We start from the raw sequence: 115,343 nt of genomic DNA, 5'->3' as shown, positions 1-115,343 counted from the left end.
AACGCACCGAACGAGCGTCATCGTTACCTGATTGGTGTCCTCAACGATCCGGCTTCACGCGGCGGGTCGCGCAGCCTGCATGAGCAGATTCAATCAGGCGCGCAACTACGCATCAGCGAGCCGCGCAACCTGTTTCCGCTGGCCGGGAACAGCCGTCGCACGCTTCTGTTTGGCGGCGGCATCGGCATCACCCCCATTCTGTGCATGGCTGAACAGCTTGCGCTGGAGGGTGCCGATTTCGAATTGCACTACTGTGTTCGTTCCGTCGAGCGCGGCGCGTTTATCGAGCGCCTGAAGCGTTCATCATTTGCCGACCGGGTCACGCTGCACCTTGATGAACAGCCCACTACCGCGCTGGATGCTGCCAATGTACTCGCCCAGCCGCAACCCGATACCCATCTGTATGTGTGCGGACCGGGTGGTTTCATGCAACACATCCTCGACAGCGCCCGTGCTGCCGGCTGGTCTGAAGACAATCTGCACCGGGAGTACTTTTCTGCAGAGCCGGTGGACACCAGCAATGACGGCAGCTTTTCTATCGAGATTGCCAGCACCGGCCAGGTGCTTGCCGTTCCTGCCAACAAGACGGTCGCCCAAGTGCTCGAAAGCCACGGCATCGATATTCCGCTGTCGTGCGAACAAGGTGTGTGTGGCACATGCCTGACGCGCGTCCTCAAGGGCATTCCGGATCATCGGGATCTGTTTCTGACTGAAGACGAGCAGGCGCTCAACGATCAGTTCACGCCATGCTGCTCACGCTCGAAAACCCCACTGCTGGTGCTCGACATCTGATCAGTTCGAGCGCTGGATGACCTTCATGCGCTCGTTCAAACCGGCACCGAAAATCTCCGCGTAGCGCAGGGTAGCATTGGCATGCTCACGCATGATCGCCTCGGCACGAGCGCCCTGCCCGCTCGCTAACGCATCCACCACCGCATGATGCTGCATGTGGGCGAAATTGAAGCGCCGGTATTCGCGAATCAGGTTATCGCGATCCACTGCCAGCGCCGTCACCGAAGCAAAAGGCAGGTGGTCGTTGCGTGCCAGCGCATCGGCAATGGCGCGATTACCGCTGCCCGCCACGATCACTCGATGCAGGCGCATATTCATGTCGTGATAGACCTCAAGATCATCCTCAGTGACATAACCCTTTTCGAACAGCGCATCGCCCTGCACCAGGCAGGCTTCAAGCTCGTCCCGAGCCTCCTGCGTCAAGCCACGTTCGGCCATCTGCCGCGCCGCCAGACCTTCCAGAACACCACGCACGTCGACCGCACCGGCGATTTCCATCGGCGTGATCGAGCGCACCTGAAAACCGCGCCCGCCAAAGGGCACCAGCAGGCCTTCCTGCTCCAGGGTACGAAACGCCATACGCACCGGCATGCGCGACACGCCGAACAGCTCGGCGGTCGGCACTTCCATCAAGCGCTCGCCGGCCGCCAGCTCGCCTGACGCAATCATCTTGCGCAACGCAACAAGAATGGTCTGCCCGGGTTTGCTCATTGACAGGATTCCGTGGAGATCGAAAAACGCATCTTACTCCACGTACACAGGGGAATGGTTCAAGCGCAGTCGATCAGATCCGGCACGAGGCTGCATAACCGAAGGTGCGCTCCTCATCCGGCGTTTCGATCCACACCAGGGTCTGTTCAAAACTGATCGGTGGACTGTAGAAATAACCCTGCACCATCGTGCACCCAAGGCTGGTCAGTGCATTCAGCTCATCCTGCGTCTCGACGCCTTCAATCACGCAGCCAAGAGACATGTCCAGACTCAAGGCAACCAGCGATTTCACGATCTTGTAGCTCGCCGGATTGTCATGCACACCGGTTACAAAACTGCGGTCAATCTTCAGCTTGGTCAGCGCCAGCGCATGCAACTGACTGAGGCTGGAGTACCCGGTGCCGAAATCATCCAGCGAGATACCGCAACCCAGTTGCCGGAACTGTGCAATAGCCTGCTGTACCTGGGCAATGTCCTGCATGACCGCCGTTTCGGTGATTTCCAGATCGAGCCGTGAGGCATCAAAACCGCTGTTTTCGATGATCTCGACAATGGTACTGACACTTTCCCAGGTCGCGCAGTCGTGCGCCGACAGGTTGAACGACAGTCTGATGGGCGCCGGCCATGACAAGGCCCTCTTCAATGCATGAGTCAACAAGGGTGCGGTGAGCTTGTTGATCATGCCGATTCGCTCGGCAATCGGAATGAAATGCGCAGGCGATACCGAGCCCAGTTCCGGACTTTTCCAGCGGGCCAGAGCCTCGAAAGCCACCGTTTCGCGTGTGCAGCTTTCAATGATCGGCTGAAACAGCACGTAGAACTCGGTCTCCAGATTGGCGCGCCGCAATGCCTGCTCGGTTACGCCATCGGCGTGCAACTGCTCGCGGTGGCTGGCGGAGAACAGGCAGGTAGTTCCGGGGTTATGGTCTTTGCCCTGATAAAGCGCGTAGTCGGCAAACTCGAACAGTTGGGTGGCATTGTCTGCAGTGGCCGGAAACGTAGCGAAGCCCAAAGTTGCGCCAATCTGGATGGGCATGTCCGACAGCTCGAAGCTTTCATGCATCAGTTCACACAGGTGTTTACCAAACGCCAGCAATGCATCGTTGCTGATATCACCCTTGATAACCAGAGCGAACTCGTCACCGCCCAGTCGCGACACATGCACTGTATCGCTGGAGGCACTGGTCAAACGTTCGGCTACCAGCATCAGCAGACGGTCGCCGGTACGATGCCCATAAAGGTCATTGACTGGCTTGAACCCGTCCAGATCCAGCACGCCGACCGCCAACCCGGTGCGCTGCGCCAGCGCCTCCTGCATGGCCGTGTCCAGTGTCTGAAAGAACTGTCGGCGGTTCGGCAGCCCCGTCAAACTGTCCTGATTGGCCAGCAGAAGGTTCTCATTGCTCAGTTGCTCGGTTCTTATCTGAACATTCACCAGGCTGGTGAAATCGCGGTATTGATACTGAAGAATGATCAGCATGCCAATCGACACCAGCACGATGTTCACTGCTGTGGCGATGAAAGTAATGTTGTGCGTCGACGCGAAAAAAATAACAAACGCAGTGTTGACCACAACTGCAGTGGTCAACGCCGCAGGCCGCAAGTGCATCATGCAGAAGATGCAGACAATCACGGTGATGCCCATGAAAAACGCCACGTGCGCCTGGGCATAGGCATCGCCATAGGGATAAAGCGACAGCGACCAGGCGGCGAAACCGGCAGCGATCACGCCTGCCAGTCCGTTGGTCCCGCGCAACGTCGCCAGAATGGTGGTTGGCGCGGGTGGCGGCCGGTTTACCGTGAGCAGCCACTTGCGCGCACGAATAGCGCAAACAATAGTGAGCAGCGCCGGAACCAGCAGGGTCAGCCACATCGGAGCAGTTGCCCAATGGGTGAATGCCAACGCCCAGGTGTTGACCAGCAGCACGAAATACATCAATGGCAGCTGTCGGGACAACGCAACGTATTGGGCCTGCAACAGCCTGGGATTATCAGCGGGTACAGACATCACGGTGCGCAAGGCACTCACTAGTTTTTTCAGCATCGCAAGGCTTCTCTGTCACTACAGTCAAAGCACACGTGGCTTGCTGCTCATCATGTGAGCCAATTAATGATCGGCCCACTTGTCATGCTCTCGGCAGGTGTGATTAATTCTTTACGGTAAAACCGATCCATGCGTCGGTTTAATGGAAATAAACAGGCGATACCCTTTTCGAGCAGGTGCTCGGGTATATCTAAAACGCTTGCAACCCCCCTCTTTTCAATCGTCCCCTATGGGCAGGGAGCATTACCATGAACAGGAAAGTCATTATCGATACGGACATGGGCTGGGACGACGTACTGTCCATCGCCTACCTGATGAAAAGGCCGGACATCGACATCGTCGGTATCACGGTCACTGGATGTGGCGAAACGGATCTCGGCTGGGGCGTCATCATCGCGCAGCATTTACTGGGCATTGGCAACCGTCTCAGTACTGTTGTGGCAAAAGGCACCGATAAGCCACTTGAGTACGACAACCGGTTTCCACAACCATTCAAAAACGATATGAATGACATCATGGGCCTTCTGGGAACGCTCAATCCGGCTGCCTTGCCGGCGTTATCAAACCTTCCCGCGTGGGAGTTCATGTATCAGGCCGTGAAGAACAGCCAGGATAAAATCACTGTTCTTTCGCTGGGTGGCTTTACCAACATTGCGAAGATGCTCTCACTGAGTAACCAACCCGCAGACTTCCAGATGATCGAGCAGATCGTCGCCATGGCGGGGGCTGTCTATGTTGACGGTAACGTCGCCGCCTTGAACGGCGCTCAAAAGGAATGGGATCAGGGTGAGGCCTACAGCAGTAACCACTACGCAGAATGGAATGTGTTCGTCGACCCTGTCGCGGCCGATACCGTTTTTCAGTCGAGCCTGCCATTGACCCTGGTCCCGCTGGACGTCTGCAACCAGGTCATTCTCGACGCGAGCTACTCGCAAAAGATTACGGCGAGCGACCCTGTCGCCTTGCTGGTCAAGCAAGTGCTTGAAACCAAGTCAGGCACGCACGCCGAAGGTTATCCGGTACCGATATTCGATCCGCTGGCAACGATGCTGATGGCAGGCGGTATTGAAGCGACGAAAATTGATGAGCAGTTTCTGTCCGTCAATACGAGCATTACACCGCAGGACAATCACTGCGGACAGATACAACTACAAGGCAGCGGTTCGCGAACCATCACCTCCGTGCTGGGTGTGTCGCAGTTCGCGTTCAGCGCGAATTTTGCTCAGGTCATCAACAACCGGACATGAACCAGGCGCGACCTAGACTCAGTTCGCCGCCACCTGAGCCCTATCGGCTTGCATAACCAGCGCTTTGAGCGATGCATCGAATTGTTTCAGCGCATTGACCTGCAGCTCACGCTGCTGGTCAATCTGTGCGGCAATTTCTGGAGCAGCTTTGCCCTGCACCCAGACCGAGGTCATCTCCTTGACCACCTCACCTTCTGCCTTGCCGATGTATTGCAGATTGGTGTCATAAAACCGGGCCATGAACCGCGCTTCGACCTGACTGTTGCGCTTGCTTACCAGACGGTTGTAGGTATCAAGCATCACCACCACGTCGGGGCGCGCTTTCATCAGCGCGTCGAGATTGTCGTAAACGGTCACCGAGGCGAATTCTTTCTGCAATGAGCCTACCAGCCAGTCGGTTGCCAGTTTCGGGTCCGAACTGCTGATGAATGCATTGCGGATACGCGAATCGAGCGCGCCGTTCTGTCCGCTCCTGAGCGCTACCGAGTGATAGTTGTTCAGGTACTGGAGGTTACTGACGGTGTTTTCGCTGTACAACACCCCCACTGACTGAGTGTGTTGCAGACTGGAGGCGCTGTCGGCCACCGGCATGAAGTGGCAAGACTGCTCTGAGACCGTAGAGACTGACGAGACGGCAGCATTGGCTGGCGCAGTGAGCATCATGCTGGTGCTTAGCACGGCAGCAAACGTCAACAGGTTAAACATTCTCATCGCGTCGTCTCCCTTTGGAGCAGGTGGCTATGGCGCCATCCTCCTCCTTTGCCGGAAAAACAGAACTTGCCTTGCTTGATGATGACTATCGACTGAATGAATGATAGTTGATGCCAACGCACTGCAAGGTTTTTCGCTTTAATTTTCATCCGCCCGGACAGCCGCACGAATAGCCTTGAGCAGCATCCGGCACGCTGGATTGTCATTGTCGGCACGCCAGACCAGATGCAACTCGCTTTGCACACCCTCGCCCAGGTCAATGTCACGAAATACGACGTCCTTGAACACCACATTGGTCGCACAGCGCGGCACCAGTGCCAGGCCCATGCCGGCGTTGACCAGTGCCAGAATAGTCAGTGACGACCCAAGCCATTGGACATACTCCGGCGCAACTCGTGCGGAACGAAACATACCGGTCAGCAGTTCGTTGAACGGTGGATAGGCCGAATGCGAATACATCAGAAACGGCGCGCCTTCCAGGTCCGCCACCGTAACTGAATCAGCGTGAGCCAGCCGATGATTGCCCGGCACCGCCAGCACGAATGGCTCTCGCACCAGGCATTCGCTCTCGTAGCCGGGCTGAAACAGCGGCGCTCGCACGATCCCCAGGTCAATGCGTCGCGCCCTGAGCGCTTCGTGCTGCTGATAGGTGTTCATTTCAGTCAGGGAAATCTTCACCTGCGGCTGCTTGAGCCGCGCCTCGGCGATCACTCTGGGCAGAAATTCGTACACCGCGCTGCCGACAAAACTGATGGTCACCGAACCAATATCGCCTTCGGCAAAGCGCCGCGCGGAGATGGCTGCCTGCTGCGCGCGCTCCAGCAACGTCTGCGCTTCAATGAAGAACGCCCTGCCCGCTGCGGTCAGGGCCACACTGCGGGTGCTGCGCGTGAACAGCTCGACACCCAGATTGTGCTCCAGTATCTGGATTTGCCGGCTCAGCGGAGGCTGGGTCATATTCAGCCGTTCGGCAGCGCGCCGGAAATTGAGTTCCGTGGCCACCGTGGTGAAGCAGCGCAGTTGAGAAAGCTCGAACATTGATCCACTCCCGGTATCAATCAAGTCATTAACTGGATTGGACGGGAATAATACACCCCCTCATGATCGACTCATCCCCAAAAAAACAATGAATGGGAGTCGCCCTTGAATACCGTCCCTGGCACTACGGACCCCACGGTGCTTGCCCGTGCGGCCTCCAAGGTGAAACGCCACGTGTTGCCGCTGTTTGTGGTGATGTTCATCGTCAATTATATCGACCGGGTCAATATCGGTTTTGTACGCAGTCATCTGGAAACCGATCTGGGCATCGGTGCGGCGGCCTACGGGCTGGGCGCCGGATTGTTCTTTGTCGGCTATGCACTGTTCGAAGTACCTTCCAACATGCTGTTGCAGCGCTACGGTGCCCGCGCCTGGCTGACCCGCATCATGTTCACCTGGGGCGCGGCCGCGATGGCCATGGCGTTCGTTCAGGGTGAAACCAGTTTCTACGTGCTGCGTTTCATTCTGGGTGCCGCCGAAGCTGGCTTCTTTCCCGGCATCATCTATTACTTCACCCAATGGTTGCCTTCCAGCGATCGCGGCAAGGCCATGGCGCTGTTTCTCAGTGGCTCGGCAATCGCTTCGGTAATTTCCGGCCCGGTATCCGGCGCGCTGCTGGGCATCAAGGGCCTGAGTCTGCACGGCTGGCAATGGATGTTCCTGATCGAAGGCTTCGCGTCGATCGTGCTCTGCGGTTTCGTCTGGTTCTGGCTGCAATCACATCCTCACGAAGCCCGCTGGCTCAGTGACGAAGAAAAAACCGCGCTCAGCACCGCCATCGCCGAAGAGCAACGGCTGCGCGAAGCAGCACAAACCGTCAGACCCTCGGTATTGCGCCTGCTGGCGGACCGGCAGATCCTGCTGTTCTGCTTCATCTACTTTTCCGTGGCGCTGACCATTTACGGGGCTACCTTCTGGCTGCCAAGCATGATCCGCAAGATGGGCAGTTTCAGCGACTTTGAGGTCGGCCTGTTCAACTCGGTGCCGTGGATCATCTCCATCGTGGCCATGTACGGCTTTGCCGCACTGGCGGCACGCTTCAAGCACCAACAGGCCTGGGTCGCTGTGACGCTGGTGATCGCCGCCGTCGGCATGTTCATGTCCACCATTGGTGGTCCGGTGTTTGCTTTTGTTGCCATCTGTTTCGCGGCAATCGGTTTCAAGGCCGCGTCTGCACTGTTCTGGCCGATCCCTCAGGGCTATCTGGATGCGCGCATTGCCGCAGCGGTCATTGCGCTGATCAACTCCATCGGCAACCTCGGCGGCTTCGTCGCGCCCACCACGTTCGGTTTTCTGGAGCAGACCACCGGTTCGATTCAGGGTGGTCTCTATGGACTGGCTGCCACCTCGTTGCTCGCTGCCGTCGTGATTTTCTTTGCCCGCACCACCCCGCGTGGTGACCTGCGCCGCCCGTCCAGAGATGAGCCAGCCAAACCCCACCGCGCCGTCGTACCTGGCACACCTTCCAGCCTCAAACCCTGATCACCGGGAGACCGCCCTTTGAAAATCATACGCGTAACCGTAACCCCTATCGCCTTTCGCGATCCGCCGCTGCTCAACGCCAGTGGCATCCATGAACCTTTCGCACTGCGCTCGATCATCGAAGTGGAAAGCGACAACGGTTACATCGGCCTCGGCGAAAGCTATGGCGACGCCCCGGCGCTGGCCATTCAGCAACAGGTGCAGAACCAGTTGATCGGGCTCGACCCGTTCAACCTCAATCAACTGCGCAGCATCGTTCAGGCGACGGTTGCGGCACACAAACCTGTCAGCCTGGCCGGTGCCGAACTGGCACCGGGTTCGCACGCCAGCAAGGCGGTAAGCAACGCTTATTCAGCATTCGAGGTGGCGTTTCTGGACCTGCAGGCACGTTCCATGAACCTGCCGTTGGTGGACCTGCTCGGCGGTGCCATTCGTGACCAGATACCCTTCAGCGCCTACCTGTTCTTCAAATACGCGCAGCATGCCGATGCGCCTTACGCACCCGACAGCTGGGGTGAAGCGCTCAGCGAAGAACAGATCGTCGCCCAGGCACGGCGCATGATCGAAGCCTACGGGTTCAAAAGCATCAAGCTCAAGGCCGGTGCGCTGGAGCCGGAACATGAGGTGTCCTGCATCAAGGCATTGAAAAAAGCCTTCCCCGGCTACCCGCTGCGCATCGACCCCAACGGCAACTGGTCGCTGGAAACCTCGATTCGCATGGCCGAGCTGCTGGGCGATGACCTGCAGTACTACGAAGACCCGACCCCTGGTCTGGATGGCATGTCGGAATTGCACAAGCGCACTGGCCTGCCACTGGCGACCAACATGGTCGTGACCGATTTCGATGAATTCCGACGCAGCGTGGCCCTCGACAGCGTGCAGATCGTACTCGCCGACCACCATTACTGGGGCGGCCTGCGCGACACCCAGGCGCTGGCGAAGATGTGCGACACCTTCGGCCTCGGTGTGTCGATGCACTCCAACTCGCATTTGGGGATCAGCCTCATGGCCATGGCCCACGTCGCTGCGTCCGTGCCCAATCTGGACTACGCCTGCGATACGCACTACCCGTGGCAGGAACCGGACGAGGAAGTCATCAAGGGCGGCAAGCTGCCGATTGTCGACGGCTGCGTCAGCATCACCCGCGCGCCGGGCCTGGGCCTTGAGCTGGATTACGACCAGCTCGGCAAGCTCAACGATCAGTACCACAGCTGTGGCATTCGTCAGCGCGATGATGTGAAGCAGATGCAGAAGTACCAGCCGCAATGGAGGGCTGTAAAACCAAGATACTAAGTACGTCCGGGCTGCGTCAGTCAGGCCTTGGCGCAGAATTGGCCGGCGGGTAGACACTCGGCACATCCTGCCGGGTGCGACCACGGATCAAGGCTTCGGGGTTGCGGCTTATATAATCGGTCAGGACCCGCACCGAGCGGGCCGTACGTTGAACTTCGTCCATCGTCCGGTTGACCTGCTGGCGTACCGGCGAGTCTTCTGCAAGGGCCGCCCCCGCTATCTCCATCGTGCTTCGGGACTGCCCCAGAACAGTGTGAAGTTCGGGCATCACGTCTGCGTTGAACAGCTTGAACGTCTTGTGCGCTTCGTCAAGGCTGCCATTCAGATTGCCGGCGATCTCCTGCACCGGCAATTTGCTGACCTTTTCAACGATCAGCTGTACCTGCTCCTGCATTTTCTCCAGCTCTCCCGGTACGGTGGGGATTATCAGCGGCCGTGCGTTGACATCGAATTGAACCGGCGCAGCGTTGGCAAAGAACCCCAGAGAAATATAAAGCTGGCCGGTCAGCAGGCTCGCACTGCGAGGCTGTGCGCGCAGGCCCTGTTTGACGAAGTCGGCGATCAACTGCGCGGTACGCGAATCGTCGGGTGTGCCCAATGTCTCTAGGATCTTTTCGTTGGCCTGCCCCAGGCGGTCCGGGTAGATCACCGCCCCCACAATGCTGGAAAAAGACTTGCTGGCTGCATCGTAGTCAAGATCGACGGAGACCACTCGCCCCAGATTTATGCCCATGAACTCGACGGGCGAATTGACTTCAAGACCACGCAAAGACTGCCTGAACATCATGCGGATATAACCCGGCTCGCCATCGGGAGGTGACAGCGCCTTTTGCTGATCCTCGAACAGCTTGAAACGTGCATGCTCTGCAGCCCTTGGCGCGCTCGAACCGTATCCCGGCTCAACGAAGGCCACACCTCCGGCCAGTAACGTCGAAACCGATTCAGTCTTTATCTTCAGCCCATCAGCATCAACCGTCAGGCCAATACCGCTGGCGTTCCAGAACCGTGTATCGGTGGTCACAAACCTGTCGTTGGGGGCATTGATGAAAATTTCCGCATCCACACCTTTGCCATCCTCGGACAAATGACAGGCAACCACTTGACCGACTTGAATGCGCCGATAATAGACGGGAGAACCGACATCGAGTGAGCCAATGTCCTCGGCGTGCAGGGTAAAACGTGTGCCTTTTGCGCCAAACGTGAGGGGTGGTGGGCTTTCCTGACCAATAAAGTGTTTTTTCGGGTGCTCGGACGTCCCGCTGTCTGCCGCGATATACGGCCCGGAAAGCAGGGTATCCACGCCGGACACGCCCTTGGCCCCGATACGCGGGCGCACCACCCAGAACATGGAATCCTCGGCAGTGAAGGCACGGGCGTCGGCATTCAGATCCACTGTCGCCACAACACCGGTACGGTCTTTGCTCAGGGTGACGGCCGACACCTCGCCGATCACGACATTTTTGACCTTGACCCTGGTCTTGTGGGCTTCAAGCCCTTCGGCGCTTTGAAAACTGATAAAAATTCTCGGCCCTTTCGACAGTGAGCTGCTAATCAGCAGCGATACGCATACCAGGGCAGCAATCACCGGAATCAGCCATACCGGCGAGGCACCGAATCGCCTTTTTCCAGTGATTGAAGCGCCAATTGTCGATGCAGAAACGGAACCTGAGCGATCAGACATTTTTTCCTCTGAGGCGCCCACACGGGGTCATGCCGACGGTTAATACTGTCGGCAGAACTCTGAACGTCGACTATCAATAAACCCTCAAGGAAATATCAAGATTTGATCAAGGCAGCGGGTCGAACTTCAATTCACTGAGGCTTTGCACCTTGTCTTCACGAACCATTTTGTATTCGGTATTCGGGCCGATCCACTGCGCCCAGATCGCATCGATTTCACCTGCTGCTTCCATCGCACGCAGCGATTCGTTGACCTTGGCCAGAAATGCCGGCTCGCCCTGACGCATACCGGCACCGATAGGCTCCAGCGCCATCGGCTCCTTGGCGATTGCAAGCTCCACACCACTGGCCTTGGCCTGCCCGACCAGCTTGATCGCGGTCATGGTGTTGGTCACCAGGCCCACCACCTTGTTCTGTTGCAGCGCCATGTAGGCAGAACCGGTGTCCTGGAAGGTCACAGGCGTGGCATCAGCCAGCCGAATCGACTGTTCGGACGTAGAGCCTTTGGTCGAGCTGATGCGTTTGCCTTTGAAAAAGGATTTCGGTTGATCGGCATTGGCGGCGCGCACTACCAGCGTTTCCTTGGCGATGTAGTACGGATCGCTGAACTGGATCTGGTCGGCGCGACTCTTGGTGTAGGCCAGATTGGCAAAAATCACGTCAACGCGGCCCATTTTGACTTCAGGAATGCGCGCTTCGACCGACAGCGGCTTGAGCTCCAGCTCGACGCCCATATGTTTGGCCAGCGCCTTGCAGAGGTCGACGTCCATGCCTACCAGTTCACGGGTTTTCGGGTCCGGTGCCGAAAACGGCGGGACGTCAGCATAGACGCCGCAACTCAGGCTTTTCTTGCTCATCACATCACTGAGCTGATCAGCGTGAGCAACCGAAACAGCCAATGGCGACAATGCCAGTGCAACCAGCAAAGACTTCATACGCATGGTGAGACTCCTGGAAATAAATGGAGGGATTGCTGAAACAGGGGCCTGTGCTCAATGGCTGCGCAGGTCGGAAATGAAGCGTTGGGCACGCGGGTGGTCCGGCTGCTGAAAGAAAGCCTCAGGACTGGATTTTTCAAGGATCTGCCCCGCATCCATGAACCAGATGGTGTCGGCCACTTCACGGGCAAAATTCATCTCGTGGGTGACGCACATCATGGTCATGCCCTCTTTGGCCAGGCCTTTCATGACGCTGAGCACCTCGCCGACCATTTCCGGGTCGAGAGCGCTGGTGGGCTCGTCAAAGAGCATCACGGGCGGTTCCATGGCCAGCGCCCGGGCAATCGCCACGCGCTGCTGCTGGCCGCCGGACAACTGCGCCGGGTAAGCACCGGCCTTGTGTGCCAGCCCCACCCGATCCAGCAGTTCCATGGCCCTGGCGCGAGCCTCACTGTTTTTCAGGCCGCGCACTTTGGTCGGGGTCAGGATGATGTTGTCTAGCACCGACAGATGCGGGAACAGATTGAAGCTCTGGAATACAAAACCCACCCGACTGCGCAAACGATTGACGTTGGCGTCGGTGCCGTTCACGTCGTGGCCGTCAAACAGAATCTGGCCCTGCTGAACATCTTCAAGACGGTTGACGGTGCGGATCAGTGTCGACTTGCCCGAGCCCGAGGGCCCGCACAGCACCACCACTTCGCCGCGCTGCACTTCAGCGGTGATATCGGTCAGGGCCTGGTACTCGCCATACCACTTATTGATCCTGGAAAACATGATCATCGGATGCATTGGGCAACCCTCAATTGTCGGTAGTCAAAGGCCGGGGAACAGGTGCAGGCGACACGCTGCCCTCCCGTTTGCGGGCAATCCGCCGTTCCACCACTGCGGCCAGCCGGGTCAGGCCGTAGCACAGCACGTAGTAGGTGATCGCCAGAATGAAGAACACCTGAAACGGCTTGGTCAGCAGCTGGTTGTTGATCTGATTGGCGGCGAAGGTCACTTCCTGGACGTTGATCACGTAGCCCAGCGACGTTTCCTTGATGATCGAAATGAACTGGCTGATCAGGCTTGGCAATGCGTTGTACAGCGCTTGCGGCAGAATCACCCAGACCGTGGTGCGCATGTAGCCCATGCCCAGCGCGCGTGACGCTTCGTACTGACCAGCCGGCAGCGCCTGAATGGCACCGCGGATGATTTCGCACAGGTAGGCGCTCTGATAGACCACCAGCGTGCAGAGCATGGTGGTGAAGCCGGTGATGTTATGACCGATCAGCAGCGGGACCAGGAAGTAAGTCCAGAAAATCACCATCAGCAGCGGGATGCCGCGCATCACATAGACCCAGACCGTGGCCGGGTAACGCAGCCAGCGCCACGGCGAGACCCGTGCCAGCGACAGTAGCAGCCCTAGCGGGAACGCCAGCAAAAGCGCCAGCGCAGCCAGAGTCAGCGTTGAAACCAGCCCGCCCATCGGGCCGTGAGGATATTGGCCGACCAGCAGCAAGGTCCAGTTATCGCGAACAATCGTGAACACATCGAACATCGCCGCCTACCTCGCCATGGCTTTGCTGAAATGCCGGGCCAGCAACGCACCCAGGCCCATCAGCATCAGTGAAATGGTCAGGTAGACCACAGTTGCGACCAGATACGCCTCGAAGGTGCGAAAGGTGTAGTTCTCGACCTCGCGAGTGGCATAGGTCAGCTCGACGACGCCGATGGCCATGACCAGGCTGGTGTTCTTGAACAGCAGCACCGTGTGATTGATCAATGACGGCAGGCAGTTGCGAACGCCTTGCGGCAGGATCACGTAACGCATCGAACGCACATAACCCAGGCCCAATGCGCGCGATGCTTCGACTTGCCCTGCTGGAATCGCGCGTAACCCGCTGCGAATGTCTTCACTGAAGTAAGCCGCCTGGCAAAGGCCCAGCGCGATCACCGAAAACAGGTACTCGGTGCTGTAGTTGGCCAGCCAGAGCTGCATGCTTTCGGTGAGCAACGTCGGAATACCGAAATACCAGAGCATCAGTTGCACCAGTGTCGGCACGTTGCGGTGGTAGGACACATAGCCCGCCACCAGACGCTCGGCGTATTTGTTGCCGGTCAGGCGAATCGACACCAGCAGCAAGGCCACGGCCATTGCCATGCACCAGGCAACGAACGCCAGTTGCAGGGTTGTCTCTATGCCCTTGACGATCAGCTCGGCATACTCGCCCTGCAGGATCGCCGAAAGATCGAATTTACTCGTCATGGTTGTTCCCATTGACATTCAGCCAGGGCAGAAGCAAGGCGCCAGGGGTACTGGTGCGGGTGTCGCATGGCGGCTGGTGCCGCTCTCGTGATGGGTACAGCGCTTGCAGCGAGGCGCAGCCTCAGCCTTCATAGTCCTGCGGGCGCGCGGTCGACAGCCCACCGGGTACCTGTAGCGTCGGGGTGATTTCCATATGGCCGATGTTGACCGCGATGGGCGCAGCGATCACGTAGGCGATTGCATCGGCAATGTCCTTGGCCACAGGCAGCTCATAGCCCTCGATGAAGCGTTTGCGCACTTCCTCGGAATCGCCATGCACATGGGCAAAAATGTCCGTGGCCACACGCCCCGGGCAGATTTCCGTCACCCGCACGCGCTTGCCGAACGCATCGATACGTAGCTGGCGAGAAAGCATGCTCACGGCAGCCTTGGTGGCGTGGTACGTCGAGTTGCCGCCGAAGTTGTAGGCGGCGGCAATCGAGCTGATGTTGATGATGTGCCCGCTGTCACGCTCGACCATACCCGGCAACGAAAGCCTGGCGATCTGCAATACCGCGCGCAGGTTCACATCGACCAGCAGATCAATCCCTTCTGCGTCGGCCTTGAGCAGCGAACCGGGCCGGTCGACTCCGGCATTGTTGACCACAACATCGAACTGATGGGCCTGGAACAGTGCCGTCAGACCGGCCAGATCAGTCACGTCGATAGCATGTGCGATGCAGCCGGTGCGCTGCGCCAGTGCCGCCAGCTTGTCTGCACTGCGCGCCAGCGCATGAACCTGCAGACCTTCGGCACACAGCCGTTCGACGACGGCTTCGCCAATGCCGGAAGAAGCGCCGGTCACCAGCGCAGTTTTGTAATCGGAAAAAGGCATGTCGGGGTTTCCTTGAATAAGCGTCGATCAGCCGCTTGGCTGTTAATGCTGATCGCCTTGTACTGGACTTTAACGAGCGTCATGGGCAGCGACCAAGACACAATGGTTGTGTGGCAATAAGCTGCGCTTATGACCCGAGCAGCTGTGAAACCGGGGTGATGACACCGCCCTGCTCTTCGATGCTCTGGCGAATGCTGCGCGCAAGCTCCACCGCCCCCGGCGTGTCGCCATGCAACAGGATTGATTGGGCATTGACCGCCACGCGCTTGCCGCTCAGGGTCGTAACCGTACCGTCCTGCAACAGTTGCGCAACCCTGGCGCGGACCTGCTGTGGGTCCTTGATCACCGCCCCGGCAATGCCACGCGGCACCAGCAGGCAGTTTTCGTCGTAGGCACGGTCGGCCAGAAACGTGGTCGCGACTCTCAGGCCGCACGCTTCGGCGGCCTGTTCGATGGCCGCGCTGCTGGATGAACTGATGATCATCTGCGCATCGAAACTGGCGACCGCCTTGACCAGCGGCCTGGCCAGTTCGGCATCGGCCGCGGCCATATTACCCAGCGCGCCGTGGAAGCTCATGTGCGTCACGCGGTAACCGGCAGCGGCTGCAATGCCTGCCAGAGCGCCCAGCTGATACACCACCATGCTGCACAACTCGTTGAGTTCGATGTTCATTCTGCGCCGCCCGAACCCCTGCAGATCAGGAAAACCGACATGTGCGCCGAGATCGATGCCCAGCGCTTTGGCGCGGTGCACGGTGTTATTCATTATCAATGGATCACCGGCATGAAAACCACAGGCCACGTTGGCCGAGGAGATCAGTTGCATCAGTGCCTCATCCTCACCCATGGTCCAGGGGCCGAAGCCCTCACCCAGATCAGCGTTCAGATCGATGCGCATCGTGTCACTCCTCCAGTTCAATCAGCGGCTGGCCGTAACCGACCCGTTCATGCTCGGCAGCCAGAAAACGCGTCACACGCCCTGCCTGCTGGCTGCGCACCGGCAGATAAAGCAGGCCGATGCGCAACAGGCCCAGCAACTGCCCGACTGCAACGGTGTCGCCGGGTTTTACGTAGCTGTTTTTTTCGTCGGGGTGTCTCGATACAAAAACGCCGGGGTTATCCGCAGCTATTACAAGCGCAGTGGCTGGCGGCTGTTCGACTGCGACGTCCACGTCAGGTCGCGATGCAGGGTTATCCGCACGTACACCGCGTCGGATCAACAACTCGAACCCTGGTCGTTTCAGTTCAAGAACCGTGAGCCCGGCATCACGAATCCAGCCTGCCAGTTGGCGAATTTCATTGATGTTCATCAGCGATGTCCTTGCAGGCCGCGCAGCGCAAGCAAGCGCCGGGCGTCTTCGATGAAGGCGTGATTGGTGTCCAGTGCCTCGACGGCCTCCTCGTAGCTGCATTGCACGAAGCGCACCTTGCTGCCGATGGGGGCCTGACCGAGACGCCACAGGTCGGCTTCGATAACCGTGGCAAACTTTGGATAGCCGCCGCTGGGCTGGGCATCGCGCATTTGCACAATCGGCTGGCCGCCGTGGGGCACCTGAATCACCCCGGGCACAATGCCGTGAGAGCGAATTTCCAGCGCCTCCCTTGGCAATAGGGGCGTACCTTCCATGCGATAACCATAGCGATTGCTTTGCGTGGTGATTTTCCACTCGCCGGCAAAAAATGTTTGTTGGGCTTCAACGCTGAAGCAGTCGAACTCGGCGGCAGGCAGTACGCGTATGGCCGGTAGCTCGTCGATAATCAACGGCAAGGCCGCCGCAGCAGATTGCAGGCCAAAATCACCGGCGCGCGGTTGATTAGCCGCACCGGCGGGAATCAGATCGCCCTGCTGCAAGGCGCGGCCCTGCCAGCCACCAAATGCACCGCGCAATTGCGTGCTGCGCGAGCCCAGAACCTGCGGCACATCCACACCGCCCGCCAGGCATAAATAGGCGCGACTGCCCGTCGTTGGGTAACTCAGCTTCAACACCTGATTCTTGCGCGCCTGAGCGACCCAGTTACCCGGCAGTCGCTCGCCATCCAGCCGTGCAGAACAGGCAGCACCGGTGATAGCAAAAGTGCAGTCCTCGACAAAACGCACTTCGAACGGGAACAGTGGAATTTCGATGCCTGCCGCGTCTTCGTCGTTGCCCAGCAACAAATTGCCGAGCTGCAACGACAGCGTGTCCATTGCGCCGGAGGTGCCGACGCCGTAGCCCAGGCTGCCATGCCGACCCAGATCCTGGACCGTCGCCAGTGCGGTGGCGCTGATAACTTCGATCATCGAATGATCCTCTCGATACGCAAGCGCAGTTGATCGCCGGGCTGCATCAGCGCCGGAGGGTTCTGATCAGCGTCGAAAAACACCATTTCCGTGCGCCCTATCGTGTTCCAGCCACTGGGGCCGGCTGAAGCGGAGATACCCGTCTGCACGCCGCCGATGGAAACCGAGCCGGCACCGATATCGAGTACCGGCACTTTGCGCCGAGGCGTCGCCAGACGCTGATCCATGCCGCCCAGATAGCAATAACCGGGGTGGCTGCCCAAGGCGTACACCGGGTAAAGCGGTTCGCAGTGCAGATTGGCGATGGTCTCGATATCCAGTCCGGTATGGGCGATGACATCGGCCATGTGCGGTCCGCCGTCACCGCCATACACCACCGGCAATTCGATGATCCGGCCTTGCAACGGCAGCGGCTGGCATTGTTCCCAGGCCTCCAGCAAGCGGGTTTTCAAGCCGGTCAGGTCGCGTGGCGGCGCTGCGAAGGTCAGCATCAGGTTGTTCATGCCCGGCACCGATTCGCGCACCTGCGGCCAGTTCTTGCTCAGGCTGGCCAGCGCCCATATGCGTTGCTGCGCTGCCAGCTCAAGCTCGCCGGGTGCTTCGAACAGCAAGGCGGTGGTTCCCAGCAAAGTGATTCGTGGCGGCAACTGCTGGAGGGTCATGGGTGGCTCCTTGTCTGTAACCAGCGCTCCAGATGGTGAATGTCCATGCCACCCTTGCAGAACACCGGGTCCTGCAAAATGTCGCGATGCAGCGCGATGTTGGTAGAGATTCCCTCAACGTGCATTTCGCTCAGCGCCAGGCGCATACGTGCCAAAGCCTCATCGCGACTGGCACCGTGGGTGATGACCTTCGCCACCATCGAATCGTAATAAGGCGGAACGCGATAACCGTGGCTCACATGCGAGTCGACCCGTACGCCAAAACCACCAGGAATCTCCCAGCGGGTGACTTGCCCCGGCGTAGGCATGAAGCTGCGCGGGTCCTCGGCGTTGATCCGGCATTCCAGAGAATGGCCCGACACGCTGACGTCGGCCTGGCTGAAACTCAGGCGCTCACCCATCGCCATGCGAATCTGCTGCTGAACGATGTCGATGCCGGAAGTCATTTCCGTGACCGGGTGCTCGACCTGCAGGCGAGTATTCATTTCGATGAAATAGAACTCATCGTTTTCAAACAGGAATTCGAACGTGCCTACGCCCTGGTAACCGATCTGCCGGCAGGCCAGTGCGCAACGTTCGCCCACCCTGGCCATCAATTCCGGGTCGATGCCCGGTGCAGGAGCCTCTTCAAGCACCTTCTGGTGGCGGCGCTGCATCGAGCAATCCCGCGAGCCAAGCCAGACGGCATTGCCATAGGCATCGCACAGCACCTGAATCTCGACATGGCGCGGCTGGCCCAGAAACTTCTCGATATACAACTCGGGATTGCCGAAGGCCCGGCGGGCTTCTTCGCTGGTCAGCGCAATTGCATCGAGCAATTGCTGCTCTTCCTGAACCACGCGCATGCCCCGCCCGCCGCCACCGCCAGCGGCCTTGACGATGACCGGGTAACCAATGTCACGGGCAATCTTCAGGATACCTTGCGGATCGGCAGGCATGCTGGTGTCCGGGCCTGGCACGCACGGCACGCCAGCCTCACGCATTGCCCGCTTGGCCGCGACCTTGTCGCCCATCACCCGAATGCAGGCGGCACTGGGGCCGATGAACGTCAGGCCAGCCTGTTCGATGCGCTCGGCGAACGCGGCGTTTTCAGACAGAAACCCGTAACCGGGATGGATCGCCTGAGCACCGGTCAACTGCGCAGCGTAAAGCACGGCAGCCTGATTCAGATAACTCTGCCCCGGCGCGGCCGGGCCTATGCACAGTGACTCATCGGCCTGCCGTACATAGCTGGCATCGCGATCCGCTTCGGAATAGACCGCAACCGTACTCAGGCCCAGGCCTCTGCAGGCGCGCTGGATACGCAGGGCAATTTCGCCGCGGTTGGCGATCAACACTTTATCGAACATCAAAAACCCCTGATCTGTGAACCCGGAAGGCAGCCGCACGGCCACCCAAGACCTTCAACCGATGCTGAACAGCGCTTGTCCGGCCTGAACCTCTTCGCCGTTGGCAACCAGAATGGCGGTCACGACCCCTGCCTTTTCAGCCGTCACCGGATGAAACATCTTCATGGCTTCAACCACTGCCAGGGTCTGCCCCACGTCGACTGACGTGCCGACTTCAACGAAGGGCTGCTGGTCGGGCGCCGGGGTCAGGTGCAAAACCCCATACAGCGAGGCGCAGGCCTGAGCCTCTTGCGCATTGGCAGTTGCACTTGCCTGAGAGGAAGCAGCAGCGTCGGTTGCAGGCGCTTTCAGCGACGTTGATGCAGATGGACTGACGCCGCTGGCGGCCTCGACCGACTCACGCAGCAAACGCAACTGCGTATCGCCTTCAGACAGGCTGAGTTCACTCAGGTCCGATTCGGCCATCAGGTCGATAAGTGCTTTGATACGTTCCGGTTTCATGCAAGAGCCCTTGCCTGGCAAAAGAAATGTGGCTGAGGGCAATGTAACGAGAGCGATTTTTGACCGCCAAGACGGTTTGACTGTGGGGTGATAAGCGCCCCTTATGACGCCGGGGTTACTCTGTACGGCGATTGCCGCGCATCTCTGCGACCAGTTCCAGTAGGATGGCCTTGACCGCCTGGGCCGGAACCGAAAGCGGCAAGTGGCCTGACAGGCACAGGGCCAGCGGCGCTTCGATCTCGGGTTCGACGATCCGGCTCAGATTGACCGCATGCGTATCGGCCAGCACCCGCGCAGCAGACTCGGGAAGAATGGTCGAGCCGAATCGATCCGCTACTGCGGCGGCCAGAGTCGTCGATGACTCGACTTCTGCCACCACCCGGGCACTGCGCTCGATGCGCACAAACGCCTCGTCCACCAGACGGCGGATGGTGTTGTAGGTGCGCGGCAACAGCAGGTCGATATCGGCCAGCTCGGCGAGGGCTATTTCCTCGCAGCCCTGAAGCGTGTCCTGGGCGCTGACCAGATACAGTTGCTCGCGAATCAACGGCACAAAACTGAGGCCATGCACCTCACGTCCGCCATAAAGAACGGCCATGTCCATGCGCCCGTTCATGATCAGCTCGCTCAGCGTGGTGCCAAAGTTCTCGTTGAGGTACAGCAGGATACCCGGATGACGCTCGCGCACCCGTTTCAGCAACGGCAGCGACAAGGTTGACGCAGCAGTGCCCGGGGCCAGCCCTACCGACACCGGCCCCGACAACGCCAGGCCGCTGGCGTTGACATCACTTTGCGCCTGCTCACACTGACGCAGTATGACCTGAGCATGGCCATACAAAACCTTGCCCGCCTCGGTCGGGGTAACGCCGCGCTTGGTGCGGATCAGCAACTGCTGCTGCAACTCGGCTTCCAGCGTCACCAATTGCTGGCTTAACGCAGGTTGTGCGATGTGCAGTACATCGGCGGCTTGGGTCAGGCTGCCGATGTCGACAATTTTCACAAAGTATTTCAAGCGGCGAAGGTTCAAGGTGTTGCACTCCAGAGTCACGACCCCGATGCCTCAGCAAGACACAGGCCAGCTCTGAAAAAACCAGACATAAGCAATTGCTATGTCAGCAACTGCCGAGCGTGATTGCAACGCATGGATGCCCCCGCAGGCATTGCTCGCCCGCTTTTGGTGCAGCATTGGTTCATCTGCGGTCATAAGCGCTGCCTATCAACCCAGAACAAACTCGTCTTATGGCCTGCCGTCAGCAGGCTCGTAACGTATTCCCCGTCAAGGCCATCAACGAGGAATGCCAACGTGACCGCATCTCGCATCGCTGCCCGCGTGCTCCGCATCAAACCATCGCCCAGCAGCGCTGCTGCCGATCGGGCCAATGAACTGCGGCGCGCAGGGAAGTCGATCATCAATCTGGTGGTTGGCGAACCCGACTTCGATACGCCTGCCCACATTCGTCAGGCCGCCTCTGCCGCCATCGAAAACGGTGAAACCCGCTACACGCTCAATGCGGGTACTGCAGCGCTGCGCGACGCGATTGCCGCCAAACTCCAGCGCGAAAACGGCCTGAGCTACGCCCCCGGCCAGATCGTAGTCACCAGCGGTGCCAAGGCTGCGATCTTCAATGCCTTCGCAGCGACGCTGGGCATTGACGACGAAGTGCTGATCCCCGCACCGTACTGGGTGTCGTACCCGGACATGGTGCTGGCCTGCGATGGTCGCCCGGTGACCTTACCGTGCCCCGAAGACAATCAGTTCAAGCTCACCGCCGAGCAACTACGCCACGCAATCACGCCGCGTACCCGCTGGCTGCTGCTCAATTCGCCGAGCAATCCGACCGGCGCGACCTACAGCGCAACTGAATGGCGGGCACTGGCTGACGTGCTGCTCGACTACCCGGACGTGCTGGTCATGACCGATGATATTTACGAACACATTCGCTATGACGACACCCCGCTCAGCCATCTGCTGACTGTCGAACCCGCCCTGCGCGAGCGTGTGCTGATCATCAATGGTGTATCAAAAACCTACGCCATGACCGGTTGGCGCATCGGCTATGCCGCAGGCCCCAGCGATATCATCAACGCGATGGCTACCCTGCAATCGCAATCCACCAGCAACGCCTGCTCGGTGAGCCAGGCCGCCGCAGTGGCGGCCCTCAATGGCGACCAGTCGTTTGTCGGCGAGAGCGTCAAGGTCTACAAACAGCGCCGCGACCGCTGCCTGGAGTTGATCAACGCAATTGACGGCCTGAGTTGCATCCAGCCACAAGGCGCGTTTTATCTCTACGTCAATTGCGCAGCGCTGATCGGCAAAACCACCCCGTCAGGCTCGGTACTGGAAGCCGACACCGATGTGGTTCTGTACCTGCTGGAAAGTCAGGGTGTTGCGGTTGTAGCAGGCACCGCTTATGGCCTGGCACCGTTCTTCCGGATGTCTACGGCGACGGCCCTCGAAACCCTTGAAACCGGTTGCACACGCATTGCGACTGCTGTCGCTGCGTTGCGCTGAGCGCCTGGCCATGACCACGCCGAGCCACCCGGCCCTGACCTTCAAACAGGCCCTGCTGGCCATGCTCGGCATTTCCCTGGTGCTGATGCTGTCCGCACTCGACCAGACAGTGATCGGCAACGCATTGCCAAGCATCGTCGCGGAACTCGATGGTTTCGAGCTGTATGCCTGGGTCGCCACCGGCTACCTGCTGGCGTCCATTGTGACCATTCCGATCTTTGGCCGACTGGGCGATTTCTACGGGCGTAAACCGTTCGTGCTGGCCGCTACGGTCATTTTCACCGTTGCTTCGCTGGTCTGCGCGCTGGCCGACAGCATGCTGGTGCTGGTCATTGGCCGGGCCCTGCAAGGCGTCGGTGGCGGGATGCTGATCGGTACGGCATTTGCCTGTGTGCCGGAGCTGTTTCCCGACACCCGTCAGCGGCTGCGCTGGCAGGTTCTGCTGAGTGCGATGTTCAGCGTGGTCAATGCCATCGGCCCAGGGTTGGGCGGTTACCTGTCCGGCGAGTTCGGCTGGCGTTCGGTGTTCTGGCTGAACCTGCCGCTGGGCGTGATTGCGTTGTTTTTTGCCTGGCGCTTTTTACCCTGGTATCGCCCGCCAACAGCCGGTGCGATCAGGCTCGACTGGATCGGCGCAGTGTTGATTGTCCTGAGCCTGGGCAGCCTGCAATTGTTCGTTGAATGGCTCGGTCAGCGCTCTCTGGCGATCAGCCTGCTGTGCGGCGCTATCACTGTTATTGCCTTGACCGGACTTTGGTTCAGAGAGCGCCGTTGCGCGTTCGCCTTGCTGCCCGCCGGGCTGTTTGCCAATCGCAGCATCCGCCTGCTGTTCATCATGTCGCTGCTGGCCGGTGCGATCATGTTCACCCTGCTGTTTTACCTGCCTCTGCTGTTGCAGGGCAGCTACGGCTACTCGCCGCAGGACGCCGGGCTGCTGCTCACACCGCTGGCCCTGAGTATCACTTTGGGCGCAATCGTCAACAGTCGCATCGTCACGCGTCTGGCAAACCCCAACTGGTTACCGATTGGCGGATTCATTGCCCTGTCGATTGCCTGCATCGCCTTGGCACTGGTCGGACTGCACGCCGGGTTCACGACCTTGCTGGGACTGATTTTGCTGGCGGGGTTGGGGCTTGGATTCATTCTGCTCAACCTCACCGTATTCACCCAGACGCTTGCCGAGCGGCAGTTTCTCGGTATCGCCACAGCACTCACTCAATCGTTGCGCCTGGTTGGCGGCTTGCTGGGCACCGCGGCCATGGGTGTGCTGGTCAAGTTGCTGTACGTCGCCAATCTGCAACATGCGCTGGCAGCGGCAGGCCAGATGCAGGCAATAGCGCGTCTGGCCGACCCTCAGGTCCTGCTGCAGCACACGCCCACAGATATCGACACCACGTTGCAGCTGGCTCGCACTGCCCTCGCCCATGCAGTCGGTACGGGGCTGTTGATCTGCGCCGCACTGGGCGTACTTGCACTGGTGGTTCTTTCCCGTTTACCTCGCGTCGCGCTGTATCAAGCGCCTCGCACAACGACACCTGAAACGGATTCAGCTGCAAAACACGCCTCTTAAAACAACAAGAAACCTGACTGCCGCCCGACCCTGCCTCTCACAACACTTAATGACAGCATGAGGATGAACCCGATGGAGCGTATCAATCGCGCCACCCCTTTCGTTGCGGGCTTTTGTGGCCTGCTGATCGCGCAGCAGAGCTTTGGCGAAGGTTTTCTGGAAGACAGCAAGGCCAGCATTCTGGCGCGCAACTTCTTCAGCAACGCGGACAATCGCAGCGGTGCTGCTGACCCGAACTACACGCAGGAGTGGGGCCAGGGCTTCATGCTCAACTACCAGTCCGGCTACACGCCCGGCACCGTCGGCTTTGGCGTCGATGCGCTGGGCCAGTTGGGCATCCGCCTGGACTCGGGCAAGGGCCGCCATTACAACCCGCAAAGCACGGCGTTCAACGGCAATATCTTCCCCACAGACAGCGACGGCCGCGCGGTCGATGAGTTCAGCAGCCTGGGCGCGACGCTCAAGGCACGCGTTTCAAGAACCGAGTTGAAGTACGGCACGCTGGTGCCGATGCTGCCGGTGGTCATGTCCACTGATCGCATGCTGCAACAAACTTTTCGCGGCGGCCAGATTCAGTCTGGCGACTTGAAGGACTTCACTTTCACCGCAGGCCAGCTGGAACATGTCATGGGCCGCGGTTCGACCAACCAGATGGGCATGTCGATTCCGGGTGCCAACAACCCGCTGACCGGCGAATTCGTCAACAAGTTCTACTACGCAGGCGTCGATTACAAACCGACCAAAGACCTGACCTTGCAGTATTACTACGGCAACCTGGAAAACTTCTACAAACAGAACTTTCTCGGACTGAAATACGACATGCAACTCGGCCCGGGCACCCTGCGCACCGACCTGCGCCACTTCGACAACCGCTCGGACGGTGCAAACGGTCACGATCCGGCGTTCTACACGGTAGGTTATTACGGCAACGGCGTTACCAAGGGTGAAGTCGACAGCCGCCTGTCCAGCGCCCAGTTCACCTACCTCATCAACGGTCATACCTTTGCTGCCGGTTATCAGGCAGTGACCGGCGACAGCGACGCGGTATGGTTGAATCAGGGCGATGGATCAACCGCCTACTTCATGACCGAATCCATGATCGGCAAGTTCCAGCGCGCTGGAGAACGCACCTGGCAGGTCCGTTACGGCTATGACTTCGCCAGGCTTGGCGTTCCCGGGCTGAACTTCCTGGCCATGTATGAAAGCGGTTCGAACATCCAGGCGTCCGACGGCGACAAGAAGGAATGGGAACGCAACGTTACCCTGAGTTACGTGGTGCAGTCCGGCCCGGCGAAAAACCTCAGCGTTGCACTGCGTCATGCACAACTTCGTACCGAGTTCGCCAGTCAGCGTGATGCCGATGAGCACCGGATCATTGTCAGCTATCCGATTAATATTTTTTAAAACCTGGGCGGGTGGCAGATACCGGGTGTATCTGCTACCTGAGGGTTGGTTGACGGCGTGCACAAGCGCTCGTGCTGGTCACAACATTCGTTATAACCTTTGCACCTTGCAGAGGAAGCGAAAACAATGGATAAAACGATCCCGGAAGCCCCCACCGACCACGACCGCCCCAATGTCTTAATGGTTGTTGAAACCGACCCTGGCAAGCCTGACGTCATCGGTGGCCCTGCTACGCCATTAAAAGCAACTCATCCACACTTCGATGACACGCCAGCAGACCTTTACCCCGTAATGGAAAACCAGACGGGCATGCCTTTCAGCTCGTTCTATCGAAGCAGGTACATCGGTTTTGCGTCCATCGCAGTTGTCGTGATCGGCATCGGTGTCGCCCTCTTTTTTCTGAGCCTGCAAAGTGACTGGTTTCAGGTTAAGAAAGTGCTGGCGATTACCATGCTGTGGTTCGCCAACCTGATCTCGACAGTGCTCAATGCAGCCTACTGGTTTATTCGCAGAGGCCCGAAGTGGCTGGCAGTACTACTAGGCATTCAGCTGATAATAGTGATGTCCGGGGTATTGTCTGCCTTGATAAATGACGGATGATGATACCTGTCTCTTGAGAGGGGGTTCCCATCATGTGTTAGAGCGTGTTTGGGGTAGCCGTACAGGGGCTCGAACGTGTGGAGCCCCTTATCCAAATCAGCCAGACACCTGATCCAGAAATATCAGCTGCGGTGGCTCTGCCAGCCACTCGCCGCTTGCAGCTGCAAACTGTTGGTAATGCGGCGTGGCAACGTGCGCATCCAGTGCTGCCTGATCATTGAAGCATTCACGCATGTAAAACGTGCCGTGCTCATCGCGCGCCTCGAACAGTGTGTACTCGATATTGCCCGGCTCTGATCGGGAGGGCTCCACCAGTGCTGATAATGCTTCTTTCAATGCGGACTCTTTGCCGGCAACGGCTTTCAGAACGGCGATCAAGGCCAACGGCTTTGCAGGTGTATTCATTATCAATGCTCCGGTATTCAATTAGATCAATGAGTGGGGGCAGGCGCAGCGTCGACTTTCACGCGTAGCAGGCTATAAGGTTTTGCACGCTTGTCGTGGCCCGAATTGAAACCGGCCTGACGGTGCAATTGGTTGACGATGAAATACAGGTAGCCATCCGGACCGATAGACAACGTATCAGGCCACAGCATGCGAGGATCGTGCGCCACGGTTTGCCAGTTTCCGCTCGGCAGGCGTTTGCGAATTGCATTGTGCTCATAGTCACCTGCATACACAGCACCGTCTGCATCAGCCTCAAGACCATCGGAAGCGCCCTTTTCACCGAGGTCCTGAACAGCCGCAGCCAGTTGCTGCTCACTTACACCGCTGTCGCTCAGCAGCTCGGTCGCGACGGAGTACAGGTGGCGGCTGGACAGTGGCGAGAAATACAGCGTCTTGCCATCAGCCGACAACGCAATGCCGTCTGCGGCTACGTGAACCGGTTTGCGCGATCCGTCCGGGCCATCACCCAGCACGGGTACGCCCTCGACCACGGGCACGAAATCCGGGTCGGCAGACGTCGCCTTCGCGCCGCTCAGGCGACGTACGGCATGCCCACTGGCAATGTCCATGACAATGATTGCGCCCGGTCCGCTTACCGAAGAGTCAGTCACATAGACAGTCCCCTGCGATCCTTTGCGGAAGTCGAAGCGCATGTCGTTGACATAAGTGCTGGGCAAGATGACGTTATCCGGAAACACCAGCCGCTTGACGATTCGGTTGGTGGCCAGGTCTACCGCAACCAGCTTGGCACCACCCGGACGCGGAGCAGCAAACTGCGGTGCGGCAGTGTCCAGAAGCCAGACGCGTCCTTTGCCGTCAGCCACCACACTCTGCACGCTGATCAGCCCGTCGCCGGGGTCCTTCGGATTCTCGTGGTTGACCGCCAGATCCGGGTAGGCAACCACTTTGCCGTCACGAATCTCGCCCACCGTAAAAGGCACCTTGTCGCCCCAACGAGGGAAGTTGACGAAGATTCGCCCGGTTTCAGTGACTGTCACACCGGTAGGCATCGCATCGTAAAAGGCATGCACTTGTTCAAGCTTGCCTACCGACCTGTCGGCAGGGGCGCTTGCAGGGAGCCCGGTGATGGTTGCGCCGTAGGCCAGTGAGGTGGTGAGTGTGGCTGCGGACAGGATGGCCAGTGCTGCGCAAATTGATTTTCGATGCATGGTGCTCTCCTGATGGGACAGCCAAGGCTGCTCATCGGTATTCAGTAATACGGGCTGTGCGCACGGAAGGTGATGACGTTCATCACTCTACGTGGCTCAAGGACGATGGATAGACAAGACTGCGAGTATTTTGGTCTTTCTCATTACAAAGAAAAACGCGGGGAATACGCTAACACTTTCAACGCCAAGGCGAAGATCACCGCCATTGCCAAGACACGCAAGCACCGTGCTCATGCGGCAACGCTGCGCCTGGAAGGACTCCAGCCGCTCATTTGGCGGCTATAAACAAATATCCGAGCCAGGCCAATAACAACTCAGGCCACTCCCCTTGCACGAGTCTCATCCGACCAATCAGCCGCCGACCTTGGCCCAGCGGAGGGATCCAGACTGCTGACCGCATCCAGGCGTTGAATCTGTTCGTCAGTCAGTGTCAGCGACAAGGCGCCCAGATTATCGGCAATCTGCTCATGCGAACGAGGCCCGATGATTGGAACAGCGCCGTGCGAACCTGCCCAGGCAATGGCAACCTGACCCGCGCTTACGCCAAGCTCACCGGCAACCTCCAGAACAGTATCGAGAATCCGTGTGCGCTGCGCCGAGTTCTCAGGCTGGAATACCTTGCCGCCAAACCCCTCAGCGCGCCCGCTCTCCCCTTTGCGATATTTACCGGTCAGCATGCCACCCCCCAGAGGTGACCAGGTGACGACGCCAAGGCCAAGCGCGTAAGAAGCCTGAAAAAGATCAGCCTCAGGCTCGCGATGCACCAGGCTATGTTCGAACTGAGCGGCTGCAATCGGTAATGCACGGCTGATTTCGGCCAGCGTAACCGCGCGAGCAAGCCGCCATGCAGGGAAATTGGACAGGCCTGCGTAGAGGATTTTCCCTGCACGCGCCAGATCTTCAAACCCTCTGACAATTTCCTCGATGGGTGTAACAGCGTCTGGATGGTGCGCCCAATAAATGTCGATGCGATCCGTCTTCAAGCGCTTGAGACTTGCTTCCACCGAGCTGACCATTGCCTTGCGATTGTTGCCGATGGCCAGTCGGCCGGGATTGGCCGAGGCACCGTTGGTAAATTTGGTCGCCAGCACGAAATCATCGCGCCGGCCTTCCAGCAGCGTACCGAGTAACTCTTCGGACTGACCGAACTGATATATGTCTGCAGTATCGATGAAGTTGCCACCCGCCTCTGCATAGGCGTTGAAAATTGCCTTGCTGGCAACCGGGTCTGCGCCGTAGCCCCAGCCCGTGCCGAAGTTTCCTGTGCCCAGCGCCAGTTGCGAAACATTGAGCCCGGTTTTGCCAAACGTTCTGTATTTCATGGTTTTGCTCCTGCCGATTGAGGATCGCCCATGGTGCGATCCTGTTGCCGAGAAACAAGGTGGACAGCTAACAGTCAGCTTTGAGCGGTTATGATTACGATCAGCATCTTAACTGTCAATCATTTTGATGATGGTCAGCATCAATGCTATATTCACGCCCTGCCGAACCCGGACGGGTAAAAACCAAGCAGGCAAGAGAGGCAACTCACATGAGAGTCACCAAGGCGCAGGCCCAGGCCAACCGGGCACACATTGTCGAGACGGCATCCGTCCAGTTTCGCGAGCACGGCTTTGACGGTGTCGGGGTGGCAGACTTGATGGCAGCAGCGGGTTTTACCCACGGCGGGTTCTACAAGCATTTCGGCTCCAAGTCCGATCTGATGGCCGAATCGGCTGCCTGTGCCATCTCGCGCACCGTGGAGCAATCGAAAGACGTCGATCCTGCGCAGTTCATCGAGTACTACCTGTCCAGAGAGCACCGGGATACCCCAGGCACAGGCTGCACGATAGCCGCACTCAGTGCTGATGCTGCACGTCAGTCAGACGACGTCAAGGTAACCTTTGCCGAGGGCATAGAGAGCATGCTTGCCGCCCTGGCTCCGGCAGGCACGTCTCCTGGCGACAACGAATGGAAACAGGCGCGGGCAAACACCATCGATATGTTTGCCCATGCACTGGGCGCGCTGCTGCTATCGCGCAGTTGCCCGAACGACTCGCTACTGGCAGACGAAATACTCGATGTGTGCCGTACGAAAATGCTTGAGCAACTGCAGGCTCTTTGACCGCTTCTATGAAGGAAACAGTTTGCTCAGGCACGCCAACTTCTTTTTGTACGACTTTCGCGCTTCGAGAGCCTCCTCCAGCGTTACCGCCACGAATCGCGCTTTCTGGTTGGGTTGCATCTGACCGATCAGGTCGAGGTCGGCACTGATCACCGTACCGATCATCGCGTAGCCTCCGCCGGACACCGCGTCACGGTGCAAGACAATGGGCTCAAGCCCGGCAGGCACCTGAATCGAGCCGATCGGGTAGCAGCTGTCGACGATATTTGATGGATCGGAGCCTGCCCCGAAAGGCTGCTCCCTGGGCTGGAACGTCAACGCCCTGCCGCCCTTGAAGCGATAACCGATGCGGTCGGCTTCCGAGCCTACGCTCCAGGACTCGGAGAAAAAGCTGGTGGCTGCGAATTCGGTCAGACGCTCGTAATACAGGCCAGGCACCACACGCAGATACACTTCCCCGCCCAAAGACTGTCGCAAAGCCATCGGCAGGCTCGCCCCGGCCCGGCCTTTGCCGCCAGGAATACCTATCGGCAACTGATCATCAGCCATCAGTCGGCGGCCCTGAAAGCCGCCAAGCGCACCCAGCGTGTAAGTCGACCGACTGCCCAACACCAGCGGCACATCAATCCCCCCGGCAACCGCCAGATAGGTGCGCGCGCCGTCCTTGGGGAAGTCGAAACGCAGCACCTGTCCGGCCTTCACCGCAAAGGCAGTGTCGTGGTGCATTTCCACACCGTCGAGGCGCGCCGTCATGTGGGCGCCACAGACAGCGGCCAATGTATCGCACTGAAACTCCAGCTCCGGCCCCAGCAATGTGCATTCAAGCCCGGCGGCACCGGGTGGGTTGCCGACCAGTTGATTGGCAGCGCTGAGCGCATACTGGTCCAGCGCACCCGAGGGCGGAATGCCCAGGTGGTAATAGCCTTCGCGGCCAAGATCCTGCACCGAGGTCGCCAGACCGGGTTTGAGCACTTTGATCATGCCAGCACCTCCTGCAACGACTTGGGATAACCAGCGGGATCAGCCAGAAAGGCATCCAGGGAAAACTTGACCGGACGAATCCGCAAATCGAAGCGTCCGGCTTCAACCTCTGCAACGGCCGTATCATAGGTGTCCCGATCAACCGGTTTGAACTGGACGATGTCGCCTGGCCGGAAAAACACCATGTGCTCTTTCAGATAAGCCAGCCCCTGCTGCGGATCGTAGATCGGAGCGGGCGTAACGCCGAACATCTGGTAGCCACCCGCTCCGCGCACCGAATAGATGCAGCCGAAGCAGCCACCGTGACCTAGCGTAAGCTTGGGTGTATCGGTACGTGGCCGAAGGTATTTGGGCACTTGCAGTTGGCGCTCGCGTTCGACCATCTGAAACATGAACGGCAGACCGGCCACAAAACCGACCATCGAGACGAACCACGGCGCGCCGCTATGAGCAGCAATGAAGGCATCGACATCCGCCAGGTTATTGATGCGCGCAGCGTATTCCAGGTCCGTCGAACCCGGGTCCTGATGGCGGTCACGAAAACGCATCAGGGTTTCATGGGTCCAGGGATCGTTGTAGAGCACCGGAATCTCGATGATACGGGTTTGCAGCGTACGTTCGGCCACCGCATCGACCTCGGCAGCTCTCACCGCTTCGAGCAAGGCATGCGGTGCGATACGGTCTGGGTCGAAGCGGATCTGGAACGACGCGTTGGCCAGGCATACGTCCAGTACACCGTCCAGTTCCAGACGCTCGACTGCACGGGTCACCGCCAGCCCTTTGAAAAATGCCTCCAGCGACATACTCTCGCTGACTTCCGCGAACAGGTGTTCATCAGCGCCAAAGCTGTAGCGAATCGGATCAGCCATGTCTGTTCCTTGTTGAATTTGTTGTAGAACGGCAGGCAAATATCAGTAACGTGGCTCGTGTGTCTGTGCACACGATGCCATTTGACTCAGCGCGGCTTACGTACCGTGATTCCGGCAGCGTCCAGCGCCTTGCGGGTCGCTTCGGCAAGGGCCAGAGCGCCCGGCGTGTCGCTGTGCAGGCAGATCGAATCGAATTCGATGCTCAGGTCCTCGCCCTCGACGGTGCGCACCAGACCTTGCTGGCACGCCCGAACCACGCGTGCCGCGACCTCGGCCGGGTCATGCGCGCGCACATTACGAGTGAAGACGATGGAACCGCTAAGGTCGTAGTCGCGATCAGCGTAGAACTCGCGGATTACCGGCTGACCGAGTTCCTGAGCGATCTTGCAGATAACCGAACCGGGCATGCAGTAAAGCAGTAATTCGGGCTCCAGGCGCTGAAGGTTTTCCACCAGCAGACGGGCAGCGGCTTCATCCCGGGCGAGGTGCATATACAACGCCCCATGAGGTTTGAAATGCTGCAATGCCACGCCCTGAACCCGGGCCAGCTCACGTAATGCACCCAGTTGGTAGAGCATGTCATCGACCAGCTCCTGCGGCGCTGCGTTGATGTGCCTCCGCCCGAAGCCGACCAGATCGCGGAACCCTGGGTGCGCGCCAATGGCAACGCCCAGCTGTTTAGCCTGCTCGATGGTGCGGCGCATGGTGCCGGGGTCACCCGCGTGAAAACCGGTAGCGACGTTGGCGGAACTGATGAAGGCCATCAATTCGTTATCGACACCATCACCAATGGTCCACGCGCCGAAGCTTTCACCCATGTCCGAGTTGAAATCCACCTGCATGGCTTTTGCTCCTGGGGTTATCGGGTTGAGGGTCAGTCCGGAAAAGAAGCTATCCGGCTTCATGCAAAACACGTTAGATTCGCTTGCACCCCTTGGGTAGATCTATTTACAGATACATCATCTTCTGAAAAACAGATACCCGCCGATTGGAGTGCTTATGTCCCTGACGTTGCGCCAGGTTCGTTATTTCGTGGCAACGGCCGAGATCGGGCAAATCTCGCAGGCGGCCATTCACCTGAACATTTCCCAGTCTGCGGTGACCACGGCCATCAAGGAACTGGAAAGCATGCTCGGCACGCTGTTGTTCCAGCGCTCGGCCCAAGGCATGAGCCTGACCGAAGCGGGTCGACATTTTCTCAACCGCGCCTACGTGATCCTGCGCAGCGTCGATGACGCACTGAACAGCCCGCTACCCGATATTCGCGCCAGCGGCGTATTGCGCCTGGCCGCCAGCTACACCGTGATTGGCTACTTTCTGCCTCACCACCTGCAACGTCTGGAACATTGGCACCCTGATGTAGCCATCGAGGTTCATGAACGCGAACGGCAAGCCATCGAACAGGGTCTGTTGGAGGGGCGCTTCGATATGGCAGTGGTGCTGACAGCCAACATCACTCACCCGGATATCGTCTCGGAGACGCTGTTCAACTCCGAACGCCGTCTATGGCTGTCCAGCCATCACCCGCTGTGCCAGCGCGCCGCCGTGAGCCTTGCCGATGTGGCACAAGAGCCCTATATCCTGTTGACCGTCGATGAGGCGGAGCAAAGTGCAATGCGTTACTGGGAACTGGCCGGCCAACGACCCAATGTCAGAGTGCGCACCAGCTCCGTGGAAGCAGTGCGCAGCATGGTCGCCAACGGCAGCGGCGTGGCGATTCTCTCCGACCTGGTACATCGCCCCTGGTCGCTGGAAGGCAAACGTATTGAAACGTTGACTGTCACCGACTCGGTAACGCCAATGAGCGTCGGCCTGGCCTGGCACCGCGAGCGTGAGTTGAGCCCGGCAATGCAGGCGTTTCGTAACTATTTTCACGATGCGTTTCTGGCACCGCAGCAGCTGTCGGCGCGGCGTTGAGCCGGGCAGGAATTATTGAAATCAAGGTGATTGCCAGGTTGCCGGAAACTGCACGCGACTAGCCGCAGCCGGCAGCTCAGTTACTGCGAATCGGTACCACGCGGTCGCTGGCATAAACAGCCGCGGGCTCTTCAAACTGCTGGAAGAATTTTCCGGACACCACATGATCAAGAAACTGTGCTTGGTCTTCAGTGGTCTGCAGCATCGGCGAGTAGCCATCGGCATCGGGCACTGCAAAAAGACGAGCCTTGCGTTCATGCGCCACAGCGATGAACGCTCTTTTCTCTTCGTCGGACATCGCCGAAAAGTAGTCAGACAGATTTTCCAGCGAGCGTGCCGCCAGATCCTGGTCGAGCTGATCGTCATCCGTGAACATCAAATGCCAGACGAAATCGAAAGAAAGCTCAGCGAGGGCACGCATAGACGGGTTCCGTAGTGTTGAGAGACGCGAGAGTCACTGTTCACTTCAATTCGGTCAAGCGCTAAAAGATGACCTGCGTCAAGTGCAGCTCCATAAATGGCTGAATTTTGCGTTCGCGTCATGGATAAGAGGGGCAGGCTCAGTAGGCGATGAATGCCGGATTCTCGATCAGTAGCGCCATGCCCTGCCCGCCCCCTACGCAGGCGGCGGCAATCCCGTAGCGCAGGTTTTTTTCGCGCAATTGCCGGGCCAGGGTCATGACCAGACGCAGCCCGGTGGCTGCCAACGGGTGGCCCAGGCCCAGTGAGCCGCCCAGACAGTTGAGTCGTTCGCTTTCCAGTTCCAGCGTTTGTGTCACCGCCAGCATCTGGGCCGCCTGCGCTTCGTTTATTTCCAGCCGGCCAATGTCGCCCAGCGCCAGCCCGCTGCGCTGCAATAACAGCTCAACGGCAGGCGTCGGGCCAATGCCCATGAACTCTGGCGCGACGCCAATCACAGCACTGGCCAGCAGGTGCGCCAGCACCGGTCTTTGTGACTGCGAAGCGCGGCCCACCAATGCCGCTGCTGCGCCATCGACCACCGCACAGCTGTTGCCTGCGGTCTGCACACCATCAGCATGAATGGCGCGCAAACGGGACAAGGCCGCCAGGGTGGTCGCTCGCGGATGGCTGTCCTGCGTGACCGTTTCAACCCCTCGCGGCAACTCGATGCTGCGCGGCTGGTACCCCTCCAACTCAAAGCGCTCGCTGCTGACCGTCACAATTTCGCCAGCCCATTGGCCGCCAAGCTGCGATTGCAGTGCGCGCTGATGACTGAGCAATGCATAACCGTCGACGGCCTCACGGCTCAAGCCGTAACGTTTTGCAAGATTGTCCGCCGTAGCAATCATGTCCATTGCCGGTGCCGGGTCGTACAGCGCTTCCCAGAGAAAGTCCTTGAACTGCACGGCACCGCCCAGCGGGAAGCCGTCGCGGTGGGTATAGGCCGCAATCGGGTTGCGCGACATCGATTCGGCAGCAACGCACAGCGCCATCTGCCCGCCTTCGCTCACGTGCTGAGCGGCCTGACGCAACAGTTCGAGACCTGTGGCGCAGATGCGCTGCACGCCCAGCGCCGGAACGCTTTGCGCGACGCCGCTGTACAGGCCGACATGCCGGGGCAGCAGGTACGCGTCGAAACTGGCTTGCGCCATCGAGCCGGTCAGTACGCTGTCGACCTGACCTGGCTGAGTGGCTGCACGCGCCAAAACCTCACGACCGACCTTTATACCCAGATCGATGGGTGAAATATGCCCCAGAGCGCCGCCCAGATCGACCCACGGCGTGCGCACTGCGTCGACAATGGCCACGTCGCTGAACGCCAGATATTGCCCGCCGCTGCTCATGCCGTCGGCTCGGCACTGATTTTGTCCGGGGACTGATCACGATAAAGCGCTTCGACTATTTCTGCCCGCCACTGCAGCACCGCACGCTGGTTGATCGACCCCTTGTCGGTGATTTCGCCACGATCAATAGACGCGGGTTCGTCAAGCAGCACGATCCACTCCAGACGGCTGGCATTGCCATTCGCACCTTGGTTCAGGCGGCTCAGCCATTCGCCAAACCACACACGTACCGGCGCACTGGCCAACACCTGTGTATCAGAAGCCTGTGCATCCAGCCCGGCCAATTGGCGACATTCGTGCAATCTAGGAAACACCAGCGCACCCAGGCATTCGCGATCAGGCGCGGTGATGACCACATCCTGCACGTACGGCGAGCCTTCCAGTACTGCGCGGTTGCGCATTGGTCCGACGCTGACAAACACGCCGGACGACAGTTTGAAGTCCTCGGCCAGACGCCCGTCGAACATCAGGCCCAGCTCGGGTGCCGCGGGATCGGCGAGCTTGATTGCATCGCCGGAGCAATAAAAACCGTTTTCGTCGAACACGTCGGCAGTCTGCTGCGGCGAGCGCCAGTAGCCTGGCATTATGTGCGGCCCGCGAAAACGGCCTTCCAGCTTGCCGTCCACCGGTACCAGACACACTTCGCATCCTGGCGCAGGCAAGCCGATATAGCCGGCCATCGACAGCGGTCCGGTGGTGAACGTGCAGGAAGGCGCAGCCTCGGTCATGCCCAACCCGGCCATCATGCGAATCCGTTCGCCACAATGCTGCTCGGCGACACGGTCAAGACGATCCCAGATACTTTGCGACAGGCCGGCTGCGGCGAAGAAGAACAGTTTCATGCGCGAGAAGAATCGCTCACGCAGTTCGGCGTCCTGCTCCAGCGCGTTGACCAGCTCTTCCCAGCCCTTGGGCACGGTCAGGTAGGCCGTCGGCGAGATTTCCTTAAGGTTGCGCAGGGTTTCGGCAAAACCCTGGACGGTCGGTTTGCCGTTGTCCAGATAGAACGTGCCACCGTTGTACAACACGATACCGAGGTTATGGCTGCCGCCGAAGGTGTGATTCCACGGTAGCCAGTCGACCAGCACGGGCGGCTCTTCGCCGAACACCGGAAATGTCTGCAGCAGCATCTGCTGATTGGCACACAGCATGCGCTGCGTGGTCACTACGGCCTTGGGCAGTTTGGTCGAGCCCGAGGTGAACAGGAACTTGGCGATACTGTCCGGACCACTGGCCAGAAAAGCCGCCTCGGCTTCACGGCCGCCAGGCTGATCGAACAGGCTGGCGAAGCTCAGTGGACGCCTGCCAGCGAGTTGGCCGCGTACAGTGATGATCGGCGTATCCGCTGGAATGACCGCATCAATGGCGCGCTGAAACGGCGCGGCTTCGCTGACAAACACCAGCCCTGGCTGCAACACTTCGCAAACATGCCGCAGCTTGGCGAAATCCTGGGACATGACTGAATACGCTGGCGATACCGGGCAATAGGGAATCCCCGCGTACATGGCACCCAGTGCAAGCTGCAAATGCTCGATGTCGTTACCCGAGAGCAGCGCCAACGGCCGCTCGGCGGAGAGGCCATACGCCAGCAGGCTCTGCGCGATGGCGCGCACGTCTGTGAGCATGTCGGCGTAACTGACCTTGCGCCAGCCACCACGGCTGTCGCGGGCGGCAATAAAGGTTTGCTGCGGACGGATGCTGGCCCAGTACACCAATCGGTCGAGCAGGCGATCGGGCAATTGCGCCAGAGGTTCCAGAGCGCGCATATGCAAAATGCCCTGCTCTTCCCGCACCTCGATGGACGGATGACCGATGGAGACCTGGCGATAGCGTGGTGAGCTATCTTCACTGTGCAGCGTTGATGATCTGATATCGGAACTCACGTGCGTTCTCTCCATCAAGGTACGCAGACACCCAACGGCTTGCAGCGGTTCGGGCGGGGCGTAGCAGCACAGGCTGCAGCCTTGTTATTGTTATGCCTGACTTGCTGGCGACACGGTCTTTTGCAACATCGGTGACGCCAGCGCCGGAGGATTCAGATCGGGTAGTGCCGCGGCCCGTTTTGCAAGGTCACCCAGCGCAACTGAGTAAAATGCTCGACAGAAGCCTTGCCACCGAAACTGCCATACCCGCTGGACTTGACCCCGCCAAAGGGCATTTGCGCCTCGTCGTGCACAGTCGGTCCGTTGATGTGGCAGATACCCGACTCGACCCGCTGCGCAAGCGCCAGAGCGCGGCTGGTGTCGCGACTGAAAATTGCCGCCGAGAGGCCGAATTCCGAATCATTGGCCAGCCGCAATAACGCCTCGTCACCTTCGCCACGGATCACCACAGCCACCGGCCCGAAGGACTCTTCGCGGTATAGGCGCATGGTGTCAGTCACGCCATCGAGCAACGTCGGTTGCAGAATGCTGCCCTGTAACTGCCCGCCAATCACCAGCGTTGCGCCCAGATTCACAGCGTCATCGATCAACGCTTTGATGCGCGTGCCAGCCCCGACGTCTACCAGAGACCCCAGCACCGATTCACTGTCATCCGGGTTGCCGGCACGCAACGTTTCGATCTTGGCGCTCAGTTTTGCAACAAAGGCATCCGCCACCTTCCGATCAATGATCAACCGTTCGGTGGACATGCAGATCTGGCCCTGATTGAAATAGGCACCAAATGCGGCCGCTTCCACCGCCGCGTCCAGATCAGCGTCGTCCAGCACCAGAAACGGTGCCTTGCCGCCCAGTTCAAGCAGTGCCGGTTTCAGATGGCGTGCCGAGAGCTCACCGACGATACGCCCCACATGGGTCGAACCGGTGAAATTGACTCGACGCACGGCCGGGTTGGCGATCAGACGCTCGACAATCGCCGCAGCATCGGCAGGCGCATTGCTGATCACGTTGACGACACCGTCGCCCAGCCCGGCATCCTGCAATACCTGACCGATCAGCCGATGCACCGCAGGGCTGAGCTCCGATGCCTTGAGCACCACGGTGTTACCGCAGGCAAGCGGCATGGCGATTGCGCGGGTAGCAAGAATCACCGGCGCATTCCACGGTGCGATACCAAGTACCACGCCGCAGGGTTGGCGCAGCGCCATGGCAAAGCAGCCGGGCACATTGGAGGGAATGACTTCACCGGTAATCTGCGTGGTCATCGACGCAGCTTCGCGCAGCATGCTGGCGGCCAGTTGTACGTTGAAGCCATACCAGTTGGCCATCGCCCCGGTTTCGCCAGCGGCAGCGATAAATTCGCCACTGCGCGCCTGCAACTGCTCGGCAGCCTTGAGCAGGCGCGCTCGGCGCTCGCCGGGTGCCAGCGCCGCCCAGGCAGGGAACGCAGCCTGAGCAGCCGCGACTGCTGCATCGGCATCTTCCAGGGTCGCTGCGGCCACACGCGAAACCACTTCGCCAGTCACCGGGTTACAGCGTTCAAATGTACGTCCATCACGGGCGGGGCACGACTGGCCGCCGATCAGCAGGGGCACGTCCAGCATGATCATTCCTCTTTGTTATTGTTGTTCAAGGGCTGCCTCGAACCTTGCAATGCAAGCCTCAAGTCAAAGCCTTACGCGTGCAGCTGCCATCTACCGCTTATAAGCTTCCAACCCTGGTTTGATGCTCTTGTCGTCGAGGAATTGCTTCATGCCTTGCTCGCGCCCGCCTTCCTTGTCCAGCAGTCGTGACTGATCGAGTTTGGCATACAGGTAGTCTTCGTTCTGCTCCCAGGTCAGTTCGCGGCAGCGCTTGAAGCCGTGCTTGGCGGCGCGCAGTACCACCGGGTTCTTTTCCAGCAGGTTGAGGGCCAGGTCTATGGTCACCTGACGCAGTTGTGCCAGCGGCACGCTCTCATTGACGAGCCCCATTTCAGCGGCTTTCTTACCATCGAAGGTCTTGCCGGTCATGATGTAGTAAAGCGACTGGCGATGACCCACGGTATCGGCCATAGCCTTGCTCACCAGATTGCCAGGCGGAATGCCCCAGTTGATTTCCGACAGCCCGAAGGTCGCTTCATCGGCGCAGATCGCCAGGTCACATGCCACCAGCGGGCTGAAGCCCCCGCCGAAACACCAGCCGTTGACCATTGCGACGGTCGGTTTGGCGTACATGCGCAACATCTTCCATTGCCACTGGGAGGCCTCGCGACGGATTTTTTCCTGAAGAATCTCCGGTCCGGCGTCCACCTCACGAAAGTACTCCTTGAGGTCCATGCCGGCAGTCCAGGCCTCGCCCGCACCGGTCAACACCAGAACACCTGCGTCGGGATCCTGCTCGAGTGTTTCCAGCACATCGATCATTTCACGGTTCAGCGTCGGGCTCATGGCATTGCGCTTTTCAGGCCGATTGAGTATGACCCACGCGATGCCTTGCTCAATTTCGACCTTGACGGTTGCCCAGCGACCTTCGTACTTGCTCATGGCGATACTCTCTTGTTCTTGGCTTGACGATAGCTCAAAGCTAAACGGCAAATATAGTTATGTCAATTAACTGTTATCGTTATTAATCAAAAAGTCGGCACTCTGCCTGCACAGGCTGGTCACAGTGACGTATACCCCATAGCTATCGTTCGCTAACCTCGGCAAACTGATCGGCTGATTGACCCACCCCATCAAAAGGACTGCACTTTCAATGGCCAAGCCATCCGACATTGCCGACATTTGCCAGGCCTCCGCACAGGTTGCCGAAGCAGCTTTGCCAACGGATTCTGCGCTGGATGATCTGATCGGTTATGCCATGCGCCGGGCACAGCTCAAGCTGTTCCAGAACCTGATCGGACGTCTTTCCGCCCACGACCTGCGCCCGGCGCAGTTTTCGGCGCTGGCGATCATCGAGCAAAACCCGGGCCTTATGCAGGCAGACCTGGCCAAAGCGCTGGCTATCGAACCGCCCCAGGTCGTACCGTTGCTGAACAAGCTCGAAGAACGTGCACTGGCCGTGCGGGTTCGCTGCAAGCCAGACAAACGCTCGTATGGCATCTTCCTCAGCAAGAGCGGCGAGACATTGCTGCGTGAACTGAAACAGATCGCCGCCGACAGTGACCTCGATTCCACTTCGGCGCTGGATAACCAGGAACGTCAGGACCTGCTCAGGCTGCTGAAAAAGGTCTACCAATCGTAAAAATCCGTCATCAACGGCGATTTTTGCCGTCGATGACGGGCTGATTACCAGAGTGGCAAGCTGTACTGAACAATAAAGCGCGTCTGGTTTTCATCGCGAAAGGCGGCGCCTGCGGGGAAGTCGTTTCGATAGATCGACTTGCGCGCCAGCAGGCCTATATTCTTCAGCGGGCCGCTCTGAACGACGTAGCCCAGCTCCATCTGAAACTCACGCTCCTTGCGATCATCGGCATTGAAAGCGGCCAGTTCGATGTTGTCGCCGCGCACATAACGCAGGCGACTGCGTAACCCGACAAGCCCCACGGCAGTGAAGTCATAGTCGTAAATGGCTTGCCAGGTACGCTCCCTGGCATTGAGAAAGTCAGAACTCATGGTCATCTCGCTCAACCCCATCAGTTCGGTACCCGACACATAGGGTGTAGCGGTATCGCCGCTCGAATGCATATAGCCAAGACTGACGCTGTGCCCTCCCCACTTGTAACCCAACAGCGCCGACAGGTTCTGGTTATCCACTTCTCCGGCTTTCGCGCTGCCCGTGTCGCTACTGAAAAAGCTGCGCAGATCAGTGGTCAGCACGCCATCGCCGATTGCCACTTTGTGCAGCAGCGCGAGCGTGTTCTGAGTATAAAGATCGGCCACTTCAGCGTGATACGCGCGTATGCTGAGCTCCTTGTTGACCTGATAGTCGCCCCCGGCATAGACCATGTGCGATGACGTTGCTGCACCATTGAAGCGCCGGTTCGGCGAAGCGATGGTCATTGCCTGATAGTTGCTGGAATCGCGCTTGTTGACCCGATCAATATAGCCGGCATTGAAGGTCAAGCCGTCGACGTCCTTTGAGGTCAGCGTCGTGCCCCGAAAAGTCTGCGGCAACAGGCGTGAGGGGCTGGCGAAAGCAAACGGCAGAAAAATCGACACGTCGCCAGTCTTGATTGTGGTTTCGCGGAATTTAAGCTTGCCGGTCAGCGCCAGTCGGGAATACTCGTCAGCAGCCCGTCCGTCACTGGCCGATACCGGCAATAGCTCGGTACCGCTGCGGTCTGGCGAAGAATCAAGCTTTACACCCACCAGCGTTCGCGCATCAAGACCGAAGCCCACCGGTCCTTCTGTGAAGCCGGATTCGGCGTTGATAATGAACCCCTGCGCCCACTCCCGTGTGGCTGTTTTGCCACCATCGTCCTTGTAATCACGGTCCATATAATAATTGCGCAGCGTCAAGGTTCCGTGGCTGTCTTCCAGAAACCCTTGAGCCTGTGCGGGGTCAGGTATAGCGCTGACGCCCAGCAGGCCCAGCGCGAGACCGCAATTTTTTCGACGGATAAAGAGAGTTGACACAGCTCTTGCTGCACCACGAGTGAGCGTTGGCATGTTGGATGTCCACTTATTGTTGTTGTTTTTGGATTCGGTCCGGCGCTGGCCGCAGGCCCGTGGACGAAGAATTGGAGGATTCCGTATCGACGTCAATCCAGAGTGACCGATAATCGAACATTAATAATATTAACTACTTGACTGTTGCTCTTTAAATACCAACCTAACTCAATGTTTTAAAAAGAATAATTCCTGCTTTTATTGAAATTTATGGGCGGATTCATTTTTTAGTTATTTTTGTTACCTTGATCAGTACCTGTCACAACGCCGTCGTCGGCGCTCGGGAACAGGCTTTCTTCACAACAAAAACAACAATGAGGCTTGCCATGAACAGTCCGTTGCGTCGTCCGACGCTGACCATCGTCTTGTGTTTTATCGTCGCACTCATCGAAGGTTTCGACCTGCAGGCTGCCGGGACGGCGGCTGCGGGACTGCGTCAAAGCTTTGCCCTTGACCCGAAAATGATGGGCTGGGTGTTCAGTGCCGGGATAATCGGGCTGCTGCCGGGCGCTTTTTTTGGCGGCTGGATTGCGGATCGCATCGGCCGCAAGAAGATTCTGGTAAGCGCAGTACTGCTGTTCGGGGTCTTTTCGCTGAGCACCGCCTATGTCGAAAGCTTTTCTGCCCTGTTGCTGGTGCGCTTCATGACCGGCCTGGGGCTGGGGGCTGCGCTGCCCAACCTGATTGCCTTGTGCGCCGAAGCTGTCGGCGAACGCCATCGCGGGCTCGCCATCAGCGTCATGTATGCAGGCGTTCCGCTGGGCGGTGCCCTGGCTGCGGTGGTCGCGATGTTTACCAGCGAGCACTGGCAGACAACTTTCATCATCGGTGGTCTGGTGCCACTGCTGGTGGTCCCGTTGATGATCCTGTTACTGCCCGAATCCAGTGCCTTTAAACAGCAGACGACTGCCAGCGCTGCCCGGCATTCAAGTGCCAGCGCACTGTTCGGCGAAGGCAGAGCTCGCACGACACTGGCCTTGTGGGTCGGCTACTTTTTTACCCTGACCGTCATGTACATGCTGCTCAACTGGCTGCCGTCGCTGTTGATCGGCCAGGGTTTCAGCAAACCTCAGGCGGGCCTGGTGCAGATGCTGTTCAATATTGGCGGCGCGCTGGGCTCGCTACTGGGCGGGCTGTTGCTGGATCGCTGCAACGGCACCAAGGTCGTGCTGTTCGTCTACGCCGGTTTGCTGGCTGCGTTGGCGGGCGTGGGCATGTCGGTCGGCATCGTGCCGATGGCAATTGCCGGGTTTGCTGCCGGGGTATTTGTGATGGCCGCGCAACTGGTGCTGTATGCGCTGGCCCCTCCTTCGTACCCGACTTCGGTACGTGCCACCGGTGTCGGCGCTGCGGTAGCCATCGGCCGCCTCGGCTCTGTGGCCGGCCCTTTGGCTGCCGGGCATCTGCTCGGAGCCGGTGCGGGAACCGCTGGCGTACTGTTGGCCACCTCACCCGGCCTGGTGATTGCCGCACTGGCGGCGATCACGGTGCTGTCCAGGTCGGTCGCCCTCGAGAAGCGTGAACTCAAGGTTGCAGAGTCGAGGTGATCAGGTCCATCGTCCTCACGTTCCGCGTGATGCATTTCGTGACACTGTTCGTCACATCGCGGTTCTGCGACTTCAGGTGGATTGAGGTTCGACTCAGGTCACCTTTTCGCCCCTCGGCGACCTACTTTGATGGGGCCAAAGTAGGCAAAACCCTTCGCTCCTGTTTCCGGCCCGACTTCGTCGGGTTCCTTCGCCCTGACGCTGATCCGGGGGTCGCCGCAACGGGCCATCCATGGCCCGGTGCGGCTAGCCTGGCGTCCTGCCAGGCTACCCCCGGATCAGCGCCAGGACTCAGCCGTCACTAAGGTCGCACTCTGCGTCGTCAGTGCCATCGCAATAAAAAAGCGCTTTGTGACAGCGGCTGACGGCAAATCATGCAGTTTCGCCGCATCTGAGACGAACTGCACGCTACGCATTGGCAGATAACCATACAAACCTTACAACTTGTGCAGAAAATTCAGCACCAGCTTGTTGCCTTCGGTGCGGTTTTCCGCACCCTGCTCGAAGTAGCTGTTGACCGTCAGGACGTTCTCCTTGCTGAAGGCGTACAGGAAGCCGGGGCCGATGGCCCAGACTTTTTCCTTGCGGCCACTGACATCATGACCATCCACCTGGGTGTCCGTGAACTGCTTGAGCCAGTAGCCGTTGAGCCCCAGCGAAAGCTGTTCGGTCACTGCGTATTGCACGGTCAGGTTGGCATGCAGCGCCTGGCCCGCCTGAGTGTCGGAGACATTGCCGAACCCGGCTTGCGGGTCGTCATTCTTGCCGTTCCACAAGTACATGAAACGCCCGCTGGCCGACCATTTCGGGGAAAACCAGTAAGTCGCTGCGTAGTATGGGTTGAACGACCAGAAGTTGCTGCCGGGGTTGATCGAACGATTGCGATTGTAGGCACCCACCGGGATCGCAATATCCGCCTCGATACGCTGGGTCAACAGTGGGCTACCGTCAGCACGAGTTATCGTCGGTAACTGCAGAAACGGGCCGATGATCACATCGCCAAACCCTGCACGCGAACTCAGCACGGTGTTATCCAGACCATCGTCCACGTCGGCATGCGCCAGCGACGTGTTGATTGCGGTAATACCCGGCATCGCGCCATTGGCCAAAGGCTGGCCGACGTAAATGAGCTGCGTGGTCACGGCCAGTACATCCACATCCTGTTTGGGAAGTTGCAGTTTGTCGCCATTCACGTCATTGAAGCGATCGGCCCTGGCGTAGTTAAGGTACTCCTCCAGATACCAGCCTGGCCCTGCCGGGGCTGGCGATCCGTCGTAGAAGCTGGTGTTGCCCAGATTAAGGCCGGGCAAGTCATAGGCATAGGTGGTCGATGAAAGGCCGATGATTGATACGGTCGCAACGGTACGCAAGATAGACTTGGGCATCTTGTGATTCCTGTACTTATTGTTGTTGTTTTCAATATCCCCGACGTCACGAGCGTGCCATCGGGGTTGCACCGCTTGCAGCCATTACACGTAAGAAGCTGCCAGCCCCCCATCTACCGGCAAGTTGACACCGTTGATCCAGCGCGATGCGTCGGAACACAGAAACGCAATCACCTCGGCCACCTCATCAGCCAGCGCAGGACGCTTCATGTGCAAGCCGTCACGGGTGACCCGCTCCTGGCCGACCATGCTGACAAAATCCCCCAGAATAGGTGTGAACACCGGGCCCGGCGCGACGCAGTTGACACGCACCGACTGCTCGCGAAACCACTCTTGCGACTGCTGAAAGCTCCAGACAATCAGCGCCTCCTTGAAGTACTGGTAGCAGGTCTCCTGAGCGACCGGATTGGCTGCCAGCCACGCCTGCCCTTCGCTGTAGCTTTCAGTGGCGGCCAGCGCCTTGTGCAACTCCAGCCGTTTAACCCATTGGTCACCAAGTATCGACGATACGTTGACGATACTGCCGCCTGGGGCCATGCGCGGCAGCAAACACTGGGTCAGATGGCGCAGCCCCAGGTAATTGACTCGGGCGACCGCCTGAACCGGCGCAGTGCCAGGCACGCCGGCGATGTTGCACAGGGCGTCGATCTGTCTGGGCAAGCGCTCGACCAGCGCATTGATACTGTCAGGATCAGCCAGGTCCGCCTGGAAGAATCCGTCCACGGTCAGTTGCGGTTCATGACGATCGATGCCAATCACTCTGGCACCTTGAAAGCGCGCCACCCTCGCCAGCTCAGCGCCAATTCCGGAGGACACACCCGTAATGATCAGTGTTTTATTATTCAGGTTCATAGTCACGCGCTCTTATTGTTGTTGGATCACGTTTTGTCGTTGCATCACATCACTACTTGCAATAAAGCATGGAAGCCCAGGCACCCTCAGAATGGGTAGGTCGGAGCCTGATTCTTCACGGTCACCCACTGCCACTGGCTGTACTCCTCCCAGTCTGAAGGGCTGCCTGCGCTGCCGCCGTTGCCCGACGCTCCGCGCCCGCCGAACGAGTTGATGCACTCATCGGCCACGGTCTGGTCATTGATGTGCAGCATGCCGCACCGCAGTCGATCGCCAATCGCCGTCGCGCGGCCCACATTCGGGGAAATAACGGCAGCGGCCAGGCCATATTCAGAGCGATTGGCCAGTTCAATGGCCTCCTCATCGGTGGAAAAACTGACCACTACGGCCACCGGGCCAAAAATCTCCTCCTCGAATGCACGCATACCGGGCTTCACGCCGCTGAGCACTGTAGGGCGATAGAACAGGCCCTCGTATTCACCACCGGTTTCCAGCTGCGCACCAGCTTGCAGGCTGTCGCTGACCACCTGGTGTACGTGCTGCAACTGGCGTTTGTTGATCAGCGGCCCCAACGCAGCTTCACCGCGTGCCGCATTACCGACCGTCAACGCCCGTGCCTTGTCTGCCAGCTTGCGGGTCAGGTCGGCGACAATCGATTCGTGAACCAGAATCAGGCCGGTGGCCATGCAGATCTGCCCCTGATGGAGCCAGGCTCCAAACGCTGCATTGCTGGCAGCCAGATCAAGGTCGGCGTCATCGAGAATGACCAGGGGGTTCTTGCCTCCCAATTCCAGCGACACTTTCTTCAGATTGCGCCCGGCAGCCTCGGCAACCTTGCGTCCGGCCGCAGTTGAACCGGTAAACGTGATCATCTGTACATTGGTGTCGCGGCACAGCGCTTCGCCCGCATCCGCCGCCCCCGGCAACACATGCAACAGCCCTTTGGGCAGCCCTGCTTCCTCAAACAGCCTGGCAATCAGAAAACCGCCACTGATCGGCGTCTGCGGGTCAGGCTTGAGCACCACGGCATTGCCAGCGGCAAGCGCAGGAGCAACCGAGCGCATGGACAGCACCAACGGAAAGTTGAACGGCGAAATCACCCCCACCACACCGTGTGCGACGCGCCGTGCGTAAGACAGGCGACCGGCAGCGCTGGGCAGCATCAGACCGTGACCATGAGCCTGCGAAAGCATACCCGCGGACTGGCGCAGCAACACAATGGCCTCATTCACTTCGTGCTGGCCCTTGTGCAGACTGCCGCCGCTCTCCCGAGCCACGTACAAAGCCAGTTCATCGAACGCACAGACCGCGTGATCGGCGGCCAGCAAAAATATTTCAGCCTTTTCACGAGGCCCCAGCGCCGCCCAGGCAGGCTGGGCAAGCGCAGCTTCCCGGCAGGCAACGGCGATATCCGCCGCGTCAGCCATGGCAGTGTTCATCAACAGCTCGCCGGTCGCAGGCTCGATGACGGGCAATAACGGGGATGAGGAAGGAATCCAGTCGCCATTGAATACACATTCGGCTTCAATCGCGCGGTGCAACAGGGGGGTGCCATCAGACGCTGACATATTCAGACTCCGGCTTTTATGGTTGTAATCGCCTGCTCCACTCCAATGGACAGCACGCGCCGTAAACAGGCTTGAGCAAAGCCTGTGCCGGGATTGCAATCAGGTTGTCATATAGCCGCTCAACCGCTCTGGAACAAGACTTTTCGGCAACCTCATTAACGGAGCAAACATCAAGGACCGGAAATACTGCGCGGCCGAGCTTGTTCATTTGATAAAGTTATGTTTATTAACCGAGTCATAAATTGATCATTTAGACCAATGCCGGGCCGAGGTACAAGAATGAGAATTCCTCACTGCGAGCTTCCCGACCACAGCGTCTCCACTGAGCACTTCCTGCCTCGGGGCGACAGCAGTCAGCCAGACGCCAGTGGCTCGCCGACCGCCGAGGAATTGACCGGTTGCCTGTTCTTCTCGCCTGACGATGGGCGCATCTGGCTCAACGATCAGCGCATGTTGCTGCTGCACACCTCATCATTCGGCACCTTGCGCCGCGAGATCATCGAGCGTCTGGGGCAGGAGCAGGCGCGCGGAATGTTCACCCGCGCCGGTTATCTGTCTGGCGCGCGCGACGCCCGGCTGATTCGCGAACGCTGGCCACTGGCTAATGCAACATCGGCGTTTCGTGCCGGTACGCACTTGCACACGCTGGAAGGCATGACCAAGGTCGAGCCGTTGCACTTCAAGTTCGACGCCGAGTCCGGGTTCTACGAAGGGGAGTTTCTCTGGCACCACTCCTGCGAAGCCGACGAGCATGTTGCGGCATATGGCATCGGGCAGGATTCGGTGTGCTGGACCGAAATCGGCTACGCCACCGGTTTTGTCAGCGGCCTGTTCGGGCAGATGGTGGTCTTCCGCGAAGTGGAGTGCCGCGGCATGGGCCACGCGAACTGCCGGGTCGTTGGCAAGACCGCGGAACAATGGGGCGACGTCGAACGCGACCTGGGCTACCTGAGCGTGGTCAAACCAACTGCCCCTGAACAAACTCCTCCACTGGCAAAAGCGAATCATGACACAAGTCCGCCCACCGGCACCGAGCAGCCGCTGATTGGTGCCAGCGCCGCATTCAACGCCGCCACCCAGGCACTGCAGCGTGTGGCAATGACCCCGGCAACGGTACTGATCAGCGGAGAATCCGGCGTCGGCAAGGAAATGTTCGCTCGCCAGTTGCACCAGCTCAGCCGCAACCGCGAAGGCCCGTTCGTGGCGCTCAACTGCGCAGCCATTCCCGATAACCTGATCGAAGCCGAGCTGTTCGGTGTCGAGCGTGGGGCATACACCGGGGCGACGCACTCAAGGCCCGGGCGTTTCGAGCGCGCCAATGGCGGCACGCTGTTTCTGGATGAAATTACCTCCCTGAGCCTGGCCGGGCAAAGCAAACTGCTGCGCGCCCTGCAAGAGCGGGAGATCGAACGCGTCGGGGGCGGCCACGGTATCAAGGTCAATGTTCGGGTGGTGGCGGCGACCAACGTCGACTTGCGCAAGGCGGTGGCCGATGGCGAGTTCCGCGAGGACCTGTTCTACCGCCTGAATGTTTACCCGATCACCCTGCCCCCATTGCGCGAACGCCGCGATGACATTCCGCTGCTGATCAACGCCTTTCTCAAAAGATTCTGTCAGGAGTACGGCAGGACGCCGGCCGGCTTGACCATGCGAGCATTGAAGACTTTGCTGCGTTATGACTTCGCCGGGAATGTGCGCGAGCTGCAGAACCTGATCGAGCGTGGGTTGATTGCCAGCGACGAGGGCCAGGCGATTGATCTGGTGCATATCTTCCGCAACGAGTCGTTACCGGAGGACTCCTACTCGTTGAACCCCGAGGGCACGTTGCGGCAGACCTCTGTTTCAGAAACCCGGCAGTCCTCGACTGCCAGACTGCTGGACACTTTGGGGCAGTCAGGCCAGGCATTCTCCATCGACGACCTCGAACAGCGCCTGATCCACGAAGCGCTGGACGAGAGCGAAGGCAACCTGGCGGCCGCCTCGCGTTTACTGGGCCTGAGTCGCGCCCAGTTCGCCTATCGTCTGAAGAAACAGCAGCCAGGGGGCGCCTAGATCGGCAAGGTGCTCACCACACGCAGGGCAAGCCCTTCGTAGGCATCCAGCGTGATGGTGAACTCGCCCTGATCGGTCAGATCGCCCTCGACCCGCTCGTTGATGATATCGACCACCGGACCCGGCGCGATGCCAGGCAGGTGCAGCGTTTCGACAATAGTCTCTGAGCTGAAGTTGAGCGCGGTGATCTGCGTGCCCTTGCCGGCAGGCAACTCATGCACCATGACCAACAGCCCTGGATGCTCGACGTCGGGAATCAGAATCTGGCGGCTTGCTGCAATGTCGTAGGCGCGGCGCACAGCAAGAATTTTCTTGAGCTGCGAGGCAAACGAATCAGGTCGCTGGAGCTGACTGACCAGGCTGCCATACAGCGTCTTCGGACGCGGCATGTCACCAGCAGAAAATTCAGCTTCCGGGTCCAGATCCACCAGATCGTAGGCACCCCGATGAACCCAGCGAGTATCACCGTCCTGCATCAGGTGGTCGACCTGCTCGGCCGGCAGCGTCAAGGCGCCGACCAGGTCCCAGCCCGACAAGGCAAACACGCCCGGCTGCATGGCGTTGTACATCACCAGCAGCAGGTGGATGTGCTGGATCTGCTGAATGTCTGCATCGCTGATCGTGCTCAGATCACGAATGCCCAGCGCCGCGGTGATGATGCTGGCCGTCGTGCAGGAGACACCATTGGTGACGAACTTGAGGTTGTACGGCGCGTGTTCACCGGACAACTTCTCGTACATCTCTTCACGGATGTGCTCGCGCAGGATATTGCCCGGGAACGTCTGCCCCTGGTAATGGAAGGTGTCATGAGCGTGCAGCGTCCAGAAATGCACCAGTTCCAGAGTCAGCTCATCGTGGTTCTGCAAGGCATGGATCAGCGATGCCGGATCGATGCCGTACGCATGCACCTGACGCAGCATCAAGCGCAGGAACTCGGTGGTGCCGGTCAACAGTGCGTGCTGATAGGCCGGTCGCGTGATGAAGTCGTAGGACAGGTCAGCGCCGCCCTGCCCCATGGACGCGATGTCATCGATGGTCAGGTTGAGTTCCTGGAAGCTGAAACCGCCTGCCTTGCGGATCGCACCGGCCAGTAGCTGGTTACCGGTGATCGACAGCGGGTGGCTTTCCGACCAGGCAGTGCCTTCGGCGCGACGCTCGACACCAAGGAAGCCGTTGGCGTCCAGACGCAGTACTCGCGCGCCCATCACATCAATGGCATGCAGCGCGTCACCGATGATCATCTGCTGCGCGGCAAAACTTGGGTCCAGCCAGTTCAATGAAGGCTGACCGTCCTTGAAATAATGCAGATAGACCCAGCGGCGAGCCTTGCCATCGACGCCATGCACCACGTCGGTGGCGCTCCAGTCGGTTTCCTTGACGCCAGGCTCGAAGAAAATCACCCGTTGCAACTGACCGACGATGTAATGCTTGTCGCGTAACTGATCGACCACATCGGGCATCAGGTTGACTGCGTCGCGACCGGTCGGCACTTCAGGTAACAGCGGCCAGTCTTCCTCACGGATCTCGACCATGTGGAACAGGCCGGGGTAATCCTCGTACGCCAGCTCGGCAAGACGGAAGTCTGCGCCCTTGCCGGTGTGCGACGGGATGATGTCATCGATGATCACCGCGTTGTGCGCTGCAGCGATGCGCGACAGGCTCAACAGTTGTGCTTCGGTGCCCAGATCAGGGTCGATGCCGAAACTGATGCGGTCGAAGTTGCCATCGATACTCGGAGTCCGCTCGCGGCCTTTCAGCCCGCCGGACAGCTTCAGCGGGCCGTTGTGAATGCCCTGAATGCCGATCTCCGACAGCGCGTGCCACAGGGTTTCATCACCCAGCGCTTCCAGCACCGAGCCACCTTCGCGAGTGACGATAGAAGCCGGATAGGCGGTGAACCAGACTGACGCAATGGCGGATGCATCTCTGGGACGTGCAAGGGCGAAAGGACGCTGCCAGAGCCTGCCCTGCCCCGAATAGGTCTTGGCGCGCTGTCTTGCGGCATTAAGCATCGATTGCTCGACCAGCCAGTCCACGTACTGCTTGTCCGGTATCGTCATAGCGTCCAGTCTTCCTCTCGAATCGGCGACCTGAGACGCTCCGCAGGCGGAGCGCCCTGAATGTATTGCTTACGGATATGAGCCCACAGGGCCCGATTCGTTGCATTCATGTCGCGGTCTGACGCTCGCCGACCGTGCTATGACGAAGTTTTGCGGCATCAATAAGGTTGAGGGATGGCAACAGGAGGCTTTTTCAGTGCCTGAATCACCGCATTGGCGGCATTGGAAAGCAGCGAGGCCGGCCGCGCCACCACACTGATGTGCCGCATCACGGTCAGCGGCAGCGGAATCGACTCCAGCTCACGGAAGCGCCCGTTCAGCAACGCCCTGGGCAGAATCGAAATGCAATGGCGCTTGGCGACCAGATCCAGAAGTGTGTCCAGACAGGTCAGTTCGCCGCGTTGACTGAGCCGCACCTGCGCCGATGCCAGTTGCTGGTGCAAACGCTCGACCCCAGGATGCCGCCAGGCCACGTAACGTGACGCCTGCGAAAGCTCGGCGAAGCTTTGCGGCGTTACCTGTTTGCTGCGCGCCGCCACCAGCACGTAATGGTCCGACCAGCAATGATGCTCGAGATAATGCTCATTCAGGACAGTACCGGGCAGGATGAGGATGTCGGCTACTTCCTTTATCAACGCGTCCAGCGAGGGGTGTTGTTCGGAGCGGTGCAGCACGTTCAAGTGAATATCGGGGTAGTGATGGGCGAGAAAGTCCAGCGAGGCGCTCAGGCTGGTCTCGAGGATATGCGAGTGGTAATGAATGGTTACGCTGCCGCTGACCCCATTTTTTTTAGTTGTTCGAGTGTGGCCATGATGTTTCCGAGGGTCTGGTTGATGACCTTGCCTTCAGGGGTGAGGGTGCAGCCCGTACGGCTGCGAATGAACAGGCGTTTTTCAAAGAAGTCTTCGACTTCCTTGATGGCATAGCTGATGTTCGACTGGCTGCAGCCCAGAATGGCTGCGGCCTCCGAGAACGAACCGTGCTGGGCAACGGTTTGAACGACTTTGAAGAAATGGGTTTTCATGTGTCCTGCACTCTGGTTTTGCAAAGGTGGGTGCGGCCCTGCCGCTGAGCCGAAGGCTCGGGAATACAGGAAACCCCCGCTGAAACACCGAACTGGCCGGGATATCGGCCGTTCGAATAAATGTCTCAAGCGGGGGTAAAGCGAACGCTGGCTATCAGGTTGAAGGCGTGGCTATGCACATTTCGGGTGCACGGCGTCTTCAGGGGTATCCGCAGCGGAACTGAGTGGCTCAGTCGTTCTCGGTCCAGTCGAAATCCATTTGCAGCGCCGTGCGTTCGGCCAATTCACGACTGTGCAGGCGCTCTACCAGGTGAAGGCTCATGTCGATACCGGCGGAGATACCTGCCGATGTCACAAATGAGCCCTCGTCGACCCAGCGCAGGGTGCTGAGCACGTCTACCGAAGGGAACATTTCCTTGAGGTCGTCAATGTCTTCCCAGTGCGTGGTTACTTGCTTGCCTGCCAGCTTGCCGGTCCTGGCCAACAGAAAAGCACCGGTGCACACGGCAGCCACAACGCGCCCGGGTTCTGACTGATCGCTGATCCAGTGAATCACGTCGGGTTTTTCCAGTTCGGCAGTCACGACCCCGCCCGGGACGATCAGGCAGTCGATGGCCGGATGGTCGTTGATCGAAAAGTCCGGATCGACCTTGAGCCCGGCGCGGGCACGCACTGGTGCGGTGCTGCGCCCGATGGTGAACACATTGAACAACTGCCGGTCATCGCGGCTGTTGCGAGCATGCATGCGTGTTGCGGTGGTGAACACTTCGTAGGGGCCAGCGAAGTCGAGAACCTCGACGTCGTCATAAACGTAGATACCGATATTGAGTGGCACGAGTTGGCTCCAGGGCCTGCATGGCAGACCACTTGCATCATATTAAGGTTTAAGCAGTTTCAAGCGGTGACAGGGTGCAGATTACCCAGTAGCATCACGCCAAACTACTGGCTGAAATGCCAATATCCGGTAACATCGCGCCATGAAAAATCATCTCGTTGTCGCACTCATCTACAACCAGTTGTGCACCTTCGAATTTGGCTGCACGGTCGAAGTATTTGCGCTGAAAAGACCTGAACTGGGGGTCAACTGGTACGAATTCGCGACCTTCCCGGTCGACGATGGGCCAATCACCGCCGCCGGGGGCATTACCATCGTGCCAACGCCTGGCGAAGTACTGCTGGAGAATGCCGATACAATCATCGTGCCAGGCTGGCGCGGAGTGGAGTCCGCAGTTCCGCAGCGGCTCATCGAACAGCTCCAGGCTGCTCATGCACGCGGCGCGCGGATCTGCTCGATCTGTACAGGCGCTTTCGTTCTGGCCGCGGCCGGTTTGCTCGACGGGCACAAGGTCACCACCCACTGGCGCTACACCGACCTGCTGGCAACCATGTATCCGGGCCTGACCATTCAACCCAACGAACTGTATGTGGACCAAGGCACTATCGTGACAGCTGCGGGCTCGGCCGCAGGGCTGGACATGATGCTGCACCTGGTGCGCAACGATCACGGCTCGCGCGTTGCCAACATGGTGGCGCAGCGCATGGTCATCCCGCCTCATCGCGAAGGCGGGCAATCGCAATATGCGTCCCGGCAACTGGTGTCGGCCAGCGACGGGCCGATTTCCAACCTGATGGACTGGATCCGCAGCGATCTGCAGCGCCCTCACACCATCAAGGAAATGGCCTCAAGGGCGGCGCTCAGTACCCGCACCTTGCACCGCAGCTTTATGGAAAGTACCGGCCTTACGCCTTACGACTGGCTGCTCGGCGAGCGCATTGCCTACGCCAAGGAATTGCTGGAATCCTCGAAGCTGCGTCTCAACGAGGTGGTGGACCGCGCCGGTTTCGGCTCCGAAGAGTCTTTTCGCCGACACTTCCGCAATCTGGTGGGCATCAGCCCGAGCAGCTATCGCAAGCAGTTTGCCCGGGCGTGACCTCGGGCCTGGCGTAGACCGCATCGACAAGCGTATCGGCAAACTCACCCCACGCGCCCGCAACAGCCGTGTTGGTCAGGACGACCATGCTGAGCGCAGAAACCGGATCAACCCAGTAATGACTGCCATACAAGCCGCACCACGACCAGGTCCCGACACCCTGTTGCTGCCCCCGCACCGCAGCGGGATCGGCAAGAATCATCGGCCCCAGGCCGAACTTCCAGCCAGGCCCCCGACTGGCAATGGTTATGCTTCCAATCGCGTTATTCAGCAAGCGCTCGGTACTGACGGCGCTCAATAACGGCGCGCCCCCCAGACGCAGGCACTCAAGCAGCCGAAGATAGTCATCAGCCGTGCCCAGCATGCCTGCCCCGCCAGATTCATATGCGCCTGCGTCGCGAGCCCGAGCCGACGACAACCGCGCCTGTCCGCTGTCGAGCAACAACACATCATTGTCACCGATACGCTGCGGGCCGTTGACACTGTCCTTGTAGGCGCTGGCCAGCGTTAGTTGCTGGTCGTGCCTGAAGGAAGTCGCATCCATGCGTAAAGGCAGGGTGACCCACTTGGCAACAGCCTCTGACAACGGCATGCCGGTGGCCTGTTCAATCACTGCGCCCAGCACATCAGTGCCCAACGAGTAACCCCAGGCGCTACCCGGCTCAAACAACAGTGGCAGGCGCGCCAACCGGGTCAGGTTTTCCGGTAGATCGAACGGCACCCAATCCAGCCCGTCCGACACCCCTGCCCGCTCATAGGCATTACCGGGCGTTTGTTCGAAGCCGTAGCTCAAGCCGCAAGTGTGCGAAAGCAAATGCTGCAGTGTGATGACAGGCTCACGGCCGCTGACCAGCCGTGGGCGAAAGGCTGGCAGCCAGTCCGTTACCGAGGCTTGCAGGTTCAAGGTGCCCAGTTCGCAGAGCCGCAACACCAGCACCGAGGTCAACAGCTTGGTCAGTGACGCCAGACGAAAGCGCGTACTGCGAGCGACCGGAATCTGTTGCTCGCGATCTGCCCAGCCGAGTGCGCTAGCGTAAACCAGGCGTCCCTGCCGGGCCAGCAACAGCACCCCGCCAACGATCCGACGCTGGTCGATGAAGCGTTGCCAGACCTTATCGACACGCTGCACGGCGGGCTCATTCAAGGCAATCATCGCTCACAGGCCCTTCACTGCACGGCTGAAGATCTGCGCATACGCCTCGGCCGAATGACGAATCGGATTGGTGTGCGAGCAGCCGTCGGCAAATGCCATGCGTCCGACCCGCTCGGCGTCGCGATCGTCGATACCTATTTCGCCCAGCGTATGCGCAATGCCGATCTGCTCGCGTAGCGCCAGTAACCAGTCCATTACCCCGGTAAAACCGGGCGTGGGCAACCGCAGGTAAACCGCCAGATCATCCATTTGCTCCAGCAGCACCGAGCGATTGGCCTCCAGCACGTAGGGCAGCAGAATCGCATTCAGTAAGCCATGATGCTGGTCGTAGAGCGCCCCCAGGCTCTGAGCAATCGCGTGTACGCCGCCCAGACCGCGCTGAAACGCGGCGGCACCCAGGCTGGAGGCCACCAGCATCTGCTGCCGCGCCTCCAGGTCCTGGCCGTCAGCAACAACCCGAGGCAAATATTCCTTGATCATCTGCATGCCCTTGACCGACACCGCTTCGGCCATCGGGTGCCAGGCCGGTGAACACCAGGATTCCATGCAGTGAGTCAAGGCGTCCGCACCCGTCGCGGCAGTCAGGTGCGTTGGCAGGTTCAGGGTCAGCGTGGCATCCAGAATCGCGATGCGCGGCATCATGCGAATGTGCAGGATGGTGCGCTTGACCTGTGCCTGCTCATCGGTAATCACCGACGCACGCCCCACTTCAGAGCCGGTGCCAGCCGTCGTCGGCAGCGCAACTACCGGCGCAATACCGTCTGGATCGGCGCGCAGGTGGTTCTGACCGATGTCTTCGAAATCCCACAACGGGCGGGTCTGGCCTGACATCAGCGCCACCGCTTTGGCAGCGTCCAGCGCCGAGCCGCCGCCAAACGCGATGACGCCGTCGTAGCCACCGGTTCTGTAGGCGTGCAGGCCCTCGGCGACGTTGGTGCCGGTGGGGTTACCCTTGACTCGGTCAAACAGGCCGCAATGGCCTAATTGGCTGCGGCAATCCTCCACGGCGCTGGCGATCATATCGGTGCTGCCGAGAAAGCTGTCGGTAATCAGTAACGGCCGTTTTATGCCGGTCTTCCGGCAGGCGTCGACCAGTTCATTGACGCGTCCAGCGCCTGCACGGATTGAAGTCGGGTAGTGCCAGTCGTTGCTGTGCATGTACGTAGTCCCTTGCAGGTTATTTCAGTAAAAGAAGTTGGCGGGCAGCAAACCGATCAGCAGGCGCAGACCGAAAGCGATCATGAAAAGACCGGTGACGATATCGATGGTCTTTTTCATCCGTTGATAGCGCACCTGCACGGCAGGGATCGAAAACAACGTGGCCAGCAGCACGAACCAGGAAATTGCCAGCACCGCGATGATCGATACCCCCGCAGTGCGCACCCACATTGGCATGCCCGGCGTGGTCACGGTGGTGAACACGCTGGTGTAGAACGCCAACGCCTTGGGATTGGTCAGATTAGTCAGCAGGCCAAACCGATAGGCGCGGCTCAGGCTACCGATGCCCAGCGCACCGATGTCCCTCGGTTTGGGCTGGCTGCCAGCACTGCGCAGGCTCTTGGCGCCGAGCCATGTCAGGTAAGCGCCGCCCAGCAATTGCAACGCCGGCTGCAGCCACGGCAACTGCTGAAACACAAGCCCTAACCCGGTGGCTGCCAGCAAGGCCCAGAGAATGCTGCCCGAGGCGACCCCCAGCCCGGCACAGATGCCCTGCTGCCGTGACTGGCTGAACGAGAGCTGGGTGATTACCAGGAAGTTCGGGCCGGGACTGATGATCAGCACGATGAACGCCCCCGCCAGCGCGGTCAGTAAAGTGACTTCATACATATCAGTAATTCCTTTTTAATCAATAAGTTAAACAGCTTTATTAAACTTGAATGTGATGCAAATTGAAGTGTGCTTTCCCAGCGTCTCCAGGCATGACTCGACCGCCCTGCGCGCTTCGATCAGTGCATGGCAGGTCGGGTCAGGCGTGGGCACGTAGTGGTTGTAGAAGGTGCAGCCTTCTACGGCCGGCCCCAGAACCCAGAGCCGCTGCTGCACAGAACCATCGCGGCCAATGGCACGAGCAGACTCATCGGTTTCAATACCGTCGGCAGGCCAGGCGTGCGCAGCGCGAATCAGCCCTTGCTCGTACAAATCACTGATCAGCCCCGGGCCATTGCCCGACAGACCGCCGTGGGCGACCCGCGCGCCAATCATGCTGTCGGGGCGAAAATCGGCCCTTTGCACATCGTCCATCGGCGGCAGGATCGTCACGACGCCAGCCTCGACCAGCGCCAGCAGATCTTCCTGGCGCTCCTTTTGCGGCCCGCCGACCAGCCGGTTGCTCAACCCGGCCCATGTGCCATAAAACTCCAGGGTCGACGATTCAGTCAGGCCGTTGCGATCTGCGATCAGGCGCAACAGGTCGCGATAATCTCGCCAGACCTCCAGTGCCTGGCAGATCGGACTGCCTGCCGTGCCCAGGCGACTCAGCGCCAGGTCCCGTTTGATCCAGTTGACGAACCATTGGCCATACGCGCCTTGCGCACCCGACCAGCGTTGGGTCAACAGCCACTGCTCAGGGTCAAATTCACCCCACAGCTCGGCCAGCCGCTCAAACGCTGCCGGTCTGGCGGTTGACTCGCTCAGCAGACGCTGCACCGATGCCAACTGCGCTGGCGCATCGAGCCGGACCCTGGCCTGATAAAATACGGCGCGCATTTCATCCTTGATCAGCGGCAGCACATCGGCCCGAAAGTCGAGTTGCCCGCCCTCCTTTTGCTCGCGCAAACGAGCTATGGCGGCAGCGGTGAAGAACAGCCTCGGCAAGGGGGGCTGGCTGCAGGCATTCCATTGCGGCCGTGCATGAAACGGCAGCCCTGTGCGCGAGTACAGGAACACCTTGGGCTCGCGTCCAGACGGCAGATATCGCCAACCTGCAAAGCCTCCATCCCGCACGTAGCGACCGCCGCGCCCTTGAGTCAGGTGGGCCAGTGTGTCCATCGCGGTCAGTCCCAGTCCCTTGATGGCCACCGTATCGCCGACCTCCCGTTGAGCGCCGGTTTCAAAGGCATGCCCGCTGGTGAGGAACACGGCATCGACATCCATCTCCTGACTTCGGGTGTGCAACCTGAAGCCGGGGGCTTCCAATAGCGGCCCACAGGTCATGACCTGCTCGGCGTGATAGCGCACCTGCACATGCGCCGGGCAGCACTGCAGGAGCAAGCGATAGCTGTCCTGCAAGTAGCGCCCGAGCAGTGCACGCGGCAAAAAGTCGCCAAACGCCACCGCTCTGCCCTGCCCGTCCGTGCTGACATGGCCGCGCTCGTCAAGGCGCACATCCTGACTGACGCACCATTGCAGAAAGGTCGGGCCCGGCGGCGCACACGCCGGGAATGCGGAAGAAAACGCGGATAACTGGCCGGCCATGGTGTTGAGCATCAGGTAATCCGCCTGCTGCGCATGGTGCAGCCCGCTGCCGGGTGGTTGCGAGTCGAACACTTCGATATTCAAAGGCCGATCGGCATGGCGACTGAGGCCGATCAACTGCTCCAGAATGCTCAAACCACGCGAGCCCAGACCGATAATCGCTACGGTATGCGTCTGCACGGCCATCACCAGCGCTTCGACTCAAAGAAGAACGTCGGCACCGGCAACGCACTGCCTTCGGCCACTGCCTGGCGATACACGCGCTGGCCCACGGCAAGGTCCAGTACGCCGAGACCGAATGGCGAGAAGATCGAGGCCCGATCCGGACTCAGTTCCACCTGCCCGGTCATCAGTTGTGCCAGCGTCCCGGTGATGAACGATCGATCCTGATACTGCTGCACGGCGAGGTCAGGAGAGGTCTGAGCCTTGAGGCAGTGCTCAACGTCATCAAGAATGTTATTGGCCTGGGCGATAACGTCCGCGCCCAGATCACGCAACGAAATGTTCAGCAGCAGTTGCCCTGGCCGAAACAACGGTTCCAGCACATAAGGGCTCGGCGCGGTGGTAGCGAACACCACCACGTCAGCCTGCAAGGCGGTCAGCAAATCGCTTGGCTGGCTGTTCAACCGATGTCGACTGGCGGCATGCTGCACCAACGCCGATGCCGAGTCCTCGTGTTGATCGAAGACGGTTATTGCGTCCATCGTCCAGCCATCGCTGACGAACATGTCGAGGATGGTTCGGGCAATGAAACCGGCACCGATGAATGCCATTCGTCCGACGTGGCGCTGATGGCGGTTCATCCAGCGCGCACCGAGCACCGCCGAGGCCGCCGTGCGCATGGCGCTTATGCGTGAGGCTTCCAGACAGGCAAACGCATAGCCGGTGAGCGGGTCATTGAGGATCAGCACAGCCGAGGCGCGTTGCAGGCCCGTCTCGATATTGTCCGGAAAGCTGGATATCCACTTGATGCCACTGACTGCCTGCTCGCCGGACAGGCTGGCGGGCAAGGCAATGATCCGATTGGCCGGTGCCTCGGGAAAACGCAGAAAGTAACTGTCGGGGTTGATCGTGCGCCCGGCCTCGTGAGCCAGATAAGCTGCCTGCACATCCTCGATGCAAGCCAGCGGATCAGCCGCCAGCAGGCGCGCGACCACTTCGCCATCGACCACATGAAACGCCGCCTGCTTCAGGCGCTCGGCAGCCAGCCAGAAGGTTGAACACTGCTCCTGCGCGAGCGCACCTGCACCCGAAGGCGTTTTCACGCTTCCCGGAAATGTTGCAGCCTCTGGTGAGGAAAGATCCGCCAGGGTCATGTTCAGCACTTCACGGCCAAAACGCTGCTCGACCCACTGGTCATCGTAGAGGGTGTCCAGATAGCGCTCGCCCCAGTCTGGCGACAATGCCACGACCACCGAACCCGGCTCGATGCGCTCGCGCCAGGCATGTACCGCAGCGATTACCGTCGCGGTGGACCCGCCAACCAGCAAGCCCTTGCTGCGCGCCAGAATGCGACACATGGCGACGGTACGGGATTCCGGGACCATCTCCAGCGCGTAAATACCATCAGCCTTGAAGATCGGCGGATGCTGGCTGGTACCCAGCCCCGGTATGAAGCGACGGCTGGCCGGAGTGCCAAAGGTCACCGAACCGACGCTGTCAACAGCAATGATTCTGGTGCTCGGATGATGCCGCTGAAAATGCTGAACACAACCCATCAGCGTGCCGGTGGTCCCGGCACCGACGAACAGATAGTCGACATGACCGAAGTGCTGGCTGATCGAGCGTGCCGTAGTCCGGGCGTGAGCACGCGGGTTGGCCGCATTCTCGTATTGATTGAGCCAGACGTATCGCGGGTCGCTGGCGAGCTTTTCCCGGATCAGCGCAATGCGTGTTCCCAGAAACCCGCCGTTGGCGTCCGGGGCCTGAACCTGAATCACCTCGGCGCCATAGCTGCGCATCATGCGGACGTTATGGCTGGAGCTGTTGGGGTCGACCACGCAGGTAAAGGGTATCGCCCGCTCAGCGCAGATCATCGCCAGCGCCACGCCAAGGTTGCCCGACGAAGATTCGATCAGAATCGTGTCAGGGCCCAGCAAACCCCGAGTCTGAAGGTCATTGATCAGCCCTACGGCGGTTTTGAGCTTGATCGAGCCAGCCGGGTTGAGTGATTCCATTTTCAGGAAAAAGTCTGCGCCCAGGCCAGACACCTTAAGGAAGGTCTGATCGTGAACGATGTCGCAAAGAGAATCGTACATAAGGGTCACTTCCACTGTGCCAGCAAAGGTTCGGCTGCCGGTGTTACAGCCCGCTCAAGCGCATTGGCGATACGATCGGCGCGTAGCGCCATCAGCGAGAACGACTGGCTGTCGCTGATTCCGTGACTGCGTTCGGAAAGACCGTTGACCCAGATATTCACGTCGCACTCGCCCTGCATAGCGACGCGGTAATCCCGATCAATCAGCAGGCCGCCATCCAGATCGGCTTTCAACCATGGCTGCAAACCACTCAATAACGGCGGTATCAGGTACTGCTGATAACCGGTGCCGAGCACAACGGCATCGACTTCCAGCACCTGGGTGCGCTGGCTGAAGGTGTCGGTCAGCTCGATCCGGTAGCCCTCGGCGCTGTGCTCGATGGCACTGATCAGGCTGTAGGCATGGGTCTGCAGACGCTTGCGTCCGGCGATGGAGTCCTCGTAGATCAGCGAAAACAGCTTCTGACTTTCATCCGGGTCGATCCCGGCGTAGTTGGTCGAACGGCTCCAGTCGAGAAAGCGCTGCCGCGCTGCGGGGCTCAGGCTATGGAAGTAATCAACGTGATCCGGGGCGAACACCCGGTTGGGGAACTGCCCCAGTTGAGTGAGCTTGAAACCGGCAGAGCGATGCACCGAATGCACCTCGATAGCAGGATCGCGGCTGACCAGTTCCAGCACCGACTCACTGGCGCTCTGCCCCGAGCCCAGCACCAGCCAGCGCTTGGGCAAGTGTTCGCCAAAGGCTTGCAGGCGGGTCAGAAACTGCGAAGTGTGAAACAGAGTCGGGCCAAGCAGCGCCTCGAACGCGTGTGGAATGCGCGGTGCGCTGCCGCTGGACAGCACGACATTGCGCGTCGTGAAGCAGGTTTGCGGCGTGCAGACCCGTACTTCATGCAAACGACCGTTGCGCAGCACAGGGTCAATCCCGGTGACCGGCGTGTTGAAGCAGGTCTGGCTATCCACTTGCCTGGAAACCCAGGCCAGATAATCCGACCATTCATGGCGACTGGCGGGACGGCCCAGCAGGCCGAAATCGAACATCCGCCCCTGTTCCTTGAGGTACATGGCGAAGGAAAAGCGGCTGCGCGGGTTGCGCGGCGTCACCAGGTCGCGAAATACGTGATGGTTGATGTCAGTCCCGGCCAGCAACAGTTCGCGGTGCCATTGGCTGTCTTGCGCAGCTTCCAGATAGCGGATGGACAGCGAGCCGAGCGGGTCATTGGCCTCCCGTGCGTCTTCAAAAGCACAGGCCAGCGCGATGCCGGCGGGACCAAAGCCGATACAGACGGCGTCCGAGTGCAACGTGTGTGGTGTCGAGTTACCCATGAAATTCCTGTCCTTAGAGTTGGCGTGAAACGGTGTTCTTGGTTTTTCTTGCGGCTATCGGCTGACGGGGGTCAGTCCTGTGGGGCCCGGGGTCCAGACGCAGGTCATCGCGCCTCGCAGCTCGCCCCGATCAAAGCCAACTGCGCCCAGCGGTGTGTTGAAGGTGGTGTGCTGCAATGCGTCCAGCAGTTGCCCGGCGCAAAGACCGCCGTTGGCCAGTTCAGCCAGCACGTAAAGCATCAGCAGGCTTTCGCGAAAGTAGGTGTGTGGCTCGGCAGCGAAAAACGTTTGGTGCAACGTGCTGGCATGGCAGCCATTTCCTGGGTTATCAGGAGTGCCGAAACCGATGACGAACGTCTTGCCAAGCTGGTCCTCGGCACAGCCCAGATACGGCGAGGCAGCGTCGTCAGTCAGCACCAGCGGGCGGTTACTCCCAGCCTGTCGTCGCGCCTGCCAGTGTTCGCGACTGGGCTTGAGGCGGCCGGCAAATACCTCGACATCAGCGTGTTCAGGCTCTTCGACGCGCTGCAATCCAGCGCGTACCAGTGCTTCGCAGATGGCAACGCACAAGGCCTGACCGTGAGCGCTGTCATCAGCCTGAACATGCACGCGGCGCCATTGACGGCTCGCCAGCCAGCTCACCAGATCCCCCGCCAGTTGCCTGTCCGAGGGGCAGAAACGGAATGCGTTGTGGTGCTCAAGCGTCAGGCAATCAATCGTTGCTGCCGGTGTCAGCAGCGCGATACCGGCTTGCCGATACAGCGCGGCGGCGCTAAGGGCGGCGTCCGATGAAAAATGGCCAATAACCAGATCCGCTTTCCAGTCGATCATGTGCCGCGCCACTTCGGCCCCGCGAACGGCGTTGGCTCCGTCGTCGAGAAAGTGCCATTGCACCCGCGCAAGCCCCGGTACGCAATTGCGCGCCACGGCCAGCGCCCTCATGAAGGTCCGCGCGTGCGGCGTGTCGTGGGGGTCGAACAGTGCGCTGACCCCGACCCGCAGACCCGGCACAGGTGACGCGAGCGGTGTCATGGCTGTATCCCCGCCAGACTGGCAGCGGGCATGTGTCGGCGTGGCGACAATGCCGACCAGCCGAGGCTCGGCCGGTCCTTTCCTGCCAGATGACTGCGCAGTTGCTCGAAAGCGATACCGGCAACACCAGGAGCAAACTTGAACCCCAGTCCCGACATGCCTGCGGCCAGATAAACCGGGCTGTGCTCGGCGCAGAAACCCAGCAGCGGACGACCGTCGGCGCTGTAACTGTCGAAACCCCGCAGCACATCCAGCACACGTGGGTGGGTTGCCGAACCGCACAGCCGGGCAATGCGCTTGCAGGCGTCTTCGGCATGCCGCGCATCAGGCTGTGCCAGATGCTCTGGCCAGAGGCTGTTATCGCGGCTGCCGCAGCCGGCCTGCACGATATGGCGAGTCAGCGGTATAGCGTAGCTCTGAGTAACCGCATCGATCACCGGCATTGACCAATCGCTGTCAGTCAGTACCCGGGCAAAGGGAATAGAACGGGCTTCCAGCCCCGCCTGCGGCACCAGATGCTGACTCCAGGCACCCGCAGCCACCACTACGGCCCGACAACGCAATGTAGCGTCCCCCATGTCGATATGTACGAGGTCCGCAGCACGACGGTCGATGGCTTTGATCTCGCGATGCTCCAGCAGCAAGCCTTGCTGACGAACCACGTGGCACAGCGCAGCGACAGCCTGACGTACATTGCCGACGCAGGCGCGAGGTTCGAACAGGTTGACCCGCTCAACTGCCGGGCAGTGCGGATAGCGACCGCCATCGAGTTCATGGCCCGCCAGCAGACGCATCGGGTAGCGCTCGCTGCCGTGCTGCTCGATAGCCCGGCACAGATTATCCAGCTGGTCCATGGCGGTCCGGTAGATCACCCCGGTACGTCGCAGCGCGCTTGCGTAAGTGGTCGCGAAAATGCCGTCGTCCATCAGGCTGATGGACCACGCCGCAAGCTCCATCAGCATTGGATCGCTGTCGTACAGGCGAACCAGTCCGCCGGAATAACCGCTCGCCCCCAGGCTGCCGGCTGCGCCCTTGTCGATCAGAGCGACCGACACACCTGCGCTGCACAGCTTCGCCGCGATACTGGCGCCGGTAATCCCGGCGCCGATGACCGCTATCTCGTAATCGATGAACATGTGGTGCATCCGTTCAGATGGAGTATTCAGCGGCCGAGCCGTTCATGAGCGTGGCGTTGACCCGCGCTTCGGGCAGTCCGAAGGCGGTCATGATCTGCGCTGACATTTCCGGAATCAGCGCCTTGCCAGCCACTGCGATGAATGCCGCCAGATGGCTGACGGGCCGACCTTCGGCCAGACGTGCGCGAGCAATGGCGATGACGTCGAGCAGCACCTGAGCCATGCCCTTCATAGAGAACTGCGCAGGCTCTGCAGCCCTGCTCCATTGCAGGCGTAACGCTTCCAACAGCCCGGCATCGGCCCCACAGATACCGCTCCACCAGTTGTCATCTCGATGCTTTCCAGCGTCCAGCAACGCGGGAAAAAATTCGTCGAATATCTGCTCCCGCCATGCGCGGAAATGCGTCAGACGAAAATCGCCTTCGCTTTGCTCGGGTGCGATGCTTGCCAGATACAGGCGCGCACTGTCGGCACAGGCTTCACGGGCCAGATCGCCGACCCAGATCGCATGATTGCGGCTGGTCGACAGGTTCAGGCCGTCCAGTTTCAGAAACTGATTGGGCATGAAGCGCTGGCGAACTTTGATATCGCGCAGCGCCGACAGCTGCGCCGGGTAGACGATGGCGTGGCTGAACACGCAGTCAAAACCGAGAAAATGCACCAGCGTGCCCTGTCCCGACTGCCAGTACTGACGGAACAGCTCCGGACGCCCGACGCTGTCGGCATATTCACGAAATGCCGCCATATAGCCCGCCAGCCCCATGAACCAGGTGTGGACCCGGCACGAGCCGTCGGCCTGCAGGTCAAGCCCGCCGTCGCCCGGACGGGTTACGCCCCAGTCATGCAAGTGCTCCAGCGTATCGCGTAGCCAGTTGTCGAGCGGCTTGCGCCATTGCTGGCCCAACAGACGATCACGCAAGTGCGGCTTGAAATCAGCCAGCTTCAGAAATGCACGATGGGCCTTTTTCCATTGCGACGGCTGCCTGCACAATTTGCAGTGCAGACTGGTCATCAACTCGGCGTCAGGGGCCTGAGCGCAGTTCTCGCACTGGCTGGCATCAGAATCGGCCCCACAGTAATTGCAGTTGCCTCGGGCAAATGCCTCGTAGCCCCACACATCGCAATCGGGGCAGTACGGCTCGCTGGAATCGCGAAACTCGATCGAGCCCGCTTCACGCAACGCGTTGAACACCTCGCCAACCGCCTCGGCAAACCATGGGTTGGTGTGCGGACGCATCCAGTTGTCGGGTTTGATGTTGATCGCCGCCAGCGACGCTTCGATGCGGTCGGAATTACGCCCGGCCAGCTCGACCGGATCAACGCCCTGCTCCAGTCCTTTGCGCAGCATGTAGGACTGGTAATCGTCGGAATAGGACACCAGCACACAGTCGTGACCGCGCTGGCGCTGGACCCGGGTGAACACGTCAGCGGCCAGAAACGGGCCGGCGATATGACCTATGTGCAAATCGCCATTCGGGGTGGGCGGCGTGATGGTCACGATGTACTTACTCATCGAGGCACCCCGTAGTTTCGCTGTGCTGAGCCACGAAAGCATTCACGTAGTTCATGTCCCACCACACCACATAGAAGTGGAAGTCCTCGGCGGAATCATTGATGACGTAATGATTGGTGTGTTTCGGAATCGCGGCGATATCGCCCACGACGAAATCCATCTGTTTTTCGCCGACCACCAGACGGGCGCTGCCCTTGATGGCAATGAAGATTTCCTGATCGATCTGGGTATGCGCTTCGCTGCTGGTGCCCGGACGGACCACGCACCAGCCGCCAGCGAACGGCATCGGGTAGCCTTCCCAAGGCAACAGACGACTGCCATCGAGCCCGTACTCGTGTACCAATGAGTCGAAGCGGGTTTTACGGTGTATATCGAACTTTTCCATGCTCAGTCCCGTACGTTTCAAGTCCGGTAAAGCATGAAATTGTTGCCAATTGTTGGCTATCCAATTGCCGGATAGCTCGGAGGTGAGAAATCGATTTTGCAGATGGCTGGCCACGCGAACACGTGCGGGTCATATGTTTTTTGGCAATGACGGGTATCAATAACGCTGATAATTGAATCAGGGGCGGCGGTGTTACCGTTGTCGGCGATGAACGAACATATCTCCCGGCCTCGCGAATCCGCGTCGCGAGGCCAGTGAATCTCTGCTCTGCTTCATCACTCCTTTGGTTAGATCTTTTAAGCCACCCCGCTTGTGCGAGGTGGCTTTTTTTTGCCTAAAGATCAAACCCGTCCACCACATTGCGGCGCTCGTTCTCGCTGCGCATGTCGTAACTGGCGGTGGTCGAAATATGCGTGTGATGCGCAAGTTTCTGGGCAATCGACAGATCGAACTCTTCGATCACGCGAGTGATGAACGAGCGCCGAAAATCGTGAGGCATGATGTTCACCCCCACCTGCCGCCCGCGTTGCTTGGCGATGAAGTAAATGGCATGTTTAGTGATTCTGTCGCGGGTGATGTGACTGCCGCGGCGAATCCGGTTGAACAGGAACGGGTCATCGCCTTGCCCCGGCTGCAAGCACGAGCGGCGCAGTTCCAGCCAGTCGTTCAGCGCCTTGAACGCCCACTCGGGGGCGTATTTGATCAACTGTTTGTTGCCTTTGCCCAGCACCCGCAGGCTGCGCTCGGCGAAATCGATCTGTGACAGGTCCAGGTTGACCGACTCCGACTTGCGCATTCCCGAACCGTACAGAATCGCAATGATCGCGGCATCGCGACGCCCTTGCGGCCTGGGGTCCGCAGCACAGGCTTGCATCAGTTCACGAATCAACGTGCGGCGGATATTACGGCCCTTGGCCAGACGCGTACCGCTGACCGGTTTGATCGAGCGAATCTTCAGTAATTGCTCGTGGCTGATCAGGTCGTGCCGCCAGGCTTCGTTCATCACACCGCGAATAGCGTTCACATACAGCGAGGTGGTATTGGGTGCGTAGTCGTCTTCACGCAGCGTCGCGACCAGTGCGGTCACGTGGCCAGGCTGCAGGGTGTGCCAGGGAATGTCATGAATATCGACGTCAGCCATGCCCAGACGATCTGCCGCGTCCTGCAAAACGTAGGTCATGGTCAGGCGGCTTGAGGGTGCCAGGCGGTCGAGATAGAGGCGCAGCGGCTTGTTGACGTCGGGCAGCGAAGGCTGGCTGACAATGCGTGCGTCCTGATCGGTATAAGGGTCTTGCGGCATGTGGAACGACGCCTTTTCTGGTGCAAGCGCGTGCGAACAGCTGCAGCGCTCTTCATTCGTATTCAGGCAGCCGACTTTAGCACGAGGGCACTGGTGCGACACCTCTGGCGCGGCTCGTTCAGCTCAGCAGCTTCAGCCCACCCGGCAATCATCGGTAACACCCTGCGGCTTGAACGACGCGCTGCCTGGGATAGCCTTGGCCGACTTTTCCGGCCCTCAAGGCAAGCACGTATCTTGATTCCGCCCCTCGCTAGCAAAGCACATGGCCGTCGCGACGCGGCTGCGCATTTCTGGTTGCTGGCCCATCAGGTCAGTCAGCGCAGCGAGGCCGAACGCCTGGCGAACATTCAGGCAGGCTTTGCGCACGGCTGGATCCGCGCGGTACGCGACGCGCTGGCCCTCGGCCCACGGCAAATGGAGGCGCTGTTCAATGCATCAATTTCAACGCTGGAACGTCGCCAGCGCCAGAAACAGCCATTGGACCCCGTGGCTTCGGAGCGTCTGGACCGCCTTGCAATGATCGCCAGTCACATCCTTCGCGTGCTTGAAACACCTGAGCGCGCCGGTCGCTGGCTGGTGACACCCAACGCAGCACTTGGCGGTTGCATCCCGTTGCAATTATGCGAAACCGGGCTAGGCACCGCCCGGATTCATCGCGCACTTGAACATGCGCAGTCAGGTGACAAGGGCGAACCCAGCGTTTTTTGACCGACTCAGCGCCCGGTGTCCACCACAACCCGGCCACGGATCTGGCCCGCGATCAATTGCGGCGCGATGTCGATCACCTCGCTCAAACCGACTTCACGACTGATCAGCGGCAGCAGCGCCAGGTCCAGGTCGCTCGCCAGCCTGGACCAGGCTTCCAGCCGGTCAGCGCGCGGGCGAGTAACGCTGTCGATACCGGCCAGGGTGACGCCGCGCAGAATGAACGGTGCAACCGAGCCCGGAAACTCCATACCCTGCGCCAGACCGCAGGCCGCGACTACGCCGCGATAACGAATACCGGCGCACACATTGGCCAGCGTATGACTACCGACAGAGTCGATTGCCGCCGCCCATTGCTCCTTCACCAAAGGTCGCCCCGGCTGCGACAGGGTCGCCCGGTCGACGACCTGCGCTGCGCCGAGTTGATGCAAATATTCGCTTTCCGAAACACGCCCGGTGGAGGCAATCACCCGATAGCCAAGCCTGGCAAGAATAGCGATGGCGAAACTGCCGACTCCCCCATTGGCACCGGTCACCAGCACATCGCCGTGGTCGGGTGTCAAACCGTGCTTCTCAAGGGCTAGCACGCTGAGCATTGCGGTATACCCCGCCGTGCCAATGGCCATCGCCTGCGCGGGCGTGAAAGCATCCGGCAATGGAATGAGCCATTCGCTCTTGAGCCGCGCCTTCTGTGCCAGACCGCCCCAGTGCCCTTCGCCAACACCCCAGCCATTGAGCAGAACCTTGTCGCCCACCTTGTACTCAGGCGTATCGCTGGCTTGCACCGTACCCGCCAGATCAATACCCGGCACCATTGGAAAGCTGCGCACAATAGGGCTTTTGCCGGTGATTGCCAGCGCATCCTTATAGTTCAGCGTGCTGTGCGACACGTTTATCGTCACGTCACCTGCAGGCAACTGTGCTTCGTCGATATCGGTCAGATTGACGCGATAACCTGCCTCATCCTTGTCGATCAAAATACCCTTGAACATGTGCGCCTCCAATTTAGACTGATCGTCTTTAAATAGCCCTGAAGAAAAAGTCATTGCGGCAAACCACGAAGGTAACCGGCAATAAACGTGTTCAGTGGTGTGTCGCTTTTGACCAGCCGGGCGCGGAGCACCGCCCCTTCCCAGCCGATCCAGAAAAACGCAGCCAATTCATCGCAATCGGCACTTCTAGCCAACTCACCATGCGCCTGCGCGGCCCTGAGGCAGCAGGCCAGCTTTGACTGCCAGTCCAGCAGCGTCTGCTCCAGTACGGCACGAAACCCCTCCGGCAACAGACCGACTTCCTGGCCTAGATTGCCGACCATGCAACCGCGTCGATAATCATGCCGCGCCATGCCGCTCTTGGCGCTCTGGACAAAACCGACCAGTCGCTCCAGTGGTGAAAGCGCTTCGTCCAGCAGCCAGTGGTCCAACCGCTGTGCAAAATAGCGAGCGTATTCATCCAGTACCGCCCGGCCGAACGCTTCCTTGCTGGTGAAGTAGTGATAGAACGAGCCTTTGGGAATGCCGATTTCCTTGAGGATGTAATCCAGCCCGGTGGCCGAGAAGCTTTGCTCGGTGAGCACTTCCAGACCGCGGCGCAACAGTGCCTCGCGGGTTTCGAGGTTATCGCGGTCCACTTTCGGTGGCCGCCCGGGGCGTCTGGTTTTTACAGGCAATTGAGTCATGCAGGAATATTAGACCGATCGTTTTTTATGTCAACCTCGCCGCGCGGTCTATGTGTTGCGCCGGAAATGCCGTTTGCCATTCACGCTATTCTCGCGCTCAATGCCCTGTGCATGACTGCCCGAATACAAGCCGGAGAAACACATGAGCCAATGGCCGGACACCCGCATTATTGACCTGTTAACTATAGAGCTGCCGGTGCTGCAAGCGCCTATGGCCGGAGCCACCGGATCACAAATGGCCATTGCTGTCGCGAAGGCTGGCGGGCTGGCATCGCTGCCCTGCGCAATGCTGACCCCTGAGCAAATCGAACAGGAAGTCACCACCTTTCGGCAACATACCGGCAATCTGCCCCTGAACCTGAACTTCTTCTGCCATCAGGCTCCGGCCTACGATGCCGAACGCGCTGAGCATTGGAAACAGGCACTTAAACCCTATTACGAAGAGTTGGGGGCCGATTTCGATGCACCGACGCCCGTCTCCAACCGTGCCCCTTTCGACAGCGCCACCTGTGCTCTGGTCGAGCGCCTGAAGCCGGAGGTGGTGAGCTTCCACTTCGGCCTTCCCGAGCGAGCGCTACTGGAACGGGTCAGAGCCACCGGGGCAAAGATCATTTCATCGGCGACCACGGTCGAGGAAGCCGTCTGGCTGGAGCAGCATGGCTGCGATGCGGTAATCGCCATGGGCTACGAAGCCGGTGGTCATCGGGGCCTGTTCCTCAGCGATCAACTGCACACTCAGGTCGGCACTCTGGCGCTGGTGCCGCAAATAGTGGACGCCGTGCGCATTCCGGTCATCGCTGCGGGTGGTATTGCAGATGGCCGCGGGGTTGCGGCGGCGTTTGTTCTGGGTGCCTCGGCGGTACAGGTAGGTACGGCGTATCTGTTCTGCCCTGAAGCCAGGGTCAGTGCACTGCATCGCCAGGCGCTGCACACTGCAACGGACAGCCAGACCGCGCTGACCAACCTCTTCACCGGGCGTCCGGCGCGCGGCATCGTCAACCGGATCATGCGCGAAGCTGGCCCCGTCAGCCCACTCGCCCCTGCGTTCCCTCTGGCAGGCGGTGCCTTGATGCCGTTGCGCGCACAAGCGGAAAAACAGGGCAGCAGTGACTTTACCAACCTCTGGGCAGGTCAGGCAGTTGGTATCAAACATCAGTTGGGTGCGACCGAGCTGACTCGGCAACTGGCTGAAAACGCGCTGAAAATTCTCTCACCCCGGTAAAACAGTGCTTTCAGAACAACAGGCTATCGCTATATATTTAACTATATAGCGAAACGCCTTTATTTCGACGGCGTGCGTTTTCATCATCAAGGAGCTGTTCCATGCGAACGACCACGCTGCGCGTCATTCTCAAGTTCTCTGCCCTGGCCTTCGCCGTATCAGCTACGGCCAACGCGTTTGCCGACGAGGTGCAGGTCGCCGTCGCAGCCAATTTCACAGCGCCCATTCAGGCGATTGCCACTGACTTTGAGAAGGACACCGGCCACAAGCTTGTTGCCGCGTTTGGCGCTACCGGTCAGTTCTACACACAGATCAAGAATGGTGCCCCTTTCGAGGTGTTCCTGTCGGCCGACGACACCACCCCGGCAAAGCTTGAGCAGGAAGGCGACACCGTCAAGGGCTCGCGTTTCACGTATGCGGTGGGCACCCTGGCGCTGTGGTCGGCCAAGGACGGTTATGTAGACAGCAAGGGCGAAGTGCTCAAGGCCAATCAGTATCAACACTTGTCCATCGCCAACCCAAAAGCTGCCCCTTATGGTCTGGCAGCGACGCAAGTGCTGAGCAAACTGGGTCTGACCGACGCAACCAAAGCCAAGATCGTGGAGGGCCAGAGCATTACTCAGGCCTACCAGTTCGTTTCCACCGGCAATGCGGAACTTGGCTTTGTGGCCCTGTCGCAGATCTACAAGGACGGCAAACTGACCAGCGGGTCGGCCTGGATCGTGCCGGACGCCCTGCATGACCCGATCAAGCAAGACGCCGTCATCCTCAACAAGGGCAAGGACAACCCCGCTGCCAAGGCGCTGGTCGAGTACCTGAAAGGGCCGAAAGCCGCCGCCATCATCAAGTCCTTCGGATACCAGCTGTAAATGCCACTGGGAAGTGCCGACATCGCGGCGATCTGGCTGACACTGAAGCTGGCGTCATTGACCACCGTCATCCTGTTGATCATCGGCACGCCCATCGCGCTGTGGCTGGCGCGCACTGATTCATGGCTCAAGGGGCCGATTGGCGCGGTTGTCGCCCTGCCCCTGGTTTTGCCGCCGACAGTCATCGGCTTTTATCTGCTGCTGTTGCTTGGCCCCAACGGAGCTGTGGGCCAGCTCACCCAGAGCCTGGGACTGGGCACGCTGACTTTCAGCTTTGCCGGACTGGTGATCGGCTCGGTCCTGTACTCGATGCCTTTCGTCGTCCAGCCGCTACAGAACGCATTTGCAGCCATTGGCACCCGTCCGCTGGAGGTGGCAGCCACGTTGAGAGCGGGCCCATGGGACACGTTCTTCCACGTGATTCTGCCGCTGGCAAAGCCTGGCTTTATCACTGGGGCGATTCTGGGATTCGCGCACACGGTCGGCGAGTTCGGCGTGGTGCTGATGATTGGCGGCAACATCCCCGAGAAAACCCGTGTGGTGTCAGTACAGATTTTCGATCACGTCGAGTCCATGGAGTACCTGCAAGCACACTGGCTGGCCGGAGCGATGCTGGTGTTCTCCTTTCTGGTGCTGTTGGCGCTGTATTCCAGCGGTAAATCCAAAGCAGGATGGAGCTGAGTCATGGCCTCACCGATAGAAGTCCGCCTGCACATGACCTACCCGGATTTCACCGTGCGTACCGACCTGACCCTGCCGGGGTCGGGCATCACCGCACTGTTCGGGCCTTCAGGCTCGGGCAAGACCACCTGCCTGCGCTGCATTGCCGGGCTGGAAAAAGCTGGCCAGGGCTTCATTCGTGTTCATGATGAAGTCTGGCAAGACACTGAAAAAGGCGTTTTCCTCGCTCCGCACAAACGGGCGATCGGCTATGTATTTCAGGAAGCCAGCCTGTTCCCGCACCTGTCCGTGCGGGCCAATCTTGAATTCGGCATGAAACGCATCCCGCGTCAGCAGCGCAACATTCAATTGCCGCAGGCCACTGAACTGCTCGGCATCGACCATCTGCTGGAGCGCAGCCCTGACAAGCTGTCCGGTGGGGAGCGTCAGCGCGTGGGCATTGCACGCGCACTGTTGACCAGCCCGCGCCTGATGCTGCTCGATGAACCTCTGGCAGCGCTGGACGCCAGGCGCAAAAGTGAAATTCTGCCGTACCTCGAACGCCTGCATCGGGAGCTGGACATCCCCATGCTGTATGTCAGCCACGCTCAGGATGAGGTTGCACGCCTGGCAGATCATCTGGTGCTGCTTGAAGCCGGCAACGTATTGGCCAGCGGCCCGATTCGCGAAACACTGGCGCGGCTGGACCTGCCACTGGCCATGGGCGGCGATGCGGGCGTGGTCATTGAAGGCACGGTCAGCGCCTATGATCGTCATTACCAGTTACTGAGCGTGACGCTGCCCGACAGCACATTGTGCATGCGCGTCGCACACGCCGAAATGCAGATCGGCACCCTTCTGCGCGTCAAGGTTCAGGCCCGGGATGTCAGCCTGAACCTGCAACCCGACGATCAAAGCAGCATTCTCAACCGCTTGCCGGTCACGGTGATGGAGGAAGCGCTGGCTGACAACTCGGCACATGTGCTGGTGAAACTGGACGCCGGGGGCACGCCTTTGCTCGCGCGCATCACGCGCTACTCCAGTGACCAGTTGAACCTGCACAGAGGCCAGTCGCTTTGGGCGCAGATCAAAGCGGTTGCCGTACTGGCCTGATGCCCTGAAAAACCGGTCAGTCAGCAAATAAACGGCACCACGGTAAAAGACCGAGGTCAGTGTTTTTAACTGCCTTTGGAAATTAGCCATGCCTGACTCGACTGCCATCAGCCAGCCCGCCAGTGACCTGCATTATGTAGACGACACTCAGCCGGGCCTTACGCGCAAGGTACTGCGCGGCAAATTCGCCTACTTCAACATTGAGGGTAAACGCATCAAGGACGAGTCGGAGATAAAGCGCATCAACGCGCTGGCAGTCCCGCCCGCCTACACCGATGTGTGGATCTGTGCCGACCCGATGGGCCACCTGCAGGCTACCGGACGTGACGCACGCGGCCGCAAACAATACCGCTACCATCCGCGCTGGCGCGAGATACGCGATCAGGACAAATACTCGCGCCTGATAGAGTTCGGTCATGCGCTGCCCAAGGTTCGCAAGCAGATAGAAGCACAACTCGCGCAGCCGGGCATGGGCCGGGAAAAGGTCATGGCGACGGTCATTTCATTGCTGGATGCGACGCTGATCCGCATCGGCAACAGCCAGTACGCCAAGGAAAACCGCTCATACGGCCTGACCACGCTGCGCAACAAGCATGTCGAGGTAAAGGGCGGCCAGATCCTCTTTGAATTCCGGGGTAAAAGCGGCGTTGAACACAAGGTCAGCGTCAAGGACCGGCGCTTGGCCAATGTGATCAAGCGTTGCATGGAATTGCCGGGACAAAACCTCTTTCAGTACCTGGACGAAGATGGCGTACGCCATGCGGTGACGTCATCCGATATCAACGCCTACCTGCAAAGCCTTACCGGCTCGGATTTCACCGCCAAGGATTACCGGACCTGGGCAGCGAGTGCGCTGGCGCTCGCGACGTTGCAGAAACTGCATTGGGAGCCGGAGGCCGACGCCAAGCGGCACATCGTCGATATGGTCAAGGCGGTCTCGAAACAACTGGGAAACACCCCTGCCATCTGCCGAAAATGCTACATCCACCCCGCAGTACTGGAAGGCTTCCTGCTCGGCAACCTGGCCAAACTCCCCCGCTCCCGGCAACGCAAAGGCCTGCGCCTGGAGGAAGTGGCCCTGGCGAGCTACCTGCGATTACTGGCTGACAAGGTCGAGGCTGTAGTGAACGATGCGGTGGTGAAAGAGAGCAAAGCCTGAACCGTCTGAACGCGGCACGTCAGCCTTTGCTCCAATAAAATTTCGTAGCCTCATGATTTACCAAGCATTTCCGGCAGGCAAAAAAGCGGCATTCCGAGTCATTTGTGACGCTTTCAAGCTTGCTTCATGGGGGCCGGGTGTATATATTCCCTGCTCTTGGCGCTACCGCCCCGATGGCGAAATTGGTAGACGCAAGGGACTTAAAATCCCTCGTCCTTTGGACGTGCCGGTTCGACCCCGGCTCGGGGCACCACATACATATCAAGGGCTTACGGGGCATTTTGCTCAGTAGGCCCTTTTTGTTTTGGTCCGCAAAAACAGTCGTGGTCCGCAATTCCAAAAAACTCTTTCTCCGGCGTCCTGCTGACGAACACCACTCCCCAAATCTGAAGCACTCAAGCACTGCACGCCCTCACCGCGATTAGGGGTCACTCCACGCACGTCAAGTACACCAAAAAAGGTCAACGCCACCGTGGTTCCATTCAGCGAGATTTCGAGGCAATAGCAGATACCAGGCGCGGTCATGTAGATCCCGGCTCTAATGTCTATTTTTCTCTGAATACTCTTGTGCAGATTCGATCGACAACAAATGCCATCGCGATCATCCAGCCGACGAAAAATACTGTCCGTGTGCCGTGATCTATTCCAGGTATCTCAAACCCAAGCCACGCACCTGCAAACATCAGAGGCAAAAACAAAACAAGGGCAAGCAATCGTTCTAAAAGCCTGTTCACACTTGAAACTCCACATAAAAAGCGTGAGTCAGTTTAAGCCTCTTCATGTTGCCAGAGCCCAAGGCGCTGACTTCTCGCCCTCGGAAATATGCAAGGCTACCCTTTCAGTTGAAATGGGTCGTAAAACCAAAACCATGAAGACGGTTCAGCAAAGTCCACCTGAGATAGCCTATCGACGGGACGATGGCGACCGTTTCAGGTATCGCTGCAAACTGGAGGATGAGAGAGTCATTTGGAGAACATTCCTGAGTGATACCGGCGAACGGGGTCGCTGGCGTCAGCGTTATTCCTCCGAAGGGGATGCGATGACAACCTACAGCGTCTCGAATGGTAAGCTGACGATCATGAACGACCAGGCAGACACTGAAACATTCAGGAAAAGTTATTTTTGATCAGTAGATGCATATGCCAAAGAAGCCCAACTGTAGGGCCGAGCCTCTTTGTCGTCAAACCCTCCTGCACCGCAACTACAAAATAAGAACGGGCAATTGGATCGCTGGGGCTTGCTGCGCAGTCTTCACGTCTGTCGCTGCACTCCAGTAACCTGAACACCCAGGATGCAAGACGGAACCCGAGCCTGGAAGCACCCTGCGGTTAAACCGCAGACCTTGCAGAATGCCGATTTACTCACCAAAGTCGACATCAAATGCTTGGTAAAACGCCATCGGCGACTCTGCAACAATCCAGAGCAGAAGAATGCAATGGTGACCCTTTTTGCCCTCCGGCAACACTGCCGAATCTATTATTGCCGGCTCAAGCTCACCGCGGTGTTTGTTAAAAGGCTGAAGAAGGGAAATTTTTTCGTCAAAAGGGTTCTCTTGAAAGTGATTGCGCGTCAATCGGGTGCTCTCGTCCCATCCATCTTTGGTAATGAACCAACGATAACCACGCGTCACATGAGTCGCTTCATACCTCCAGGTTACGTCAAACGTACTCCCACTTTTCACGCTCAGGCGAGGCCAGCCTTCAGTGTTAAGGATGCCCTTCTTTTTCAGTGCCTCAGTGAGCTCTGTATCGGTGTAATTCAAACAGTCGCGCTCATCAATCCAGCCTGCACTCATTATCAGTCCATCTACTGGCGGGGCAGCACTATCAACATCGCCATCTGGATACTCGTCTCTGCGAGGAAAATCGTGTGCAGGGCCTTCTAATTTATCAGGGAAGTTTTTGCCGCTTTCTACTCCGTGCAGATGCCACTCCAGTACCATGCCCTGATCCATGGCATACGAGCCCCGCGATGCAGGCTCGATAACCCTGCCGTGTCTGGGTTGCTTACTATCAGATTCACTCATTTCCATATCCCCAATTCTTGAATCAGGCATGCCTTGCCTGTTGCACAATTGAAGACCTGCTTCCATGGGCCGGATAGCTAGCAGTACAGCCAGTAGATTTTTCTGTGAAAACCTGAAACGTTAGGGCTGGTGAACTGCCCAACCCGCCACCGTTGTTGTACGCGCCCGCAGCACTTAAAGCATGAAGTTAATCCGAAATATATTCCCCTCGGGGTCCAGCAAAACCGCCTGATACCAATGGTAATACGTCAGATACGGCGCCTTGATCAATCGCGCACCCAGCGCCACTGCCTGAGGCACCAACCTGTCCACCTCGGATTGCTCATCGACATCAATGTTGAGGAGAAACCGGCAACCGGTGCTACCAATAAACTCATCCAGCCCCAACAATTCGTAGGCATCGAGTGCATTGAAACCGATGCAGGATTTGCCTGTGTCCAGCCCACGAAAAATAGGCGACCTGATGGCCTCGATTTCACTGAAGCCGAACAGCTTCGAGTAAAAACCGCTTAAACCGATGATGTCCTGCGCGAACACGTTGACGTATGAAAGTGTGCTCATATCAGGCCACCTTGCTGCCGCCGAAGGTCGTCTGTTTGACGAACTTGGCCAGCAAGTGATCGCCCGAAGTCACCGGCGCGTGCCGTGGCGTGGTGCCAGGCGGCAGGCAACCGGGCAGGCACTCGATAAAGGTGTCGTAGTTGGGTTGATGGAAGAACACCAGTGACTGCCGACGGTTGTCCTGCTCACTGCTAATGGGCGGGTTGACCACGCGGTGCAGGGTGGAAATCCACTGGTCGTTGGTCCACTGCATCATCAGGTCGCCGATGTTGACCACAAAACCGTTCTCGACATAGGGCACATCGACCCATTCGCCTTGCTGATTACGTACCTGCAAGCCGCCCAGTGCATTATCAGGGCGTACGATGGTCAGGCTGCCGTAGTCGGTATGCGCACTGGCGCGCAACTGGCCGGCTTCGACTTCGGTCTTGATGTCCGGGTAACTCAGGCTGCGGAACATACTGATATGCCGGTCGATTCTGTCATCAAAAAAGCACTCGTCCAGCTCCAATGCCAGGGCAAACAGGCGCATCAACGATTGCGCCAGTTCACTCATCGCCTCGAAATAAGCTTGATACGCCTCTTTGAACCCAGGCAACAACGCTTCAGCAGGCCAGACATTCGGCGCGAAATGCGAACCTGCTTCGGCGTTGTGGTAATAATCTTCATTCGGCACGTTGCTTGGCCCGATGGAGAAGGATTCCTTCAGATCTCCCGGCGCACTTTCTTCCAGAGAATATGAAAGGCTCTCCTTGGCTATCGCGCTGTACCCACGCACCATCTCCGGGCTGGGACGATCAACCTTGCGTTTTTCCGCCAGCGGCAAATCAAAGAACTGGCGGGTCAAACCGGAGACCTTATCAATAAGTTCTTTGGGAATCTGGTGCTCGGTGATTACCAGAAACCCAATGTCCTTACACGCTTGATTGACTGCCTGCGCCACGGCTGCCTTGCCGTCCGGTTCTCCTGAAAAATAAGGGGCCAGGTTGATAATGGGCACATAGTGCAGAGTCATACGGCTGCTTCCTCTCGCTGACACGGTGCGGGAAAGTTTCACCGGCAAGGGTGAAGGTCAGCGAGACGAGAGCAGAAAGCATGCCACTGCAAGAATTCACAATTCATACAAACAGTTAGCCGTATCGACCGTTCAAGCCAGATCAAACGGTCTGAAACGGAACGCATGGTTTGAATGCGCACAGATGAAAAACGGCCCAGAACTGCGCACATTTATCTCCCGTGCGGATACGCACTTTCAATACGCCGGATGACCTCGGCGGTCGTGGTGACCTCTCCGAACTCATAGGCAATAGTTGTCAGCGATATACGCTGAACGTCTGCGGCTGAAACTGCACCAAAACCGACATCCGGGTAGTCCATTGCAGCATTGGCGTCACTCAGGGCGATAACCTTGTATTCCCGGTGCACGCCGTCCCTGATCGTGGTTTCACAACACACGTTGGTGACCGTACCGCAGACAATGATCGTATCGACATCCCGCGCGCGCAGCACCGTGTCCAGATCAGTATTATGAAAGCCGCTGTAGAACAGCTTGTCGACAATCACATCATCCGACTGGGGCGCGAGCGCTTCGATAACCTCAACGTCCGGATCATGCCGTGCCAGTATCTGGTCCACATTCGGGTACAAATCGCGCATGCGCCCGGTGTCCGAACCATCGCCGCGCACGATATGGCGCAGATAAACCACCGTCACCTGAGCAGCTCGCGCGGCCTGCAGCAGCTTCTGGATCGGCTGGACGATATCCGCCGTACTTTTTACGTACAACGCTCCAACGGGCTCACAAAAGACTTTTTGCATGTCTACAACAATGACCGCCGTTCTGCGCGGGTTGATCGGCCATCGGCCATCGGACAAGGGGTTTGCTCATCGGGTTTACCTCGGCTATGCCTGACAGGCTGGTTGGGCATGGCAAGCAATAATCGTGCTGCATGTGACAGATCAATTCCCGGCGAAACAACCATCCATTGAACACCCACGGCGATCATGCAACACCGACGGGCATGTGCCTCGCGCCCTAGCTCTGCCGTCCCAATTGCATTGAAAACACAAGGAACGTAGTCATGAAGCCAGGTTTCGTAACGCAAAAAGAGTCGTGTGTGCCTCATCTGAAAATTCAGTGCCTTCTATTGCTCACGCTTGCTTTGACGGGATGCGGAACAATCAACACAACGTTCAGGCCCGATTCCGTCGCAGGTGAAAAGCTCACTGACTGGAAATCAAATTGCTCCTCCATTCCGCGCGTTTACAGCGGGGTCATGCTCGATTTCTGTGAACTGAACGCAGAACCCAAACAGAGTAGCGCTTATCAGAAGACCAATGCTCCCGAGTGGGTTCTACTGGACATGGGCTTATCAGGCATCGTAGATACATTGCTCCTGCCTTACACGATTTATCAGCAAAACCAATACGGCTATATCAACGCAAGCCGCTTTAAATAGCGGCCGAGCTCGGTTTTCAAACCCCATCACTTTCATCGCGCCCAATAAAAAACCCCGCAGACGTTAATCTGCGGGGCTTTGAATAGTGGAGGCCGAGGTCGGAATCGAACCGGCGTAGGCGGATTTGCAATCCGCTGCATAACCATTTTGCTACTCGGCCTCAAACGAAAGATGCTTCACTTAAACATCAAACGTATTTTCATTTCGCGGGAAACCGGTATTTCTTTGGCTTCCAACCCATTGAATCTAAAGGGTTTTTTTCAATTCCTCGCTCAGGAATGGACGCAATTCTGTACTGGTTCGCATGTCATGTCAAGAACGAGGAGAAAATAATTCGCTCACTACGCGCAGGTGTAACAGCTAATCAACCTGACGCTCCAGAGGCGCATACGGTTTGAAGAAGCCTGCCCCCATCCAGTGCGGTGTTTTTTCCGTGGTCAATGGCTGGGCGCGCTGGTAGCTGTTCGCGTTTTTCGAATAGCCTTTGTGGTCGTACTCGGCCATGAACGGGTACGGGAAGACCTTGCGGGTACGCCCGCGATTACCGACGTTTTCATTGACCATCGATGCTGGCAGGGCTTTTGGCAGCGGTCTCTGCCGGTTGCCAGCCTTCTCGGGGCCTGCCTGTCGGGCGACGATCGCATCCGGTGCCTGGCTTTTTTCAACCCAGGCCATGATCGGCGTCAGCAGATCAACCAGGCTTGGCCCTTCCCCGCCGCCGCAGTGATAAACACCGGGCAACATATATAGCCGTGAGAACGCCTCGGTGCGTGTCTTGCCCATCTGTGCTTCGACCGCCTCGTGGTACGCCAGGGTGTTGAGCGGCGAGATGTTCGGGTCGGCCCAGCCGTGCCAGAGAATCAGCTTGCCGCCGCGGCTGGCGAATGGTGACAGGTCCGGGTTGGTGGCATCGTATAGCGCATGAAGCGGGCGTAGTTGATCAAAGGTTTTCTTGTCGAAGTTCAGTGCGTTCAGATCGAAATCCGCGCTCGGGTTCTTTTCGAACACCACATTGCGAATGGCCTCCAGTGCAGCCGTTTCGCTGTAGACGGGCTGATCGGCGCTGACCGGCACGAATACGCCCGCCCAGGCCAGTTCCGAGCCAGGCTGCGGCCCGCCCAAGGTCAAATGTTCGCCACTGACAGGGTCTTTCGGCCCCTCGTAAAAACGTCTGACAGCAGCCACTTCTTCTGCGCTCAGGCAATTGGCAGTGTCGGCTGCTGTCTTGCATTGCAGTACGGCGGGGTCGAAGTGGCAGACGCGTGGGTCGGATACAAGGCCATCGATTTGCCCGTCCAGCACATCACATTGGGCGAGTACGGCCTTGTGCAGCAGTGGCAGTCTGGACGCGAGGAGAATCGGCTTGCCGTCTGCCCCTCGGTTGGAGCGGGCCATCCAGCCGTGGTACAGCGTTTTCTGTACCTGAAAGTTGAGCGCAGGAGCCCCGGCGATGATGCCGTCGAAATCGTCCGGGTAACGCTGGGCCTCGATCAGGGCCTCGCGGCCGCCGTCCGAGCAGCCACTGAAGTAGGCGTATTCGGCTTTGCGGCCATAAAACGCAGTGATCAGTTTCTTCGACGCCAGCGCGGTGAGGTGCACGCCACGGTGAGCGAAATCGGCGCGTTTCTGCGGGTCGTCGCCAAAATGGTTATCTGCCGCCTGATGCCCCATGTCGGTGGAGGCTACTGCAAATGCACCGGTATCAAGCGGCTTACAGCCATCAGCGGCGCGTACGGTCGAGTTGATGTTGCCACACAGCCCACCGCAGCCGACTTGCAGGTAGCGTTGTGCCCAGGTGCCGGTAGGCAGTTCAAGCCTGAAGTTTATCTGCGGTGCCAATCGGCCTTCCACGGCACACACTGCTACATCGTTGCGCATTGATTCACTGGCCGATAGCACACGACTGCCCTGCCCGCCGATATCGTTGAGGTCCACGCCGGTCAGCGCAGAGCACGCGCTGACCGGCTTGACCACCGCAAGCTGGGCAATGTTGTCGGCAGTTGCAGAGGACGGCGTACGAGCCTGGGCTGGCGTCTGAATGATAAGTGAAGTGACCAGCAGCGACAGAGCGCGGACGTACTTCGGCTGGGAGGGTTTCATGAGAACTCCTGTTCATGAAGGATCAAAACCACAGTGCGAGCACCTAAATGACCGCACTACAGGTAAGGGTAAAACGTTTAAGCGAGGCAATTATTCAAAGGCTAGTAGAAAAAGTCATCCCGGATTCCATCCGCCGCCCATGACCTTGTAGAGCGTTACCCGGTTGCTCTGCTCGGTAAGGCGAAGGGAAATCAGCTCCTGCTCGGCACTGTACAGCGAGCGCTGGGACTCAAGTGCCTCCAGATAACTCTGCGACCCGCCGCGATACAGGGCATCGGCCAGTTCGTAGCTCTTGCGACTGGCATCGGTATAGGCCTGTTGTGCAGCCACCCGCTCGTCCAGCGTGCTGCGCACCGCCAGTGCATCGGCCACTTCTTTGAACGCAGTCTGAATCGTCTGCTGATAGGTCTGGATCTGAATCTGGTTTTCCACCTTGGCCGAGTCAAGCGTGGCCTGATTGGACCCGCCATCGAAAATCGGCACGCTGATGCTCGGCGCAAAGCTCCATGAGCCGCTCCCGGACGTGAACAGACCTGACAGGCTGGTACTGGCAGAGCCTGCATTGGCGGTGAGGGTGATGCTGGGGAAGAACGCGGCACGCGCTGCGCCAATGTCGATGTTCGCTGCTTTGAGGCTGTGTTCGGCGCTCAGCACATCCGGACGACGTTGCAGCAGGCTGGAGGGCAATTCGTCCGGCACCTGCACCAGTTGCGCCACGGATGGCACGTCGGCAGTGGGCAGAAGCTCCTCCGGCAGATCGCTGCCCACCAGCAGGCGCAGGGCGTTGCGGTCCTGAAGAATCTGGCTTTTATACTGCGCCACATCGCCCCTCGCCGACTCTACCGTGGTTTGCGCCTGAGCCACTTCCAGGCCGGAAGAGCCGCCCAGAGCATGGCTGCTTCTGGTCAGGTCGTAGCTTTGCTGCTGGCTGGCCAGCGTATCTTCAGCCAGTTTCAAAAGCTGGTTGTCGGCAGCCAGGGTGAGCCAGCCGGTCGCGACTTCGGCAATCAGGCTGATCTGCGTGCTGCGCCGGGTTTCGGTCAAGGCCAGGTAATCCTCGAGCGCTTCGTCCTGAAGGTTCTGGATACGCCCGAACACATCCAGTTCATAGCTGCTCAAACCCAGTTGCGCGCTGTACTCATGGCTGATCGACGACTTTCCGGTCATTGAGGTCGATGACGGCGTGCGTGTATGCGTGCCGCTACCACTGGCATCAATGGTCGGCAGGCTCGCTGCACGCTCGATACGGTATTGAGCCTGGGCTTTCTCGACATTCAGGCTGGCCAGGCGCAGATCACGGTTATTCACCAACGCCAGGGTTTGCAGACGTACCAAACGCTTGTCGGTGAAAAAGTTCTGCCAGTCGATATCCGTGGGCACGCTGCCTGACGCAACAGGTTGGCCCGCCGTCGCCGCCAGCCATTGGTTCGATACAGGCGCTTCGGGGCGTTGATAATCCGGAGCCAGGTTGACGCAGCCTGTGAGCAGCGCCGTGACAGCCAGCGAAGGCCAGAAAAGACGCATCATGCTTCACCTGTAGATGTGGATTGGGCAACCGGAGCATTGCCTGCAGAACGACTGAAGCGGCGACGGACTTCGACGAAGAACAGCGGCACCAGAAAAATACCCAGCACGGTGGCGCTGAACATACCGCCCAGCACGCCAGTGCCGATTGCATTGCGCCCAGCCGAGCCTGCGCCGGTGCTGAGGGCCAGCGGCAGCACACCGAACATGAACGCCAGCGAAGTCATCAGAATCGGACGCAGTCGTTGCCGGGCGGCAAGAAGGGTCGCTTCATGCAGGCTTTTGCCCTGTTCCTGAAGATGTTTGGCGAACTCGACGATCAGAATCGCGTTTTTCGCCGCCAGGCCCACGGTGGTCAGCAAGCCCACCTGAAAGTACACGTCATTACTCAAACCGCTGAGCCGTGTCGCCAGAACCGCGCCGACAACGCCCAGAGGCACCACGAGCATGACCGAAAACGGTACTGACCAGCTTTCATACAAAGCCGCCAGGCAGAGGAACACGAACAGCACTGAAACCGCGTAGAGCATGGGCGCCTGAGCGCCGGACAAACGCAGTTGATAGGACTGCCCGGTCCACTCGTAACCGATGCCTTCGGGAAGTTGCTTGATGATTGCTTCAACGGCATCCATTGCCGTGCCCGAGCTGACACCCGGCGCAGGATCACCCACCACTTCAAGCGACGAATTGCCGTTGTAGCGTTCCAGCAACGGCGAGCCATAGCTCCAGCTACTGCGGGCAAACGACGAGAACGGGACCATTTCGTCATTGCTGTTGCGCACGAACCAGTGGTTCAGATCGGCTGATTGCATGCGCGAAGCAGCCTCGCCCTGCACGTAGACTTTCTTCACTCGCCCCTGGTTGAGGAAATCATTGATGTAGCTGCCACCCAGCGCAGTGGACAGGGTCGAATTGATGTCGCTGGTAGACAGGCTCAGCGCACCGGCCTTGCGGTCATCGATGGTCACTTTTAACTGTGGGGTGTCGTCCAGGCCGTTGCTGCGCACGCCCAGCAAGCTCGGGTCCTTCTTCGCCAGCTCGATAAACTGCTCGCGTGCCGCGACCAGCGCCTCATGCCCCACGCCGCCAAGGTCCTTGAGCTGCACATCAAACCCCGAACTCTGCCCCAGCCCGCGCACCGCAGGCGGTTGCATGACAAACACGCTGGCGTCGCCAATGCTTGCCAGCGCCAGAGTCGCCCGCTGCGCCAGCTGCGCGGCGCCCTGCCCCTTGCCGGAACGCTCACTCCAGTCCTTGAGCTTGATGAACGCCCTGGCGGTGTTCTGGCTGTTACCGCCCATCCCCAGCCCGGAGATACTGATCAGTGCCTCGACCTCCGGCTGCTTGAGCATGTAGGTCTCGAACTGCCGCATCACCGCCTGCGTACGGCTGTCGGTAGCGCCTACCGGCAGCTGGATCTGCGCCATCAGCGCGCCCTGGTCCTCATCCGGCAAAAACGATGTGGGCAGGCTGACATAACCCACCGCCATGGCCACCAGCACCAGCACGTACACCAGCAGAGCCGGCCCGCGATGGTTGATCACACCGCTTACGCCTCGCTGGTAACGGTCGGCGCTGCGGTCGAAGGAACGGTTGAACCAGCCGAAAAAGCCGCCCCGTTGTGCATGCAACTGAGCGTCCGAGGCTTTGAGCATCGTCGCGCACAACGCTGGCGTCAGGGTCATTGCAACCAGTACAGAGAGCAGCATGGCCGAAACGATAGTCACCGAAAACTGCCGGTAGATAATCCCGGTGGAGCCGCTGAAAAAGGCCATCGGGATGAATACGGCGCTCAGCACCAGCGCGATGCCGATCAGCGCACTGGTAATTTCATCCATCGATTTGCGGGTCGCCTCCAGCGGGCTCAGTTGCTCTTCGCTCATGACCCGCTCGACGTTTTCCACCACCACAATCGCATCGTCGACCAGCAGGCCGATGGCCAGGACCATGGCAAACATGGTCAGGGTATTGATCGAATAACCAAACAGCGCCAGCACGCCGAACGTGCCCAGCAGCACCACCGGTACGGTAATCGCCGGAATCAGCGTGGCGCGCAGGTTCTGCATGAACAGAAACATGATCAGCACCACCAGTACGATTGCCTCACCCAGCGACTTCACCACTTCTTTGATCGACAGGCTCACGAACGGTGTCGTGTCATAGGCAATCACCGTCTTCAGTTGCATCTGCGTAGGGTAGAACGGTTCCAGTTCCTTGAGTTTGGCCTTGATCGCTTCGCCAACGCTCAGCGCGTTTGCGCCTGACGCCAGTTGAATGCCCATTGCCGCCGCAGGCCTGCCATTGAGCGCCGAATTGATGTCGTAGCTCTCGCTGCCCAGTTCCACCCGCGCCACATCGCGCAGGAGCACAACAGCACCGTCGCTGGAAGATTTGACGACCACGTTTTCGAATTGCTCAGGCGTCTGCAGCTTGCTGCGGGCGCTGATGGTCGCGTTCAGTTGCTGGCCGGTCACCGCAGGCAAGGCGCCCAACTGGCCTGCCGAGACTTCGGTGTTCTGCGCCTCCAGCGCCGAGCTGATGTCGGAGGGCATCAGTGCGTACTTTTCCAGCCTGGCCGGGTCCAGCCAGATACGCATGGCGTAACCCGAACCCAGAGTCTGCACGTCGCCGACGCCATTCACACGGCTGAGTTGGTCGAGCAGCGTGCTGGAAATGTAATCACCTATCTGCGTACCCGTGACACTTTCGTTATCGGATGCCAGGGCAACCAGCATCAGAAAATCGGAACTGCCCTTGGTCACCGTCAAACCTTCACTCTGCACGCTTTGCGGCAAACGTGATTCAGCCTGTTGCAGCTTGTTCTGCACCTGCATCTGCGCCACATCAGGGTCGGTGCCTGCGGCGAAGGTCAGGTTGATGTTCGCACTGCCCGCAGAGCTGCTGGAGGCGGACATATAAGTCAGCCGGTCCAGCCCCTTCATCTGCTGCTCGATGACCTGGGTAACCGAGTCTTCGACGGTCTTGGCCGATGCGCCAGTGTAGGTGGCCGAGATCTTTACCGTCGGTGGCGCGATATTGGGGTATTGCTCAAGTGGCAGCTGGCTGATGGACAACCCGCCGGCGAACATGATGCAAATGGCAATGACCCAGGCGAAGATGGGGCGATCAATGAAGAAACGAGCCATGTTCAGCGCTCCTTCACGTCAGTGGCAGCGACAGTGCCGCTCGGCGATGGCGAATTCGGGCTGTCGGCGTTCTGAACACTGACTTCGGTGCCCACCGGCGTTTTCTGCCCGCCCTCGACCACCACCTGCTCATTGGCCTTGAGCCCGCTGCTCACCCACCACTGGTTGCCCACTGTGCGGTCGACACTGATCACCCGCTGCTCGATCCTGCCGTCAACCACCAGCAACACTGTGGTCTGGCCGCTGGCACTGCGGCTGACGGCCTTTTGTGGAATCAGGATCGCGTTGTGATCCTGCGCCTGCTCCAGCACCGCTACCACGTACATGCCCGGCAGCAACAGCCGCTCGGGGTTGGCAAAGCTGGCACGCAGCGTCACGGTGCCGGTGCCTTCATTGACGCTGACGCCACTGAATTGTAGGCGGCCGTCGTGGTTATAAGTGCTGCCGTCATCCAGCTTGAGGGTGATTCGGGCTTGCCCATCGCCGTTGGTTTGCAGCTTTCCGCTGGCCAGGTCGCGCTTGAGACGCAGCAACTCGGTGGTGGACTGCGTGACATCGACGTAAATCGGGTCCAGTTGCTGAACCGTGGTCAGCGCCGTGTCCTGCTGGGCCACCACCAATGCACCGGGGGTGACGGTCGAGGTCTCGATACGGCCACTGATGGGCGCGGTAATACGTGTGTAAGCCAGGTTGATGCGCGCGGTCTGCACATCGGCCTCCGCCACTTTTACCTCCGCCGCAGCGGTCAACAGACTGGCCTCGGCGTCTTCTTTATCCTGCTGGCTGATGGCATCTATCTTTGCCAGTCCAATATCTCGCCTGGCGGTCGCCTGCGCCGATTTGAGCGTGGCACGGGACTTGGCGAGCGTGGCCTGTGACTCCGCCAGCGCAGCCTGGTAGGTCGCACTGTCGAGCTGATACAAAGGCTGGCCGGCCTTGACGTCTGCCCCCTCGACGAACAGCCGCTGCTGAACGATGCCACTGACCTGCGGCCGTATCTCGGCGACCATGAACGCTTGAGTGCGCCCCGCCAGCTCGGTGGTCAGCGCCTGGCTGCGCGGCTGGACAGTGATGACCGACACGCTTGGTTTTGGCGCAGCGGGCGGCGGATCATCCGCCGAACAACCGCTCAGAAGACTGATAAGGGCTGCGTAGATGACAAAGGTCACCGTCATCAGGTATTTGGCGAAAATCTTGCTCGACATGTTTGCCTCAGGACGTTGTGGCGAAAGCCTGATGTCAGAGTGCGAGGCAAATGTGCAGGAAAATTGAAGATTGCTGCGCCGACTTGAAACTTGCGGTCACGAAGGCCTAAATGGACGCCGTCTTCAGGGAAAACCCGAGCTTTCATGAAATCGAGCATCTCCACCAAATTATTTGTCGCGGTACTGGCCAGCGTGCTGTCAGTGATCCTGATCATGGGTCTGACTGCGAACTGGAGTTTTGCCCGTGGCTTTCTGGGTTATCTCAACGAGCAGGCCATGCAGCGCATGTCGCCGGTCCTGCCGCGGCTGGCCGTGGCCTATGCTCGCGAGGGCAGTTGGGAGTTCATGCGTGACAACAAGGATCGCTGGTTTGAGGTGATGCGCCCGGAGCCCGCACAGGACTTCGCCATTCCCGGACTGGCAACACCCCCCACTTCCGATCTGACTGGTGCAGTGTTTCGAATCGCCCTGCTGGATGCGCAGAAGAACCTGGTAATGGGGTTTCCGGGCGTGCATGACGATGAGTTCATGCGCCCGGTGGAAGTCGCCGGCAAAATCGTGGGCTGGCTGGCCGTCACACCCTTTCAGAGCGTCAGTGAAGCGGGTGGCGAGCGCTTTCAGCAGTACCAGCTGCGCGCCAGCCTGGCGATGGGTGTGCTGTCGCTGCTGCTGGCCGTGCTGATTGCCTGGTGGATTGCCCGCACGCTGCTCGACCCGGTCAAGCGTGTGGCCGCTGCAACCCATCGGCTCGCCGCCGGGGAATACAGCAGCCGCGTGGCGGTTTCCTCCAATGACGAGGTAGGCCAGTTGGCTCGCGACTTCAATCAGTTGGCCTATACCCTGGAGCGCAATGAAAAGATGCGCCGGGAATTCATGGCCGATGTCTCCCATGAGCTGCGCACCCCGCTGTCGGTACTGCGTGGCGAACTGGAAGCCATTGAGGATGGCGTGCGCACCCTGGATCAGGCATCGATGAAGTCGCTACAGGGTGAAGTCGGCATGCTCAGCAAGCTGGTGGATGATCTCTACGAATTGTCGCTGGCGGATGTGGGCGCCCTGACCTACCGCAAGGTCGACTGTGACCTGGCAGAGCTGCTGACAAACATCACTGAGATGTTCGAGGAGCGTTGCGCCGCGCGTCAATTGAGTTTGCAGCTGGAACTTGCGACTCACCCCTTGTCGGTACACGCAGACCCAGGCCGCCTGCAACAGTTGATCAGCAACCTGCTGGAAAACTCGGTGCGCTACACCGATGCCGGTGGCACGGTGCAGGTTCGCGCAGCCATGCGCGATGATGAAGTGTGTATCGAAGTCATGGATTCCGGCCCCGGTGTCGATCCAGCACAATTGCCCAGGCTGTTCGAACGCTTCTATCGCGGTGAAACATCGCGTAACCGCGCCAGCGGCGGTGCGGGTCTGGGGCTGGCGATCTGTCACAGCATCGCCCTCGCCCACGGCGGCAGCCTCAGCGCCGAACACTCGCCTACAGGCGGCCTCTGGCTGACCCTGTGCCTGCCTGGACGGCTGCGACCATGACCTCTATGACCACCGAAACGCCGATTCTCATTGTCGAAGACGAACCCAAACTGGCATCGCTGATGCGCGACTACCTGATCGCTGCCGGTTATTCGACCCATTGCCTGAGCAACGGTCTGGAGGTAGTGCCAGCAGTCAGAGCCCAGCCGCCGCAACTGATCCTGCTGGATATCATGCTGCCAGGTCGCGATGGCATGGACATCTGCAGGGAGCTGCGCAGTTTCAGCGCCGTGCCCATTGTCATGATCACCGCGCGGGTCGAGGAAATCGATCGTTTGCTGGGCCTGGACCTCGGTGCGGATGACTACATCTGCAAACCGTTCAGCCCGCGTGAGATGGTAGCCCGCGTCAAGGCAATACTGCGTCGCACTTCCTCAACCGACCCGCACACGTCCAAGGGTTTGCAGGTGGACGAAGCGCATTATCAAGCCTCGTTCAATGGTGTCAGCCTGGACCTGACCCCGGTTGAGCTGCGTCTGCTGGCCACTTTCGCCCGCTCACCGGGTCGGGTCTTTTCCCGAGACCATCTGCTGGACCGGCTCTACTCGGATCATCGCGTAGTAACCGACCGCACGGTGGACAGCCACATCCGCAACCTGCGTCGCAAACTGGAGCAGGCCTGTCCTGGTCAGGACCCGATCCAGTCGCTTTACGGCGTGGGCTACAAGCTCGAGCTTTGACCGTCACAGCGTTGAGCACACGTCATCATCCATGCCGTTCCAAGCACCCAACATCGGACGCGGAGCGTCCAGAACGGCATGCGACGCAGAGCGCCGCACGATAGTTACGATGATCGTTCCGCACGCTCCAGCGTGGGAGTGCCGTTCGTGACGCTCCGCGTCACAAATCTGCGCCGCGCCGCAACCTCAAGACCGGACGCAGAGCGTCCAGAACTGCATGCGACGCGGAGCGCCGCACGATAGTTGGGATTATCGTTCCGCACGCTCCAGCGTGGGAGTGCCGTTCGTGACGCTCCGCGTCACAAATCTGCGCCGCGCCGCAACCTCAAGACCGGACGCAGAGCGTCCAGAACTGCATGCGACGCGGAGCGCCGCACGATAGTCGGGATTATCGTTCCGCACGCTCCAGCGTGGGAATGCCGTTCGTGACGCTCCGCGTCACAAATCTGCGCCGCGCCGCAACCTCAAGACCGGACGCAGAGCGTCCAGAACGGCATGCGACGCGGAGCGCCGCACGATAGTCGGGATTATCGTTCCGCACGCTCCAGCGTGGGAATGCCGTTCGTGATGCTCCGCGTCACAGATTTGCGCCGCGCCGCAACCTCAAGACCGGACGCAGAGCGTCCAGAACGGCATGCGACGCGGAGCGCCGCACGATAGTCGGGATTATCGTTCCGCACGCTCCAGCGTGGGAATGCCGTTCGTGATGCTCCGCGTCACAGATTTGCGCCGCGCCACCTGGGCAACGACAGTCGTCAAACGTTTAGGCACTCTCCGTTTGGCGAGCGCGATTTAGTGCAGCGAGGTCGCGAAAGGCAGCGCCCGGGTGCCCCGCTTCCAGGCGCGGTCCTTCGCCGAACAGCTTTTCGCGCAGGGTGCCTTTGGCATATTCGGTCTTGTAGACGCCGCGTTTCTGAAGTTCCGGCACCAGCAGGTCCACCGCATCGATGAACGTTTCATGGGTCAGCGCGTAGGCCAGGTTGAAGCCGTCCACGTCGGTTTCTTCAACCCACTCCTGGAGCAGGTCGGCCACGGTTTCCGGGCTGCCGACAAACAGCGGGCCGAAACCGCCGATACCGACCCAGTCGGCCAGCGCCTGCGGCGTCCACACCGTATTCGGGTCAGCAGTGGAAAAGGTCTCGACTGCCGACTGAATGGCGTTGGTGTGTACATGCCGAAGCGGCTCATCAGGCTTGAACTGGCTGAAGTCGATGCCGGTCCAGCCGGAAATCAACGCCATCGCGCCTTCATAACTGACCCAGCTTTTGTATTCTTCAAACTTGGCCTTGGCCTTGGCGTCCGTTTCACCAAGGATCACCGTCTGCAAGTTGAAAATCAGCACACTGGAGGGGTCACGACCGGCCTCGGCGGTGCGGCGACGGATATCGGCCACGGTCTTTTTCAGTAGAACCTTGGAGGGTGCGGCCACAAAAACGCATTCGGCGTGCTCGGCGGCGAACTGCTTGCCGCGGCTTGAAGCCCCAGCCTGATAGAGCACCGGCGTACGTTGCGGCGAGGGCTCGCACAGGTGGATACCCGGCACCTGGAAGTGTTTGCCAACATGACGAATCTCGTGGATCTTACCGGGGTCACTGAATACCCGACGCTCGCGATCACGCAGAATCGCGCCCTCCTCCCAACTGCCTTCCCAGAGTTTGTAACAAACCTCCAGATACTCCTCGGCATAGTCATAGCGCGCATCGTGCTCGGTAAGGGTTTTCTGCCCCAGGTTCTTCGCGCCGCTCTCCAGATACGACGTGACAATATTCCAGCCTGCGCGGCCCTTGGTCAGGTGATCGAGCGTCGACAGACGTCGGGCAAACGGATAAGGATGTTCGAACGACAGTGACGCGGTCAGGCCGAAGCCCAAATGTTCGGTCACCAGCGCCATGGGCGGGATGAGCTGCAACGGGTCGTTGACCGGCACCTGCGTGGCCTGGCGAATGGCCGCCTCACCGTTACCGCGATAAACATCGTAAATGCCCAGCACGTCGGCAATGAACAACCCATCGAACTTGCCGCGCTCAAGAATTCTGGCCAGATCGGTCCAGTATTCCAGGTCCTTGTATTGCCAGGAGCGATCACGAGGATGAGCCCAGAGGCCAGGCGATTGATGACCGACGCAGTTCATGTCGAACGCATTGAGGCGAATCTGACGAGACATACACTTACTCCTGAAGCTGCGGCGGAACCACGCCATTGAGGCGTTGATTGCCGATAACCTGATAGTGCCAGCGCAGCGGTTCACGACCGGTCGGGGCAGGCAATGACGAACGTTGGCCGGTCAATTCGTACTGAATATTGCCCACCGCCTGCAATGCATCGGCACTGGCGATGACCGCCTCGCTGCTGGCGACAAGGCGCTGCTCGGGCGAGCCATCCAGCCTCCGGGCACGCTCCAGCAGCGCGGCGGCAACCTCCAGACGAATCTGCAGATCTCCGACTTTGCTGATCACATAGGGGTCATCGACAATGCGCTGTAGGTCACTGAGCGGCCATGGCTGAGCGTGCTCACGCAGGTAATCGAGGGTGTCTTGCAAGCCTTCGCGCGCCTGACCAAGGTCTTCAGCGGCGACCTTCAGTTGTGCGGTAATAGCGGGATGCGTCATGGGCGTACTCCTTGATCAGTTCCAGGCATGGCGTGGCGGTGCAATGCCGTTGAGCACCTGATTACCGATCAGGTGATATTTCCAGCGTGCCGGGTCATGCAGGGTGTGGGTGCGCGCATTGCGCCAGTAACGGTCCAGATTGAGTTTGCCCAGCACCGAACGGGTGCCAGCCAGTTCGAACAGCTGGCTGCTGGCGAGCAAGGCAATCTGTGCCGACAGCACCTTGGCCTGCGCGACGATCACCGATGCTTGCGCGACGCTGGCCTCACTGGGTTCGGCCAACGCATGGTCAATGGCTTGGCCGGCCTTGGCGAGAATCGCGTCGGTGCCATGCAGCCGCCACTGCAAGTCGCCGATGGTGGCGATGCTGAACGGGTCCTGCCAGCCGAAATCCTGCTTGCTGTCGATCCATGGCCGCGCCAGTCGTGCGTGCTTGAGGGTTTCCTCGAAGGCGCCGTGGGCGATGCCGGTGTCCACCGCCGCCTGAATGATCTGCGAAATCGGCCCGTCGGCAGTCGGCTCATCGAATGCCCGGTGCGCAGGGATCACCGCGCTCGACGGGACTCGGACAGCGTTCAGGACTGCCCCGCCGCTGGCGGTGGTGCGCTGGCCGAACCCGTCCCAGTTGTCGATGATCGTCAGGCCCGGATTGTCGCGCTCGACGAACGCGATAAAGGCCTGATTCTTCTCGTTGACCCCCGCCACTGGCACGATGTGCGCGAACAGCGCGCCGGTGCAGTAAAACTTTTCACCGTCCAGCACCGCGTGCTCGCCATCGAAGCGGATACGGGTCTGGAAGGCTCCGGCGTTCTTGCTTTTCGACTCGGAGAACGCATTGCCGAAGCGGTGACCGGCCAGTGCCTTGCCGAAATAGTGGCGCTTCTGCTCCTCGGTACCGGTCTGCAGCAGGATATCGAGCACGCCCAGATGGTTCTGCGGGATCTGCCCGAGCGAAGAGTCGGCGGCAGAAATGATCTTGATCACTTGCGCAACGGTGACGTAGGAAACGCCTGCACCGCCATAGGCTTTGGGCACGGTAATGGCCCACAGTCCGCTGGCGGAAAACTCATCCAGCTCGGCGACCGGCAGGCGGCGTTCGCGATCACGCAGCGACGCTTCCTCGGCAAACCGGCTGGCCAGTGCTGTGGCGACTTCGATGGCTTCGGCATCGGAAGCGATGACATGTGCTCTGGGCGGTGCTGCAGGTGGAATTGAGAGTGGGTTACTCATGGGCTGGCTCCTGCTCGTTGGCGACAGGTTGAAAACACTCAACACGCTTGACCTTGAACAGTGCACAGCCCGTGCCGTAAATTATTTTTCTTTTAAAACAGTCGCTTGCATTAGATTTAAGATTCTCGGCGGTGCCCCGCAGAACAAAATGTCCGAACACTGTTGCTGGGCGAACAGCGGGGATTCACGCTTGGGTCGCCGTGCCCAGATAGAAGTTCTGGATATCGTCACTCCCGGCCAGTTCCTGCGCAGTCCCTGAGCCCACCACCCGGCCGTTCTCCAGCACATAACCGAAGTGCGCGTATTCCAGGGTCAGATTGATATTCTGCTCGGCCACCAGCAGGCTCAGCCCCGCCTCGCGATTGAGCCGCGCCAGCGTGTCAAAAATTTCCTCGACTACCTGCGGAGCGAGGCCCATGGAAGGCTCGTCGAGCAGCAGTAAACGAGGCTGGGACATCAATGCCCGGCCGATGGCGACCATCTGCTGTTCACCGCCCGAGGTATAGCCGGTCAGCCGTTTACGCAGCAGGCGCAGCCTGGGGAAGTAGCTGTAGACCCTCTCCAGCCTGGCCTTGATTTCGGCCCGTGATGGTCGCGACACAAAAGCGCCGATCAGCAGGTTCTGCTCGACACTCAAGTGGGTGAAGCAGTGTCGACCTTCCAGCACCTGCGCCAGACCGTTTTTGACCAGTGCCGAAGGATCGGAATGGGTGATTGGCAGGCCCTGGTAGTGAATCCGGCCACTGACCACCTCGCCCCGCTCGGCACTCACCAGTCTGGAAATGGCCTTGAGCGTAGTGCTTTTGCCCGCGCCATTGGCCCCCAGCAAGGCCACGATCTGGCCCTGCCGAACCTGCAGACTGATCCCGCGCAACGCGAGGATGGATTGCTCGTAGAACACCTCGACCTGCTCCACCGACAGAATGGTTTCGGCAGCGGGCGCAGCATGCGGGATCAGGCTCATCGGGTTTACTGCTCCTTGCTGCAATCGCGCGGGGTAATACCTTTTTCCTTGGCGTACTGCGCAGCCGATGCCTCGATGATGGGCCGCAACAAGGCACGATCAGCCTGTATCCAGTCGCTGATCAGGTTCCAGCGCTGGCCGTCCCATTGCTGAAAGCGCACCGCACCACCGCCTTCGTGGTCAGCGCACGACAGCTTCAATGGCTGTACCAGCCCTTTGGCACCCAGCGCCTGCAAGCGTGCGTCGTCAAGGTTCAAATGCTCGAACCCCCAGCGCACCTGCTCGCCAGTCAGTGGCTTATTGCCGAATCGGGCCTGTGCAATGCGCAGCGCTTCGACATTGAGGATGCCGTTCACCACACCCAGGTTGTAATACACGGTGCCAAAACGTTTGGGGTCGGCCAGGTTGCCTTGGCCCTTGTCGAGCACCGCCGTCTTGATGCCTTGCAGCACCGGGAAGTCGGTCCCGGAGGGGTGCGTGGTGATAGAAATGAAGCCCTTGGCGGCTGCACCGGCGGGAATCACGTCTTCCTCGGAATTGCTCCAGATGTTGCCAATGATGTGATCCACCGGAAAGCCAACCTTCTGCGCCGACTTCAGCGCCACCGGATTCATCACCCCCCAACCGCGCAGGATCACCCAGTCGGGCTTGAGGCGACGAATGTTCAGCCATTGCGATTGCTGTTCGTTACCGGGGTGCGGCACTTCAAGGGTGGTCAGCTCGAAGCCGTAATTTTTTGCCAGGGTTTCCAGTACACCATTGGTTTCCTTGCCATACGGCGAGCCGTGATACAGCACAGCGATTTTCTTGCCCTTGAGCGACGCCAGGCCGCCTTCACGCTGACCGATGTAATTGACGATGGCCGACACTTCGGAGTACGGGTTCAACTGCAGCGGAAACACATAGGGAAAGACACTGCCGTCTGTGGAATCCGTGCGTCCGTGGTTGATGGTGATCAGCGGAAGTTTGTCGGCAGTAGAGCGCTCCAGCGTGGCGTAGGCGATGCCGACGGAAAGCGGATTGGTCGCCGCAGCCGGCGCACCGTTGAGCCCGCCCTTGAGACGCTCGTAGCACTCGACGCCCTTCTCCACCACGTATTCGGTTTCGCACTCCGACCAGGTCAACTTGACGCCATTGACCCCACCGTTGGCATTGACGTATTGCAGGTAGTCGATGAAACCACCGAAAAACCCGGTGCCGCCCGCAGCATAAGGGCCTACCCGGTAGCTCTGCAGCGGGAAATACTGCTCGTTGGCAGCCTGTGCCGTGGTAGCCAGACCACACCCCAGCAGGGCCATACCGAGGGCCAGACGCAACAGGGATTTTCGGTGTTTCATAGGCGCATTCCTTGAGGTATACGAGGTTTTTGTGGGTGAGTAACCAGTCAATAGCGCAGCGGCCAGACGCGTGCGCGCTGACGAAAGCGCAGCCAGAGACGCGCCAGCCCTTCGGGCTCCTTGATCAGAAAAGCGATGATCAAGGCGCCGAAAAGCATTTTCTGAATGTTTTCCAGTTGCCCGGAGTCGATCAGACCGACCGGCAACAAGGCGCTGAGGTTGCCGAGCAGAATCGGGAACAGCACGATGAACGCTGCGCCAAGGAAGTTGCCTTGCACGCTGCCCAACCCGCCGATAATGATGATGAACAGAATCTGGAATGACCGGTTCAGGTCAAAACCATGCGGCTCGACCGTGCCCAGATAAGCGAACGCCCACAGCGAGCCAGCGACGCCCAGATAGAAACCGCTGATGGCGAATGCCAGAAGTTTGGCTTTGAACAGGCGGATGCCGATTACCGCAGCGGCGGTGTCCATATCGCGCACGGCCATCCAGTTGCGGCCCAGCTCGCCGCGCAGCAGATTTCTAGCCAGCCAGAAAAGCAGCACTACCAGCCCAAGCGTCAACAGGTAGCGGCCTTGCGGCGAGCTGAAATTCACCCCGGCGATGATCAGTGGCGGCGAGGTGATCACGCCCGAGGCATTGTCGTTGGTGAACCAGCTGAAGCGGGTCAACACCCACTCGACCACAAACTGTGCGGCGAGTGTCGAGACCAGCAGGTAGAAGCCCTTGATCCGCAGGCTCGGCAGCCCGAACAGCAACGCCACCAGCGCAGACACCAGCCCGCCCAGCGCAAAACCGAGCAGCAATGGCATGCCCAGCACCCGCAGTTGCAGGTTATAGGCAGCGAAAGCACCCACCGCCATGAACGCAGCCGAGCCCAGCGATAATTGCCCGGCGTAACCGGTTAACAGGTTAAGCCCCAGCCCCGCCAGCGACAGCACCAGAAACGGAATCAGGATCGCGCTGAACCAGTAATCGTTACCCAGCAACGGCACTGCGATAAAAGCGAATACCAACAGACTCCACAGCCCGATGCGGTCCTGGCGCAGACGAAACACCCGGCGTTCATCCGCGTAGCTACTCGCCAGTTGTCCGGTTTCTCGATAAAGCATGGCATTGATCCTTGATGAAAGTCAGACGCGCTCTATCGCCCGCTCGCCGAACAGGCCGGCAGGACGAACCAGCAGAAACAACAGCGCCAGCACATACGGCACCCAGTTTTCGATACCGCTGCCGATGATCGGCCCCAGGTAAATCTCGGCCAGCTTCTCGGCTGCGCCGATGATCAGACCGCCGACAATCGCGCCGCCAATCGAGGAAAAACCGCCAATGATCAACACCGGCAGCGCCTTAAGCACCACCAGTGACAGGGAAAACTGCACCCCCAGCCGCGCCCCCCAGAGCAGCCCGGCCACCAGTCCGACAAACCCGGCCACGGCCCAGACCACCGCCCAGATGCGTGGCAAACGGATACCCACGGCCAGCGAGGCCAATGGGTCGTCCGCCACTGCACGCAACGACAGACCGATACGAGTACGGTTGAACAGCAACGACAGGGCAATCACCAGCGCCGCAGCCGTGCCCGCCGCGAACAGGTCGAACTGCGAGAGCAACATGCCGCGAATTTCCAGTGGCTCGTCAGGGATGCCCAGCTCCAGGCCGTGAACCTGCGCCCCCCACAGCGCCTGGGCCAGGCCTTCGATCATGTACGACAGGCCAAGGGTGGCCATGAACAGAATGATCGGTGGACGATTGACCAGTGGGCGCAGAACCATTCTTTCGATCAACAGCGCCAGCACCACCATGCTGGCCAGCGTTGCCAGAAACGCCCAGAAAAATGGCACACCCCGCTCCAGCAGGCTGACAAACGTCAGCGCCGCGAACAGCACCATCGCGCCCTGAGCGAAGTTGAACACCCCCGACGCCTTGTAGATCAGCACAAACCCAATCGCCACCAGCGAGTACATGACACCTGCCAACAGCCCGCCGATCAGCACTTCAAAAAAGAATTCCATGGTTTATGGTTTCCCGACCGAAGACGAACGACGCGTGCCGAGATACGCAGCGATTACCTGGGGGTTGGCGCGAACCTGCGCGGGTGTGCCGTCCCCGATCTTGCGACCGTAATCCAGCACCACCACATGGTCGCTGAGGCCCATCACCACACCGATGTCGTGCTCGATCAGCACCACAGTGACGCCCAGCTCACGATTGATATCGCGGATGAACTGACTCATCTCGTGCTTCTCTTCGGCATTCATTCCGGCCATCGGCTCGTCCAGCAACAGCAGACGCGGTTCCGCCGCCAGGGCGCGGGCCAGTTCGACACGTTTTTGCAGGCCATAGGAAAGTTTGCCCACCAGTGCATGGCGCCACGGGTGGATGCGCAGAAACTCAATCACCCGCTCGGCATGCCGGCGTTGTTCGTCGTCTTCGGCAGGTGCCCGACCGATGCGCAGCATCTGCTCAAGCCAGGTACTGCGCCGTTTGAGATTGCGCCCGGTCAACACGTTGTCCAGCACACTCATGCCCTTGAACAAGGCGATATTCTGAAAAGTACGGGCGATACCGCCCTCGGCCGCCTGGTGCGGACGCATCCGGCGGCGCGTCTGGCCGGCATAAGTGATGGAGCCGCTTTGCGCCTGATACACGCCATTGATGACGTTGAGCAGCGAACTCTTGCCCGCACCATTGGGGCCTATCAATGCGCAGATCTCGCCTGTAGCCACCGAGAAACTGATTGAGGTAACAGCTTTAACCCCTTTGAAAGATAAGGAAATATCTTCAAGTTCCAATAGCGCCACAGGCGCCAGCGCATTCAAGACGGCACACCCAGTAGTGCTGGCGCATGCGGCATATCATCTGCCGGTTCTTGTGGCTGACTGGTTTGGCTCGCAGCCCCCAACCTGATTGGCCTGATACCCAGAGCCGTAAAAAACGCTTCGCTCTGTGGCGTCAGCGCATCGCCTGCCAGCAATGGTTTAGCCAGCCGACTCATGCCCAACACGTCCAGCAGCGGGCGGCGAATCAACCAATAACCCAGCCAGCGCCGCACGACACCCGGAGCAGGAGCCATCGCCCATTGATAAAGCCGGTGGCTGATGCTGGCTGGTAGCGGCAAGCGCTCCCTGACCCAGAGTTCCAGACGTGCGTAGGACTCGCGAGTGCCCAGCACCAGGGTGGGCCCCAGTTCGCGACGGTCGTTGTCGCGAGTGCCAAGGGCCTCGGGAAAATTCAGGCAAAACCCGGCAACCAGCCAGGGTGCCAACAGATAGCGCGCCTGCCCGCTGGCGGCAAACACTCTGGCGGCCAATGCCTGATCCTGGCTGGAAAGCGCATGCCTTTGCGCCAATTGCCTTGCGTCCGAAAGCAGAACTGCATGACTCAACTGCAGGTCCGGCTGCCAGTCGAAAGCGGGAAAGACAAAGGCCGCAGCCCGGCTCTGGCGCGGATCGGCAACGTCGCCAGCCGATTCGTTCAGCAGTCGGGCATAGTCGATCACCCCGCTGTCATCAGCCTCAGTCAGGCCGCGCTTGTCCAGCAACACGACGATGCCCGATGAGGCGACGCGCACCTGGAGAAGCGCTTCCAGCCCGTCGACCACTGCAAACTCCGGGGACTGGCCTGCCAGCCATGTGCGGTTATCCAGCGCCGGGTCGAGCAGGCTGACGCTGCCCCCAAGCCAGTGCGCCGCCAGCGTCAACAACAACGCTTCGGCTCGCGCCTCGCTGATAATGAACAGCCTGTCGGCCGGGCCGAACCCGACGCCCTTCAAGGCAGCAGCCAAGCTTCTGACGTCAATGGCCAGCTCGCCCCAGCTACGTTTCTGCCAGATACCGAATTGCTTGTAACGCAAGGCCGTCTGTTCAGAGCGGCTTTGAGCCTGCTGTAGCAGCGCCTGGGGCAATGAGTCGCACATGTTGCGCTTCCGTCGATAAAGAATCGATGAAGCCATAGCAGCGAGCGTGCCAGTCTAACAACCTTATTAATATCAATAGGTTGCAACGCCTGAATGAGTTTTATCACTGTGCGGTTTGCAGACAAGCTGTTGCGCGGCTGTTGCCCGGACAACAGATGAATCCGCCAATTAAAATAAAATCTATAAAAATCAGATAGTTATATTCAGGCATAAAGCATGCAGAGATCTGCACGAACCCACCCGGCCCATGTGCCGATCTCTTCGCGTTCAGGAGTACCGCATGACTCAATCAACCGGCTCAAACCCTCTCTCGCTGGGCACCGATTACGAAACTCTGGCCAACCGGTTCCGGCCGATTTTCCGCGAGATCGGCGCTGGTAACGTCGAACGCGAGAAAGCCCGCGCCCTGCCCTATGAACCGATTGCCTGGCTGAAGAAAGCCGGTTTCGGCGCTGTGCGGGTACCCGTCGAATACGGCGGTGCGGGCGCTTCGGTGAGCCAGCTGTTTCAACTGCTGATAGAACTGGCCGAAGCCGACTCGAACATTCCGCAAGCCTTGCGAGCGCATTTCGCCTTTGTCGAAGACCGCTTGAACGCACCACCCGGCGCCGACCGGGACACATGGTTTGCACGCTTCGTGGCTGGGGATCTGGTCGGCAACGGCTGGACCGAGGTCGGTGCAGTGAAAATCGGCGATGTGATAACCAAAGTCAGCCCTCAAGGCGATGGCTTCGTGCTTAACGGCACCAAGTTTTACAGCACCGGCAGCATTTTCGCCGACTGGATCGACGTCTACGCCCAGCGCGCCGACACTGGAGCCGATGTGATTGCGGTGGTGGATGCCAGGCACACAGGCGTGCGTCACAGTGACGACTGGGACGGGTTTGGCCAGCGCACCACCGGCAGTGGCACCTCGGTGTACGACAATGTGCCGCTGCCTGCCACACATGTCATTCCGTTCGAGCAGCGTTTCAAATACCAGACGGCGTTCTATCAGCTGGTGCTGCTGGCGGTGCTGGCAGGTATTGGCCGAGCCGTCGAACGCGACATCGCGCATGAAGTGCGCGACCGCAAGCGCATCTTCAGCCACGGCAATGCGGGCAGCGTCAGCCAGGACTCACAGGTGCAGCAAGTGGTCGGGCAGATCTCCGCTCAGGTCTACGCCGCCGAAGCGGCCACCCTGCGTTCTGCCGAGCCTTTGCAACGCGCTTATGTGGCACGCTTCGGCAATAATCCACAGCAGGAAAAAGACGCCAACATTGCCGCGGAAATCGAGACGGCCAAGGCGCAGGTCATTGTGTCGGAACTGGTGCTGCGCTCTGCCACCGAGCTGTTCAATGCGCTGGGCGCGTCAGGCGTCAGCGTCAACAAGGCGCTGGATCGCCACTGGCGTAATGCTCGCACAGCGGCATCGCACAATCCGCTGATCTACAAGGCGCGCATTGTCGGTGACTGGCGCATCAATGGTACCGAGCCGCCTTTTGTCTGGCAGATCGGCAGCGGTACCGGCAAAGCCTGAGGCGTAAGGTTACGCCGCGTTACGCAACAGGTGGCGACTGGCAAAGCTGAACGCCAGCACCAGAAAGATCAGCACCCCGGTCGCCACCTGCTGCCAATAGAAGTTCCAGCCGATCAACAACAAACCATTGGCGATGACGTTGATGAACAGCACGCCCAATAACGTCCCGACAATGTTGGCACGCCCATGGCGACTCAGCGTCGTGCCGATGAACACCGCGCCAATGGCGTTGATCAGGTAGGCATTGCCCGACATCGGCACATAGGCGTTGACCGTGGAGCTGAGCAGGATACCGGCGACCGCGCAGGCCAGAGCGCTGGCGACAAACACCTGTACGGCGATGCGCCGGGTAGAAAGCCCTGAGTAATACGCCAACTGCGGCTGCGTCCCCAGCGCAAGCATTTCTCGCCCCAAACGGCCACGCGCCAGCACCAGCCCGTAAAACCCTGCCAGCACCCCGACCACCACCAGAGGCAATGGCACGCCCAGAATCAGTACGCCGCTAATGCCCGGCAACGCGCCCTGAGCGATGTAGATAGGTTGACCACCGTCGGATAACAACTGCTGCACGCTGGTGCCAATAAACAATGTACCCAGCGTCGCCAGAAACGGCGAAATACGCAGCCCGGCGATCAGCGTCGCATTGAACGCGCCCGCCGCGCCGCCTGCCAACAAGGCCACCGCGATGGCCGCGCCCAGACCGTGGCCGCCATTGAGCGTGAGGACAAAGCCGAGGCTGGCAAAGTCCAGCGCTGTTCCCACCGACAGATCGATGCCGCCGGCAGCAACTGCCCAGGTCATGCCAACGGCCACAATGGCCAGCAACACAAAATTGTTCAGCACCAGGCTCGACAGGTTGCCCCAGCTCAGAAATCCCGGTGCATTGATGGCGAAAAACAGCAGGATGATCAATACCAACAGCGGCAGGACCGCAGGCAACAGGCGCGGCAGGAATTTCACCAGTGTTGAAGAAGTGTTCAGGGTCAGCGTATTCATTGTTCACCCTCCCGGCGGCCCAGCGCCCCGGAAAATGCCACCACCAGCAGGATCAGCACGCCTTGAACGCCATTGACCCAGAAATTGGAGATGTTCAGCAATTGAAAGCCATTGATCAGAAAACCCAGCAGCAACGTCGCCAGCAAGGTGCCAGGAATGTTGGCGGTCAGGCGCCGCGAGAACACCACACCGAGAAAGGCAATCGCCACCACTGACAGCAGCATGTCGCCGGAGCCGGTGGTGCTGCCACTGAAAAATGCAGCAGAGCAGAACGCCGCAATGGCGGCGCAGCCACCGGCAATCAGGTAGCTGGCGAACACATGGCCCTGCAGATTCAGGCCGGCAGCAGTTGCCGCTTGCGGGTATTCACCGATGGCATACAGGCGCAGGCCAAACGCGCTGTGCTGAATCAGCAGCCACAACAGCGCTGCAACACTCAGCAACACCCACGCCAGCGCCGGAATGCCCAGCCAGACGCCGGAAGCCAGACTGTCCAGCAGCGCGGAATCGGTAGCCAGTACGGTGTTCTGGGTCAGCACCAGCTCCAGACCTGCAATCAAATTCATGCTCGCAAGTGTCGCCAGCAACGGCGGCAAGCGTAAAAACACCACTGCCAGACCATTGAGCGCGCCAACCAGCAGACCACAGGCGAGCGTCAAACCAATCGCTTGCCAGGCTTCGAAACCGGCGTTGTTCAGACTGCTGTAAACGGCTGCGCACAGACCGAGATTGGCCGCCAGCGAGAGGTCCAGCCCGCCGCTGACAACGTTGGAGCCACCGCCGATGACCACACATGTCAGGCCCAGCGCCAATATGCCCAGCACGGCTGACTGGGCGAACACGTTGCTGATGTTACCGATGCTGAGAAAGTTGGGCGCGCTGACCGCAAAGCCCAGCAGTATCGCCAGAAATACCAGCAACGAACCGCGCTGTGCCAGCCGCACCAGCCAGCGTTGCGAGGGATCGCCGACCTGAATGACTGATGTTTCAAGCGTGGACATGGCGGGTCTCCTGGAGAGTATTTTTACCGTCATGACGGCTTTCGCTGGCACCGGTGGCGCAGGCCAGCAACTGGTCACTGTCGGTGCTCGACGAATCGAATTCGCCCGCAATACGCCCCCTGTGCAGCACCACAATGCGCTGGGTGATGCCGATCAGTTCCGGCAGGTCCGACGACAGCACCAGCACTGCTGCACCGCCTTCAGCCAGCCGGGCAATCAGCCGGTAGATTTCCACCTTGGCACCAATGTCGACACCCACACTGGGCTCATCCAGCAGGTACAACGTCGAGTGTCGACTCAGCCACTTGGCCAGGGCGACTTTTTGCTGGTTGCCACCGCTGAGCAATTGAACCGCCGCATCATGGCCTGAGGTCTTGATCGCCAGTTCACCGATCAGGCGCTGACTTTCCCTTGACTGCGCAGCACCGTCGAGCAATCCCCAGCGGCTGAAGCGCCCGAGGCTGGCCAGGGTAATGTTCTCCAGCACCGAAAGCGCTGGCGCTACGCCATGCGTGCGGCGCTCTTCGGGGACCAGCGCGATACCGTTGCGCACCGCATCACGAGGGGATTTCAGGCGCAACGGCTGACCATTCAACAGCACGTCGCCACGATCCGGCTTGAGCAGCCCGAACAGGCTCTTGAGCAGTTCCTTGGCACCCGAGCCGACCAGCCCGGTCAGGCCCACCACTTCGCCACTTCGCACGCTCAGGTCAACGCCGTTGTAAAAGCGCCCTGCCCCCAGCTCGTTCAATTGAAGCACTGGCGGGCCGGGCTGCGTCTGCGCCCGGAAATATTGCTCACCCACGTCACGATTGACCATCAGCCGGGCGATCTGCGCGGTGCTGACAAGCGCGGGATCAACCACCGCCACATCGCGTCCATTGCGCAGCACGGTGACCTGATCACACAACGATTCGATTTCCTGCAGGTAGTGGGAGATGTACACAATGGTCAGACCGTCATCGCGCAAGCGCCGGACAATCGCCAACAACCGGTCCACCTCCTGTTTGACCAGTGACACACTCGGCTCGTCGAACACCAGCACCTGCGGTTTGGCCAGCAGTGCGCGGGTGATCTGCAATATCTGTCGCTGCGCGCTGTCCAGATCGCGTACCAGCGCCCCGCTCGGCAGGCGCATGGCAAAATAATCATCCAGCAACCGGGCCGCTTCGCGCTCCTGAGCGCGTCGATCGACGAACAGACCGCGTTTGATTTCCTGCCCGAAAAACAACGCCTCACCGACGCTGAAGCTGCCCGGCAGCAAGCGCTCCTGATGAATGAAATGCACGCCCGCGGCTTCAATCTGGCGCGGAGTAAAGCTGTCGAACTGCTGGCCATGAATGCTCAAGCTGCCCGCATCGGCGCGATGAATACCGGCGAGGACCTTGATCAGGGTTGACTTGCCTGCGCCGTTTTCGCCAACCAGCCCATGAATCGTTCCGGCCTCGACCCGCAGGTTGACCCCATCCAGTGCCTGAGTGGCACCAAAGCGCTTACTGATGCCCTGCAAGTGCAAGGCCGCCGTTGCCCTCGTAACGTCTGCAATCGCTGCTCTCATGGTCGATCTCCTGCGTCAGTTATCACCCCTGAGTTCTTGCACTTGCGGCAGGTTGGCGGCCGTGGTCAGAAGGGTCGGCACCTGAGTCTCTTTGGGCAGGTCGCGTTGCCCGGCCAGGTAGCGAGCGACGTTCTGCACCGCGGTCTTGCCGATCAGGGCCGGCTGCTGCGCAACCACCGCACCAATCGGCGAGTTCTCACGGCGCATCAGTTCAAGCACTTCCGGGGTGCCGTCGACACCATAGGTCTTGATTTCAGTTCTTCCGGCGTCGATCAGTGCCTTGCTGGCACCCAGCTGGGGAATGTCCCAGGCCGCCCAGATCGCCGAAACACTGCCTTTGGGATACTTGTTAAGCAGTGCCGAGACTTGCGAGTAAGCGTCTTGAACCGTGTTGGGAATGACGTCACGCAACTCCGGCTCGATGATTTTCAGTTCCGGATGATCCTTGAGCGCCAACTTGAGCTGGTCGTAACGAATGGCACACACCGGCACACCATAAAAGCCGTTGAATACCAGCACGTTGCCCTTGCCGCCCGCGTCTTTGATCAGTTGCCCGGCCAGTGCCTTGCCGGTGGCAATATTGTCCGAGGTGGTGTTGTTGAGGCTGTATTGCGAAGGTGCATCGATGGTGAATAGTGGAATCCCCGCCTTGCTGATGCGCTTGAGCCAGGGGTCGATAACGCTGAGTGTGCCCAGGGTCTGAATCACCGCGTCGGGCTTTTGCGTAACCACGGTCTGCAGTTGATTGACCAGGTTCTTGTCGTTGCGACCTGCATCAAGCGTTATAGGCGTGCCGCCCAGGCGCTTGACCTCATCCACCTGCGCCTGAAACGTCTTGATATCGAAGTAGTGACTGGTACCGGTCATGCTGATCGCGATGCGCTTGCCCGCCAGCGAAGGTACATCGCTGTCATCGGCATGTGCCGTCGCGACAAGGCTGGTGGCCAACACGGTCAGCGCCAGAGCGCGCCCTAATGCACGCAGGCGGGTTGGCTTAAAAATCGGGACGGCATCAGGCATTCGGGTGGCTCCGCTGGCTCAGGAAAACAATCCTGATCAGCAGTGCACAGGTCATGCCCAAAGCCCTGCGGTTACGCTGGCAACGGCGCAGAGCCTGGCTTGCAGGCTATTGCGCCGAATTGCGTCTAGGCTGATAGCCGACGCTTCAGGCCCAAGGCGGCGAACACATTGTCGATTCGCTGTTGTCCGGGCAACAGCAAGGTCATGCCTGACTGCTTAGCTAAGCTTGAACTGCCTAAGGGTAGTAGTCAGATCACTCGCCAGTTCGGCCAGCGACTGACTGGCACTGCCGGTCTGGCCGGTGCGCACTGCCGACTGCGCCGACAAGTCACGGATTCGTACCAGGTTGCGATCCACTTCGCGCGCGACCAGCGCCTGCTCCTCAGAAGCGCTGGCGATCACCGTATTTCGCTCATCGATGACCATGACCGAACTGGCGATACTGGCCAGCACTGCGTTGGCCGACTCGGCCTGCTGTTTGGTACGTTGGGCCTGCTCGGTACTGACTTCAAGCGCTACCAGCGTGCTCTTGGTGCCCTGCTGGATGTGCCCGATCATGGTCTCGATCTCACGGGTCGACTCGCTGGTGCGATGAGCCAGCGCGCGAACTTCGTCCGCAACTACGGCAAAACCCCGCCCGGCATCGCCAGCCCGTGCCGCCTCGATGGCGGCATTGAGGGCCAGCAGGTTAGTTTGCTCGGAGACTGCGCGAATAACATCCAGGACCTTGGTGATATCCAGCGTGCGGGTTGCCAGCGCCTGCGCCTCGACCGATGCGGTGCCGACATTGCGGGTCAGTTCAAGGATCGACTGAACGGTTTGATTGAGCTCTTCCTGACCTTCGCGGGCCGACACCGAAGAGGCTTTGGATTCTTCCGAGGTGGCCACCGCATTTCGCGCTACTTCGTCGACCGCCTGGCTCATCTCGGTAACGGCGGTGGCGGCCATTTCTATCTCGCTGTTCTGCACCACAAGGTCAGCGTTGCTGTTGACCATCAGCACACTCATTTGCTCTGTGGCTGAGGCCAATTGGTGAGCGGCATCGCCCACCTGGGTCAGGGTCTGGCTCAGATTGCCGCGCATGCGCTCCATCGATTGCAGCAAAAGGGCCGCTTCATCAGTGCCCTCACGGTTGATTGCGCTGGGGCGCAGGTCGCCCGCAGCAATGGTTTCCGAGCTGTGCAGCGCCTGACTGATCGGCACTGCCAGACTTTTGGTCAGGCGCCAGGCGAGCAATACGGTCAGCAACACCGTCAGAAACATAACCCCCTGAGTGACGATCAGGGCGTTTTCATACACCGACGTCGCTGCAGCGCTGGATTCGGCTTCGGAGTCATCATTGATCTTTTCCAGCTTGCCAAGGGCGGCTTCGATACTTTCCGCCATGGCCTTCATCTCGCCCCAGACGAGCGCCCTTCCGGCCTCTGCCTGATTCTCGTTGATCAGCGTATAGACCTTTTCGGCACGCTCGATGTAGCCCTGATAAGTGCTCTTCAGACCCTCTACGAGCGCGCGCTCTTCATCATCGGTGATCAGCGGGTCGTAGGCCTCTACGGCCTTTTGGAAACCGGCCTTCCTTTCAAGGAACTCGTTGTGAGCCTGAGCTACCTGCGCAAGATCATGCGTGGCAAGCATTTTGGCCACGGTGGTGCGGGTTTTCTCGACCGCCAGGGCAATATCGTCACCCAGCGCAATCCCTGGAAGCGCGTCGTTTTCGATTTCAAGCGATTGCTCACGAATACCGTGCAATTGCTGAATGCTAAAAATACCAAGCCCGAACACCAGCACCACCATCAACGCAAAGCAGGCGGAGGTCCGCGCGGCTATTTTCAGCTGTCTCAGCATGTTCAATCCCCTTCCCGTGGCTGACGAATAAATTAGCACCGTCATTTCTATCGGCTGATCGAGAAAAAGAATGAAGAACGTCGAATCAGAGCCGTGCCACTGCTATTCAGGGCCCACTTCAAGGAAACCTTATGGTAGGTTTCGCGACGCTCGATAACCACGAGATGACGGGTCTTTTCAACCTTCAGACTGACTTACTGGAGTTGCCATGAAACATTATTACGCTGCCGCATTACTTGCCCTTGCACTGCCCGGTGCTGCTCACGCTGGCGACGCGCTGGTCAGCTACCCCGCTATCGTCCAGGCGTTGAACACCGGAGAGTCGGTCGCTGTGGCGATTGATCTTGGGCAATGCAAGTCTTCGGTCGCGGGTGCCGAGCCGTCCAAAACCAAAGGCGGCAAACGCATCGATGCCTACCGCATCACTCCCGACGGCACCCTCGCGTTCTCGGACAGCCACTTCACCCTCGATCGCGATAACAAGCCCATCGAGCAGTTCATTCGCTACCAGATACGCTCTAATGGCAGTGCCGTATTCAGCATGACGACGCTGAGTGTTCCCGGCTATCAGCAGGTCGGCAATCCGGTGAGTTATGAATGCGCGATCGGCAAAGGACTAAGCTTTTTTGCCAGCCAGTAACGGTCACGCCACAACCAAATGAACCAGACATATATCCGGCGTGGGCGACAGACCGTCCTCACGCCCATGGAAGTAACGCTTGAATTGCTTATTGATGGACAATTTCGAGCACTTCAAACCCGACTGATAAACTGAGAATGGTTGAACCCAGCCTGCACGCAAGCCGCCCTGTCAGACTGACCAGTCTCTGGTTATATATATAACCAGCAAAAATGATTTAAATGCCATCACGCCGACCCGCCAAGTGTCAGCGACAAGGTTTATACCTTGATAACACACTTGACACTTGCTTTCACACCCACGCGCTTCTTTGAAGGCTCTCTATATCTCGTTAACCTGATAAATACTGACACGCAGGCGGTCATCCCCGGCTTTTATATTTAATCTGCCGACGTACAGGTTTCTCTGCAGGTAATCATGAGCGCCGGAAGGAACGCTGAACTGTTTGCTGCACGTGCACCGACAGCGCGATTCGGCGAATGGCGCGCGGTCCGTTTCATCGAAGGCCACGAGCCCTTCTCCGACGACATCTATCTTTATTCCGTCGTCAGTCAGCAAGGTGTAGTACAGGCTGAATCGTGCAAGGCTGTCATCCTGGGGCACGAGAAAAAGGCTACCTCCCGGAAGAACCTGCCCCTGCAATCGATCGCCGGTAAATTCTCCTCCCAGTATCTCACCGCTGCTGCGTTGCCCCCGTTGAGGGTTACAAAGCGCTTGCGGCTTATCGATACGCAGGTGAGCAGCCAGTATTTCATGCAGTTGCATCGTCTCCATCCCTCTACCCCTCATCTTGCATGCGGTGGCTCGCGCCTGCCCATAACTGTACCGAGGTGTATCTTTTAGCCCGGACATCGCATACTGTCAATTTAAATGTACCAACTGGTACGCTTATGAGGCTTAGGATAAGCGTCTGTAAAGCAGTATCGTTTTGCCACTTTCGATAAATCTCTGTGGCTCGTACCCAGCGCAGAAAAAAGCGGAAAGTCTATTCCGCAAGTTCATTTAAAAATTGATTCACATGGCCTATTACTCAACTAACAGTACTGGCCAAATGAGCCCACTCGGCCAACTCATAGCTCACTACTTACTAAATGAAGTTTAATCCGCGCCTGCCAAAAACCTGTTTACATGAGGACTGTCAACTTTTCCGACAGTGTCTTACAAGGAGATACGAAATGACCTATACCGTGAAACAGTATGGATGGATTCGCGATCTGCCTGATCATCGCGATCATCTGTATGCGGCCCCCACAACGGCGCTGGCGGCGCTTCCACACATGGTTGATCTGCGCCCCCATTGCCCGCCCGTATACGACCAGGGCCAACTGGGCAGTTGCACCGCAAACGGTATTGCCGGAGCGATTCAGTTCGATCGCATGAAGCAAAAGCTGACGCCCGCGTTCGAGCCCTCGCGGTTGTTTATCTATTACAACGAACGGGTCATTGAGCATACCGTCGATTCGGACAGCGGCGCGATGATCCGCCACGGAATCAAAAGTGTAGCGGAGCAAGGTGATTGCCCTGAAAAAGAGTGGCCTTATGACATTGAAAAGTTCGCTGTCAAACCTCCGGCTGCCTGCTACAAGGACGCTAGAAAATACAAAGCGGTGTCCTACCAGAAGCTTGCGCAAAACCTCAACCAGATGAAAGGCTGCCTGGCGGCAGGCTATCCGTTTGTCATTGGTTTTTCCGTCTACGAGAGCTTTGAAAGCAAGAAAGTCGCCCAGACCGGGCATGCCCCGATGCCGGGCCCTCACGAAAAAATGCTCGGAGGGCACTGCGTGTTGGCAGTGGGCTACAACGATGCCCACCAGCATTTCATCCTGCGCAACTCATGGGGCACTGGCTGGGGCATGGAAGGCTACTTCACCCTGCCCTACAGCTATCTGCTGGATGAAAATCTGTCCACCGACTTCTGGACGATAAGGGTCGTGGCTGCCTGACCTTCTCAGGCACCTGGGCATTGCACTGCCGCATTGACACCTTGCAGGTACTCTCGCGGCGTGCATCCAAATTCCCGGCGAAAGACCGTATGCAGGTATTGCGCCGACCGGAAACCACAATCGCGGGCGATGTCGGCAATTGCGCAGTCCGTATTTTGCAGCCCGTGTGCGGCAGCGGCCAGTTTGAAACGCAGGATCTCGTCATGCACGCTACAGCCCCGCACCCGGCGAAAATGCGCTTCCAGCGACGAGCGCGAAACGCCCACGTACGCGGCTACCTGTGCGGTCTTGATGCCTTGGCACGCGTACTGCCGGATAAACAGCAACGCCTGCATGACATACGGGTCCCCCAACGGTTGGTGCAGACTCGAAGCCTGTACGTTGACAGCGTCCGGCGGTATCAGAATGTGGGTGCCGGAAGACGGCATGCCATGCAACATCTGGTGCAGCAGGCGCGCGGCGGTTCGGCCCATTGTGTCGGTGCCTTGAACCACCGAGCTCAGCGGTACACGCGTGAGGGTTCTGGTCAACGGATCGTTGTCGATGCCGATCAGCGCCACTTGTTCAGGCACGGCAATTCCGGCAGTCAGGCAGGCCTGCAACAACTGACGGGCGCGGGCATCTGTCACGGCAATGATGCCGATAGGCTTGGGCAGGCTTTGCAGCCAGGCGATCTGCTGTTCCACAGCGCTGTCCCAGAGCGGTGCACTGGTGCCCAGGCCGCGATAGACCTCGGCGTGCAGGCCGTCGCGTTGCAGCAGTCGGCGAAAGGCCTGCTCGCGCTCCTGCGCCCAGCGATTGGCCTGAGCCTCAGGCAGACTGAAGCAGGCAAAGCGGGTCAGCCCAGCCACTATCAAATGCTCGTAGGCGGCCTTGATCAAGGCGTGGTTGTCGGTCGCGACATAGGGAATGCCCTTCGGGTAGGCGCGCTGATCCTGATAGGAACCGCCTACCGCCACCACCGGCAGCCTGATGCCAGCCAACGCCTCGCCAATCAGCGGGTCGTCGAAGTCGGCAATGATCCCGTCACCCTGCCAACGCTCGATGCCTTTCAGGCGACAGAGAAAATCTTCCTCCAGAAACAGATCCCAGGACACCCGGGTACTGCTTAGGTAGTTGCCGATGCCGCTGATGATGCCGCGGTCATAGATCTTGCTGCCGTTGAACAACAGTGCAATACGGTGAACGGGGGGTACGGTTTTCATTATTTTTATGCCGGATTTTTATATCGATTCGATAAGCACTACGTCGCTCTACACAGACTAGGCCCGCAAAGGACCAATCTCAATACTCAAAATCGCACTGCGCGTTGACGATTTTCATAATCAGCAGGCCTGGGGCCGTTGCTAGTATCGAGGCATCGCCAAGAACAATAAGGAAAACGCAGATGCCGTACTTCCCCGCCGTCGACAAGGTTCGCTACGAAGGCCCTGACAGCGACTCGCCCCTTGCCTTTCGTCACTACGATGCCGACAAACTGATTCTCGGCAAACCCATGCGCGAGCATTTGCGCATGGCGGCCTGTTACTGGCACACGTTCGTCTGGCCGGGCGCCGACATGTTTGGTGTCGGCACTTTCAAGCGTCCATGGCAAGGTTCCGGGGACCCGCTGGAGCTGGCTATCGGCAAGGCTGAAGCAGCTTTCGAGTTTTTCTCCAAACTCGGCATCGACTACTACAGCTTCCATGACACCGACGTGGCACCGGAAGGCAGCTCGCTCAAGGAGTATCGCAACAACTTCGCGCAGATGATTGATCAGCTGGAACGTCATCAGGAACAAACCGGGATCAAGCTGCTGTGGGGCACCGCTAACTGTTTCAGCAACCCGCGCTTTGCCGCAGGAGCCGCCAGCAATCCGGACCCTGAAGTATTTGCCTACGCCGCGACTCAGGTGTTCAGTGCCATGAACGCCACCCAGCGACTCAAAGGTGCCAACTACGTCCTGTGGGGCGGTCGTGAAGGCTACGAAACCCTGCTCAATACGGACCTCAGGCAGGAGCGCGAACAGTTGGGCCGCTTCATGCGTATGGTGGTCGAGCACAAACACAAGATTGGCTTCAAAGGCGACTTGCTGATCGAGCCCAAGCCGCAGGAGCCCACCAAGCATCAGTACGATTACGACAGTGCTACGGTGTTCGGTTTTCTGCAGCAGTACGGTCTGGAAAAAGAGATCAAGGTCAACATCGAAGCCAACCACGCGACCCTGGCCGGACACAGCTTCCACCACGAAATTGCCACAGCAATCTCGCTGGGAATCTTTGGCAGCATCGATGCCAACCGCGGCGACCCGCAGAACGGCTGGGACACTGACCAGTTCCCCAACAGCGTCGAGGAGATGACCCTCGCCACCTACGAGATTCTCAAGGCCGGTGGTTTCACCAATGGCGGCTACAATTTCGATTCCAAGGTCCGTCGTCAAAGCCTCGACGAAGTCGACCTGTTCCACGGCCACGTTGCCGCCATGGACGTGCTCGCCCTGGCGCTGGAGCGCGCTGCGGCGATGGTGCAGAACGATAAGCTTCAGCAGTTCAAGGACCAGCGCTACGCAGGCTGGCAGCAGCCGTTTGGCCAATCCGTACTGAGCGGAGGTTTCAGTCTCGCTTCGCTGGCCGAGCATGCGTTCGCCAACGACCTCAACCCACAAGCCGTCAGCGGTCGGCAGGAATTGCTTGAAGGAGTGGTCAACCGCTTTATCTACTCCTGAAGCAAGGCTGAACGGACGCCGCAGTGACATTCTCACGACAAATCTGTGCCCGCGGCGTCCGACAACGTTTTACAGTTGCACCGGCATTACGCTGCACATCATGAAGTGTCTTTCGAACAACAATAAAAGGACGCACCCTATGAACACCCTGAAACGCACGCTGCTTGCCAGCGCTCTGGCCTTGCTGTCCCTGCCGGTCATGGCCGACTCCACCCACCCGAAAATCGGTTTTTCCATCGATGACCTGCGTCTGGAACGCTGGTCACGCGACCGTGATTACTTCGTCGCTGCGGCGGAAAAGCTGGAGGCCAAGGTCTTCGTGCAATCGGCGGATGCCAACGAGCAGAAACAGATATCGCAGATCGAAAACCTTATCTCTCGCGGCGTCGATGTGATTGTCATCGTGCCGTTCAACGCCACCGTGCTGACCAACGCCGTTGCCGAAGCCAAGAAGGCCGGGATCAAAGTGGTGTCTTATGACCGGCTGATCCTCAACGCCGACATCGATGCTTACATCTCCTTCGATAACGAAAAGGTCGGCGAAATGCAGGCCGGCGGCGTACTGAAAGCAGCGCCCAAGGGCAACTACTTTTTGCTGGGCGGAGCCCCCACTGACAACAACGCCAAGATTCTGCGCGAAGGTCAGATGAAGGTGCTGCAGCCAGCCATCGACAAGGGCGATATCAAAATCGTCGGCCAACAGTGGGTGAAGGAATGGAACCCCACTGAAGCCCTGAGCATTGTTGAAAATGCCTTGACCCGAAATAACAACAAGATCGATGGCATCGTTGCTTCCAACGACGCCACCGCCGGGGGCGCGATTCAGGCGCTGGCCGCACAGAAACTGGCCGGCAAAGTGCCTATCTCGGGGCAGGATGCGGACCTGGCGGCGGTCAAGCGGGTCATTGATGGCACCCAGACCATGACCGTCTACAAGCCGCTGAAGCTGATTGCCAGCGAAGCCGCCAAACTGTCGGTGCAACTGGTGCGCAACGAGAAGCCTGCCTTTACCGCGCAGTACGACAATGGCAGCAAGAAAGTCGACACCATCCTGCTGACCCCGACACCGTTGACCAAGGACAACATCGACCTGCTGGAGAAAGACGGGTTCTACACCAAGGCGCAGATGGGCGGCCAGTGAGCTATCGATAATCAGTCGATAGAAAGCCTGGGCCTGTGCAGCACGGCTGCGCAGGCTCAGGCACGCCCTTGGATCCCCGTGTGAGCCTGTGCCATGTCCGACTATCTGTTGCAAATGAACGGCATCGTCAAAACCTTTGACGGCGTCAAAGCCCTGAACGGCATTGACATCAAGGTCCGGCCCGGTGAATGCGTCGGCCTGTGCGGCGAAAACGGCGCGGGCAAGTCCACGCTGATGAAGGTGCTGTCAGCGGTTTACCCCTACGGCACCTGGGACGGCGAGATCCTTTGGGATGGTAACCCCCTCAAGGCGCAGTCAATCAGCGAAACGGAAGAAGCCGGTATCGTCATCATTCATCAGGAACTCACGCTGGTGCCTGACCTGTCGGTGGCCGAAAACATCTTCATGGGTCATGAACTGACGCTCCCGGGTGGACGCATGAACTACCCGGCCATGATCCATCGCGCCGAAGTGTTGATGCGTGAGCTCAAAGTGCCAGACATGAACGTGGCACTGCCGGTTTCCCAGTACGGCGGCGGTTACCAGCAACTGGTGGAAATCGCCAAGGCACTGAACAAGAAAGCTCGTCTGTTGATCCTCGACGAGCCGTCCTCAGCCCTGACACGCTCGGA

General features: G+C 59.2%; 103 protein-coding genes, 2 tRNA genes and 2 pseudogenes (2 of these 107 cut by a window edge). 32 read left to right on the top strand and 75 right to left on the bottom strand.

Annotated elements, in window-relative coordinates; translation table 11 throughout:
* Window positions 1-792 carry the 3' portion of a PDR/VanB family oxidoreductase gene (locus tag RYC18_RS11430; RefSeq protein WP_005743730.1) on the top strand. The gene continues 159 nt to the left of window position 1, outside the view, so the window shows 792 of its 951 coding nt (coding positions 160-951); the start codon falls outside the window, past its left edge; its stop codon occupies window positions 790-792.
* Here the strand turns inward: RYC18_RS11430 and RYC18_RS11425 are convergent, their stop codons facing one another.
* A complete protein-coding gene (locus RYC18_RS11425; RefSeq protein ID WP_005743731.1) occupies window positions 793-1,503 on the bottom strand; it encodes a GntR family transcriptional regulator in 711 nt (236 codons plus the stop codon).
* 73 nt (window positions 1,504-1,576) lie between these two features.
* Window positions 1,577-3,547 carry a putative bifunctional diguanylate cyclase/phosphodiesterase gene (locus RYC18_RS11420; RefSeq protein WP_005743733.1) on the bottom strand — a complete coding sequence of 657 codons (1,971 nt, stop codon included), beginning with the start codon at window positions 3,545-3,547 and terminating at the stop codon, window positions 1,577-1,579.
* A 248-nt stretch (window positions 3,548-3,795) separates the two neighbouring features.
* Between RYC18_RS11420 and RYC18_RS11415 the strand changes: the two genes are divergently transcribed.
* On the top strand, window positions 3,796-4,794 hold the full coding sequence (locus tag RYC18_RS11415) for a nucleoside hydrolase (RefSeq protein WP_005743734.1): 999 nt from the start codon (window positions 3,796-3,798) through the stop codon (window positions 4,792-4,794).
* Window positions 4,795-4,812: 18 nt separating this feature from the next.
* Here RYC18_RS11415 and RYC18_RS11410 read toward each other — a convergent pair whose 3' ends face one another.
* Window positions 4,813-5,505, bottom strand: coding sequence for a hypothetical protein (locus tag RYC18_RS11410; protein ID WP_002553487.1), 693 nt, complete (start codon window positions 5,503-5,505; stop codon window positions 4,813-4,815).
* Window positions 5,506-5,643: 138 nt separating this feature from the next.
* Complete coding sequence (locus RYC18_RS11405) at window positions 5,644-6,543, bottom strand: LysR substrate-binding domain-containing protein (protein WP_002553486.1); 900 nt, start codon at window positions 6,541-6,543, stop codon at window positions 5,644-5,646.
* Between the two features lie 138 nt (window positions 6,544-6,681).
* Between RYC18_RS11405 and RYC18_RS11400 the strand changes: the two genes are divergently transcribed.
* The gene (locus tag RYC18_RS11400; RefSeq protein WP_316886142.1) at window positions 6,682-8,025 is read left to right on the top strand and encodes an MFS transporter; all 1,344 of its coding nucleotides are present in this window, start codon (window positions 6,682-6,684) and stop codon (window positions 8,023-8,025) included.
* An 18-nt stretch (window positions 8,026-8,043) separates the two neighbouring features.
* Window positions 8,044-9,318, top strand: a complete 1,275-nt coding sequence (locus RYC18_RS11395; protein WP_316886042.1) for a glucarate dehydratase family protein — start codon at window positions 8,044-8,046, stop codon at window positions 9,316-9,318.
* Window positions 9,319-9,334: 16 nt separating this feature from the next.
* Here RYC18_RS11395 and RYC18_RS11390 read toward each other — a convergent pair whose 3' ends face one another.
* The 13 genes from RYC18_RS11390 to nac form a co-directional block, all read right to left on the bottom strand.
* Window positions 9,335-10,999: an intermembrane transport protein PqiB gene (locus tag RYC18_RS11390; protein WP_117139884.1), complete on the bottom strand. Its 1,665-nt coding sequence runs from the start codon at window positions 10,997-10,999 to the stop codon at window positions 9,335-9,337.
* 106 nt (window positions 11,000-11,105) lie between these two features.
* Entirely contained in the window at window positions 11,106-11,939 is an 834-nt protein-coding gene (locus RYC18_RS11385; protein WP_002553482.1) for an ABC transporter substrate-binding protein, read from the bottom strand.
* A gap of 51 nt (window positions 11,940-11,990) precedes the next feature.
* Window positions 11,991-12,719, bottom strand: coding sequence for an amino acid ABC transporter ATP-binding protein (locus RYC18_RS11380; RefSeq protein WP_005731847.1), 729 nt, complete (start codon window positions 12,717-12,719; stop codon window positions 11,991-11,993).
* A gap of 19 nt (window positions 12,720-12,738) precedes the next feature.
* Window positions 12,739-13,479, bottom strand: coding sequence for an amino acid ABC transporter permease (locus tag RYC18_RS11375; RefSeq protein ID WP_010210800.1), 741 nt, complete (start codon window positions 13,477-13,479; stop codon window positions 12,739-12,741).
* Between the two features lie 6 nt (window positions 13,480-13,485).
* Window positions 13,486-14,187, bottom strand: coding sequence for an amino acid ABC transporter permease (locus RYC18_RS11370; protein ID WP_117139885.1), 702 nt, complete (start codon window positions 14,185-14,187; stop codon window positions 13,486-13,488).
* A 121-nt stretch (window positions 14,188-14,308) separates the two neighbouring features.
* On the bottom strand, window positions 14,309-15,061 hold the full coding sequence (locus RYC18_RS11365) for an SDR family oxidoreductase (protein ID WP_005731845.1): 753 nt from the start codon (window positions 15,059-15,061) through the stop codon (window positions 14,309-14,311).
* 127 nt (window positions 15,062-15,188) lie between these two features.
* Window positions 15,189-15,959 (bottom strand): LamB/YcsF family protein, encoded by a 771-nt coding sequence (locus tag RYC18_RS11360; protein ID WP_117139886.1) that lies wholly within the window; start codon window positions 15,957-15,959, stop codon window positions 15,189-15,191.
* Between the two features lie 4 nt (window positions 15,960-15,963).
* Complete coding sequence (locus tag RYC18_RS11355; protein ID WP_005731842.1) at window positions 15,964-16,371, bottom strand: biotin/lipoyl-containing protein; 408 nt, start codon at window positions 16,369-16,371, stop codon at window positions 15,964-15,966.
* Complete coding sequence (locus RYC18_RS11350) at window positions 16,371-17,342, bottom strand: biotin-dependent carboxyltransferase family protein (RefSeq protein WP_002553476.1); 972 nt, start codon at window positions 17,340-17,342, stop codon at window positions 16,371-16,373. Before RYC18_RS11350 ends, RYC18_RS11355 begins: the two co-directional genes overlap by 1 nt.
* Window positions 17,339-18,004: a 5-oxoprolinase subunit PxpB gene (gene pxpB / locus RYC18_RS11345; protein ID WP_117139887.1), complete on the bottom strand. Its 666-nt coding sequence runs from the start codon at window positions 18,002-18,004 to the stop codon at window positions 17,339-17,341. The genes RYC18_RS11350 and pxpB overlap by 4 nt, the downstream gene beginning before the upstream one ends.
* Window positions 18,001-19,353 (bottom strand): acetyl-CoA carboxylase biotin carboxylase subunit, encoded by a 1,353-nt coding sequence (gene accC, locus RYC18_RS11340; protein ID WP_117139888.1) that lies wholly within the window; start codon window positions 19,351-19,353, stop codon window positions 18,001-18,003. The genes pxpB and accC overlap by 4 nt, the downstream gene beginning before the upstream one ends.
* 54 nt (window positions 19,354-19,407) lie before the next feature.
* Window positions 19,408-19,854 (bottom strand): acetyl-CoA carboxylase biotin carboxyl carrier protein, encoded by a 447-nt coding sequence (locus RYC18_RS11335; RefSeq protein ID WP_117139889.1) that lies wholly within the window; start codon window positions 19,852-19,854, stop codon window positions 19,408-19,410.
* Window positions 19,855-19,969: 115 nt separating this feature from the next.
* A complete protein-coding gene (gene nac, locus RYC18_RS11330) occupies window positions 19,970-20,881 on the bottom strand; it encodes a nitrogen assimilation transcriptional regulator NAC (RefSeq protein WP_010207353.1) in 912 nt (303 codons plus the stop codon).
* Between the two features lie 276 nt (window positions 20,882-21,157).
* On the opposite strand from nac, the gene RYC18_RS11325 reads away from it, so the two are divergent.
* From RYC18_RS11325 to RYC18_RS11310, 4 genes are all read left to right on the top strand, one after another.
* Window positions 21,158-22,366 carry an aspartate transaminase gene (locus RYC18_RS11325; RefSeq protein ID WP_044318788.1) on the top strand — a complete coding sequence of 403 codons (1,209 nt, stop codon included), beginning with the start codon at window positions 21,158-21,160 and terminating at the stop codon, window positions 22,364-22,366.
* Entirely contained in the window at window positions 22,338-23,936 is a 1,599-nt protein-coding gene (locus tag RYC18_RS11320; RefSeq protein ID WP_316886138.1) for an MFS transporter, read from the top strand. The genes RYC18_RS11325 and RYC18_RS11320 overlap by 29 nt, the downstream gene beginning before the upstream one ends.
* Window positions 23,937-24,008: 72 nt before the next feature.
* Window positions 24,009-25,340 (top strand): OprD family porin, encoded by a 1,332-nt coding sequence (locus tag RYC18_RS11315; RefSeq protein ID WP_316886024.1) that lies wholly within the window; start codon window positions 24,009-24,011, stop codon window positions 25,338-25,340.
* A gap of 126 nt (window positions 25,341-25,466) precedes the next feature.
* The gene (locus tag RYC18_RS11310) at window positions 25,467-25,940 is read left to right on the top strand and encodes a hypothetical protein (protein ID WP_016981675.1); all 474 of its coding nucleotides are present in this window, start codon (window positions 25,467-25,469) and stop codon (window positions 25,938-25,940) included.
* A gap of 96 nt (window positions 25,941-26,036) precedes the next feature.
* Here RYC18_RS11310 and RYC18_RS11305 read toward each other — a convergent pair whose 3' ends face one another.
* Both RYC18_RS11305 and RYC18_RS11300 read right to left on the bottom strand, forming a co-directional pair.
* Entirely contained in the window at window positions 26,037-26,345 is a 309-nt protein-coding gene (locus RYC18_RS11305; RefSeq protein ID WP_316886019.1) for a putative quinol monooxygenase, read from the bottom strand.
* A 26-nt stretch (window positions 26,346-26,371) separates the two neighbouring features.
* On the bottom strand, window positions 26,372-27,556 hold the full coding sequence (locus RYC18_RS11300) for an L-dopachrome tautomerase-related protein (RefSeq protein WP_316886011.1): 1,185 nt from the start codon (window positions 27,554-27,556) through the stop codon (window positions 26,372-26,374).
* 72 nt (window positions 27,557-27,628) lie between these two features.
* Between RYC18_RS11300 and RYC18_RS11295 the strand changes: the two genes are divergently transcribed.
* Window positions 27,629-27,841: a hypothetical protein gene (locus RYC18_RS11295; RefSeq protein ID WP_316886009.1), complete on the top strand. Its 213-nt coding sequence runs from the start codon at window positions 27,629-27,631 to the stop codon at window positions 27,839-27,841.
* Between the two features lie 29 nt (window positions 27,842-27,870).
* Here RYC18_RS11295 and RYC18_RS11290 read toward each other — a convergent pair whose 3' ends face one another.
* The gene (locus RYC18_RS11290; RefSeq protein ID WP_054079142.1) at window positions 27,871-28,878 is read right to left on the bottom strand and encodes an aldo/keto reductase; all 1,008 of its coding nucleotides are present in this window, start codon (window positions 28,876-28,878) and stop codon (window positions 27,871-27,873) included.
* A gap of 209 nt (window positions 28,879-29,087) precedes the next feature.
* Between RYC18_RS11290 and RYC18_RS11285 the strand changes: the two genes are divergently transcribed.
* Entirely contained in the window at window positions 29,088-29,660 is a 573-nt protein-coding gene (locus tag RYC18_RS11285; RefSeq protein WP_316886006.1) for a TetR/AcrR family transcriptional regulator, read from the top strand.
* A gap of 6 nt (window positions 29,661-29,666) precedes the next feature.
* Here RYC18_RS11285 and RYC18_RS11280 read toward each other — a convergent pair whose 3' ends face one another.
* The 3 genes from RYC18_RS11280 to RYC18_RS11270 form a co-directional block, all read right to left on the bottom strand.
* Window positions 29,667-30,641, bottom strand: a complete 975-nt coding sequence (locus RYC18_RS11280; protein WP_002553463.1) for a biotin-dependent carboxyltransferase family protein — start codon at window positions 30,639-30,641, stop codon at window positions 29,667-29,669.
* Window positions 30,638-31,510 carry a 5-oxoprolinase subunit B family protein gene (locus tag RYC18_RS11275; RefSeq protein ID WP_004665338.1) on the bottom strand — a complete coding sequence of 291 codons (873 nt, stop codon included), beginning with the start codon at window positions 31,508-31,510 and terminating at the stop codon, window positions 30,638-30,640. The genes RYC18_RS11280 and RYC18_RS11275 overlap by 4 nt, the downstream gene beginning before the upstream one ends.
* Window positions 31,511-31,596: 86 nt before the next feature.
* On the bottom strand, window positions 31,597-32,352 hold the full coding sequence (locus tag RYC18_RS11270) for a 5-oxoprolinase subunit PxpA (RefSeq protein WP_002553461.1): 756 nt from the start codon (window positions 32,350-32,352) through the stop codon (window positions 31,597-31,599).
* Between the two features lie 157 nt (window positions 32,353-32,509).
* Between RYC18_RS11270 and RYC18_RS11265 the strand changes: the two genes are divergently transcribed.
* The gene (locus RYC18_RS11265) at window positions 32,510-33,427 is read left to right on the top strand and encodes a LysR family transcriptional regulator (RefSeq protein ID WP_005731822.1); all 918 of its coding nucleotides are present in this window, start codon (window positions 32,510-32,512) and stop codon (window positions 33,425-33,427) included.
* Window positions 33,428-33,503: 76 nt separating this feature from the next.
* Here RYC18_RS11265 and RYC18_RS11260 read toward each other — a convergent pair whose 3' ends face one another.
* The 5 genes from RYC18_RS11260 to RYC18_RS11240 form a co-directional block, all read right to left on the bottom strand.
* A complete protein-coding gene (locus RYC18_RS11260) occupies window positions 33,504-33,848 on the bottom strand; it encodes a hypothetical protein (protein ID WP_316885999.1) in 345 nt (114 codons plus the stop codon).
* A gap of 139 nt (window positions 33,849-33,987) precedes the next feature.
* Window positions 33,988-35,232 (bottom strand): thiolase family protein, encoded by a 1,245-nt coding sequence (locus tag RYC18_RS11255; RefSeq protein ID WP_219169051.1) that lies wholly within the window; start codon window positions 35,230-35,232, stop codon window positions 33,988-33,990.
* Window positions 35,229-37,115, bottom strand: coding sequence for a feruloyl-CoA synthase (locus RYC18_RS11250; RefSeq protein ID WP_316885995.1), 1,887 nt, complete (start codon window positions 37,113-37,115; stop codon window positions 35,229-35,231). The genes RYC18_RS11255 and RYC18_RS11250 overlap by 4 nt, the downstream gene beginning before the upstream one ends.
* A gap of 152 nt (window positions 37,116-37,267) precedes the next feature.
* Window positions 37,268-38,716, bottom strand: coding sequence for an aldehyde dehydrogenase (locus RYC18_RS11245; protein ID WP_005743756.1), 1,449 nt, complete (start codon window positions 38,714-38,716; stop codon window positions 37,268-37,270).
* Between the two features lie 90 nt (window positions 38,717-38,806).
* Entirely contained in the window at window positions 38,807-39,637 is an 831-nt protein-coding gene (locus RYC18_RS11240; protein ID WP_316885993.1) for a p-hydroxycinnamoyl CoA hydratase/lyase, read from the bottom strand.
* A 211-nt stretch (window positions 39,638-39,848) separates the two neighbouring features.
* Here RYC18_RS11240 and RYC18_RS11235 point away from each other — a divergent pair, with 211 nt between their 5' ends.
* Window positions 39,849-40,337: a MarR family winged helix-turn-helix transcriptional regulator gene (locus tag RYC18_RS11235; RefSeq protein ID WP_004665318.1), complete on the top strand. Its 489-nt coding sequence runs from the start codon at window positions 39,849-39,851 to the stop codon at window positions 40,335-40,337.
* Window positions 40,338-40,381: 44 nt separating this feature from the next.
* On the opposite strand, the gene RYC18_RS11230 is transcribed toward RYC18_RS11235, so the two are convergent.
* A complete protein-coding gene (locus RYC18_RS11230) occupies window positions 40,382-41,704 on the bottom strand; it encodes an OprD family porin (protein ID WP_316885988.1) in 1,323 nt (440 codons plus the stop codon).
* A gap of 326 nt (window positions 41,705-42,030) precedes the next feature.
* Between RYC18_RS11230 and mhpT the strand changes: the two genes are divergently transcribed.
* Complete coding sequence (gene mhpT, locus RYC18_RS11225) at window positions 42,031-43,251, top strand: 3-(3-hydroxy-phenyl)propionate transporter MhpT (RefSeq protein ID WP_316885986.1); 1,221 nt, start codon at window positions 42,031-42,033, stop codon at window positions 43,249-43,251.
* A gap of 437 nt (window positions 43,252-43,688) precedes the next feature.
* On the opposite strand, the gene RYC18_RS11220 is transcribed toward mhpT, so the two are convergent.
* From RYC18_RS11220 to RYC18_RS11210, 3 genes are all read right to left on the bottom strand, one after another.
* A complete protein-coding gene (locus RYC18_RS11220) occupies window positions 43,689-44,636 on the bottom strand; it encodes a transporter (protein ID WP_004667647.1) in 948 nt (315 codons plus the stop codon).
* A gap of 84 nt (window positions 44,637-44,720) precedes the next feature.
* Entirely contained in the window at window positions 44,721-45,488 is a 768-nt protein-coding gene (locus tag RYC18_RS11215; RefSeq protein WP_010212026.1) for a coniferyl-alcohol dehydrogenase, read from the bottom strand.
* 86 nt (window positions 45,489-45,574) lie between these two features.
* Window positions 45,575-47,056: a benzaldehyde dehydrogenase gene (locus tag RYC18_RS11210; protein ID WP_316885981.1), complete on the bottom strand. Its 1,482-nt coding sequence runs from the start codon at window positions 47,054-47,056 to the stop codon at window positions 45,575-45,577.
* A gap of 279 nt (window positions 47,057-47,335) precedes the next feature.
* On the opposite strand from RYC18_RS11210, the gene RYC18_RS11205 reads away from it, so the two are divergent.
* The gene (locus RYC18_RS11205; protein ID WP_005743764.1) at window positions 47,336-49,108 is read left to right on the top strand and encodes a sigma-54-dependent Fis family transcriptional regulator; all 1,773 of its coding nucleotides are present in this window, start codon (window positions 47,336-47,338) and stop codon (window positions 49,106-49,108) included.
* On the opposite strand, the gene treS is transcribed toward RYC18_RS11205, so the two are convergent.
* The 4 genes from treS to RYC18_RS11185 all read right to left on the bottom strand — a co-directional run bounded on the left by treS (window position 49,105) and on the right by RYC18_RS11185 (window position 53,027).
* A complete protein-coding gene (gene treS, locus RYC18_RS11200; RefSeq protein WP_057402532.1) occupies window positions 49,105-51,168 on the bottom strand; it encodes a maltose alpha-D-glucosyltransferase in 2,064 nt (687 codons plus the stop codon). The two genes, RYC18_RS11205 and treS, sit on opposite strands and share 4 nt — an antisense overlap.
* A 158-nt stretch (window positions 51,169-51,326) precedes the next feature.
* A complete protein-coding gene (locus RYC18_RS11195; protein WP_232288558.1) occupies window positions 51,327-51,896 on the bottom strand; it encodes a LysR substrate-binding domain-containing protein in 570 nt (189 codons plus the stop codon).
* A gap of 35 nt (window positions 51,897-51,931) precedes the next feature.
* Window positions 51,932-52,192, bottom strand: a complete 261-nt coding sequence (locus RYC18_RS11190; protein WP_002553444.1) for a LysR family transcriptional regulator — start codon at window positions 52,190-52,192, stop codon at window positions 51,932-51,934.
* Between the two features lie 229 nt (window positions 52,193-52,421).
* Window positions 52,422-53,027 (bottom strand): DJ-1/PfpI family protein, encoded by a 606-nt coding sequence (locus tag RYC18_RS11185; protein ID WP_005734627.1) that lies wholly within the window; start codon window positions 53,025-53,027, stop codon window positions 52,422-52,424.
* A 142-nt stretch (window positions 53,028-53,169) separates the two neighbouring features.
* Here RYC18_RS11185 and ftrA point away from each other — a divergent pair, with 142 nt between their 5' ends.
* A complete protein-coding gene (ftrA, locus tag RYC18_RS11180) occupies window positions 53,170-54,123 on the top strand; it encodes a transcriptional regulator FtrA (RefSeq protein ID WP_002553443.1) in 954 nt (317 codons plus the stop codon).
* On the opposite strand, the gene RYC18_RS11175 is transcribed toward ftrA, so the two are convergent.
* From RYC18_RS11175 to xerC, 11 genes are all read right to left on the bottom strand, one after another.
* A complete protein-coding gene (locus RYC18_RS11175) occupies window positions 54,083-55,276 on the bottom strand; it encodes a serine hydrolase domain-containing protein (protein WP_005743767.1) in 1,194 nt (397 codons plus the stop codon). The two genes, ftrA and RYC18_RS11175, sit on opposite strands and share 41 nt — an antisense overlap.
* Window positions 55,277-55,279: 3 nt before the next feature.
* The gene (locus RYC18_RS11170; protein WP_316885969.1) at window positions 55,280-56,434 is read right to left on the bottom strand and encodes an iron-containing alcohol dehydrogenase; all 1,155 of its coding nucleotides are present in this window, start codon (window positions 56,432-56,434) and stop codon (window positions 55,280-55,282) included.
* Between the two features lie 24 nt (window positions 56,435-56,458).
* A complete protein-coding gene (locus RYC18_RS11165; RefSeq protein ID WP_011168571.1) occupies window positions 56,459-57,103 on the bottom strand; it encodes a LysE family transporter in 645 nt (214 codons plus the stop codon).
* A 27-nt stretch (window positions 57,104-57,130) separates the two neighbouring features.
* Window positions 57,131-58,876: an FAD/NAD(P)-binding protein gene (locus RYC18_RS11160; RefSeq protein ID WP_316885963.1), complete on the bottom strand. Its 1,746-nt coding sequence runs from the start codon at window positions 58,874-58,876 to the stop codon at window positions 57,131-57,133.
* Window positions 58,876-60,948, bottom strand: a complete 2,073-nt coding sequence (gene sbnB / locus RYC18_RS11155) for a 2,3-diaminopropionate biosynthesis protein SbnB (RefSeq protein ID WP_316885961.1) — start codon at window positions 60,946-60,948, stop codon at window positions 58,876-58,878. Before sbnB ends, RYC18_RS11160 begins: the two co-directional genes overlap by 1 nt.
* 5 nt (window positions 60,949-60,953) lie before the next feature.
* Entirely contained in the window at window positions 60,954-62,273 is a 1,320-nt protein-coding gene (locus RYC18_RS11150; RefSeq protein WP_316885959.1) for a lysine N(6)-hydroxylase/L-ornithine N(5)-oxygenase family protein, read from the bottom strand.
* 54 nt (window positions 62,274-62,327) lie between these two features.
* Entirely contained in the window at window positions 62,328-63,305 is a 978-nt protein-coding gene (locus tag RYC18_RS11145) for an ABC transporter substrate-binding protein (RefSeq protein WP_316885957.1), read from the bottom strand.
* Entirely contained in the window at window positions 63,302-64,441 is a 1,140-nt protein-coding gene (locus tag RYC18_RS11140; protein WP_316885955.1) for an FAD-dependent oxidoreductase, read from the bottom strand. Before RYC18_RS11140 ends, RYC18_RS11145 begins: the two co-directional genes overlap by 4 nt.
* A gap of 13 nt (window positions 64,442-64,454) precedes the next feature.
* Window positions 64,455-65,954 carry a methionine--tRNA ligase gene (locus tag RYC18_RS11135; RefSeq protein WP_316885953.1) on the bottom strand — a complete coding sequence of 500 codons (1,500 nt, stop codon included), beginning with the start codon at window positions 65,952-65,954 and terminating at the stop codon, window positions 64,455-64,457.
* A complete protein-coding gene (locus RYC18_RS11130; protein ID WP_002553433.1) occupies window positions 65,947-66,339 on the bottom strand; it encodes a cupin domain-containing protein in 393 nt (130 codons plus the stop codon). Before RYC18_RS11130 ends, RYC18_RS11135 begins: the two co-directional genes overlap by 8 nt.
* Window positions 66,340-66,673: 334 nt before the next feature.
* Window positions 66,674-67,639: a tyrosine recombinase XerC gene (gene xerC, locus RYC18_RS11125; protein WP_005743777.1), complete on the bottom strand. Its 966-nt coding sequence runs from the start codon at window positions 67,637-67,639 to the stop codon at window positions 66,674-66,676.
* A 234-nt stretch (window positions 67,640-67,873) separates the two neighbouring features.
* On the opposite strand from xerC, the gene RYC18_RS11120 reads away from it, so the two are divergent.
* Window positions 67,874-68,347: an antitoxin Xre-like helix-turn-helix domain-containing protein gene (locus RYC18_RS11120; RefSeq protein WP_016981566.1), complete on the top strand. Its 474-nt coding sequence runs from the start codon at window positions 67,874-67,876 to the stop codon at window positions 68,345-68,347.
* A 5-nt stretch (window positions 68,348-68,352) separates the two neighbouring features.
* Here RYC18_RS11120 and RYC18_RS11115 read toward each other — a convergent pair whose 3' ends face one another.
* Both RYC18_RS11115 and RYC18_RS11110 read right to left on the bottom strand, forming a co-directional pair.
* Window positions 68,353-69,336: an MDR family oxidoreductase gene (locus RYC18_RS11115; RefSeq protein ID WP_016981565.1), complete on the bottom strand. Its 984-nt coding sequence runs from the start codon at window positions 69,334-69,336 to the stop codon at window positions 68,353-68,355.
* Between the two features lie 50 nt (window positions 69,337-69,386).
* Window positions 69,387-70,022, bottom strand: a complete 636-nt coding sequence (locus tag RYC18_RS11110) for a TetR/AcrR family transcriptional regulator (RefSeq protein ID WP_016981564.1) — start codon at window positions 70,020-70,022, stop codon at window positions 69,387-69,389.
* 142 nt (window positions 70,023-70,164) lie between these two features.
* Here RYC18_RS11110 and RYC18_RS11105 point away from each other — a divergent pair, with 142 nt between their 5' ends.
* The 7 genes from RYC18_RS11105 (at window position 70,165) to RYC18_RS11075 (ending at window position 76,171) form a co-directional block, all read left to right on the top strand.
* Window positions 70,165-71,244: an NAD(P)H-dependent flavin oxidoreductase gene (locus RYC18_RS11105; RefSeq protein WP_016981563.1), complete on the top strand. Its 1,080-nt coding sequence runs from the start codon at window positions 70,165-70,167 to the stop codon at window positions 71,242-71,244.
* 101 nt (window positions 71,245-71,345) lie between these two features.
* Window positions 71,346-72,113 carry a molybdate ABC transporter substrate-binding protein gene (modA, locus tag RYC18_RS11100; protein WP_316885943.1) on the top strand — a complete coding sequence of 256 codons (768 nt, stop codon included), beginning with the start codon at window positions 71,346-71,348 and terminating at the stop codon, window positions 72,111-72,113.
* Entirely contained in the window at window positions 72,114-72,794 is a 681-nt protein-coding gene (gene modB, locus RYC18_RS11095; protein WP_044344274.1) for a molybdate ABC transporter permease subunit, read from the top strand.
* A gap of 3 nt (window positions 72,795-72,797) precedes the next feature.
* The gene (gene modC, locus RYC18_RS11090) at window positions 72,798-73,886 is read left to right on the top strand and encodes a molybdenum ABC transporter ATP-binding protein (RefSeq protein WP_004665280.1); all 1,089 of its coding nucleotides are present in this window, start codon (window positions 72,798-72,800) and stop codon (window positions 73,884-73,886) included.
* A gap of 88 nt (window positions 73,887-73,974) precedes the next feature.
* Window positions 73,975-75,045 (top strand): DNA topoisomerase IB, encoded by a 1,071-nt coding sequence (locus tag RYC18_RS11085; RefSeq protein WP_016980691.1) that lies wholly within the window; start codon window positions 73,975-73,977, stop codon window positions 75,043-75,045.
* Between the two features lie 167 nt (window positions 75,046-75,212).
* Window positions 75,213-75,298: transfer RNA gene (locus tag RYC18_RS11080), tRNA-Leu, on the top strand.
* Between the two features lie 375 nt (window positions 75,299-75,673).
* Window positions 75,674-76,171 (top strand): hypothetical protein, encoded by a 498-nt coding sequence (locus RYC18_RS11075; RefSeq protein WP_232829566.1) that lies wholly within the window; start codon window positions 75,674-75,676, stop codon window positions 76,169-76,171.
* A 231-nt stretch (window positions 76,172-76,402) separates the two neighbouring features.
* On the opposite strand, the gene RYC18_RS11070 is transcribed toward RYC18_RS11075, so the two are convergent.
* The 4 genes and pseudogenes from RYC18_RS11070 to RYC18_RS11055 all read right to left on the bottom strand — a co-directional run bounded on the left by RYC18_RS11070 (window position 76,403) and on the right by RYC18_RS11055 (window position 79,520).
* Window positions 76,403-77,077: a lytic polysaccharide monooxygenase auxiliary activity family 9 protein gene (locus RYC18_RS11070; RefSeq protein ID WP_117139899.1), complete on the bottom strand. Its 675-nt coding sequence runs from the start codon at window positions 77,075-77,077 to the stop codon at window positions 76,403-76,405.
* 168 nt (window positions 77,078-77,245) lie between these two features.
* On the bottom strand, window positions 77,246-77,632 hold the full coding sequence (locus tag RYC18_RS11065; protein WP_117139900.1) for a VOC family protein: 387 nt from the start codon (window positions 77,630-77,632) through the stop codon (window positions 77,246-77,248).
* Window position 77,633: 1 nt separating this feature from the next.
* On the bottom strand, window positions 77,634-78,647 hold the full coding sequence (locus RYC18_RS11060; RefSeq protein WP_316885934.1) for an isopenicillin N synthase family dioxygenase: 1,014 nt from the start codon (window positions 78,645-78,647) through the stop codon (window positions 77,634-77,636).
* A gap of 212 nt (window positions 78,648-78,859) precedes the next feature.
* Window positions 78,860-79,520, bottom strand: a pseudogene (locus RYC18_RS11055) (isochorismatase family protein).
* 193 nt (window positions 79,521-79,713) lie between these two features.
* On the opposite strand from RYC18_RS11055, the gene RYC18_RS11050 reads away from it, so the two are divergent.
* On the top strand, window positions 79,714-80,091 hold the full coding sequence (locus RYC18_RS11050) for a YceK/YidQ family lipoprotein (RefSeq protein WP_004665266.1): 378 nt from the start codon (window positions 79,714-79,716) through the stop codon (window positions 80,089-80,091).
* 86 nt (window positions 80,092-80,177) lie between these two features.
* Here RYC18_RS11050 and RYC18_RS11045 read toward each other — a convergent pair.
* The 5 genes from RYC18_RS11045 to RYC18_RS11025 form a co-directional block, all read right to left on the bottom strand.
* Window positions 80,178-80,251: transfer RNA gene (locus tag RYC18_RS11045), tRNA-Cys, on the bottom strand.
* 200 nt (window positions 80,252-80,451) lie between these two features.
* Window positions 80,452-82,191 (bottom strand): tannase/feruloyl esterase family alpha/beta hydrolase, encoded by a 1,740-nt coding sequence (locus RYC18_RS11040; RefSeq protein WP_316885930.1) that lies wholly within the window; start codon window positions 82,189-82,191, stop codon window positions 80,452-80,454.
* A 114-nt stretch (window positions 82,192-82,305) separates the two neighbouring features.
* Window positions 82,306-83,715, bottom strand: a complete 1,410-nt coding sequence (locus RYC18_RS11035) for an efflux transporter outer membrane subunit (RefSeq protein ID WP_046832838.1) — start codon at window positions 83,713-83,715, stop codon at window positions 82,306-82,308.
* Window positions 83,715-86,861, bottom strand: a complete 3,147-nt coding sequence (locus RYC18_RS11030) for an efflux RND transporter permease subunit (protein WP_316885928.1) — start codon at window positions 86,859-86,861, stop codon at window positions 83,715-83,717. Before RYC18_RS11030 ends, RYC18_RS11035 begins: the two co-directional genes overlap by 1 nt.
* Before the next feature lie 2 nt (window positions 86,862-86,863).
* Window positions 86,864-88,066: an efflux RND transporter periplasmic adaptor subunit gene (locus tag RYC18_RS11025; protein WP_005777050.1), complete on the bottom strand. Its 1,203-nt coding sequence runs from the start codon at window positions 88,064-88,066 to the stop codon at window positions 86,864-86,866.
* Between the two features lie 144 nt (window positions 88,067-88,210).
* Here RYC18_RS11025 and baeS point away from each other — a divergent pair, with 144 nt between their 5' ends.
* Together baeS and RYC18_RS11015 are read left to right on the top strand one after the other, a co-directional pair.
* Complete coding sequence (baeS, locus tag RYC18_RS11020; RefSeq protein WP_005777049.1) at window positions 88,211-89,602, top strand: sensor histidine kinase efflux regulator BaeS; 1,392 nt, start codon at window positions 88,211-88,213, stop codon at window positions 89,600-89,602.
* Window positions 89,603-89,607: 5 nt separating this feature from the next.
* Complete coding sequence (locus tag RYC18_RS11015) at window positions 89,608-90,282, top strand: response regulator (protein ID WP_029240834.1); 675 nt, start codon at window positions 89,608-89,610, stop codon at window positions 90,280-90,282.
* Between the two features lie 763 nt (window positions 90,283-91,045).
* On the opposite strand, the gene RYC18_RS11010 is transcribed toward RYC18_RS11015, so the two are convergent.
* The 9 genes from RYC18_RS11010 to RYC18_RS10970 all read right to left on the bottom strand — a co-directional run bounded on the left by RYC18_RS11010 (window position 91,046) and on the right by RYC18_RS10970 (window position 100,344).
* The gene (locus RYC18_RS11010; protein ID WP_004665253.1) at window positions 91,046-92,446 is read right to left on the bottom strand and encodes an LLM class flavin-dependent oxidoreductase; all 1,401 of its coding nucleotides are present in this window, start codon (window positions 92,444-92,446) and stop codon (window positions 91,046-91,048) included.
* Between the two features lie 4 nt (window positions 92,447-92,450).
* Window positions 92,451-92,891, bottom strand: a complete 441-nt coding sequence (locus tag RYC18_RS11005) for an acyl-CoA dehydrogenase family protein (RefSeq protein ID WP_005733099.1) — start codon at window positions 92,889-92,891, stop codon at window positions 92,451-92,453.
* Window positions 92,892-92,906: 15 nt separating this feature from the next.
* Entirely contained in the window at window positions 92,907-94,121 is a 1,215-nt protein-coding gene (locus RYC18_RS11000) for an SfnB family sulfur acquisition oxidoreductase (RefSeq protein ID WP_316885922.1), read from the bottom strand.
* A 184-nt stretch (window positions 94,122-94,305) separates the two neighbouring features.
* Window positions 94,306-95,085, bottom strand: coding sequence for an ABC transporter ATP-binding protein (locus RYC18_RS10995; RefSeq protein WP_005756203.1), 780 nt, complete (start codon window positions 95,083-95,085; stop codon window positions 94,306-94,308).
* Between the two features lie 5 nt (window positions 95,086-95,090).
* On the bottom strand, window positions 95,091-96,422 hold the full coding sequence (locus RYC18_RS10990) for an ABC transporter substrate-binding protein (RefSeq protein WP_002553384.1): 1,332 nt from the start codon (window positions 96,420-96,422) through the stop codon (window positions 95,091-95,093).
* Window positions 96,423-96,469: 47 nt separating this feature from the next.
* The gene (locus tag RYC18_RS10985; RefSeq protein WP_316885920.1) at window positions 96,470-97,537 is read right to left on the bottom strand and encodes a branched-chain amino acid ABC transporter permease; all 1,068 of its coding nucleotides are present in this window, start codon (window positions 97,535-97,537) and stop codon (window positions 96,470-96,472) included.
* Window positions 97,538-97,558: 21 nt separating this feature from the next.
* A complete protein-coding gene (locus tag RYC18_RS10980; RefSeq protein ID WP_005733105.1) occupies window positions 97,559-98,440 on the bottom strand; it encodes a branched-chain amino acid ABC transporter permease in 882 nt (293 codons plus the stop codon).
* A 3-nt stretch (window positions 98,441-98,443) separates the two neighbouring features.
* Window positions 98,444-99,238: an ABC transporter ATP-binding protein gene (locus RYC18_RS10975; protein ID WP_029240831.1), complete on the bottom strand. Its 795-nt coding sequence runs from the start codon at window positions 99,236-99,238 to the stop codon at window positions 98,444-98,446.
* A 5-nt stretch (window positions 99,239-99,243) separates the two neighbouring features.
* Complete coding sequence (locus tag RYC18_RS10970; protein WP_316885916.1) at window positions 99,244-100,344, bottom strand: AMP-binding protein; 1,101 nt, start codon at window positions 100,342-100,344, stop codon at window positions 99,244-99,246.
* Window positions 100,345-100,624: 280 nt separating this feature from the next.
* Here RYC18_RS10970 and RYC18_RS10965 point away from each other — a divergent pair, with 280 nt between their 5' ends.
* Entirely contained in the window at window positions 100,625-101,863 is a 1,239-nt protein-coding gene (locus tag RYC18_RS10965) for an acyl-CoA dehydrogenase family protein (protein WP_316885913.1), read from the top strand.
* A 9-nt stretch (window positions 101,864-101,872) separates the two neighbouring features.
* Here the strand turns inward: RYC18_RS10965 and RYC18_RS10960 are convergent, their stop codons facing one another.
* The 6 genes and pseudogenes from RYC18_RS10960 to RYC18_RS26440 all read right to left on the bottom strand — a co-directional run.
* Window positions 101,873-102,859 (bottom strand): ABC transporter permease, encoded by a 987-nt coding sequence (locus RYC18_RS10960; RefSeq protein ID WP_316885911.1) that lies wholly within the window; start codon window positions 102,857-102,859, stop codon window positions 101,873-101,875.
* A complete protein-coding gene (locus RYC18_RS10955) occupies window positions 102,856-103,860 on the bottom strand; it encodes an ABC transporter permease (protein WP_044323252.1) in 1,005 nt (334 codons plus the stop codon). The genes RYC18_RS10960 and RYC18_RS10955 overlap by 4 nt, the downstream gene beginning before the upstream one ends.
* Window positions 103,847-105,418 carry a sugar ABC transporter ATP-binding protein gene (locus RYC18_RS10950; RefSeq protein ID WP_316885907.1) on the bottom strand — a complete coding sequence of 524 codons (1,572 nt, stop codon included), beginning with the start codon at window positions 105,416-105,418 and terminating at the stop codon, window positions 103,847-103,849. The genes RYC18_RS10955 and RYC18_RS10950 overlap by 14 nt, the downstream gene beginning before the upstream one ends.
* A 15-nt stretch (window positions 105,419-105,433) precedes the next feature.
* Window positions 105,434-106,438 (bottom strand): sugar ABC transporter substrate-binding protein, encoded by a 1,005-nt coding sequence (locus tag RYC18_RS10945; RefSeq protein ID WP_316885905.1) that lies wholly within the window; start codon window positions 106,436-106,438, stop codon window positions 105,434-105,436.
* 216 nt (window positions 106,439-106,654) lie between these two features.
* Window positions 106,655-107,824 (bottom strand): methyl-accepting chemotaxis protein, encoded by a 1,170-nt coding sequence (locus RYC18_RS10940; RefSeq protein ID WP_371912930.1) that lies wholly within the window; start codon window positions 107,822-107,824, stop codon window positions 106,655-106,657.
* Window positions 107,807-108,232, bottom strand: a pseudogene (locus tag RYC18_RS26440) (MCP four helix bundle domain-containing protein); the annotation flags it as partial. The gene RYC18_RS10940 and the pseudogene RYC18_RS26440, both read right to left, overlap by 18 nt.
* A 259-nt stretch (window positions 108,233-108,491) precedes the next feature.
* Here RYC18_RS26440 and RYC18_RS10935 point away from each other — a divergent pair.
* A complete protein-coding gene (locus RYC18_RS10935) occupies window positions 108,492-108,923 on the top strand; it encodes a VirK family protein (RefSeq protein WP_002553374.1) in 432 nt (143 codons plus the stop codon).
* A 321-nt stretch (window positions 108,924-109,244) separates the two neighbouring features.
* On the opposite strand, the gene RYC18_RS10930 is transcribed toward RYC18_RS10935, so the two are convergent.
* Window positions 109,245-109,697: a DUF3237 family protein gene (locus tag RYC18_RS10930; protein WP_004665230.1), complete on the bottom strand. Its 453-nt coding sequence runs from the start codon at window positions 109,695-109,697 to the stop codon at window positions 109,245-109,247.
* Window positions 109,698-110,098: 401 nt separating this feature from the next.
* On the opposite strand from RYC18_RS10930, the gene RYC18_RS10925 reads away from it, so the two are divergent.
* On the top strand, window positions 110,099-110,866 hold the full coding sequence (locus RYC18_RS10925; RefSeq protein WP_316885899.1) for a C1 family peptidase: 768 nt from the start codon (window positions 110,099-110,101) through the stop codon (window positions 110,864-110,866).
* Window positions 110,867-110,871: 5 nt separating this feature from the next.
* Here RYC18_RS10925 and RYC18_RS10920 read toward each other — a convergent pair whose 3' ends face one another.
* Entirely contained in the window at window positions 110,872-112,071 is a 1,200-nt protein-coding gene (locus RYC18_RS10920) for a XylR family transcriptional regulator (protein ID WP_002553371.1), read from the bottom strand.
* A 182-nt stretch (window positions 112,072-112,253) separates the two neighbouring features.
* On the opposite strand from RYC18_RS10920, the gene xylA reads away from it, so the two are divergent.
* From xylA to xylG, 3 genes are all read left to right on the top strand, one after another.
* Window positions 112,254-113,570: a xylose isomerase gene (gene xylA, locus RYC18_RS10915; protein ID WP_316885894.1), complete on the top strand. Its 1,317-nt coding sequence runs from the start codon at window positions 112,254-112,256 to the stop codon at window positions 113,568-113,570.
* A 139-nt stretch (window positions 113,571-113,709) separates the two neighbouring features.
* On the top strand, window positions 113,710-114,711 hold the full coding sequence (xylF, locus tag RYC18_RS10910; protein WP_005746437.1) for a D-xylose ABC transporter substrate-binding protein: 1,002 nt from the start codon (window positions 113,710-113,712) through the stop codon (window positions 114,709-114,711).
* A gap of 93 nt (window positions 114,712-114,804) precedes the next feature.
* Window positions 114,805-115,343 carry the beginning of a D-xylose ABC transporter ATP-binding protein gene (gene xylG / locus RYC18_RS10905; RefSeq protein WP_316885891.1) on the top strand. 1,018 nt of this gene lie beyond the right edge of the window, so 539 of the gene's 1,557 nt are visible here — the first part of the coding sequence; the start codon lies at window positions 114,805-114,807; the stop codon falls past the right edge of the window.

It is taken from the genome of Pseudomonas syringae group sp. 247E2, from assembly GCF_032587795.1.
GTDB classification, from domain to species: Bacteria; Pseudomonadota; Gammaproteobacteria; order Pseudomonadales; family Pseudomonadaceae; genus Aquipseudomonas; species Aquipseudomonas amygdali.
Note: the sequence above shows the minus strand (reverse complement) of the source record. Positions and strands in the feature narration are given on the sequence as shown.

Excerpts from the sequence above, each read along its gene's own strand:
- RYC18_RS11425 (WP_005743731.1), bottom strand. The coding sequence starts at position 1,503 with ATGAGCAAACCCGGGCAGACCATTCTTGTTGCGTTGCGCAAGATGATT.
- RYC18_RS11420 (WP_005743733.1), bottom strand. The coding sequence starts at position 3,547 with ATGCTGAAAAAACTAGTGAGTGCCTTGCGCACCGTGATGTCTGTACCC.
- RYC18_RS11415 (WP_005743734.1), top strand. The coding sequence starts at position 3,796 with ATGAACAGGAAAGTCATTATCGATACGGACATGGGCTGGGACGACGTA.
- RYC18_RS11410 (WP_002553487.1), bottom strand. The coding sequence starts at position 5,505 with ATGAGAATGTTTAACCTGTTGACGTTTGCTGCCGTGCTAAGCACCAGC.
- RYC18_RS11405 (WP_002553486.1), bottom strand. The coding sequence starts at position 6,543 with ATGTTCGAGCTTTCTCAACTGCGCTGCTTCACCACGGTGGCCACGGAA.
- RYC18_RS11390 (WP_117139884.1), bottom strand. The coding sequence starts at position 10,999 with ATGTCTGATCGCTCAGGTTCCGTTTCTGCATCGACAATTGGCGCTTCA.
- RYC18_RS11385 (WP_002553482.1), bottom strand. The coding sequence starts at position 11,939 with ATGCGTATGAAGTCTTTGCTGGTTGCACTGGCATTGTCGCCATTGGCT.
- RYC18_RS11380 (WP_005731847.1), bottom strand. The coding sequence starts at position 12,719 with ATGATCATGTTTTCCAGGATCAATAAGTGGTATGGCGAGTACCAGGCC.
- RYC18_RS11375 (WP_010210800.1), bottom strand. The coding sequence starts at position 13,479 with ATGTTCGATGTGTTCACGATTGTTCGCGATAACTGGACCTTGCTGCTG.
- RYC18_RS11370 (WP_117139885.1), bottom strand. The coding sequence starts at position 14,187 with ATGACGAGTAAATTCGATCTTTCGGCGATCCTGCAGGGCGAGTATGCC.
- RYC18_RS11365 (WP_005731845.1), bottom strand. The coding sequence starts at position 15,061 with ATGCCTTTTTCCGATTACAAAACTGCGCTGGTGACCGGCGCTTCTTCC.
- RYC18_RS11360 (WP_117139886.1), bottom strand. The coding sequence starts at position 15,959 with ATGCGCATCGATCTGAACGCTGATCTGGGTGAGGGCTTCGGCCCCTGG.
- RYC18_RS11355 (WP_005731842.1), bottom strand. The coding sequence starts at position 16,371 with ATGAACATCAATGAAATTCGCCAACTGGCAGGCTGGATTCGTGATGCC.
- RYC18_RS11350 (WP_002553476.1), bottom strand. The coding sequence starts at position 17,342 with ATGATCGAAGTTATCAGCGCCACCGCACTGGCGACGGTCCAGGATCTG.
- pxpB (WP_117139887.1), bottom strand. The coding sequence starts at position 18,004 with ATGACCCTCCAGCAGTTGCCGCCACGAATCACTTTGCTGGGAACCACC.
- accC (WP_117139888.1), bottom strand. The coding sequence starts at position 19,353 with ATGTTCGATAAAGTGTTGATCGCCAACCGCGGCGAAATTGCCCTGCGT.
- RYC18_RS11335 (WP_117139889.1), bottom strand. The coding sequence starts at position 19,854 with ATGAAACCGGAACGTATCAAAGCACTTATCGACCTGATGGCCGAATCG.
- RYC18_RS11315 (WP_316886024.1), top strand. The coding sequence starts at position 24,009 with ATGGAGCGTATCAATCGCGCCACCCCTTTCGTTGCGGGCTTTTGTGGC.
- RYC18_RS11310 (WP_016981675.1), top strand. The coding sequence starts at position 25,467 with ATGGATAAAACGATCCCGGAAGCCCCCACCGACCACGACCGCCCCAAT.
- RYC18_RS11305 (WP_316886019.1), bottom strand. The coding sequence starts at position 26,345 with ATGAATACACCTGCAAAGCCGTTGGCCTTGATCGCCGTTCTGAAAGCC.
- RYC18_RS11300 (WP_316886011.1), bottom strand. The coding sequence starts at position 27,556 with ATGCATCGAAAATCAATTTGCGCAGCACTGGCCATCCTGTCCGCAGCC.
- RYC18_RS11295 (WP_316886009.1), top strand. The coding sequence starts at position 27,629 with ATGACGTTCATCACTCTACGTGGCTCAAGGACGATGGATAGACAAGAC.
- RYC18_RS11290 (WP_054079142.1), bottom strand. The coding sequence starts at position 28,878 with ATGAAATACAGAACGTTTGGCAAAACCGGGCTCAATGTTTCGCAACTG.
- RYC18_RS11285 (WP_316886006.1), top strand. The coding sequence starts at position 29,088 with ATGAGAGTCACCAAGGCGCAGGCCCAGGCCAACCGGGCACACATTGTC.
- RYC18_RS11280 (WP_002553463.1), bottom strand. The coding sequence starts at position 30,641 with ATGATCAAAGTGCTCAAACCCGGTCTGGCGACCTCGGTGCAGGATCTT.
- RYC18_RS11275 (WP_004665338.1), bottom strand. The coding sequence starts at position 31,510 with ATGGCTGATCCGATTCGCTACAGCTTTGGCGCTGATGAACACCTGTTC.
- RYC18_RS11270 (WP_002553461.1), bottom strand. The coding sequence starts at position 32,352 with ATGCAGGTGGATTTCAACTCGGACATGGGTGAAAGCTTCGGCGCGTGG.
- RYC18_RS11265 (WP_005731822.1), top strand. The coding sequence starts at position 32,510 with ATGTCCCTGACGTTGCGCCAGGTTCGTTATTTCGTGGCAACGGCCGAG.
- RYC18_RS11260 (WP_316885999.1), bottom strand. The coding sequence starts at position 33,848 with ATGCGTGCCCTCGCTGAGCTTTCTTTCGATTTCGTCTGGCATTTGATG.
- RYC18_RS11255 (WP_219169051.1), bottom strand. The coding sequence starts at position 35,232 with ATGAGCAGCGGCGGGCAATATCTGGCGTTCAGCGACGTGGCCATTGTC.
- RYC18_RS11245 (WP_005743756.1), bottom strand. The coding sequence starts at position 38,716 with ATGCTGGACGTGCCCCTGCTGATCGGCGGCCAGTCGTGCCCCGCCCGT.
- RYC18_RS11240 (WP_316885993.1), bottom strand. The coding sequence starts at position 39,637 with ATGAGCAAGTACGAAGGTCGCTGGGCAACCGTCAAGGTCGAAATTGAG.
- RYC18_RS11235 (WP_004665318.1), top strand. The coding sequence starts at position 39,849 with ATGGCCAAGCCATCCGACATTGCCGACATTTGCCAGGCCTCCGCACAG.
- RYC18_RS11230 (WP_316885988.1), bottom strand. The coding sequence starts at position 41,704 with ATGCCAACGCTCACTCGTGGTGCAGCAAGAGCTGTGTCAACTCTCTTT.
- mhpT (WP_316885986.1), top strand. The coding sequence starts at position 42,031 with ATGAACAGTCCGTTGCGTCGTCCGACGCTGACCATCGTCTTGTGTTTT.
- RYC18_RS11220 (WP_004667647.1), bottom strand. The coding sequence starts at position 44,636 with ATGCCCAAGTCTATCTTGCGTACCGTTGCGACCGTATCAATCATCGGC.
- RYC18_RS11215 (WP_010212026.1), bottom strand. The coding sequence starts at position 45,488 with ATGAACCTGAATAATAAAACACTGATCATTACGGGTGTGTCCTCCGGA.
- RYC18_RS11210 (WP_316885981.1), bottom strand. The coding sequence starts at position 47,056 with ATGTCAGCGTCTGATGGCACCCCCCTGTTGCACCGCGCGATTGAAGCC.
- RYC18_RS11205 (WP_005743764.1), top strand. The coding sequence starts at position 47,336 with ATGAGAATTCCTCACTGCGAGCTTCCCGACCACAGCGTCTCCACTGAG.
- treS (WP_057402532.1), bottom strand. The coding sequence starts at position 51,168 with ATGACGATACCGGACAAGCAGTACGTGGACTGGCTGGTCGAGCAATCG.
- RYC18_RS11190 (WP_002553444.1), bottom strand. The coding sequence starts at position 52,192 with ATGAAAACCCATTTCTTCAAAGTCGTTCAAACCGTTGCCCAGCACGGT.
- ftrA (WP_002553443.1), top strand. The coding sequence starts at position 53,170 with ATGAAAAATCATCTCGTTGTCGCACTCATCTACAACCAGTTGTGCACC.
- RYC18_RS11175 (WP_005743767.1), bottom strand. The coding sequence starts at position 55,276 with ATGATTGCCTTGAATGAGCCCGCCGTGCAGCGTGTCGATAAGGTCTGG.
- RYC18_RS11170 (WP_316885969.1), bottom strand. The coding sequence starts at position 56,434 with ATGCACAGCAACGACTGGCACTACCCGACTTCAATCCGTGCAGGCGCT.
- RYC18_RS11165 (WP_011168571.1), bottom strand. The coding sequence starts at position 57,103 with ATGTATGAAGTCACTTTACTGACCGCGCTGGCGGGGGCGTTCATCGTG.
- RYC18_RS11160 (WP_316885963.1), bottom strand. The coding sequence starts at position 58,876 with ATGGCCGTGCAGACGCATACCGTAGCGATTATCGGTCTGGGCTCGCGT.
- sbnB (WP_316885961.1), bottom strand. The coding sequence starts at position 60,948 with ATGTACGATTCTCTTTGCGACATCGTTCACGATCAGACCTTCCTTAAG.
- RYC18_RS11150 (WP_316885959.1), bottom strand. The coding sequence starts at position 62,273 with ATGGGTAACTCGACACCACACACGTTGCACTCGGACGCCGTCTGTATC.
- RYC18_RS11145 (WP_316885957.1), bottom strand. The coding sequence starts at position 63,305 with ATGACACCGCTCGCGTCACCTGTGCCGGGTCTGCGGGTCGGGGTCAGC.
- RYC18_RS11140 (WP_316885955.1), bottom strand. The coding sequence starts at position 64,441 with ATGTTCATCGATTACGAGATAGCGGTCATCGGCGCCGGGATTACCGGC.
- RYC18_RS11135 (WP_316885953.1), bottom strand. The coding sequence starts at position 65,954 with ATGAGTAAGTACATCGTGACCATCACGCCGCCCACCCCGAATGGCGAT.
- RYC18_RS11130 (WP_002553433.1), bottom strand. The coding sequence starts at position 66,339 with ATGGAAAAGTTCGATATACACCGTAAAACCCGCTTCGACTCATTGGTA.
- xerC (WP_005743777.1), bottom strand. The coding sequence starts at position 67,639 with ATGCCGCAAGACCCTTATACCGATCAGGACGCACGCATTGTCAGCCAG.
- RYC18_RS11115 (WP_016981565.1), bottom strand. The coding sequence starts at position 69,336 with ATGTTCAAGGGTATTTTGATCGACAAGGATGAGGCAGGTTATCGCGTC.
- RYC18_RS11110 (WP_016981564.1), bottom strand. The coding sequence starts at position 70,022 with ATGACTCAATTGCCTGTAAAAACCAGACGCCCCGGGCGGCCACCGAAA.
- RYC18_RS11105 (WP_016981563.1), top strand. The coding sequence starts at position 70,165 with ATGAGCCAATGGCCGGACACCCGCATTATTGACCTGTTAACTATAGAG.
- modA (WP_316885943.1), top strand. The coding sequence starts at position 71,346 with ATGCGAACGACCACGCTGCGCGTCATTCTCAAGTTCTCTGCCCTGGCC.
- modB (WP_044344274.1), top strand. The coding sequence starts at position 72,114 with ATGCCACTGGGAAGTGCCGACATCGCGGCGATCTGGCTGACACTGAAG.
- modC (WP_004665280.1), top strand. The coding sequence starts at position 72,798 with ATGGCCTCACCGATAGAAGTCCGCCTGCACATGACCTACCCGGATTTC.
- RYC18_RS11085 (WP_016980691.1), top strand. The coding sequence starts at position 73,975 with ATGCCTGACTCGACTGCCATCAGCCAGCCCGCCAGTGACCTGCATTAT.
- RYC18_RS11070 (WP_117139899.1), bottom strand. The coding sequence starts at position 77,077 with ATGGAAATGAGTGAATCTGATAGTAAGCAACCCAGACACGGCAGGGTT.
- RYC18_RS11065 (WP_117139900.1), bottom strand. The coding sequence starts at position 77,632 with ATGAGCACACTTTCATACGTCAACGTGTTCGCGCAGGACATCATCGGT.
- RYC18_RS11060 (WP_316885934.1), bottom strand. The coding sequence starts at position 78,647 with ATGACTCTGCACTATGTGCCCATTATCAACCTGGCCCCTTATTTTTCA.
- RYC18_RS11050 (WP_004665266.1), top strand. The coding sequence starts at position 79,714 with ATGAAGCCAGGTTTCGTAACGCAAAAAGAGTCGTGTGTGCCTCATCTG.
- RYC18_RS11040 (WP_316885930.1), bottom strand. The coding sequence starts at position 82,191 with ATGAAACCCTCCCAGCCGAAGTACGTCCGCGCTCTGTCGCTGCTGGTC.
- RYC18_RS11035 (WP_046832838.1), bottom strand. The coding sequence starts at position 83,715 with ATGCGTCTTTTCTGGCCTTCGCTGGCTGTCACGGCGCTGCTCACAGGC.
- RYC18_RS11030 (WP_316885928.1), bottom strand. The coding sequence starts at position 86,861 with ATGGCTCGTTTCTTCATTGATCGCCCCATCTTCGCCTGGGTCATTGCC.
- RYC18_RS11025 (WP_005777050.1), bottom strand. The coding sequence starts at position 88,066 with ATGTCGAGCAAGATTTTCGCCAAATACCTGATGACGGTGACCTTTGTC.
- baeS (WP_005777049.1), top strand. The coding sequence starts at position 88,211 with ATGAAATCGAGCATCTCCACCAAATTATTTGTCGCGGTACTGGCCAGC.
- RYC18_RS11015 (WP_029240834.1), top strand. The coding sequence starts at position 89,608 with ATGACCACCGAAACGCCGATTCTCATTGTCGAAGACGAACCCAAACTG.
- RYC18_RS11010 (WP_004665253.1), bottom strand. The coding sequence starts at position 92,446 with ATGTCTCGTCAGATTCGCCTCAATGCGTTCGACATGAACTGCGTCGGT.
- RYC18_RS11005 (WP_005733099.1), bottom strand. The coding sequence starts at position 92,891 with ATGACGCATCCCGCTATTACCGCACAACTGAAGGTCGCCGCTGAAGAC.
- RYC18_RS11000 (WP_316885922.1), bottom strand. The coding sequence starts at position 94,121 with ATGAGTAACCCACTCTCAATTCCACCTGCAGCACCGCCCAGAGCACAT.
- RYC18_RS10995 (WP_005756203.1), bottom strand. The coding sequence starts at position 95,085 with ATGAGCCTGATCCCGCATGCTGCGCCCGCTGCCGAAACCATTCTGTCG.
- RYC18_RS10990 (WP_002553384.1), bottom strand. The coding sequence starts at position 96,422 with ATGAAACACCGAAAATCCCTGTTGCGTCTGGCCCTCGGTATGGCCCTG.
- RYC18_RS10985 (WP_316885920.1), bottom strand. The coding sequence starts at position 97,537 with ATGCTTTATCGAGAAACCGGACAACTGGCGAGTAGCTACGCGGATGAA.
- RYC18_RS10980 (WP_005733105.1), bottom strand. The coding sequence starts at position 98,440 with ATGGAATTCTTTTTTGAAGTGCTGATCGGCGGGCTGTTGGCAGGTGTC.
- RYC18_RS10970 (WP_316885916.1), bottom strand. The coding sequence starts at position 100,344 with ATGTGCGACTCATTGCCCCAGGCGCTGCTACAGCAGGCTCAAAGCCGC.
- RYC18_RS10965 (WP_316885913.1), top strand. The coding sequence starts at position 100,625 with ATGACTCAATCAACCGGCTCAAACCCTCTCTCGCTGGGCACCGATTAC.
- RYC18_RS10960 (WP_316885911.1), bottom strand. The coding sequence starts at position 102,859 with ATGAATACGCTGACCCTGAACACTTCTTCAACACTGGTGAAATTCCTG.
- RYC18_RS10955 (WP_044323252.1), bottom strand. The coding sequence starts at position 103,860 with ATGTCCACGCTTGAAACATCAGTCATTCAGGTCGGCGATCCCTCGCAA.
- RYC18_RS10950 (WP_316885907.1), bottom strand. The coding sequence starts at position 105,418 with ATGAGAGCAGCGATTGCAGACGTTACGAGGGCAACGGCGGCCTTGCAC.
- RYC18_RS10945 (WP_316885905.1), bottom strand. The coding sequence starts at position 106,438 with ATGCCTGATGCCGTCCCGATTTTTAAGCCAACCCGCCTGCGTGCATTA.
- RYC18_RS10940 (WP_371912930.1), bottom strand. The coding sequence starts at position 107,824 with ATGGCGGAAAGTATCGAAGCCGCCCTTGGCAAGCTGGAAAAGATCAAT.
- RYC18_RS10935 (WP_002553374.1), top strand. The coding sequence starts at position 108,492 with ATGAAACATTATTACGCTGCCGCATTACTTGCCCTTGCACTGCCCGGT.
- RYC18_RS10930 (WP_004665230.1), bottom strand. The coding sequence starts at position 109,697 with ATGGAGACGATGCAACTGCATGAAATACTGGCTGCTCACCTGCGTATC.
- RYC18_RS10925 (WP_316885899.1), top strand. The coding sequence starts at position 110,099 with ATGACCTATACCGTGAAACAGTATGGATGGATTCGCGATCTGCCTGAT.
- RYC18_RS10920 (WP_002553371.1), bottom strand. The coding sequence starts at position 112,071 with ATGAAAACCGTACCCCCCGTTCACCGTATTGCACTGTTGTTCAACGGC.
- xylA (WP_316885894.1), top strand. The coding sequence starts at position 112,254 with ATGCCGTACTTCCCCGCCGTCGACAAGGTTCGCTACGAAGGCCCTGAC.
- xylF (WP_005746437.1), top strand. The coding sequence starts at position 113,710 with ATGAACACCCTGAAACGCACGCTGCTTGCCAGCGCTCTGGCCTTGCTG.